The following is a 115,343-nucleotide window of genomic DNA, read 5'->3' as shown; positions in this document are numbered from 1 at the left end:
AGACCCATCCCCAGGAACTGTTCAAGGAGTGCAGCCACTTCATCGAGCTAGTCACCAACCCCGCGCAGATGCCCCAAGTGCTGCACCGCGCCATGCGCTCGGCGATCCTCAATCGCGGCGTAGCAGTGGTGGTGATTCCGGGGGATGTGTCGCTGCTGGAAGTCGAAGACACCCTCAAGCCGTGGCCGGCCCTGCACGCGCCACGCACACTGCCTGCGGAGGCCGATCTGCTGCACTTGAGCGAGATCCTCAAGGACAGTGAAAAAGTCACGCTGCTGTGTGGCAGCGGCTGTGCGGGCGCCCATGCGCAAGTGGTGGCCCTGGCCGATACGCTGGGTGCGCCGGTGGTGCACGCCCTGCGCGGCAAAGAACATGTGGAATGGGACAACCCGTTTGATGTGGGCATGACTGGCCTGATCGGCTTCAGCTCCGGTTACCACGCCATGCTCGACTGCGACACGCTGATCATGCTCGGCACGGACTTTCCATATCGCCAGTTCTACCCTACGGACGCAAAAATCATCCAGGTCGACCGCAACCCACAGGCATTGGGTCGTCGCGCTACCTTGGACTTGGGCATCGCCGCAGATGTGGGCGAAACCATCGACGCCCTCCTTCCGCGCTTGACCCGCAAGACGGATCGCAGCTTCCTTGAGACTTCATTGAAGCATTACGTGAAAGCCCGCCAGGGGCTCGATGACCTTGCACAACCTTCAAAAGCCAACCGGCCGATCCATCCGCAATACGTCGCGCGATTGCTCAGTGAGCTGGCCGACGATGATGCGATCTTTACCGCCGATGTCGGTTCGCCCACGGTCTGGGCGGCGCGCTACCTGAAGATGAACGGTAAACGCCGCCTGATCGGCTCGTTCAACCACGGCTCCATGGCCAACGCCATGCCCCAGGCCATCGGCGCGCAGGCAGCATTCCCGGGGCGGCAAGTGATTTCGATGTCCGGCGATGGCGGGTTCGCCATGTTGATGGGGGATTTCATCTCGCTGGCGCAGCTGAAGTTGCCGGTGAAAGTCATCGTGTTTGATAACTCGTCACTGGGGTTCGTCGCCATGGAGATGAAGGCGGCGGGTTATCTGGACGCGGGCACCGAACTGAAAAACCCGGATTTCGCGGCGATGTCCAATGCCATGGGTATCCTCGGCATTCGTGTGGAGCAGTCCGAAGACCTGGAGCCGGCCCTGCGCCGCGCCCTGGCCCACGATGGCCCGGTGCTGGTGGACGTGGTGACTGCCACCCAGGAACTGGTGATGCCGCCGAGCATCAAGCTGGAGCAGGCCAAGGGGTTTAGCTTGTACATGCTCAAGGCGGTGATGAGTGGGCGTGGCGATGAGGTAATCGAGCTGGCGCGGACCAACTGGCTGCGCTGATCTAAGCATGTGGGAGGGGGCAACCCCCTTCCCACGCTTTACGCTATTGCCAACTCAAGCCGTTTGTTTTTCTACCCACTGGCCGTAGGCATCGATAAACGCCTGCAAAAACGGCTTGGTCTTTTCCGACACTTTGCCCGACTCATCAAACACACTGCCCGCCCCACCCAGGTAGGCTTCGGGCTGCTGCATGCACCATACATCCAGGAACACCAGGGACTGACGCAGATGGTGGTTGGCGCCAAAGCCTCCGATAGCGCCAGGCGACACACTGATGATCGCACCCGGCTTGCCGCTCCAGGCGCTTTGCCCATAAGGACGGGAACCCACATCAATCGCGTTCTTCAACGGGGCCGGCACCGAGCGGTTGTATTCCGGGGTCACGAACAACACCGCGTCGGATGAACTCACCTGTTTGCGGAAAGTACTGTAGGCTGCCGGCGGTGAATCAGCGTCGATGTCTTCGTTGTAGAGCGGCAAATCGCCAATTTCGACGATGTTCAACTTCAGATTGGCTGGGGCCAGTTCGGCCAATGCCAACGCGACCTTGCGGTTGATCGACTGTTTTCTCAAGCTGCCAACCAGGACGGCAATCGTGTAGACCTTGCTCATTGAGGTTTTCCCGATGTCTGACTAAAGGAGCTTGTAGTTATAGAGGCTTCACGACAGGTTCACCAGAAGGTTTTGAGAATCCTCCAGACGTTTGCCTCGCACCTCTCTGCGTAGGAGGCGTCGTAAAATCCCAGCGAATAGTATTTTTTTTCCGTAGGCAAACTACCCCTCTTTATTACGGTCTACAGAACCGCAAATCGAGTGTTTATCTCCAGAGGTTCTAAACAGATGGCAGCAGTACTTGTCGGACAGTTCCATGCCAGAGACGCGGAAGGTCGCGTTTATTCCGTGCATGAGTTCCAGGAATCCAACCCGGCGCAAGGCGACCTGGCTGGCTCGGCGCCCACCACAACCTACAAGCTGGCCATTGGCGACCGTGTAGAAAAACTGGAAGGCGATGAGTTCAAACTGATCCAGTCGGGCATCATTATTGTCCGCGAATCGCAAACCACCCTCGCTTCATAAGATCTCGCCTTGATGACCTGCTCAGTCCTGGCCATTGCTGGCGTTGACTGGGCTGGGGTGATCAGGGGCTGCGGATTTCCGTCACTTCGATGCCCTGCTCGCCTTGCTTGAGCGTCACCAGCAAGTGCCCCCGCTCCCCTTCCACGGCGTACATCGAGCGCGTGTAGCCCGACGTGTTGTACGCGGGATACGCCTCCACCTGCCTGATCAAGGTCACCCCCAACACCGCCCCCACTTGTTCGCCGACCTGTTCCTGGGCACGGATAAACGCTTCGAGCGCCAGACTTTCCGGTGTGTTGTTGTCGTGATTATTGAGGAGATAAGCCGCCGCGCACCCCACGGTCACCAGAACCATGAGTTGCTTGGCCGTTACCCCGAAGAACGTCGAGGGAATAGGCATTCGAGACCAGACCTGTTTTTGTTGTAGTGCCGGTACCCGGCTTTGGTCGTTGATGATCAGACGAGCCATTTTAGTAAGGTCGTGGCTGAACGCCAGTGGCATAGGCGACTTGCACCGTCTTTTTTGCGCACGACCGCTTGCACCATTGAAACCCCACCACACTGCACATAGACTCCGGCCATGCGTTTACGTCATATCGAAGTGATTCAGGCCATCTTGCAGACCGGACACCTCGGCACGGCCGCCGAATGGTTGCAACTCCCCGTGGGCGATGTGGACGCGGCGCTGAAGGAAGCCGAGCAGCAACTGGGCTTTATGCTGTTTGCCAGCGTGCGCGGGCGCTTGCAGGCAACACGGGAAACCCTCGAACTGCAGGCAGAAATCGCCCATATATACGAAGCGCTGGAACCGGTGCAACGCCTGGCCAGCCGTTTGAAACACCATCACGCCCCGCCCTTGCGTGCGCTTTGTACCCCGCCCCTGGCCAATCAACTGCTGCCGCAAAGTATCGCGGTGCTGCGTCGACGCTTTCAGGACACCCCGTGCAACCTATCGAGCCAGCCCACAAGGGAGATCGTCAGGAGCCTGTTGCTGCATGAGGCCGATGTCGGCTTGAGCCTGCATGACCCGGAACACCCGCAAATCGTCAGCACCGTGCTGGCTCAAGGCAAACTGCAGTTGCTGGCGCCCCACGGCTGGCTCAAGCCCAAGCAGAAGTACATTGCACTACAGGACCTGGCCGGCCAGTCGATGATCGGGTTGGAGGGGCAAGACCCGCTCAGCCGCCTGCTGGACGCCAAGCTGCAAGCCCTACGGCCGCTTCCGGTGGTGCAGACACGGGTGCAGACCTACCAGATGATGCGCAGCATGGTAGAAGCGGGAGAAGGCTTGGCGATTGTCGACCCCTTCACTGCGTTTGGCGCGCAAGAGGCCGGACTGGATGCGTGCCCGGTGTCGCCGCCGATGATGGTCAGCCTGTACGCGCTGACCCTCAAGGATGGCGTGGCCTCTCCAGCGATGAATGCATTGCTGGAGATTGTCACGCAGAAGGCTGAAAGCCTGCTGCTGAGTTAAGCCTTGTCGACTTCGGCCTTGAACAGCCGATACCAGAAAATCGCCACTTCGCGAGTTTGCGGGTCAATGCCGCGATAGCGCAGGTGGTCGATCCCGCCCATCACATAGCCGCATCGCTCATAGAGGCGGCAGGCGCCGAGGTTGTTGTTTTGGGTTTCGAGCATCATGCCCGGCAGGTTTTTCTTGCGGCTCCAGAACTGCGCTACATCCAGCAATGCCTTCGCTACACCGTGCCGCCGCGCCGGCAAGACCACCGCCAGTTCATCCACATGGGCAAAGCCATTCCAGTTGGTGCTGACCACGACATGCCCCACCGGTCGATCGTCCAGATAGGCCATGAAGATCGCACTGTCTGGGGCATCGCGGAAACTGGCGAACTCCTCAGGATCAATCCCATAACATTTGCGGTACGGCAGGATACGCTCCAGCGGCCATTGATCGACGCGCTTGCCCATCTCCGGCACGCTGTAGGCGCTGACCTCGAAACTGAAGTCATTGCCCCACACGTAGGCATCAAAACCTTCGTCGGCGACTCGCACACTGAGCCCTGGATACTTCGGGTTCATTACAGCTTGCATAAACATCCTTAACCCTTGATGCAGTCGACGGTGTAACAACGACCACTGCCGTCATCTTCGTGTTGTAACCCGTGAACATCGGCAAAAAAACCGGGAAAACTGCTATCGAACGTACGGGCAAATGCCAGGTAGTCGATGATCGAGCGGGTGCTCTCGGTAAAGCGCTCGCCGGGCATGATCAACGGAATGCCAGGCGGATACGGCACCAGCATCACGGCTGCGACGCGTCCTGGCAAGGCATCAATAGACACTGCTTCCACTTCACCCCTTACCAATTGGTCGTAGGCGTGCGCCGGTTTCATCGCAATCTCCGGTAGTACGGTGTACATGCGCTTGAGGTGTTTGGCGGTGGCGTTGCTGCGGTAACAGCTGTGCAATTGGTCGCACAGGTCGCGCAAACCCAGGCCCTGATAACGCGCCGGCCCTTGGGCAAACACCGAGGGCAAACAACTGGCCAGGCTGACATTCGCGTCGTAGCTGCGTTTGAATTCCAACAACTCGGTGAGCAACGTACTCCATTTGCCTTTGGTGATGCCCATGGAAAACAACACGAGGAAGGAATACAACCCGGTCTTCTCCACCACCAACCCGCGCTCCCAGAGGAACTTACTGACCACGGCGGCAGGGATCCCACAATCGCTCAAGGCGCCGCCGGCATTGAGACCGGGCATGACCAGCGTCACTTTGATCGGGTCCAACAACACATAATCTTCGGCCACATCCCCAAAGCCATGCCAGTCATCCTGCGGCTGCAACAGCCAATCTTCCGTGGCGACGCGGTCGATGCCCGCCACCGACGGCGGCTGCCAGATCGAGAACCACCAATCTTCAGCGGCGATATGCTGGCGGAGGTTAGCCAGCGCGCGGCGAAAACTCAGGGCTTCGTCGAACATTTCCTGGAGCAACGAACGCCCGGCAGGGCCTTCCATCATCGCCGAAGCCACGTCCAGCGACGCGATGATGCTGTACTGAGGCGAGGTGGAGATGTGCATCATGAACGCTTCGTTGAAACGGTCACGGTCCAACTGACGGGCGCCGCCGTCCTGTACATGGATCATCGAGGCCTGGCTGAACGCGGCCAACAACTTGTGAGTGGAGTGAGTGGTGAACACCAGTGGGCTGTCCGGAGTGCGCGAGGTGCCCATGCCATAGCGCCCGGCAAAGAATTCGTGGAACGCCGCGTAGGCGTACCAGGCTTCGTCAAAGTGCAGCACCTCGACGCTGTTGCCCAATTGCTGCTTGATCAGCTCGGCGTTGTAGCACAGGCCGTCATAGGTGGAGTTGGTGACCACGGCCAACTTCACTTTCGCTGGCCGGCCACGGGTCAACGGGCTGGCGTCGATCTTGGCGCGGATCGACTCGGGGCTGAATTCACTCAGGGGGATCGGGCCGATAATGCCCAGTTCGTTGCGCTCCGGGCACAGGTACAGCGGGATCGCGCCGGTCATGATGATCGAGTGCAATACCGACTTGTGGCAGTTGCGGTCCACCAGCACCAAATCATCGCGGGCGACCATCGAGTGCCAGACAATCTTGTTGGCGGTGGAAGTGCCGTTGATCACAAAGAAGGTGTGGTCAGCGCCAAAATTACGGGCAGCACGAGCCTCTGCTTCGGCCAGGGGGCCAGTGTGGTCCAGCAGCGAGCCCAATTCGGGAACAGAGACCGACAAATCCGAACGCAGGGTGTTTTCCCCAAAGAACTGATGAAATGCCTGCCCCACCGGGCTTTTGCGGTAGGCCACGCCACCGCCATGGCCGGGGGTGTGCCAGGAATAATTTGAATCAGCGGTGTGCTGCACCAAGGCCTTGAAGAACGGCGGCAACAGGCCATCCAGGTAAGTGCGCGCAGCGCGGGCCACTTGCCGGGCCAGGAATGGCACGGTGTCTTCGAACAGATAAAGGATGCCACGCAGTTGATTGAGCTCGCTCATGGCATCGGCCGGGGCGTTTTCCAGGGTGACTTGCTCGCCCAAGGCAAAGATCGGCAGGTTCGGTGCCCGTACCCGCGCCAAGCGAATCAGCTCAACCATGTTTTGCAGCAGATGGGTATTTTCGCCAGCGCCTTCGGCGGCGATCAACATGCAGGCCAAGCCGTGATGGGTAGACGCCACTAGCCGACCTTCGGCGTAGTCCACGGCGGAAAAAACACTGAAGCCCTCTTGTTCCAACTCCCTGGCAATGCCGCGGACCCGGTCGCCGGCAACGGTGTCGGCCTTGATGTCGCGGTGCACGATAAGGATAGGGAACTTCAGGTCTTTGTACATGAGGGCGTGGGAGTCCTGAGGGCTATGCACTCAGGGTAGAAGCTGGGAAGCGATGACGCGAATGAAGATTTTGAAAGCTACGCAGATCAACTGTGGGAGGTGGCTTGCTCCCGATCACGGTGTGTCAGCTAATAGTTGATTGGCTGATCCACCGCTATCGGGGCGAGCCCCCTCGCACAGGTTGATCGGACCCACGCAGGGCTATTGTTGTGTCAACTGGGTCCACAGCGCCGGCGCGCCCGCCGACTTGGCAATCGCTTCCAGGCGTTGCGCATGCTCGACCATGTCCTGCTCGCTGGCGCGGAGAATGGTGGTCGGCTTGCGATCTGCCGGCAGACGCCGGATTTCCGAAGGACGATTGCCCGAGCCTTCCGCAGAGCCGCTGCCATCGGAAGCATTGCCGGCCAGGGACAGGCTGGTCTGCCCGCCGGTCATGGTCAGGTAGACGTCGGCGAGAATCTCGGAGTCGAGCAAGGCGCCGTGGAGTTCTCGGCCGGAGTTGTCGACGCCATACCGCTTGCACAACGCATCCAGGCTGTTGCGCTGGCCAGGGTGACGCTCCCTGGCCATCATCAAGGTGTCGAGGATCGAGCAGTGCTGGGAAATATCCGCGCGATCCGTCTGCCCCATGAGGGCAAATTCGTTGTTGATGAAGCCGACGTCGAACGCCGCGTTATGGATGATCAACTGGGCGCCGTTGATGAATTCGAAGAACTCATCGGCCACCTCGGCAAAACGCGGCTTGCCCTTGAGGAACTCGTCGGTGATGCCGTGGACGCCGATGGCGCCTTCGTCACTGTCGCGATCCGGTTGCAGGTAGACGTGGAAGTGACGCCCGGTGAGGCGCCGACCCATGAGTTCGACACAGCCGATTTCAATGATCCGGTGGCCGTCAGTCACCGGCATGCCGGTGGTTTCGGTATCGAGTACAACAGATCGGATGGCCATCAGGGTTCAGCTCTCAACGGGGTGGTGGTGTGCGTCAAAGGGCGGGATGTTAACACGTCAGACGGCATCAGCTTTGCTTGTAGCCCCGCACTTCATCCACGCCACGGTTGGCCAACTGGTCGGCACGCTCGTTGCCGGGGTGGCCGATGTGACCACGTACCCACTTCCAAGTGATGTCATGGCGATTGCATTGCTCATCGAGCAGTTGCCATAGGTCGGCATTCTTGACCGGTTCTTTGGCGGCGGTCTTCCAACCGCGCTTTTTCCAGTTGACCATCCACTCGTTGATGCCCTTCATCACGTACTGCGAGTCGGTCACCAGCAGTACGTTGCAACGGCGCTTGAGTTCTTCAAGGCCGCGAATCGCGCCCATCAATTCCATGCGGTTGTTGGTGGTGTTGGCTTCGCCGCCCCACAGTTCCTTCTCGACGCCCTTGCACACCAGCAACGCGCCCCAGCCGCCGGGGCCTGGGTTGCCCTTGCAGGCGCCATCGGTGAAGAGTTCTACGGTATCGGTCATCGGTTACATCCATCAAAACAGGCGGGATCTGAAATCAAAAAGGGTTTACGGTTCGCTTTGCTTGCGATTGACCTTGGCCATCGGCATCGGCACCAGCTTGCCCATGGGCTGGCGGGGCACCTGGCGCACTGGCCGCAGCCCGACCACAATCTTGCGCGCTACTAATAAATAGAAGCCGCCGCCCGACAGTTGCCAGGCACCCGCGCGGCGTTCCCAGCCGGCCAGGCGCGCCTGCCACTTGGTCGAGGCAAGCGGCGGACGATAGCACCCGAAGCGGCGTTTCTCCAGCGCGAAGCCCAGCAGGTTCAACCAGTCCGCCACCCGCGACGGCGAGATGCAGCGCGCCTGGCGAAGGCCATCATGAGCGAACACATGGCGCAGCCCCCAACTGCTCCAGGGGTTGATACCAACAATCAGCAAATGGCCACCAGGGCGCACGCTGCTCGCCGCCTCGCGCAGCAACCCGTGAGGCGACAGGCAGAAATCCAGGCCATGCTGCAACACCACCACATCGGCAGCGTGCTCGCTCAACGGCCAGGCCTGTTCCTCACAAACGATCTCCACGCCCGGCAACGGCGCACCCAGACGCACATTGCGCTGCACCTGCGGCGCAGACGGCGGCGTCTGTGCCGAGGGACCGTAATGCACGAGGTAGCCACCAAAGAAACGACCCAACTCGTCTTCGAGCATGCGCCGTTCTTCATCCAGCAAAAATTGCCCGATGGGCCCGGACAACCATTCGCGGGCCGCGCCGATCAGGGCCAGCCACTCAGGATCGGCCTGGGCGAACGCTTTATCAGTCATTGCATTCTCCAACTCGCCTAGACGTTCTAAGATGCACCAATGTGTTCAGCTTGGCGAATCGAAGAATGATACAGATCAGTGCTCTGCCCGCCTTCACCGATAACTACATATGGTTGCTACAGGACCCGCATACCCAACGTTGCGCGGTGGTCGATCCCGGCGATGCCGCGCCGGTACTGGCCTGGCTTACGCAACATCCGGAGTGGACCCTGAGCGACATCCTGATCACCCACCATCACCATGATCACGTGGGTGGCGTCGAGCAACTCAAGCGCGTGACCGATGCCAAGGTCTACGGACCGGCCAACGAGCAGATCCCGGCGCGGGACGTCGCCCTGCAGGATAACGATCGCATCAACGTGCTCGGCTGGGACTTTGACATTTATACCGTGCCAGGCCACACCCTCGGCCACATCGCCTTCTATCACCAGGGCGCGCTGTTCTGTGGCGACACCCTGTTCGCCGCTGGCTGCGGCCGCCTGTTCGAAGGCACGCCAGAGCAGATGCACACTTCCCTTGAGCGCCTGGCCGCACTGCCCGCCGACACGCTGGTGTACTGCACCCACGAATACACACAAAGTAACCTCAAGTTCGCCCAGGCAGTGGAACCGGACAACGCCGACATCGCCGAACGGGTGGAAATCGTCCGCCAACTCAGGGCCCGTGGTGAGATAACACTGCCCTCCAACCTGGCATTGGAAAAACGCACCAACCCTTTTCTGCGTACTTCTGAAACATCCGTTAAACAAAAAGCGGACGAACGGAATGGCCGCGACAACCGCTCTGGGGCCGAGGTGTTTGCTAGCTTGAGGGCTTGGAAAGATAAGTTCTAAGACGATGCAATCTGATACGTAATTTCTGAATGGTTGACCGGAACCAAAGTGCTTTCTAGAATCGCCCGACATTTTTGCCCGGAACTTACTTCCAGCCAATGTCGTCATCTATTCGTAAATCCAACCATTCAGACGCATTGACCCGCCTGGCTCAAGCTGTGGCGGTGGCTGTGTCCGCAACACTGGCGGGCTGCCAATCGACCAATTTCACTGCACAATCCACCGTGCAACCCAAGCCCAACCTTACCGCCAAAATCAAACAGAAACCCGTCATCTGGCTTTCAGAAAAGCCTGCTCCCGAAGTACCGCAGGATGTCTGGGAACGCATGCGACGGGGCTTTCAATTGCAGGACAACGTTGGCGTCAACCCGCGCATCGAGCAACAGCGCCTGTGGTTCGCCAGCAACCCGTCCTTCCTGGAGAACGCCGGCGAACGCGGCAGTCTCTACATTCATTACATCGTCGAACGCCTTGAAGAACGCAACATGCCCCTGGAGCTGGCGCTGCTGCCAGTGATCGAAAGTGCCTACAACCCAATGGCCTATTCGCGCAGCGATGCCGTCGGCTTGTGGCAGTTCATCCCCTCCACCGGGCGCTACTTCAACCTGCGCCAGACCCGCGCCTATGATGGCCGCCGCGACATTACCGCCTCCACCACCGCCGCCCTGGACTACCTGACCCGTCTGCACGACATGTTCAACGGCGACTGGCTGCTGGCGCTGGCAGCCTATAACGCCGGCGAAGGCACGGTGAGCCGGGCGATCGAGCGCAACGAGAAGCTCGGTCTGCCCACCGACTACTGGAACCTGCCCCTGCCCCAGGAAACCAAGGATTACGTGCCCAAGTTCCTGGCGCTGTCCCAGGTGGTGCTGGCCCCTGAGGCCTACGGCGTCAACCTGAACCCGATTGCCAACACGCCTTACTTCGAAGTCGTAGAAGTCAAACAAAGCATGGACCTGTCCCGGGTCGCCGCGCTGGCGGAGATCGACGAAGACGAGCTGTTCCAGCTCAACCCGGCCCTCAAACAACGCACCACCCTGGATGGCCCGCAGCATCTGTTGGTACCGAGTTCCAAGGCGCAGTTGCTGACCAGCACACTTTCGACGATGAAGCCTGAAGAATTACTGGCGATGCGCCCGAAGAAACAGGTCTTCGACGAAGTTGAGACCGCACGGGTTGCCGGCCGCAGCCGAAGCTACAAGGTGCGCAGCGGCGACAACCTTACGCTGATCGCCAAGGCCAACAAGGTCGATGTGCATGACCTGCAACGCTGGAACAAGCTTAACGGCCAGGCCCTCAAGGTTGGTCAGACCCTGGTGATGCAGGACACCCGCCGCGCAGTAGCCAGCAGCAAGAAGCCGGTGCAGTACAAGGTCAAGAAAGGCGACTCGCTGTACATCGTCGCCAAGCGTTTCAACGTCGAGATGCAACATCTCAAGCGTTGGAACCCGCGTACTGGCCAGGCGTTGAAGCCGGGGCAGATGCTGGTAGTTTCCGGGCCGCGCTAAGGCTTTCAGAACACTGTAGAACCAATGTAGGAGGGGGCTTGCCCCCGATATCGGTGGATCAGCCAATAAATCTGGTGGCTGACAAACTGCTATCGGGGGCAAGCCCCCTCCTACACTGAATCTCCAGTGTTCCCAACCGGCTTTTTCCAACCGGAACAAGCTGTTACTGTACCGACCATAAAGCCCAAGCCGCCTGGATCGGATCTCTGACTTGAAGCGTCCCCTCCTTCTACTAATAAGTCTGGCCTTGAGCTTTGGTGCGAACGCGACGATTACCGAGAGCCACGGGTATACGCAGTTCGGCAGGCTCAAATACCCAGCCAAATTCACCCACTTCGATTGGGTAAATCCTGCAGCGCCGAAAGGCGGGACCTTGCGGGTCATGGCATTTGGCACCTTCGATACGCTCAACCCCTACACGTTCAAAGGCTCAAGCCCGGTTTCAACCCCCAACTTCCTGCAATACGGCGTCAATGAGCTCAACGAACCATTGATGGTCGGCACCGGCCAGTACGCGCCATCCGGCGATGAGCCCACCTCAAGTTACGGATTGATTGCCCAATCGGTGGAGTACAGCGAGGACCGCAGTTGGGTAGTGTTCAACCTGCGCCCGGAAGCACGCTTTCACGATGGAAAGCCGATCACCGCGTATGACGTGGCGTTTTCCTATCGCACCCTGCTGACCGAAGGCCACCCGCAGTACCGCACCAACCTGCAGGAAGTGGCGCGGGTGGACATCCTCAACCGTCACCGCATCCGCTTTGTATTCAAGCGCGCCGGCAACCCGCTGCTGATCCTGCGCCTGGGCGAGTTACCGGTGCTGCCCCAACACTATTGGAAAAACCGCGATTTCAAGGCGACCACCTTCGAACCGCCGCTGGGCAGTGGGCCTTACCGTATCAGCAAGGTCACGCCTGGGCGCCAATTGGTGTTCGAACGGGTCAAGGATTACTGGGGCAAGGACCTGCCGGTCAACCAGGGTTTCTATAACTACGACAAGGTCGAGGTGGAGTTCTACCGCGACAGCGACGTGGCCTTCGAAGCCTTCAAGGCCGGCGAGTTCGACATCTATATCGAGCACCAGGCCAAGAATTGGGCGAATGGTTACAACTTCCCGGCGGTGAACCGGGGTGACGTGATCAAGGCGCAGATCGCTCACCAGATCCCCACCCAGAGCCAGGGCCTGTTCATGAACACCCGCCGGCCGACCTTCAGCCAGACCAAGGTGCGCGAAGCCCTGGGGCTGATGTTCGACTTCGAATGGACCAACCGCACGCTGTTCAGCAACGCCTACAAACGCACTTTGAGCTACTACCCCAACAGCGAATTCGCGGCGACCGGCGTACCCGTGGGCCACGAATGGCTGATGCTCTCGCCGTACCGCGAGCAATTGCCGGCGAACCTGTTTACCCAAGCCTTCAGCCTGCCGCAGACCGACGGGCGCGGCATCCCCCGTGAAAACATGCGCCGCGCCCTGTCGCTGCTGGGCGAAGCCGGGTGGAAGCTGTCGGGCCAACGCCTGCTCAACAAGGACGGGCAACCGCTGCGCTTCGAGATTCTGCTGGTCAATCCGAACCTGGAGCGCATCCTGCAGCCCTATGTCGAGAACCTGATCAGCATCGGCATCGACGCGCGGCTGCGCACCGTTGACCGCGCGCAGTACAAGCAGCGCCTGGATCAGTTCGACTTCGACATGATCCTGATCACCCTCAATCAAACCCTGAGCCCCGGCCTTGAGCAGTGGCAGTACTTCCACTCCAGCCAGGCCGCAATCAAGGGCAGCAAGAACTACGCGGGCATCGCCAACCCCATTGTCGATCACCTGCTGGAACAACTGCTGGCCGCCCAGACCCGCGAAGAACAACTGGCCGCCGGCCGCGCCCTGGACCGAGTGCTCCTGTGGCAGCACTACAGTATTCCCAACTGGTACCTCAACTATCATCGCCTGGCGTACCGTAACCGGTTCGCCTTTGTCACCACGCCGCCCTACAGCCTGGGCCTGAGCGCGTGGTGGCTGAAAGCGTCGGAGAAAGCCCAATGATGTCTTTGCGTACTTCACTGTTTGCCGGCCTGTTGCTGTGCTCCGCAGCCCACGCGGCGCCGCAACATGCGCTGACGCTCTACAACGAGCCGCCGAAATACCCCGCCGACTTCAAGCACTTCGACTATGTGAACCCGGATGCCCCCAAGGGCGGCACCTTCCGCGAATCGAGCATGGGCGGCTTCGACAGCCTCAACCCGTTTATCAGCAAGGGCGTACCGGCCGACAACATCAGTCTGATCTACGACACCCTGGCCATGCAGAGCCTGGACGAACCCATCACCGAATACGGCCTGGTCGCCGGCAAGATCGAAAAAGCCCCGGACAACAGCTGGGTGCGTTTCTACCTGCGCCCCGAAGCGCGGTTCCACGACGGCCACCCGATCCGCGCCGAAGACGTGGTGTTCACGTTCCAGGAACTGATGAAGGAAGGCTCGCCGATCTACCGCACCTACTACGCCGATGTCGATGAAGTGGTCGCCGAAGACCCGCTGCGGGTGTTGTTCAAATTCAAGCGCACCAACAACCGCGAGTTGCCACTGATCCTCGGACAACTGCCGGTACTGCCCAAGCATTGGTGGGCCACGCGGGACTTCGCCAAGGGCAACCTGGAGGTGCCGCTGGGCAGCGGGCCGTACAAGGTGGCCGAGGTCAAGGCCGGGCGCATGATCCGCTACGAGCGGGTCAAAGACTACTGGGCCAAGGACCTGCCGATCACCAAGGGTTTCTACAATTTCGATAACCGCATCACGGACTACTACCGCGACAGCACCGTGTCCCTGGAAGCGTTGAAGGCCGGGCAGTTCGACTACTGGCTGGAATTCAGCGCCAAGAACTGGGCCAACGCCTACAACATTCCGGCAGTGACCCAGGGCCGGTTGATCAAGGAAGAGATCCCCAACGGCAATCCCACGGGCATGCAAGGTTTTGTGTTCAATACGCGCAAGGCGATGTTCCAGGACGTGCGCGTGCGCAAGGCTATCAGCCTGTTGCTGGACTTCGAGTGGAGCAACAAACAGCTGTTCAACGGCGCCTACACCCGCACCCGCAGTTACTTCGAAAATTCTGAAATGGCCGCCACCGGCCTCCCCGGCCCGGATGAGCTGAAAATCCTCGAGCCCCTGCGCGACAAAATCCCGGCCGAAGTCTTCACCCAGGCCTTCGAGCCGGCCAGAACCGACGGCAGCGGCATGATCCGCGCCCAGCAACGCGAGGCCTACCAACTGCTGCAGGAGGCCGGCTGGCGCATCGTTGATGACAAGATGGTCGACACCACGGGTAAACCTGTGACCATCGAGTTCCTGCTGGCACAGACCGAGTTCGAACGCATCCTGCTGCCCTTCAAGCGCAACCTGGCGGACCTGGGCATCGACCTGGTAATCCGTCGGGTGGACGTCTCGCAGTTCGTCAACCGTGTCCGCTCTCGGGACTTCGACATGATGGTGGGCAGCTTCCCGCAGTCCACTTCGCCAGGTAACGAACAACGGGAGTTCTGGAAGTCTTCCAGCGCCGACAAGCCTGGCAGCCGCAACTACATGGGCCTCAAGGACCCAGCAGTGGACCAGTTGGTGGAAGAACTGATCGACGCCGATTCGCGCAAAAGCCTGGTAGCCCATGCCAAAGCACTGGATCGCGTGCTGCAGTTTGGCTACTACGTGATCCCCAACTGGCACATCAAGACGTTCCGCGTGGCGTATTGGGACCACCTGGGGCACCCCAAAGTCCCGCCGCGCTACGACGTGGGCACAGCCACCTGGTGGAGCAAACCCAATGTCAAACCTGCCGTCACCTTGGACACAGACACGAACGCCGATTCGGCGAGCGGAGGCGATTAAATGCTGGCCTATATTGTTCGCCGCCTGTTACTGATCATCCCCACGCTGTTCGGGATCCTGCTGATCAACTTCATCATTATCCAGGCCGCCCCCGGTGGTCCGGTGGAACAGATGATCGCCAAGCTTGAGGGCTTTGAAGGCGCCACCAGTCGCATTGCCGGCGGCGGCGCCGAAGTCTCGGTGGCCGGTTCCAGCAGCTATCGCGGCGCCCAAGGTTTGGACCCGGCGCTGATCAAGGAAATCGAAAAGATGTACGGCTTCGACAAGTCGGCGCCGGAACGCTTGTGGATCATGGTCAAGAACTACGCACAGCTGGATTTTGGCGACAGCTTCTTCCGTGACGCCAAGGTCATCGACCTGATCAAGGAAAAGATGCCGGTGTCCATCTCCCTTGGGTTATGGAGCACGCTGATCATGTACCTGGTGTCGATCCCCCTGGGGATCGCCAAGGCCACGCGGCATGGCAGCCATTTCGACGTGTGGACCAGTTCGGCGATCATCGTCGGCTACGCGATACCGGCGTTTTTGTTCGCCATCCTGCTGATCGTGGTATTTGCCGGCGGCAGTTACTTCGACTGGTTCCCGTTGCGCGGGCTCACCTCCAACAACTTCGACGAGTTGAGTTGGGGCGGCAAGATCCTTGACTACTTCTGGCACCTGGCATTGCCCATCACTGCGCTGGTCATCGGCAACTTCGCAACCATGACGCTGCTCACCAAAAACAGCTTTCTCGACGAGATCAACAAGCAGTACGTGGTCACCGCCAAGGCCAAGGGCCTGACCAACCACCGCGTGCTCTACGGCCATGTGTTCCGTAACGCGATGCTGCTGGTGATCGCCGGGTTTCCGTCGGCGTTCATCGGGATTTTCTTCACCGGCTCGTTGCTGGTGGAAGTGATCTTCTCCCTCGACGGCCTGGGCCTGATGAGCTTTGAAGCGGCGATCAACCGCGACTACCCGGTGGTGTTTGGCACGCTGTTTATCTTCACCCTGCTGGGGCTGATCGTGAAACTGATCGGCGACCTTACCTACACCCTGGTCGATCCGCGTATCGACTTCGCCAGCCGGGAGCATTGAGATGAATCTATCCCCCCTCAATCGCCGTCGGTTCGAGCGTTTCAAGGCCAACAAACGTGGCTGGTGGTCGCTGTGGCTGTTCCTGATCCTGTTCGGGCTGAGTCTGGGCGCGGAGCTGATCGCCAACGACAAGCCGCTGGCCGTGCACTACGACGGCGACTGGTATTTCCCGGCGCTCAAGCGCTACCCGGAAACCACCTTCGGAGGCGAATTCCCACTGGAAGCCAACTACAAGAGCCCGTATATCCAGGAGCTGCTCAAGGCCAAGGACGCCTGGACTCTGTGGGCACCGATCCCGTTCAGCTATCAGAGCATCAACTACGACCTGAAAGTGCCGGCCCCCGCGCCGCCCTCTTCCGTGAACCTGCTGGGCACCGATGACCAAGGCCGCGATGTACTGGCGCGGGTGATCTACGGGTTCCGGGTTTCGGTGCTGTTTGCCCTGACCCTGACCATCCTAAGCTCGATCATTGGCGTAATCGCCGGAGCCTTGCAGGGTTTCTATGGCGGCTGGGTCGACCTGGCCGGGCAGCGTTTCCTGGAAATCTGGTCCGGGCTGCCGGTGCTGTATTTGTTGATCATCCTCGCCAGCTTCGTGCAGCCCAATTTCTGGTGGCTGCTGGGCATCATGCTGCTGTTTTCCTGGATGAGCCTGGTGGATGTGGTGCGCGCCGAGTTCCTGCGTGGGCGCAACCTTGAATACGTGCGTGCAGCCCGGGCACTGGGGATGCAGAACGGCGCGATCATGTTCCGCCACATCCTGCCCAACGCCATGGTCTCAACCATGACCTTTATGCCGTTCATCCTCACCGGCGCTATCGGCACCCTGACCGCACTGGACTTCCTCGGCTTTGGTCTGCCAGCCGGCTCGCCATCTCTGGGTGAACTGGTAGCCCAGGGCAAATCCAACCTGCAAGCACCGTGGCTGGGCATGAGCGCGTTTGCCGTGCTGGCGATCATGTTGAGCTTGCTGGTGTTTATCGGCGAGTCCGCTCGCGATGCCTTCGACCCGAGGAAATGAGATGAATCAGGACAATCTGATCGAAATCCGCGACCTCAGCGTCGAGTTTGTCACCGGCGAGCATCACCACAGGGTGGTCAACAATGTCAGCTTCGACATCAAACGCGGCGAAACCATCGCGCTGGTCGGCGAAAGCGGCTCTGGCAAGTCGGTGACCGCCCACTCGATCCTGCGCCTGCTGCCCTACCCGTTGGCACGGCACCCGAGCGGCATCATCCAGTACGCCGGACAAGACCTGCTGACCCTCAAGGAAAAGACCCTTCGGCACATTCGCGGTAACCGCATCGCAATGATCTTCCAGGAGCCGATGACCTCGTTGAACCCACTGCACTCCATCGAGAAGCAGATCAACGAAGTGCTCGGCCTGCACAAGGGGCTGACCGGCAAGGTTGCCACGCAGCGCACCCTGGAATTGCTCGAACTGGTGGGCATTCCCGAACCGCACAAGCGCCTAAAGGCCCTGCCCCACGAATTGTCCGGCGGTCAGCGCCAGCGGGTAATGATTGCCATGGCATTGGCCAACGAGCCGGAACTGTTGATCGCCGACGAGCCGACCACGGCCCTCGACGTGACCGTGCAGTTAAAAATTCTGGAGCTGCTCAAGGAGTTGCAGGCACGTCTGGGCATGGCCTTGCTGCTGATCAGCCACGACCTGAACCTGGTGCGGCGCATTGCCCATCGCGTCTGTGTGATGCAGAAAGGTTGCATCGTCGAGCAGGCCGAATGCGAGACGCTGTTCCAGTCGCCGCAACACCCTTACACCCAGGAATTGCTGGCGGCCGAACCCAGCGGTGGACCGGCCAATAATGTGGTCGGGCCGCCGCTGCTGGAGGTCGATGACCTGAAGGTGTGGTTCCCGATCAAGAAGGGCTTTTTGCGCAACACCGTCGATTACGTCAAGGCGGTCGATGGCATCAACTTCAGCCTGCCCCAAGGGCAAACCCTGGGCATCGTCGGCGAAAGTGGTTCGGGCAAATCCACCCTCGGCCTGGCGATTTTGCGCTTGATCGGAAGCAAAGGTGGAATTCGCTTCGAAGGCCAGCAGCTTGACCGCCTGACGCAACAGCAGGTGCGCCCGCTGCGCCGGGAAATGCAGGTGGTGTTCCAGGACCCGTTCGGCAGCCTGAGCCCGCGCATGAGCGTCAGCGAGATCGTTGGCGAAGGTCTGCGCATTCACAAAATGGGCACGCCGGCCGAGCAGGAAGCGGCGATTATCGCGGCGCTCAAGGAAGTGGGCCTGGACCCGGAGTCCCGCCATCGCTACCCCCACGAATTTTCCGGCGGGCAACGCCAACGCATCGCCATCGCCCGCGCGTTGGTGCTCAAGCCGCGCCTGATCCTGCTGGACGAACCTACCTCGGCGCTGGACCGCACGGTGCAACGCCAGGTCGTGGAATTGCTGCGCAGCCTGCAGGCCAAGTACAACCTGACCTACCTGTTCATCAGCCATGACCTGGCGGTCGTGAAGGCATTGAGTCACCAATTGATGGTGGTCAAGCATGGCCAGGTGGTGGAACAAGGCGATGCGCGGGCGATTTTTGCTGATCCGCAGCACGCGTATACCCGGCAGTTGCTGGAAGCGGCGTTCCTCGTTCCTGCCTGAATGCACGCAGACCAAATGTGGGAGGGGGCTTGCCCCCGATGAGGGATTGTCAGCTGATGCAGCTGTGGCTGCCCCACAACAATCGAGAGCCCCTCCTCCCACCTTCAGCCTTACTCCCTTAAGCCTGCCTAGTAGCGAACCAATATCATTTGCGCTCACCCCATCCTTTTGCTTTAATCGCGACCAATTCTTATTTACACCGTTTCTCTCGCGCTGGATGGCTAGTGTGTCGACCTCCTTCACCCACCTCTACGGCACCCACCACGGCTGGCTGCTCGGTCTGTTGCGCAGACGCCTGAACGACCGCTGGGATGCCGCCGACCTGGCCCACGACACCTTTATCCGCTTACTCAGCCGCCCACCGACCGAGACCGATCACGCGCGCCAGCGCTCCTACCTGGCCACCATCGCCCGTGGTTTGTGCATCGACCATTGGCGACGTCGCCAACTGGAAAAAGCCTGGCTCGATAGCCTCGCCCTGCGTCCAGAAAGTACCCAGCCGTCGCCGGAACAGCGGGCAATCATCGTCGAAACCCTCTACGAAGTGGACGCCATGCTCGCCCGCCTGCCGAGCAAGGTTCGCGAAGCATTCCTGCTGGCCCAACTGCATGGCCTGCCCTACAAAGCCATTGGCGAGCAACTGGGCGTGGGCGAACGCATGGTCAAGAAATACATGGCCCAGGCCTTGCTGCATTGCGCGATCCTCGAAGCCGAGCTGGATGGGATGCTGGTGCAATGAATACCCCCGGCAAGCTCAGCCATGCCAGCCTGGAACAGGCCGCGCACTGGTACGTGCGCCTGCAGGACCAAGGCAGCGCCCAGGAGCAGCAACGCTGGCAGGCCTGGATGGCGCAGAACCCGGAGCATCTGGCGGCCTGGCAGTATGTGGAGCGCGTCAGCCAGCGTTTCGCGCCGCTGATGGACCAAGCCCCGAGCGCCAGCCGCGCCTTGCGCAGTTCGCGGCGCCAGACACTCAAAACATTGCTGGTGCTGTGTGCCGGTTCAACCCTGGCGTGGGGCACTTGGCGCAACACCGCCCTGCCCCGGCTGGTGGGCGGCTGGAGCGCCGACTACGCCACCGGCAGCGGCGAGACCCGCGATGCCGTGCTGGCCGATGGCAGTCATGTATGGCTCAACGCCCTGAGCGCACTGGATGTACGCTTCGATCCCCTGCAACGCCTGTTGCACCTGCGCTTTGGCGAAGTGCTGATTGATACGGCCAAGGACGCCGGCCGGCCCTTCCTGGTAGACACCGAACACGGCCGCCTGCAGGCCCTGGGCACTCACTTCAGTGTGTTGCAAGGCGAAGACCACACTGAGCTCAACGTCTTTGAGGGCCGGGTGCAAGTGCGCACCGCCAGCCAGCAGGTGCGCATCATCGACGCCGGCCAGCAAATCGCGTTCAACCGCGATGGCTTCAACCCAACCACCGCGGTATCCCCCGCGCGTGAAGCCTGGAGCCGTGGCGTGCTGCTGGCCGACAATTTGCCCCTGGGCCAGTTGGTGGCCGAGCTCAACCGCTATCGCCCCGGCCACCTGGGCTGTGATCCGGCGGTGGCGCACTTGCCGGTGATGGGTTCATTCCCGCTGATGGACAGTGACCACGCCCTGCATCTGCTGCAAGCCGCGCTGCCGGTTCGGGTCGATCGGCTGATGCCATGGTGGGTCACCGTCGGCCCACGGTAAGTTTTTCCCCGCCGCCAGTTCCCTTTTTCAAAACTCGTTCGGTTAACCCTGTAGACGCTTTCAATTCGCCGATCGACTTGATCCAAAGGGAAACATTCATGTCGCAACCTGCTCGCTTCGCGCTGCGCCCATTGGCGCTGGCCACTTCGCTGTTTTGCCTCGGTGTGCCGGTGGTGCATGCCGCCGAATCGCCTTCGACCCAGGAGACCACGCGCAGCTACCGCATCGCTGCTGGTTCGCTGATCAGTGTGCTGAACCGCTTTGCCGAGCAGTCGGGCATTTTCATTGCCGGCCACAACAGCCTGGCCGCCGGCAAGACCAGCCCTGGCCTGTCGGGCAACTACACCGCCGCCAGTGGCTTGCAACACGTCCTGCAAGGCAGCGGCTTGCAGGCCCTGCCCCAGGGCAACAATGGCTACGTACTGGAACTGGTCCCGGCCAGCACCGGGGCCCTGGAGCTGGGCGCTACCACCATTTCTGGCCAGGACTTGGGCGCTACCACTGAAGACACCCACTCCTACACCACAGGCTCGATGGCCTCGGCCACCGGTCTACCGTTATCAATGCGTGAAACCCCGCAATCGGTCACCGTGATCACCCGCCAGCAGATGGACGATCAGGGTTCCAATAGCATTGCCGATACCCTGCGCCGCGCCCCTGGCGTGAGCGTGCAGAACTACGACAGCGAGCGCTGGGAGTTCTCCAGCCGTGGCCTGCCGATCACCAATTTCCAGTACGACGGCGTCAACTCCACCTACGACGGCGTGTACGACTACGGCACCACCAGCACCGACATGGCGGTGTACGACCACCTGGAAATCATCAAAGGTTCGGCTGGCCTGTTAAGCGGCTCCGGCGACCCGTCCGCCACCGTCAACCTGATCCGCAAAAAGCCCACCAAGGACTTCAAGGCCTCGGTCACCCAGACGTTCGGCTCTTGGGACAACTACCGCACCGAAGGCGATATCTCCGGCTCTTTGACCGAGTCTGGCAATGTACGCGGGCGCTTTGTCGGCGTGTATCAGGACCGCCAGTCCTACCTGGACCATTACCAGAACACCAAAGACATCGCCTACGGCATCCTGGAAGCGGACCTGACGCCCGACACCCTGCTGACCTTTGGCATCGACCAGCAGAACACTCGCTCGCGCGGCGCCAGTTGGACCGGTTTCCCGATGTACTTCAGCGACGGCTCGCGCACGAATTTCTCGCGCTCGTTCAACCCGGCCGCCGACTGGAGCCGCCGTGACTTCCAAAACCAGACGCTCTTCGCCTCGGTACAGCACAACTTGGCCAATGACTGGTCGCTCAAAGTCAGTCTCGACCGCAAACGCAGCCAGCACGACACTCTTTTGGCCTCCGCCAGCGGCGGCAACCCGGACCCGGTCACCGGCGACGGCATGTACATGTTCATGGGCAAGTACAAGGGCGACCAGGTGCAGAACACCCTGGACGTTAATCTCAGTGGACCGTTCAGCCTGTTCGGCCGCGAGCATGAGTTGATCATGGGCTTCATGGCCACACGCTCGAAACAGGACGTGCCGGTGTACGGCTCGATCTACCCCGGCGTGGGCGGCAGCATCTTCGACTGGCAAGGTGAATACGCCAAACCGAACATCCCACGCAGTGGCCAGAACGATATCGTGCAACGCCAGACGGGTGCCTACCTGGCCACTCGCCTGAAGCCCACCGATGACCTATCGGTGATTCTCGGCACCCGCGTGAGCAATTTCAGCGGCACCGACAGCACCGACTTCTACGACCCGACCCAGACCGACAACCGCACCACCTACCACCAGAGTGGCGTGGTCACGCCGTACGCCGGGATCGTCTATGACCTCAACGACACCTGGTCGGTGTACACCAGCTACACCCAAATCTACCGACCACAAACCAGCAAAGACGCTGACCGCAAATTGCTCGACCCAGTGGAAGGCCAAACCTACGAAGCCGGGCTCAAGGCCGCGTTCTACGACGGTCGCTTGAACGCCAGCTTCGCCGCGTTCCGCATCGAACAGGACAACGTGGCCGAGTATGTCTCAGGCTTCGATACCGACTCGATTTACCGCCCCATCGCCGGCGCGACCACCAAGGGCTTTGAAGCCGAACTGTCGGGCGAGGTGCTGGACGGCTGGAATATCGCCGCCGGCTACACCTACCAGCACACCCGCGATGCCGATGACGGCTACGTGTACAGCTCGGTGCTGCAGACCACGACGCCACAGCAAGTGGTGCGCCTGTTCAGTTCCTATCGCCTGCCCGGCGCACTGGAAAATGTCACCGTGGGCGGTGGCGTGAACTGGCAGAGCGCGTTCTTCGGCAACGTGTTCCAGCCCGATCCGAGCGATACCGTCAACTTCGGCCACGACTCGCGCATCACCCAGGACAGCTACTACCTGGTAGACCTGATGGCGCGCTACCGCTTCAACGAGCACCTGAGCACCACGTTGAACGTGAAGAACCTGTTCGACAAAAAGTACTACACGGGCCTCGGCAACTTCGGCACTGGTTTCTACGGCGAACCGCGCAGCCTGCAGCTGGCGACCAAGTGGGACTTCTAAGCTGACGCCATTGGCGGCGTGTGTAATGATCATCCCTCGTTCTTCCAAGGGATGGAGCCACCGCTATGTCACCGGACACTTGCGCGACACACTCGCCCCGCTTCTGGCGTGACGAGCGCTTGCCGTTCATAGAAGCGCGGACCATCGCCGACGGGCGCAAGGTCACTTACACCCGTCACGCCCATGAGCATTTTTCTATCGGCGCGATCACCACCGGACGCAGCTATTACCACTACGGCGCCGAGACCTTCCAGATCAGCGTCGGCACGGTGGTATTGATGAACCCTGGCGACGTGCATGCCTGCAACCCTATTGAGAACGAGCATTGGTCCTACCATATGCTCTACCTCGATACCCCGTGGCTCACGAACCTGCAATACCAACTGGGCTTCAGTACCGAACAGGGTTACCGGCCATTCAATACGCCCCATACCCGTGACCCGGTGTTGTTCAGCGGCCTGTTGGCGCTGTACAGCACATTGGTGGACGAACAGGCCGAACTGCTGCAAAAGCAAAGTGCACTGATCAGTTATTTCAGTGAAGTTCAGCAGCGCCTAAACCCATCGCTTACGCCAGTGCGGGAGGTGAACCACAAGCTGGAACGCGCCGCCGAATTCATCCGCGCGCACTGCACCCTTGCGTTGAAACTGGAAGATATTTGCCAGGCGGCCGAGCTGTCGCCGTCGTACCTGATCCGCGCGTTCAAGCAGTATTACGGGCTGACGCCCCATGCGTTTGTGGTCAATGAGCGTATCCAGTTTGCCCGCAGCCAACTACGCCAGGGCGAACTGATCGCCGATGTGGCCCTGGCCGCAGGCTTTGCCGACCAAGCGCATTTCCAGCGTGCCTTCAAACAGCACTTCGCCGCCACGCCCGGCCAGTACCGCGACCGGCTCAAGCCATCAGCAAATAACCCACACTGGCCACCAGCAACGCGGCCATTGAGCGGTTGAACACGCGCACGCCCTGAGGGTTACTCAAGTAGCGGCGCAGGAAGGTGCCCGCATAGGCCCAGCACGCCACCGACAGGTAACAGATCACCAGATAGAGGCTTGCAAACAGCCACACCTGACCGGCGTCGCCATCAGCCACGAACAGACCCATTCCCGCCACGCAAGCCAGCCAAGCCTTGGGGTTGAGCCATTGCATAATCGCGCCGTAAAGCATTGATGGCGCAGTGGCGGTGCCCTCGGCGTCCAGGCGGCCATCATCGACGGCCAGTTTCCAGGCCATGTACAGCAAAAAGGCCACGCCGCCCCATTGAATCAATTGGGTCAGGATTGGCCAGCGCACCAACACTTCATGCAGGCCCAGGCCGATCAGCACCAACAGCAGGGTGAAGCCGACGGCAGCGCCGAACACGTGTTTCTGGCTGGCGGCAAAACCGAACCGAGCGCCGGAACTCAGGGCCACGACATTGACCGGTCCCGGTGTGATAGAGGTGGCCAGGGCGAAGGCGGCCATGGAAATAATCAAGCTCATTGCGGATCCCTTTTTATGGTGATGCATAAAGAGGGATCCACGGTATAAGGCCGAGCCGAAACGGTATTGAACAAAATCACCCTGGCCCCCAGTCTCGTGGCGAGGCTGCCTCAGCGCTGCGCAGGAATGCGGATATCGCCCTCCCGGCATTGGGTTTTCACACTGCGCGGGCAGCCGGCGAACGCCAGCTCCTTGGTCAGGCAGACGCGCACTTCCGACAGCACCTTGCCTTTGCAGATCACGGCCAACCCATGATTGCCCATGCGCGGGTTGCTCTCGCGAAACAACGCCTCGATCTCACGGGCAGGCAACGAAGGCGGTGTATTGAACGGTTGCAGTTGCGGCGGAATGGCGACAACGCCCAGTGCCACATCGGTCTTTTCCAGATACGCCATTGGATCCAGCCCACTGCAAGTACCGTGCTTGGCCCATTCGTGCTTGAGCAGGGAACGCGTGGGAAACAGCGCCGCGCCCTTGTCCATCTCTTCGCGAGACAAGCGTGACTGGGAATCACAGGACGCCGGCCACCCGCCCTTCGCGTATTGCGGCCACAGACCGTGAAGCACAAAACCGTAGCCTTTACCTGAACACTGTTCGTTATCCGGGTGCGTCAGGCAAAACGTCGGCGACCATGACAGCGACAACACGTAGAAATCAAACTCTCCAGGCGTGCCCTGACTTCTTGGGGCCGCCATTGCGCCTGTAGCGAACACAAGGCACAACACCATCCAGTATCTCATCCGTCTATTCCTTGAGAAAAAACACGTATATCGCATCTAGCCGGGATGATGGGGGTTGCGCTGTAGCACCTTGTCCAGAATCCGGTCGGTTTTCAATGCCTCGATGGCCAGCGAAGGATGCTCGGCTTCACCACGGATATGCGCGTTCATGGCCAACACGTGGTGCCACTGGATATGCGCGTGGCACGGCACGTCCAGCACTTCGTTGGTCTCGCCTTCAAGGCGCAGCGGTTGGTCTTCGAAAACGGCAAACGTAATGCGACCCTTACTGCCGATCAGCTCGACGTTGTCTTCCCGTCGGTCGGCAACAAAGTTCCAGCAACCCATGCCCAGCGCGCCCGAGCTGAAGGTCCAGCAAGCTGTAACCGCGTCCTCGGCCACATAGCGACCTGCCTGGCGTGCGGTAAAACCGGACACCTCGACGATATCCCCGGCCAGGTACTGGAACAGGTCAAAACCGTGGCTGGCCAGGTCGGCAAAGTAGCCACCACCGGCGATCAGCGGGTCGGTGCGCCAGTTGGCGGCGCTGGCGTCCTCGGCAGCCGGTGGTTTGCACAGGGTCCAGGTAAGCTGACGCAGCTCGCCGATGCGCCCATCCCGCAGCCAATCGCGAACTTGCTGAAAGCGCGGCAGCGAACGGCGGTAGTAGGAGACAAACAAATGCAGCCCGGCACGCTCGAAGGTACGTTGCATCAATGCGCTTTGCTCGGCATTCAGCGCCATGGGTTTCTCGACGCAGCAATGCTTGCCGGCCGCGGCCACCATCAGGCTGTATTCCAAGTGGCTGTCGGGCGGTGTGGCGATGTAGACCGCGTCCACCTCGGGGTCGTTGATCAGCGCCTGGGCGTCGGTATAGGAACGGGCAATGCCATGGCGTGTTGCATAATCGCGCACGGCGGCCTCGCGACGCCCCATCACGGCCACCAGGGCCGAACCTGGCGCTTTGTAGAAAGCGGGCCCACTCTTCAATTCAGTGACACTGCCACAGCCGATCATGCCCCAACGTACGGTGCTCATCTGTTTCCCTCGTGCGTTTTGTTCAGTCGGGCAGTATCCACATACCCATCCCTGCGCGCCATAACCACTTAGCATGACAATTGCATTACACTTTTATGACATTCATGCCGCTGCGGGACACAGACGATGAAAATCAGGGCAACGGTCATATGCGAACACGAGGGGCATATCCTCTTCGTGCGCAAGGCCAGATCAAAATGGGCGTTGCCGGGTGGCAAGGTCGAGCGCGACGAACGCCCGGTGGGCGCCGCCGAACGCGAGCTGGAAGAAGAAACCGGATTGAACGTGGACGGCCTGCTCTATCTGCAGGAACTCAAAGCCCGCGACACGCTGCATCATGTGTTCGAAGCGTCAGTGGTGAACATCGCGGACGCGCGACCCTGTAACGAGATTGTCGACTGCCAGTGGCACGCTTATGGCGCGCTCGACCAGTTGGACACCACCGACGCCACCAAACACATCGTCAAATCCTTTCTACGCCGCCTGTAAATCGGCGCTCTGGTCGCTGGCCAACACCCCTCGTATCACCAAGCCATTTGCTCTCTGCCGTTCGACAAAGGATTTGACGAACGCGGCAGCGGCTGCCTGCACCAACGGTACTGTCAGTGTTAAAAATCCAGCGTCTAGTTGTAGCGAAAACGCCGAAACACCCGCGCCAAAAAGCCTCTTTCACGACCTCTCGTCTGCTGCCTCGGCTTACGCTTGACTCCAAGCGACGATCAAAAGAGGCTCTTGGCTATTCGCCATCATCCCCGAGCACTCCCATGAGCATCGATCACCCAAGCCAGCCCGACAGTGACGTGTACCGAACGCTGTTGGAGTCGACCAAAGCCATCCCCTGGCGTATCGATTGGCAAACCATGACGTTCAGCTACATCGGCCCGCAGATCGAAACATTGCTGGGCTGGACCCCGCAGAGCTGGGTCAGCGTGGACGACTGGGTCGAGCGCATGCACCCGGATGACCGTGAATACGTGGTGAATTTCTGTGTGTCGCAGTCCCGCGCCGGCGTGGACCACGAGGCGGATTACCGGGCACTGACGGTCAACGGCGACTACGTGTGGATTCGTGACGTGGTGCACGTGGTGCGCAAGGACGGCGAGGTCGAAGCCCTGATCGGCTTTATGTTCGATATCAGCGAACGCAAGAAAACCGAAGAACACTTGGTACGCCTGCAAAAGCAACTTGAGGAATATTCCTACCAGGACGGCCTGACCGGCATCGCCAACCGACGCATGTTCGACACCGTGCTTGAGCGCGAATGGGCCAGCGCCCAGCGCAGCCAGTTGCCGCTGTCGTTGATCATCCTGGATATCGATTTTTTCAAGCAGTACAACGATCACTACGGCCATATCAAGGGCGACGAATGCTTGCGCCAGGTCGCACGTACCCTGTCACTGGCAGCCAACCGGCCACGGGATTTCATCGCGCGGATCGGCGGTGAAGAGTTTGTATGGCTACTACCGGAAACCGACGCGGCGTCGGCCAAACAGGTAGCACGACGTTGCCTGCACCTGATCTGCCAGCAGCAGATCGAGCATGGTTTTTCGGCGGTGTCGAACCTGCTGACCATGAGCCTGGGCGTCGGTACACGTATCGTCACACCAGATAGTCCGATGCTGGAATTTGTCGAGGGTGTCGACAAATTGCTCTACCAGGCCAAACGCAATGGACGGATGCGCGCGGAGTTTGCCGAGGGTGAAGTTTGACGCGGAGGTCAAATCGCAGGCAAAAAAAATCCCAAGTAGCTGATGGAAACTTGGGATTTAAAAATGCATAAACCGTGGGAGGTGAACGCCCGGCTATAGTAACGACTGTAAAAACGTGTAACAAGACTATTTCAATCCTTTCGTCGGATTGGAAGTGTTGTAAGTCCTTCAATAACCACATGTTTTTTAGGGTAGTGACGGATACAAGTGCCACTTTTTGGTGCAACTACCGGGTATATTTCCACTTATAAAAAAGGGTTATTAATAAAAATGACGACGCATCCTTCGATGGGTCCACGCGTGATTACACCCTGTTTTTTTCGTAGCGTACGTCGTCACACTCAACCTCCCCTACTTTCGACCAGCCCAGGCGTTGGTAAAAACCGTTTGCACGAATGTGGTCACGCCCGTCGGTGATCAGAAACAGTGTGGTGTGGTGTTCAAACAACACGGCTTCGGCAACAGCCATCAGTTTCCGACCGAGGCCGAGACGCTCGTGAGTCGGCAGTACGAACATCGCAAACACTTCGCCTTCGGCCAGGTCGACCATCGCAAAGGCTGCAGGTTGACCGTCTACCTCAGCGATCCATGCACAGGGCGCGTCACGAATGCTCTCGGCCAGAACTTGGGGCGTAATGCCCAGGTCGGCCATCTGCGCAACGCTCAAATGGTTTTGCACCACAGACGTACGGATGGCGAAGAGCGTGGCAACATCGTCCTGCGTCGCTACCCGGATAGTGGTTTGCATACTGGCGCCCTGTCCTTGGATAAAGGCGCAATTGTAGACAAATGAGAAGCCAGGGGTTGGGATGGTTTTGTTAGCCGAGTGCTGGTGGCCGAGGCCTATTTACGCGCCACTTTGTAGCGTACGCAATCCTGGTAGAAGCTTTGGCGGATCGCCTCCGGCTTGAGGCGTGAACGGCTGTCGTAGGTCTGTTCGGTGATGCCCATGGCCATCATGCGCATCCAGGATTTGTTGAACTTGAGGGTCTGGATCTTCTGCCGAGCGGCGTACAACGACACCCCCGACAGCTTGAGTTCCTGGGCCCTGGCAGCGGTGCCAGCGCCCCAACTGCACATGTACTTGTCACCCTCGCGCAGCTCCCGTGCCTGCACGACAGCCGCGCCCCCTGCCAGGGAGCAGGCGATCAGCATGATTCCAACATTGCGCATTTGCATCCCCGCCTAACCACCTGAAAATAAAAGCGATTCTGGCGAGGATTTTGTTACAAAGGGGCCATTAAATTGCCTTATCGAGTGAACGGGTTGTTGGCGAGTACGCTCGCCACACAGCGTTCACCCATTACAACGTTGCAGGCAGTCACCACTGATAAGTCGCACTCGCCTGCACCGTGCGCTGCGAGCCATACCAGCACCACGAGTAGGAATAGCACGACGCGACATACTCTTTATTCGCCAGGTTGGTAGCGTTCAGCGCCAGGCGCAGGTTGTCCTTGAGGTTGACGATGTTCTTGATGTCGTAGTGCACCGCCGCATCGAACAAGGTGTAGCCCGGTACTTTCAGGGTGTTAGCCGTATCGCCCCACGAAGAGCCGACATAACGCGCACCGGCGCCGGCACCAAAACCCTTGAGGTTGCCGTCATGGAAGGTGTAGTCCGCCCACGCCGAGGCGGTGTGACGCGGAACCGCGTAAGTGGTGGTGCCCTCTGCGTTGATGGCCGGGCCTACGCCGATGTCGCTGATGGGTGCATAGCGCACGGTATTGTTGGACTTGCTGATGCGGTTATCCAGGTACGCGTACGCCGCAGTGATGTCCAAGTTGTCATTGAGGCTGGCCTTGCCTTCCAACTCAAAACCACGGGATTGCACTTCGCCGTCCTGGCTCTGGCAACGACCGGTACCGCACAGGTGCGTCGGGTCCGGATCGGTCGTCAGTACGTTGCTCTGGCGCAGGTCAAATATCGCCGCCGTGATAAAGCTGTTACTGCCCGGCGGCTGGTATTTGATGCCGATTTCATACTGTTTACCTTCGGTCGGCTTGAACACCGAGCCGCCATACCCGGTGCCCGACTGCGGGTTGAAGGATTCCGAATAGCTGGCATACGGCGCCAAGCCATTATCGAAGAGATAGACCAGGCCGACACGACCGGTGAAGGCCTTGCTGTCCAGCGAGGATTGACTCTTGACGCCCGTGCGAAGAGTTTTGGTGCTGCTCTCGGTGCTGGCCCAGTCATAACGACCACCCAGCAGCAACACCCACTTATCCCACTTCATCTGCTCTTGCAGGTAGACGCCGGTCTGTTCGCTACGCGACGTGCCGTCGGTGGTGTACGCCGGTACCGCAACGGCTGCGCCGTAGACCGGGTTGAAAATATCCAGGGTTGGCCCGGCAGTGTAGGTGCCTGAGCCGGACAGGGTGTCGGTGCTGGTGTTCTGATAATCGAGCCCCATCAGCAAGGTGTGCTGCAACGGGCCCGTGTCGAATTTGGCCTGGACCTGGTTGTCGAGGGTATAAGCGTCCATGTCCACATCAGTGGCGATAGTCGAACGGCGGATAGTCCGATAATCCGTCAGCAGGTAGTTGCTGTAGAGGCTACGGTATTGGCCTTCACTGCGCAGGTAACGCGCGTTTTGGCGTACGGTCCACACGTCATCGAAGTGATGTTCGAAGGCGTAGCCGATGGAGTAATACTCGCGGTCGCTCTTCTCAAAGTTCTTTTCACCGTCGTAGAAATCCACATCAATGCTGCGCCCGGTTGGGCTGTGCAATACCGAGCCCCAGGCGGGGACTGATCCGTAGGATGCGCCCTTGGGGTCCTTTTGAAAATGCCCGAGCAGCGTCAGCGACGTGGCATCGTCCGGGCGCCAGGTGAACGCGGTCGACAGCGACTGGCGGCGGGTCTCGGTGTGTTCAACCTGACCATCGGCATCGTCGAAAAGTCCGGCAACACGGTAGGAGTACACGCCCTGATCGTCTATCGGCCCGCTCAAATCGAAGGTGGTGCGCTTCTTGTTGAAGGTGCCGTATTCGACGCCCACTTCATGAAACGGCGTGTCCAGCGGGCGCTTGGTGACCATGTTAATTACCCCGCTCGGTGTGCCTTGACCGTAGAGCACCGACGCCGGACCGCGCAGTACTTCAACACGCTCCAGGTCGAAGGCGTCTTTTTGCGGCAAGGCATCACGACTCGATGGCATCCGCAGGCCATCAAGGTAGGTGGCCGGAGCGAACCCGCGGATGGTCAATTGGTCCAGACGCGAGGCGGTAGCGCCACGGGTTTCCGGGACCACGGCGGCGCTGTAGCGCAGGATCTGGTTGAGGCTCTCGGCGTTCTGCGCACGCATCTGGTCTCTGGTTACGATGGAGATCGACTGCGGGGTTTCAATCAGCGCGGTGTCGGTCTTGGTTCCCGACAGGCTGCGCGTGGCCACATAGCCGGACACCGGCCCAGTGGGGCTTTCAGCCTGGTAGGCAGCGCTGATCGTGGTGGGCTGCAACTCCATGGCGCCGCCGTTATCCGGGATGGCTTCCAGACGGTAGCGGTCGGCGGAAATCTTCAAGGCTTGCAGGCCGTTGCCGGCCAGCAGTTGGTTCAGGGCCACATCGGTGTCGTATTGCCCGCTCAAGCCATTGCTACGCTTGCCCCGAGTCAAGCTTGCATCAAAGGCCAACACCAGCCCCGCCTGCTCGGCCAGGCTATTGAGGGCCTGGCTCAAGTCACCGGCCGGGATCTGGAAGCTACGCACAGCGCGGCTGCTTTCTTCGGCAAAGGCGGATTGGACATTCAGCAACGGCACTGCGGCAAAAGCCATCGCCACTGACAGAGCCAGTGGATGCAAGGGACGAGCGAGGCGCGACATGGGAAATCCTGCGTAATAGAAGTTCTATTAACCATGACGGCCATGTCCGCAAATCGGGCAAGAATGAGATCGGTTTTTATCTGAGAAAGTTTTCCCCGTGTACTGATGCAATCAGTTGGATCGCTTTTTTGTGTAGCCCTCTGCCAGGACATGGGTGGGCTCCCACGAATTCCTCTGGTTCAAAACTAGTACTTCATCCAGCCATGATCCAGGGATCTGAAAAAAGCGATCCGTCCATCACCCCCACGCCACCACCAACAACCCTACCCCCAACGCCAGGCACAAAGGCGAATAAAACCACGTGTCCATACTCGCAAACCGCGACCCACTGACTTTCTTGAAAAACCCGACCAACTCCGAGTCCCCAATCGCCCTGGCAAACATCACCAAGGCAATCGCGCTGATCCCCCACTGCAATGCCCCATGGGACACTGGCGAGAAATAAAGCCCAGCCCGAAGACACACGAGCAGCGCAATCGCCACCAGCCCCATCGCCACCAGAAAAGTGCCCAATGCCGACGGTTTAAACGCCGGGCGTGGCCCGCTGGCGAATTCGCCGGGGAGTTGGGGGATGGCGGCGAGGCTGCCGAGTTTGCCTCCCGCCGCCCAGTACAGGTGGACCATGCTGATGCAGGTAAAAATGCCGACAATCCACCGCGCGATGACAAAGCTCATGGCTGGCTCTCCTTAAAGGTGCGAAACAGGATAGTCGCCCAGAGATTTTTTGCAGGCATTTCGTCGGCAGCTGATGCTAAAGTGCCGCCCCATGAAATTCGCCCGTGCCGACCGCTCGCTCATTGCCTGGATGCTGTATTGCTGCGTCCTGTTCAATGTGTTCGTCTGCAGTATTGGTCATGGGCAGATGGTGGGGATGCAGCTCAATGGCATCGGCGGTCAGTTCTGTACCGTGGACCCGCGTACCCAGGCGCCCCAGCCGTCCAATTCCACCGATGAGAACCTGCCCACGCTGTCCAAGGCGTTTGGTTGTCCGCTGTGCTCCTCCGGCGGGATGGGACCGGCGCTCAGTTCCAGCCTGAATGTGGCGGTGTTGCCGCAACCCCATGCGCCACCGCCGGCCATTGTGCTGGCCGCCGACATCCCTGCTCGCTTCACCTGGCCCGCGGCTAACCCGCGCGCGCCTCCTGCCTTCGCCTGATCCCTTCGCTTTCCGATCTGCACCGGCCACCGTTTTTCCAAGGAGATACGGACGGCTGTGCATTGCTTTCAAGCCAAGTTTTTCAGGATTCAACTATGAAACATTTACCCCTGTTGGCGGGCCTGTTCGGCTGCCTGCCTGTCTGCGCCTGGGCCATTGAGCTGGCCCCGACCACCATTGATGGAGAATCAACTGCCGAGCCTGGCCTGTCCCTGGATCAGTCCAGCGGCGTGGCTTCGCGCTTGGGATTGAGCGTGCGGGAAACCCCGGCGTCGGTGGCCATAGCCAATCGCAACGATATCGAGCGTCATGGCGCCAAGACCTTCCGCGATGCAGCCAACACCCTGCCCGGCGTCAACGCCAGCGCACCGCCGGGTTTCGGTGGGTTTGTGTCTTATCGTGGATTTACCAGCAGCCAGATCACCCAAATGTTCAATGGGATCAACGTCGCCACCGGCCTGGCGCGTCCCGTGGATGCGTGGATCTATGACCGGGTGGAACTGGTCGGCGGCCCCTCCTCCTTGATCAACGGCGCTGGCTCCGTGGGCGGCTCACTGAACTACGTCACCAAGTTGGCGACCCGTGAGGATCAAGCCGCCGAAGGCCAACTGACCTATGGCAGCTACGACACGGCGGGCATGGCTTTTGGCGTGAACCAAGCGTTGACCGAACCGGGTGCCGAGGTGCAGCACTATGCGCGCCTGGATGTCAGCCGCAATACCAATCACAGCTACATCGACCGCGCTCAGCGCGATGCCTGGAGCCTGGCGTTTTCCCTGCTCAGTGACCTCACTCCCGACCTGTCACACACCCTGGCCCTGGAGTATCAGGATGAACACGAAGACAGCCCGTATTGGGGTACACCGGTGCTCAACCCCAAGGCCGGCGAGCTGAAGATCGACACACACAACCGCTTCAACAACTACAACGTGGCAGACGGTCGTTATGAACAGCGCACGCTGTGGGTACGCTCGATCATCGACTACCGGATCAACGACAGCACCACGCTGAAAAACACCCTCTACCACCTCGACAGCCAGCGCGACTACCGCAACCTGGAGACCTACCAGTACACCACCAATAACAGCGCGGTGAACCGGTCCACAGCCTACCAAGTGCGCCATCAAGGCGAACAGAACGGCAACCAGTTCGAGCTGCGCCATGACGACAGCCTGTTCGGCCTGTCGACCACTTGGTCCGGCGGCTTTGAGTACAAGGTCAACAGCACCACCAGCACGCCCTGGAATATGCCGGGTAACAGCACGGTGGATCCAAACGACTTCAATCCCGGGCACTTCTACGACATCCCGCGAACCCAGGAAAAGTTCGGTAAGGACAAGACTAATGAAGTCACCACCAAAGCACTGTTCGTGGAAAACCGACTGGGCCTAACCGATAAACTCTCGCTGCTCAGCGGCCTGCGTTACGACGCCATCGATCTGGATGTGACCAACCACCGCGTTGTCACGGCTACTAACCCACGGCACTTCAAGCGCCGTTGGGAGCCGGTGACAGGCCGCGTGGGCCTGACGTACCAGTTCATCCCCTCTGCCAATGTCTACGTGCAATACAGCACCGCCGCCGAGCAGCCCACTACCACCACTCAGGTGTTCGACGTCTCGACCGGCAAGCAGTGGGAAGTGGGCAGCAAGTTTGACTACTTGGATGGGCGTGGCTCGGCGACCGTGGCCGCCTACAGGATTGAGCGCAAGGATTTTGCCGTCACCGACCCACAGGACCCGACCACCAGCATCCCGGTAGGCGCGCAGTCGTCCAAGGGCATCGAGCTGGCGAGTTCGCTGCGCATCACACCAAAGCTTCTGGCAGAGGGCAACTTCGCCTGGGTGGATGCGGAGTACGACGAGTTCAACGAGAAAATCGCCAGCGGCGCAGTGGTTTCGCGTAAAGGCAATACGCCGACCAACGTGCCCAAGCGCGTGGGGAATGTGTGGATGACTTATGATTTCGCCGAGGACTGGCAAGGCGGCGTCGATGCGCGGTATGTCGCCGAGGTGTACGCAGATAATGCCAACACGATGACCGTCCCTGCCTACACCCTGTTCGGGACGTTCCTGCGCTACAACGTGGATGCGCACACGTCGGTGACTGGGCGGGTGCGCAACTTGACCAATGAGGTGTATGCCGAGTTTGCGCATGTATCGCCGGCTTACTACCTCGGTTCGCCGAGGACCTTTGAAGTGGCGGTGCAAACCAAGTTCTAAACAGCAACGTGTTCACAATGTGGGAGGTGCGGTGCGACGATTCGGCTTGCTCCCTCCCACATTACGGATCATTTCAGGCTGGCTTCAACTTTCCCCGCCACATCCTCCGTCAACCAAGCCTTCCACACTTCAGGGTGTTCTTTCATAAACGCCTGAGCCACGTCACGTGGCGGTGTGTGGTTCTCGCTCATGGTCGCCAAGGCTTTGTTCAGCGGCTGAATCGGAAACTCGACCTTCTCGAAAAACGCCGCAATCTGCGGGTGTTCCTTCTGAAACGGGTTAGACACACCGATGCTCAACTTGGACGCCAAAGACCGCGTAGGCTTCGGATCAGGATTATCCGCATCCGTCAGCGTTTTCCAGGCCTCGGCATCGAACGGTGGTTCTTCCAGCTGGATCAACTTATAGCGGCCCATCAAGGGCGTCGGCGACCAGTAGTAGAACAGCACCGGCTTGCCACGGCGGATCGACGAGGCAATTTCGGCATCCAGTGCCGCCCCCGAACCACTGCGAAAGTTCACATAACTGTCGTCAAGGCCATAGGCCTTGAGCTTCTGCTTGTTGACCACTTCCGAGGTCCAGCCGATGGGGCTGTTAAGGAAGCGTCCTTTGCCTGGGGATTCCGGGTCTTTGAACACGTCCTTGTAACGAGCCAGGTCTTTTACGCTTTTAAGGTCCGGTGCCAGAGGCTTGATGCCTTTGGCGGGATCGCCCTTGACCACGTATTCCGGCACCCACCAACCCTCGGTGGCACCTTTGACCGTATCGCCCAGGCCGACAACCTTGCCTTCGGCCTCGGCCTTCACCCACACCGGGCTGCGCCCTGCCCACTCTTCGCCGATGACCTGAATGTCGTTCTTGGCCAGGGCGGTTTCCAGCGTAATAGTGGTACCGGGCAAGGTGTCGGTGGGCAGGTCGTAACCCTTCTCGACAATCACCCGCAGTATTTCGGTGATCAGGCTGCCGCTTTCCCAGTTCAGGTCGGCAAAGTGTACCGGCGCCTGCGCGGCCGAGACAGACAGACTCAGGGCCGTAAACGACGCAGCCAACAGCGTTCTCAATCCTTTCATGCCCTTGCACCTCGCGATATCGCAGCAAACAGCGGACGGCTTTGCTGCTATGCGCGAAGCCTCTGAATAGTTAAGTCAACTCAACTGTAGTAGAGGTTCCGGGAGATAGGAGATGTTCGCAGTATTTGTTGGCTATTCGCTGGCCTTGAACGTTACCAGCTCACCCTTGCGCCATTTGGCGGCCTTGCCGGTCACGGCTTTGAGGGTTTTGGTCAGGCCTTCCTGCAGTTGTTCATTGGCCGCAAACACCAGCATCACGCTATGGCCTTCCTTGAAGACGATGCCGTGACCTTCGGCCGTCGACACAAAGGCATAGTCGCCCAGGCCATACACCGTCAACTTGATATCGCGGAACTTGAGTTCGAACTTGCCACCTTCGCGACTGGGCAATACCGCGGCACGAAAATGGTCACCCACCTTGAGTTCCAAGCGCGGCTTGTCATCTACGACCATCGCCGCTTCCGTGTCTATTTCGGCGATGTAGATGCCTTCCGGCGTCTGCTCAGTGATGTAAACGAAACGGGATTGAAACTGTTTGACCAACTTTGCGCGCAAATCACCCAGCACGAACAACGCGTGCATATCCAGATTACTGACTGCCAAGGAAACGCCCCCACATCGAAAAGAGCGCTGTCCGCCAGAGCGGGCAGCACAAAAAAACGGCCATCTCGGCTCGATCACACAACACAATCATAGAAAAAACTGAAGAAAATCTCGCGGCTGCGCTCCAGGAGACTAGTGCAGACGCACACGATGGGCCTCATGCAAGGTCATCGCGAATCGCAGGAGATCACAGGTTCAATAACCAGAGAATACTGGTCGACCCGCTTCAGAAAATAACACTATTAAAAACGCAGTTTCCGACAGCGTATAAAAACAAAAAACGCCTCGGCGTGGAACCAGACGCCAACTGCCGACGACAATACTAAAACAGCAACACAGGTTAAAACCACCTGTAACGCTGCTGCTGGGTCAACAAAGATCGATCGACAGGAGCTGACCATGCAACGACGCCAATACAACGCTATGCCTTCCAGCACTCGTTCATCATGGCAGGACGAACATCCATACTACTGCTTGCACAGCCCCAACGGGTACCCTCAATCAGTTCTTTACCAAGTAGTACCCGCCGGAAGAAACTTCTTTCATATCCGCGAAGTGACCAGCGGCAGGATCAAAGGCTTTCGCAGCGACCACATCGAGGCCTGTGAACTGGCCAAGCGGCTGGAGGCCTCCCTGCTCGGGGGGATCGTTTCGTCACCCGGATGACTTTACTGCGCCGCCACCCCTCAACAACTGCCATACTGGCCTGTCCATTGAAATTGGCCCCGTTCGGGTCAGGTTTCATCAGTGCAGTTGGTTACCTCGAAGGGAAGGCTATACGTGACGGAATTTGATATTGGCGAATTTTTCATCCACGGCGACGCAAGGGAAGTAGACGGTGAGTTTCAAGCAGTGATCGTGATGCGCGCCAAGCCACCGTTGACCACTGTCACCACGCATCAGGTGGAAAAGGACCGTTGGTTCAAGACGCTGGATTCCGCCGCCATCGCTGGAAAAGAATCCGCCCAGGCGCTCAAGACTGCGGTGGATTCAGGCGCGCTGACCTCCTGACAATCCGATCGAACTCTACCGCGCCACAAGCCTCCCATGCATAACCATCTAGAAACCTGCAGGGAGACCGATATGGACGCGCCAATACCTACACTCGAAACGTTATTCGAACAACTGGGCCTGGACTCGTCGCCGCAAGCCATCGACGCCTTCATTGTCGCGCACCCGCTGAGTGACGACGTGAAGTTGATCGACGCACCGTTCTGGACGCCGCAACAGGCTCAGTTTCTGAAGGAAGAACTGCGTGAAGACGCTGACTGGGCCATCCCCGTAGATGAGCTCAACCAGCGCCTGCATCAACCGCAGTAACCCACTCGACGCAGGCGGCCTGCGGCTCGCAGGCGCTTGCCCTACCTGTAACCGTGCCTAACGCACAGCCTTCGCCGCCTCCGGCTTATAGCCCAGACGCAAGCCACCCCAATGCCGCCCACGGACCATGATAGGTACCGACAAATCGTGCATCAACTCGCCGGTATCGCGGGTGTAGGTCTGCAACAACACCGCTTGTTGATGGCTGCCGCAACGAATCCCGGTGCGGTCGTCGAACTTGCGCTTGGTGCGATTCTGCACCGCGTCTACTTGGGTATCACCGGTCAGCGCCTGGGAAAACGCGTTGTTGTGGGTCGGCACATAGCCTTGGGGCGTGCAGGCAATCGCAAACACTAACCCTTCGTGACGTGGCAGCAGCGCTTCCTGAATCGCCGGCAACACCTGGTCGGTATAACCGTCGAACCGCGTGTGGTACTTGCTCGGGCTGGTTTTGGGGATCAGCGTGTAGCTGCGGTCGAACAGGTCGTCCAGGCTGATGCGGTTTTGCTGCACATCCGCCTCGAACTGCTCGGCAATGCGGCCAGCCCCCTCCCGCGCCAGGTCGTAGACACGCTGGTGATAGTCATCGAGCCCGACCTCGGCGAGGCGCTCGCTGATGGTTTCCGCCTGCCCTTCCATTTGCACAGCGGCGTCGGCCAATTGGCGGGTTTGCTGGTCGCTTATATCCAGGTCGCTGCGCATCTGTTCAACGGCGTGGAACAAACTGTCGAGCTGGGCGCGGTTGGTGTCGGCGCCCTGGGCGATCTCATTGACCTGCCCTTCCACATCCGCCGCCAGGCTGGCGATGCTGTGCAGTTGTTCGCCAGCCTGCTCCACCTGCTCGACACCGGTGTGCAAGTCCGCCGACAACTGGCGAATCTGCTCCACCACCTGAGCCGTGCGCTGCTGGATGTCCGCCACCATCAACCCAACTTCATCGGTGGCGGTGGCCGTACGACCGGCCAGGCCACGCACTTCGTCCGCCACCACGGCAAACCCGCGCCCATGCTCGCCCGCCCGCGCCGCTTCAATGGCGGCGTTAAGCGCCAGCAGGTTGGTCTGGCTGGCGATGGACTGGATCACCAGGGTGACGCGCTGGATTTCTTCGCTGCGCTGGCTCAAGGCCTCGATCAACTCGCGGCTGGCATTGGCACGCTGGCTGAGCTGGTGCATGCGGATGATCGACTGGGCCAGAACTTCACGACCTTCAGTGCTGCGCTGATGGGCTTGGCTGGCAGCATCCAAAGCCTCGCGGCTCAGTTGGGAAGTGACTTTTTCGGTGCCGATCATCACTTCGGCACTGCTGACAATCTGCTTGGCGGCGCTCAATTGCGATTGCACGCGCGCAGCCAGCTGCTTGACCGAATAGGCCACTCCGGCGGCGGACAGTGCGTTATGGCTGGTGGTATAGGACAGGTCGCGGGTCAGCTCGCCTATCGCATCGATGGCGGCAGACTGCTCGATCACAGGCTTGGGACTTTTCAGGCGGGGCAACCAGATGACCAGCAAGGCCAGTGGCAGGCAGAGGTACAACGGCAGGCTGGCATAAGCAAGGCCCAGCAGTACCAGCACCAGGGCAGTGCTCTGCAAGAGCGGCATCAACCAGCCGGGCAACACGCGCACCACCGCTTGGGGTGGCACTGCTGCGCCCATCAGAGTTCCGTCTCCAGCCATCTTCATTACCCCACTGCTTGTCGTTATTGTGTCTGCATTTAACGCCACTATCGGGCCATTATCCATGGGCCTTTAGTGGGGTGGGCTGCAGCAGATCAATAGACGGGCGTAACGGGGGTCTTTCTCTGGGGAACCGCGCGGGCGGCCCCCAGCTTCACCGCATCAGGCTTGGCGCTGATGCTTGTCGATCTGCTCGTGGCGCTCTTGCGCTTCGATGCAGTACTTGGTGGTCGGGCTGATCAACAGGCGCTTGAGGCCGATAGGCTCACCGCTGTCATCGCACCAGCCAAAGGAATCTTCCTTGATGCGTTCCAGTGCACGCTCAAGCTGCGGCAGCATGCGCTGGTCGCGGTCGATGGCGTTTACCAGCCAGGTGCGCTCTTCTTCAACGGAAGCGGCGTCGGCCGGGTCAGCCGGAGTGTCCAGGCTTTCAATGGCGATACGGTTCTGTTCAATGCGCTCGTGGTGCTCCACTTTCATGTCTTGCAGCAATTGCTCAAAAAAAGCGTGCTGTTCGGCATTCATGTAGTCATCCGCCGGCATGGCCAGCAACTTTTCCTTTGTCATTGATTTCTCTATAAAAAATACGTGCATTAAGGCGAATAAGGGAGCGTTCCGGCCGACCTCTGCAGGTCTCGGAAGGGCGCCATCCATTCCAAGCGCCACCCGGCACTCAATTTACGAGGGGCGGCAGTCTAAGGCCGACTTGAGGGCGCAGCAACTGAAAAGACAGGCATTTTTACCGATACAACCCCAAAAGGCACCAGGACGGGCTTGGCGAATGGTTATCGGAGTGCGTTTATAGCAAGAAATTCAGTGTTGTGGAGCTATATAGAAGACAAACGGTTGAAACAGACTGTTGATGATTAAATGTGGGAGGTGCGGTGCGACGATTCGACTTGCCCTCAGTCAAATCGTCGCACCGCACCTCCCACAGTTTGTACCGCGTCAGCGTTTGAGTTTGCGTTTGTTGCGGTACTGGTCGATCACCACCGCCACCACGATGATCAAGCCTTTGATGATGTCCTGGATATACGCATCCACCCCCACAAAGGTAAACCCGCTGGCCATCACCCCAAGGATAAGCGCGCCGATCACCGTACCGGTAATACGCCCTACCCCGCCCGCCAGGCTGGTGCCGCCGATGACCGCTGCCGCAATCGCGTCCAGCTCATAAGACATGCCCATGCCCGCCTGCCCCGTGGCGGCGCGTGCCGAAGCCACCACACCTGCCAGGCCTGCCAGGAGGCCGGCGATGCTGTAGACGATGATCAGGTGACGCTTGACGTTGATCCCCGAGGTCCGCGCCGCCTGCATGTTGCCGCCGATGGCGTAGGTGTACTTGCCGTACTTGGTGTAGCGCAGGGCGATATGGAAGATTACCGCCACCACCAGGAAGATGATCACCGGCATCGCGCCATGACCAATAGCCGTGTACGAGTCCGAGAGCATGCTCACCGGCTGGCCTTCCGTGTAATAACGCGCCAGACCACGGGCCGAAACCATCATGCCCAGTGTCGCGATAAACGGCGGGATACCGGTGACAGCAATGATGCTGCCGTTGATCGCCCCTGCCAGCAGCCCCACACCCAGCCCCATCGCCACCGGAATCCACACGGGCAGATCGGTCAGCGACGGGAACACCGCCCGGGAAAAGTCAGAAGTCTGAGCCAAACTGGCGGCAATCATCGCCGACAGCGCCAGCACCGAGCCCGAAGACAGGTCGATCCCCGTGGTGATGATTACCTGCGTCACCCCGATGGCCAGCAGGCCGATGATCGATACTTGCAGAATCATCAGCACCAGCCGCTGGGAGTTCATCAAAAAGCTCTGGTCACGCACGATCCAGCCGAACAACTCAAACACCAGCCCGATGCCGATCAGCACCAAGAAGATACTCAGCTCGGTGGGCAGTCGCCGCCGGTTCTTGACCGGTGCCGTGGCAGGCTTGTTGTCTGTTATCGCGTTCATAGCCAATCACCTTCTTATTCTATGGTGCGGGCCAACCGCAGGCCCGCACGGCTGTTCGTCAGTGGACTACGGTCATACCGGAGGCCAACTGCATGACTTTTTCCTGGGTCGCATCCGCACGGTCCAGGGTGCCCATCAGTTCACCCTCGTGCATCACCATCACCCGGTCGCTCATGCCCAGCACTTCAGGCAGCTCCGAGGAAATCATGATCACCGCCATGCCTTCGCTGGCGAGGAAGGAGATCAGGCGATAAATCTCGGCCTTGGCACCGACGTCGATGCCTCGGGTCGGCTCATCCAGGATCAGCAACCGCGGATTGGTCATCAACCACCGGGCGAGCAAGGCTTTCTGCTGATTGCCACCGGATAAGGTGTCGATGCACTGCTCAAGAGACGGGGTTTTCACCCGCAGCTTCTTGCACATGTCTTCGCACAGCGCACGCAGGGCTTTCTGCTGGATAAAACCGTTACCCGAATAGTGCGGCAGTACCGCCATCTCCATGTTTTCCAGCACCGACAGGCACGGGAACAGGCCGCTGAGCTTGCGGTCCTCAGTCAGCAGCGCAAAGCCTTTCTCGATGGCCATGTGCGGATCGGTAATGCGTACCGGCGCGCCATCCAGGGTGATCTGCCCGCTGCTGCTTGGGGTGATGCCAAAGATGGTTTCCGCCACGTTGGTACGGCCCGAGCCCATCAACCCGGCAATACCGAGGATCTCGCCAGCATGCAGGTCGAAGGAGACGTCCTTGAACACGCCATCCAGGGTCAAGTCGCGCACCGACATCAGCAACTCGCCGATAGGCGTCTCGCGCACCGGGAACAGCTGGCTCAGCTCGCGCCCCACCATCATCGAGATCAAGCTGTCACTGTTCATGCTGTCGGCACGTTGCAGGCCGATGTAATGGCCGTCGCGGAACACCGCCACTTCATCGGCGATGGCAAACACTTCGTTCATTTTGTGCGTGATGTAGACGATGCCTTTGCCCTGCGACTTGAGGTCGGCAATGATCGAAAACAGGTGGGCCACTTCCTTTTCGGTAATGGCCGAAGTCGGCTCATCCATGATCAGGATGTCGGAGTCGTAGGACACGGCCTTGGCAATCTCGACCATCTGCCGTTCGGCGATGCTCAGGTTACCCACGTGTTCCTCGGGGTCCAGGTTGATGCGCAGGCGCGCCAGCAACTCGGCGGTGCAGCGGTGCATTTCGCGGTGGTTGACCATGTGCAGGCTGTTGAGCTGCTCGCGGCCGATCCAGATGTTTTCGGCGATGCTCATATGGGGCATCAGGTTGAGTTCCTGGTGGATCATCGCGATCCCGGCTTTCTGGGCCGCCAGGGGTGTTTCAAAGACGATGGGCTTGCCGCGCAGACGGATTTCGCCAGCATCCGGCTGATAGATACCGGCGATGATTTTCATCAAGGTCGATTTACCCGCACCGTTCTCGCCCATCAGCGCCAGCACCGTGCCGGGGCGCACACGCAGTTGTACGTCGGCCAAGGCGACGACGCCGGGAAAGCCTTTGCTGATGTTGACGATTTCCAGCAGGTAGGGTTCTTCCTGCGCCAGCGGCTGGATACCGGGAGGCTGCGAGACAACGGCTTGAGCGAGCATAGGGAGGTACTCCATCAGCAGGGCGGGCACGACCGCCCTGCCGGTTCATTGTTGTTATGTCTGGGCTACTTGAACTTGGCGACGTTTTCCGGAGTGATCAGTTGGAACGGGATGATCACGTTCTGCTCGACCGGCTCTTTCTTGGCCATCTTGCGCGCCGCTTCCACCGAGCCCACGGCCTGGCCCTTGGCGTCCTGGAACGCGGAGGCGGCCATGTCACCCTTGGTGATCGCATTCAAGCCGTCCGGCGTACCGTCGACCCCGGCGATCAGCACACTGCCTTTTTCCTTGCCAGCCGATTTCAAGGCCATGGATGCGCCGATCGCCATCTCATCGTTGTTGGCCAACACAGCATTGAACTCGCGGCCTTGGGTCAGCCAGTCGTTGACCAGGGTCATGCCTTTGTCCCGCAGCCAGATACCGGTCTGTTCCTGTTCGATCTTGATGTCCGGGTACTTGGCCAACACTTCCTTCACGCCCTTGGTGCGATTGGTGGTGGAGTTGTTCGCCAGGTCGCCCAGCAGGATCACGATCTTGCCCTTGCCGCCGAGTTTTTCAGCGATGTACTGCATTTGCAGCTTGCCGGCCTCGACGTCATCGGAGGTCACGGCCACTACGTCCTTGGGCAGGTCTTTCTGGTCCGGACGGCGGTTGACGAACACCAGCGGGATGCCCGCCTTGGTCGCGGCGTTGATGATGTTTTTGGTGGAAGCCGTGTCGACCGGGTTGACGATGATGGCGTCGACTTTCTGACTGATAAAGTTCTCGACCTGGCTCAGTTGCTTGACCACATCGGCGCGGGCGTCTTCGAACTGCAACTGCACGCCGTCGCCCTTGGGATAGGACTTGGCTTGCTTATCCATGTCTTCGCGCAGGTAAGTGAGGAAGGTGTCATCGAACGCGGACATGCTCACGCCGACCTTGATGTCGGCGGCGCTGGCAAAACCGCTGGCCAGCATCATGGATAAAGCCAGCGCGGTAAAACGGATCGGGGTCTTCATGAACGGTCTGTCTCCACTTTCTTGTTGGTTTTTTGGACGTTGCGTTTATCAGAGCTCGGCGGGCAGTCGAACGACCGGGGCGCCAGGAATGCAGCAGACCAGCGCGCCTTGGTTTTCGACGCACAGCACATTAAGGAAGGAGAAGTAGAACGGCCGGGCGCGGGGCAGACCGCGGGGCGTGTGGGCAGGGCGTAAAACTCGCAGTACAGCGTTGAAGATTTTCATCTGACGGTACCTGGTTGTTTTTGATCTTGTTTTTGTTGAGTCGCCGGGGTCGAGCCCAAGACGTACTTTATGCAACCTGGAAAAGACTTTATTGGAAAATAATTTCCATATCAACCTGTTTTAGAATTTTATTCTATTTTTGTTGAAACCACCTGCTGACGCTCGGCGCTCAGGCGTGCGGCGTCCAATATACGGGTGGTTTCCAGCGCGTCATAGGCGTCTACCGGCAAGGGTCCCTGCCCTTGCACGGCCGCTTGCAGTTGCCGGTAAAACTGCGTCCAGCAGCCCTTTTCTGAAGGCACCCGTTCACGCTCATCACCTTGCTCAAACCAGCCCCAGCGGCGGTGCTCCTCGGCGCCCCAGTGCTCGCCTTCGGTTTTCGGCGATTTGCCCGCCATCAACGCTTCTTCCTGGCCATCCAGCCCGTCCACCGTGTAACAACCCAAGGTGCCACTCACCCGAAAGCGCGGGGCCTGGCTGTTTTGCAGGGCGTTGCCCCACAGATGGGAAATAACTCCGTTGGCATGGGTCAGGGAGATGAAGAAACCGTGGTCGACGCTGGGGTGTTCGGCGGTGTAGTGCAATTGTGCGAACACCCGGTCCACCGGGCCAAACAATTGCAGCGCCTGGTCCACCAGATGACTGCCCAGATCACGCAGCCAACCCCCGCCACTGGCATTGCCCACCGCTTGAGGGCTGAAGCGTTCCACGCGGGATTCGAAACGAGTGATGGTGCCCAGCGCACCGGCGTCGATGAGCTTGCGCAAGGTCAGGTAATCCGAGTCCCAGCGCCGGTTCTGATAGACGCTGAGCAACACCTCATGGCGTTCGGCAGCGGTGATCAGCGCCTGGGCCTGTTCGGCGTTGGCGGCAAAGGGTTTGTCGCTGACCACCGCCACACCGTGTTCGATGGCTTCCAGCACCAGCGCCGGGCGGCCCTTGAGGGTGGTGGAAATGACCAGCGCATCGACACCGGCTTCGACGATCTGGCCAATGCTGTCAAAGGCCTTCACACCTGGAAGATCAGTACTTAATTGCTGGCGCCGCTCTAGTGAGCGCGTCACCACGCCGACAAACGTCGCACCCGGCAAAGTCGCAATCAGCGGCGCATGAAAAAAGCGCCCTCCGTGGCCGTAGCCGACTAGTCCGATTCGCATGATCAACTCCTGAGTTGAATTGGAAACCCAATCAACTGTGGGAGGGGGCTTGCCCCCGACAGCGGTGGATCAGAAACAAATTTATTGCTGACCCACCGCTATCGGGGGCAAGCCCCCTCCCACATTGACCGAGTGTTAGCCGTAGAAGTGCGGACGATCCGGCAAGCTCACCTTCACAATCTGCTCACTGCCCTGCGCCTCAATACACGCATCCGCTGCCACCGCCGCCGCAAACCCATCCCACGCCGACGGCCCACCGACCTGCCCAGCGCGCACGCTATCAATGAAGGCCTGCAACTCCACGTCATAGGCACCGATAAAACGGTCCTTCCAGTCCATCAAAATTGCGTTCGACAGTTTGGCACCGCTGCGCAATTGCACTTGTGAAGGCTCCGGCAATTTGGCGATGCCGGTCTCCCCTACCACTTCGCACTGGATGTCGTAGCCGTACTGGCAGTTCACAAACACTTCCACATCGATACGGGTGCCCTTGGCGGTTTCCAGCAGCACGATCTGCGGGTCACGCAGGTGGGCCAAGGCCTTGCTGGTCTTGCGCGGGAACACCACTTGCACTGATACGTAGTCGTCGTTGAGCAACCAGCGCAGCACGTCCAACTCGTGGATCAGGGTGTCGGTGATCGCCATATCAGTCTTGTAGTTCTCACCCACCGTCGGGTTGCGGTGCGCGCAATGCAGCATCAACGGCTCGCCGATCTGGCCGCTGTCGATCACGGCCTTGAGGGCGCGATAGCCTTCGTCATACGGGCGCATGAAGCCCACCTGCACCAGGCGCTTGCCGTAGGCCACTTCGGCCTCGACGATCTTGCGGCAGCCTTCGGCAGTCACCGCCAGGGGCTTTTCACAGAACACCGGCTTGCCGGCGGCGATGGCCGCGAGCACGAATTCTTCATGGCTCGGGCCCCACGAGGTCACCAGCACCGCTTCCACCTGCGGCGAGTTGATCAGCGCGTGACCGTCCGGATACACCTCGGCGTCCAGCTTCAACTCCGCAACCACCTTGGCGGCCTGCTCAAGGTTGATATCGGTCACCGCCACCACCTGGCTGTTGAGCAAGGTCTGGCTGCAACGACGAATATGGTCGCGGCCAATGGCGCCGGTACCGATCACTCCAAGCTTCAAAGACATACAAACACTCCTCTTGTTATTAGTACTGCCGGGCCTTCGCCAGGTGTTCATTGAGTTTTTTCGCCGCTGCGTTGGTGCGCTCACTGGTGGAAACCTGCGCCACGCCTACCCGCCACCACGACAGGTAGCCGTGGATCATGGTCTTGGGCAGCACTTTGATGTCGATCAGGGTCGAGACGGTTTGCGTGCGCGCATCGGCCAGGGCCGCTTCAAGCTGCTCCACGGTGCTGACCTTGTAGGTCTTGCAGCCGTAGGCCGCCGCACTCATGGCGAAGTCCACCGGCACCAGCGCGCCGTCGAGCTTGCCGCTCTCGGGGTCGCGGTAGCGGAATTCGGTACCGAAGCTGTCCATGCCATTGCCGATCTGCAGGTTGTTGATGCAGCCGAAGGCCATGTTGTCCAGCAGCACTACGTTGATCTTGCGTCGCTCCTGGATGGAGGTGGCCAGCTCCGAGTGCAGCATCATGTAGGAGCCATCGCCGACCAGCGCGTAGACCTCTTTGGTCGGCTCGGCCAGCTTCACGCCCAGCGCAGCATTGATCTCGTAGCCCATGCACGAGTAGCCGTATTCGACGTGGTAGGTGTTGACGCCCTTGCTGCGCCAGGCGCGCTGCAAGTCGCCAGGCAAGCTGCCGGCGGCGGCCACGATGATCGCGTCATCGGCCAGGGTTTGATTGAGCACGCCGAGTACGCGACTTTGGGTCAGGCACGAGCCGGTCAGCTCGATAAATTCGCGCAGTACAGCGCGGTCCAGGTGGTCGTCGACCTCAGGCACAAAGTCATCACCCTGGTATTCCACCTGGTGCACACGGTCCACTTCGGCGTCCAACTGCGCCTTGGCCTCACTGATCTGCGAGCCCCATCCGGAGCGATAATCGCCGAGGGCATCGGCCAGCGCTTGCAGGGCCAATTTGGCATCGGCCAACACCTGCACGCCGTCCAGCTTCAAGGCGTCGGCGGAGCTGATATTCAAGTTGAGAAACTTCACCTCGCCATGTTTGAACAGTGACTTGGATGAGGTGGTGAAGTCGGTATAGCGGGTACCGATACCGATGATCAAGTCGGCCTCTGGCGCCAGCAGGTTGGCGGCCAGGCAGCCGGTTTCACCGATACCGCCCACGTTCAGCGGATGGCTTGAGACCACCGCACTTTTGCCCGCCTGGGTTTCAGCGAACGGAATATCAAAACGCTCGGCAAACGCCTGCAACGCAGCATTCGCGCCGGAGTACTTCACGCCGCCGCCGCAGATAATCAGCGGCTTGCGCTTGTCTCGGAAAGCCGCCAACGCATCGCCAATCATCGCGGCGGTGGCCGGACGGCGGTCGATACGGTGCACGCGTTTTTGCAAGAAATAATCAGGGTAGTCCCAGGCTTCGGCCTGCACATCCTGAGGCAGCGCCAGGGTTACCGCGCCGGTTTCAGCAGGGTCAGTGAGCACGCGCATGGCGTGAATTGCGGCGGTCATCAGTTGCTCAGGACGGTTGATACGGTCCCAGTATTTGCTCACCGAGCGGAACGCGTCGTTGGTGCTGATGCTCAGGTCGTGGAACTGCTCGATCTGTTGCAACACCGGGTCGGGCTGGCGGCTGGCGTAGACATCACCGGGCAACAGCAGCAACGGGATACGGTTGGCGGTGGCGGTCGCCGCAGCGGTCAGCATATTCGCCGCGCCAGGGCCGACAGAGGCGGTGCACGCGTAGATCTTGCGGCGCAGGTGCTGCTTGGCAAAACCGATGGCGGCGTGGGCCATGCCCTGCTCGTTGCGGCCCTGGTGCACCACCAGATCGCCGCTGTCCTGCTCCAGCGCCTGGCCCAGGCCCAACACATTGCCGTGGCCGAAAATGGTAAACACGCCGGCGACAAACTTGCTCTGCACGCCATCGACTTCGATGTATTGGTTATCCAGGAACTTCACCAGGGCCTGGGCCATGGTCAGTCGTGTTGTGGTCATGTCGCGCCCCTTAACGATTTTGCAGGTGGGCGATGCTTGCCCCCAACGCCTGCTGTATATCCGCCAACTCATGCACGCTTGTGGCAAATGGCTCGAACGACAGGTAGCCGCTGTAACCGGTGCTGAGCAACGTGTCGATCTGTGCGGCATTACCGAGGATGTCGCCCTCGCCCACCAGCACACGGTGGCCGTCGCGGATCGAGTTGAGCGGCGCCTCGGCATCTTCCACGCCGGAGATATGCACCAGGCCGGTCAACTCCGGGAAGAACTCATGTTCATTGGCCAAGTGGTGGTGGAAGGTGTCGTGCACCACGCGGAACACATCCAGGCCGCCAATGGACTTGATTGCGTCCACCGCCACACGCTTGCGGCGCAGGGCAGACTCTTCGAAGCCCAGGGGTTCGACGAAACCGAGAATCCCGTACTCGCGCAAGATCGGCGCCAGCTCGCTCAATGCAGTGCGCAAACCGGCGGCGCGCTGGGCATCGTTGCGCGTGTCGCCCGGTTCATTGAGCGGGCACATCACCAGGCCTTGGGCACCACATTCACGGGCGTAGGTAGCGAGTTTGATCGCCTGGGCGCGGCGCTCGTCGTTCCACACATCAAAGGGGTACAGCGCGTTGATCGACAGCACCGTAATGCCCTGCACCGCGCATAACTCACGCACGCGACTGGCCGGGGTGCCGTATTCGATTTCACGGTTTTTGAGGTCATTGCGAATTTCGATGGCATCGCACTGAAGCGCGGCCGCCAATTGGATGAAATCCGGCAGGGACAGGTTGGGCGCGACCATGCGGTTCAGGGCAAAGCGTAGAGGCGACTTCATTGTTGTTCTCCGTCTAGAACCGTTTTAAAGGTCAAGCAGCCAACTGTGCTGCGGGTCGTTGTGGAAATGCCAGGCGCGCTTGGGGCCGGCCATGACGTTCAGGTAATAAGACTCGTAGCCGTACGGCACACTGACCGGGTGATAGCCCTTGGGCACCACCACCAAGTCACTGTTTTCCACGGCCATGGCTTGGTCGATGCTGCGGTCGTCGGTGTAGACCCGCTGGAACACAAAACCCTGGGGCGGGTTGATCTGGTGGTAGTAGGTCTCTTCCAGAAAGCTTTGGTGCGGCAGATCGTCGGTGTCGTGCTTGTGCGGCGGGTAGCTCGACGAATGCCCCGACGGCGTGCGTACTTCCACCACCAGCAGCGAATGAGCCGGTGAGGTGTCGGGCAGGATGTCGCACACGTAACGGGTGTTGGCGCCTTTGCCACGTACGCTGCGCTTGCAGTCTTGCGGGCGGATCAGGCGCGGTTCGTAACCGCCGGCACCGGGAGCAGCGCAGACGGCAATTTGTACGTCGCTCAAGGCGGTGACCTGGGCATCGGTGCCCGGCGGCAGGTAGGCGGCGAACGGGGACTTTTCCTCGAACACTGACTGGCGATCACCAAGGTTCTGCCAGTTGAAGCCCTCGCCGTCGATATTCACCCGACCGCTGAGCAGCACCAGGCACAGCTCTTTATCGCCGGCGCTGACCGGCAGGGTTTCACCGAGACTCAGACGGTAGGCTTTGAACCCTACGTATTCCAGACGCCCCTCTTCCAAGGCAACCATGGTTTGCCCGCGTTTGTTGCTTTTGACCAACAGACTCATTGTCCAACCCTCTCAGTGAGAAGAGCACGCAAGGTGTCATAGCCCTTTTTCGCGTAGATATAACTGGGCGCCACTGCCGGATCCTGCTCGGCCTCCACCACCAGCCAACCTTCGTATTTGGCGGCCAGCAGCACATCGAGCAACTCGGCAAAATCGATATCGCCATCGCCGGGCACGGTGAAAGTGCCGTTGACGATGCAGTCGGGGAAGCTCCACATCTGGTTGCGCGCCAGTTGCACCACCGGTTTGCGCACGTCCTTGAAATGCACGTGGCACACGCGGTCAATGTGTTTGCGCAGCACGTCGAGGGGTTCGCCGCCGCCCATGTAGCAGTGGCCCGAATCGAACAGCAGGCCGACTTCCGGCCCGGTGCGGCGCATCAACTCGTCGATGTCTTGCGGGGATTCGACGTACGCGCCCATATGGTGGTGGTACGCCAGTCGCACGCCTTGGGACAAGGTAAAACGCGCTAACTCAGTGAGCTTGTCGGCGTATTCCTGCCAGGCCTGCTCGCTATGAAAGCGCGGGCGTTCGATCAGGCGAATGCGCGAGCCCTGGATCGAATCGGCCACCTCGCCGTACACCAGCACCTTGGCGCCGTTTTGTTTCAGCAGTTCGACGTGGCCGGCAATGGCTTCGATTTCTTCAGCCACCGAGCGGCGCGCCAGACGGCTGGAATACCAGCCGGAGACCAGCGCCAAGTCATAGGGGCGCAATACGTCGCCGACGCCCTTGGCATCCTTGGGGAATTTGCCGTTAAGTTCGAAACCTTCGTAGCCGATTTCCTTACCTTCGCTTAGGGCAGTGCTCAGCGGAGTTTCACCGCCGAGGGCCGGAAGGTCGTCGTTGCTCCAAGAGATCGGGTTGATGCCAATTCGGATTGCGGGCATGGCTGCACCTTTATTATTTTCAGGTATCACTGAGATCTGCTTTCTGCTTTATGTGAGAGGGGCTTGCCCCCGATAGCGGTAGTTCAGTTACAGAAGTGTTGTCTGACACTCAGCCATCGGGGGCAAGTCGAATCGTCGCACCGCCCCTTCCACATTGGATTGCATTTCAAATTAGGAACTGGGTTTAGCCTCGCGCACTGCGCCAGGCGTTGATCAATTGCTCAAAGGTCGCCTGTACCTGCTGAATCAACGTCTCATCATCAATCTCCCCCGCCATCCACAAACGGCTCGGTTCCTGGAAGATCGTGCGGCCCACGGCAAACCCACGGCAGGTGGTGCTTTGGCTGGCTTGCTGGAAGCCGTCAGCGAGAAACTCAGCCGAGGCATTCAAGCCCAGCAACACCACGCCACGGCAGTACGGGTCACGCTCCTGGATCAGCTCGTCGAGCTTTTTCCAGTTCTCGGCCGACTGCGCCTCGATTTTCCACCACGCTGGGTAGATGCCCAGGTTGTACAGGCGCTTGAGGCTGCGGTAGAGCGCGTCCGGGTAGGTGGACGGGTGATCCTTGGGCGGGATGACTTCCAGCAGCAATTCATGGCCGCTGACCAGGGACGCCTCGTACACCGCCTTGAGCTGGGCTTCCTGTTCCAGGCGCAGCAAGGGTTCGTCATCCGGGTGGAATTGCACCAGGCACTTGATGATCTGTTCCTGAGGCCAGGCGATCAGGTTGCTGCCAATCGAACGGCCATGCTCGAAGGCCAGGGGCCGCGAGTTCTGCACTTCCACCGGGCGGGCGATCCACCAGCCACGACCGCTGGCGGCGTTGAGCGCGTCCTGACCAAAACGCTGGTCGGCCAACAACCCCACATCGGCGGCAACGCCCTGCTCGGCGAGCTTTTTTTCCACGCGTTCGATGGCCTGGATAAACAGCTGCTTGATATCGCTGATGCGTGCCGGATCCTGGCCGCCTCTTTGCGCCAGGTCGACCAATTGCCAGCGGTGGTCAAAGGCGAAAATAAACAGTTGCTTCCATTGCTTGCGCGGCACGCTGACACGGTGCAGACGTTGCAGGGTCACGTCCTGGTCCGGCCGAGTGATCGGCACCGGGCTGTTGAACAGGTAATCAAGCTCGGCTGGCGTCGGCATGGCCGGAGCGCAAGCGTGGCGCGAGACCACCAGGCCGCCACAGGCATTGGCCAGTTGGCTGCAACGTTCGTCGCTGGCGTCATTGATCCAGCCGCTGAGAAAGCCCGACATAAATGCATCGCCGGCGCCCAGCACATTGAGCACTTCCACACGCACGCCAGGGTAGATCGCGCCGTCTTCCAAGCGCGCTGGAATCGCACCGTGAATGACCGTGCACCCCTGCGGCCCAAGCTTGACCACCAGCGTGGCGGGCGTAAGTTCGCGCACGGTGCGCAGCGCGGTGAGCAGGTCTTCGCTGCCGCCAGCGATCAGGAATTCTTCTTCGGTGCCGACGATCAGGTCGAAACGCGGCAGGATTTTCTGCACATGCTGGCTGACATTCTGGTCCGCGACAAAACGCGTCTCGCCATCTGCCTTGCCTGCCAGGCCCCACAGCACAGGGCGGTAGTCGATATCCAACACGCGCTTGACGTTGTGCTTGGCCGCATAGTCCAGCGCTTGGATGCTGGCCTTGTACACACCGTCGGTGGAGAAATGCGTGCCGGTAATCAGCAGCGCTTTGCTGGAGGCAATAAAGGCTTCGCTGATGTCTTCGGCGCGCAGGGCCATGTCGGCGCAGTTTTCGCGGTAGAACACCAACGGGAAGGTTTCGCGGTCCTTGAGGCCCAGCAGCACCAGGGCAGTGAGCCGTTCCGGGTCGACCTTGATGCCGCTGACATCACAGCCTTCGCGGGCCAGGGATTCCACCAGGAAGCGACCCATATGATCGTCACCCACGCGGCTCAGCATCGCCGACTTAAGGCCCAACCGCGCAGTGCCGAAGGCGATGTTGGCGGAGGAACCGCCGAGGTATTTGGCGAAGCTGGACACGTCCTCAAGCCGCGCACCTACTTGCTGTGCGTAGAGGTCGACGCCCAGGCGCCCGAGGCAAATCAGATCCAATTGACGCCCACTGGCAAAACGAGTCTGGCCCATGCTGGCTCCTGTTATTTTTATCAGCCTGCGTGGTGCCGCCGTGGTGACGGCTCACGCTCTTGGTGAGAGCAGACTAGAACGTTCAGCGGGCTCAATCAATATTTATTCCAGAATTATTTTTAGTGGAATATTTTTTCCAATAAGCCAGCATAATGGCACCCTAGCCCGCGTGCATCGTTTCAGCAGCCCACCGGGGCCGTGATGCCGGGGTATTTTTTTGCGCCTACCCTGTAGACTTGCGCCACCCATCAGCGCATCAGACGAACACGCCAGAAGGATTGCCCATGTCCCGCACCGATCCCGAGACCACCCTGGAAGCCCCTCTCGCCAGCCCTCCGGTCAATGCCGAACGCCTGTTGCAGCTGATCACCGACGAATATGAAAGCCTGCCTCGGCAACTCAAGCGCATTGCCAGCTACATGAGCCAACAGAGCGACCGCATCATGGTCGACCGCATCAGCGACATCGCCCGCGAATGCGAAGTGCATCCCTCGGCGATCGTGCGGTTTTCCCAGCGTTTCGGCTTCAGTGGGTTCAGTGAAATGCAGGCACTGTTTCGCGAGGCCTACACCCACAAGACCACGCCGGTACAGAACTACCAGCAGCGCATTCGCAGCATGATTGCCAACAAATCCCAAAAGGCCAGCGGCGGCGACCTGGCGCGCGAATGCGTCAACGCCACGCTGTCGGGTATTGAGCGTCTGGGGCTGGAGTTGGATGACGTCGCGTTCGACAAGGCCGTGGACCTGGTGGTCAATGCCGACAATATCTACGTGGTGGGTGTTCGCCGTTCGTTCGCGGTGGCCGATTACTTGGTCTACAACCTGCAGCACACCAACAAGCGTATCCATCTGATCTCGGGTCTGGGCGGCAGCTACCGCGAGCAGATGCGCAGCGTGCGCGCCAATGATCTGGTGATCGCCATCAGCTTCACGCCCTACGGCAAAGAGACCCAGCACTGCCTGCGCATTGCGCAACACCACCAGGCAAAGACCCTGATCATCACCGACAGCAACCTGTCGCCCCTGGCCAAGCGGGCGAACGCAGTGTTGTTGGTGAATGAAGGCTCGTCGTTTGCCTTCCGCTCATTGAGCGCGACCCTCTGCCTGTGCCAGGCGCTGTTTATTGCGGTGGCGTATCGGTTGGAGTTGAAGGTGGACGAAATTCACGAGCAAGTCGGGTTCGACGACTGACTATCAAACACCGCAACGCAAATGTGGGAGGGGGCTTGCCCCCGATGGCGTTGGAACAGTCGATGTTGCTGTCGACTGACACTTCGCTATCGGGAGCAAGCCCCCTCCCACAATGGACCGAGCTGGGTCCGGATCAGTGCATGAAAATCGCGATCAGAATGATCACCGGGATCGGCACGCCGAGGAACCAAAGCAGTAATGAGCGCATGTTGTTCTCCTTGAATTAACGAACGTAGTTTTCGGTTTCGACGTACACCACGGCATCGCGACGACGACCACCAAAGGTCGCAGCGAAGCTGGCAAAGAACGCACCGATCAACAGGGCAACAAAGGTCCAAAGCGAGGTGTAAGCGGCGACCTTGGCGGCGGTATCAGCAGCCTGTTTGGCTTTGAGCTTGGCGTCTTCGACGGCTTTACGGGCATCGCCGTAAACTTTGTCGATACGCGCTTCGGCGTCGGCCTGGCTGAGGTTGGTGCGCTGGCTGATCAACTGGGCCAGGTAGGCACGGTCTTCAGCGGCCAGTTGGCCGTCGTTGCTCAGGGTGCGGGTGAAGATGCGAGCGACTACGCCGTGGGCCGCGTCATCGCTGACGGCAACTGGGCGGTCATCGCGAAATAGGCTGTCGACGTAATAGTCGAAGTCGCCGCCGTTCACGCCTTTAGCCGCACTGCCGGCCGCTTGAGTGATTCCGCTGGCAGCACCCGCCGCCACGCTGGCACCGGCTTTGACGCCACCGCTGACAACACTGCTGACCGAACCGACCACCAGCACTGCGGTAACCAACGTGGCTACCGCCCAGGCCAGGAAGCCATGGGCTGTGTCGCGAAAGTACACCTCGTCGCCATGCATCCCGGCCCACTTCACACGTAACCGGCCGGCGATATAGCCACCCAAGCCGGACGCAACGATCTGGGTAAACGCCAGCCAGACAATGGTGGAAATGCCAAGCCCCTTGGCACTGATACCACTATCGGCCCACGGCGACACCGCCGAAAAGCCCAGGCCGAAACCCAGCAGTACCAAAATCAGCGACAGCGCAGCTGCCGCCGCGGCCCCTGCAAAAATAGCCCCCCAGGAAACCCCGGAGAGCGTGCTCGACTCTTGCAGCGTGGATGAGGATGTGATCATTGTTGTTTTGCTCCCGGCAGGAAAAATAGTGTTACAAGTCTCAAAAGGGACAGTGCAGGCACCATGCCAGCGAGCAATAAAATTAAAATCGTTAAAATTCAACACGTTAACTCGATTGAACTTAACCGAACCATGCAAGTTGCAAGATAGGGCTTTCACCAGCGGGCGTTATGCAAGCCCTGCCCCCCTTTATGAGCGCCAACCGTGGAAACAGGGTGAGCTTCAGAAACATGAAGTTTTATTTAGGAAGCGTTCAGCCATTTCTTGGCAAAATGCCCCCACTTCTAGTGTGAATCGCTCACCAGGTAATCCTATGACCCGCATTTTGACCATCGAGGATGACGCCGTAACGGCCCGCGAGATCGTCGCCGAGCTGAGTAGCCATGGACTGGACGTAGATTGGGTGGACAACGGCCGCGAAGGCCTGGTCCGCGCCGTGAGTGGTGATTACGATCTGATCACCCTCGACCGCATGCTGCCCGAACTCGATGGCCTGGCCATCGTCACCACCCTGCGCACCATTGGGGTGTCGACGCCGATCCTGATGATCAGCGCCCTCTCCGATGTCGACGAACGCGTACGCGGCCTGCGCGCCGGGGGTGATGACTACCTGACCAAGCCGTTCGCCTCCGATGAAATGGCCGCCCGCGTCGAAGTGCTGCTGCGCCGCAAAAGCACGGTCAAGGAGTTCGAGACCGCCCTGCGCGTGGCCGACCTGGAACTCAACCTGATCAGCCGCGAAGCCAGTCGCGCCGATCAGCCCCTGAGCCTGTTGCCCACCGAATACAAACTGCTGGAATTTTTGATGCGCAACACCGGGCAGATCCTGTCGCGGATGATGATCTTCGAGGAAGTCTGGGGCTATCACTTTGACCCAGGCACCAACCTGATCGACGTGCACATCGGCCGCCTGCGCAAGAAAATCGATCCACCGGGCCTCACGCCGCTGATCCGCACGGTACGAGGTTCCGGTTATGTCATTGCTGAACCCCTCTAAGGGCTGGCGTTCTTCCAGTAGCCGTCTGCTGGCGCTGTACAGTTCGCTGTTCGTGGCCTGGAGTTGCATCCTCATGGGGGTGCTGTATTACGAAGTCTCCGGTTACCTGAGCGACCTCTCGCGCCACTCGCTGATGCAGCGCCAGCACCTGTTCCAGCGTTTCGACGGTGAAGAACTGGTGGAAGCGCTGACCACCAGCATGACCTTCGACATGAAGGGCGTGGACGCCTACGGCCTGTTCGACGAACAATTTCGACCCTTGAGCGGGCCGATCCGCGCGATACCACCCGACTTGCCCCTGGACGGCAAGATCCACACCCTGACCAATTGCGTCGACTCCGACGATCCCAAACTGCCCAAGGACAGCTGCGACGCCGTCGCCACCCACACCGACGAAGGCCGCTGGCTGGTGCTGGTGCGCGCCAACGGTTCGCTGTTTGGTGTGACGCGGATCATCTGGCATGCATTGCTGTGGGCATTGTCCCTGACGATCATTCCCGGCGCTGCCGGCTGGCATTTGCTGCGTCGCCGTCCGTTACGGCGGATTCGCGGGATCCAGGCCAGCGCCGAAGCCATCGTCGCCGGCGACCTCACGCACCGCTTGCCATTGTCCAACCGCCGTGACGAACTGGACATGCTCGCGGCCATCGTCAACGCCATGCTCGACCGCATCGAGAAGCTGATGAACGAGGTCAAGGGTGTGTGCGACAACATTGCCCACGACCTGCGCACCCCGCTCACCCGCCTGCGCGCGCAGTTGTACCGCATCAAGCAGCAGGCCGAAGCCGAGTCGGCGCATGCGTTGCAACTGGACGACGCCATCGCTGAAACCGACACCCTGATGGCGCGCTTTCGCGGGCTATTGCGTATCTCGGAGCTTGAAGACCACCAGCGCCGCTCAGGCTTTCTCGTGATGGACCCACTGCCGCTGCTGCGCGAGTTGCACGACTTCTACCTGCCCCTGGCCGAAGAAGGCGAGCTGCATCTGGTGCTCGACACCCCGGAATCCTTGCCGTGGATCACCGGCGATCGCGCACTGCTGTTCGAAGCCCTGGCCAACCTGCTGAGCAACTCAATCAAATTCTCCCCTGCGGGAGGCGAAGTGATTTTGCGCGCGGTCAACGATGGCGGCAGCACGCGCATCGAAGTGCACGACTCCGGGCCGGGCATACCGGCGGCGGAACGCAAAGCAGTGTTCCAACGGTTTTATCGCGTGGATGAGAGCGACCAACAAGGTGGGTTCGGGTTGGGCTTGTCGATTGTGGCGGCGATCATCAACTTGCATGGGTTCAAGTTGGAAGTTGGCAGCAGTGCAAGCGGGGGCGCGCGTTTGGTATTGGAGTGCCGCCAACAGCTTATGCCCGAATAGCCTTAACCGAGTGAATGTGCGTGTTGTGGTGCGCCATTCATTATTCCGCTGTACCCGTTATTTTGCTGTACCAGCTATCCCGTGGTGCCAGTTGTCTGCGGTGACAGCTATCTGTAGTGACAGCTATCTGTGGTGACAGCTATCTGTGGTGACAGTTGTTGTAGTACCAGTTGCCTGTAGTGACAGTTATCTGTGGTGAGCGGGCTTGCCCCGCGCTGGGTGGCGAAGCCGCCCCAAACCAGGCGACCCGGACGCTGCCTGATACTACGCGGTGCGCTTATTGGGGCCGCTTCGCAGCCCGGCGCGGGACAAGCCCGCTCACTACAGAAGCGCGCTCATGAGGTCAGAAATTCGCCCGCAGCGCCTCAACACCGCCCTTGTAAACCCCGGCAAATTGGAGTGCCAGTTGTCTGTGATGACAGTTATCTATGGCGACAGTTATCTGTGGCGACAGTTGTCTGTGGTGACAGTTGTCTGTAGTGCCAGTTATCTGTGGTGAGCGGGCTTGCCCCGCGCTGGGTGGCGAAGCCGCCCCAAACCAGGCGACCCGGACGCTGCCTGATACTACGCGGTGCGTTTATTGGGGCCGCTTCGCAGCCCGGCGCGGGGCAAGCCCGCTCACTACAGAAGCACGCTCATGAGGTCAGAAATTCGCCCGCAGCGCCTCAACCCCACCCTTGTAAACCCCGGCAAATAACTCTTCGACCGCAGCATCCGTGGTGCCCGCCGCCGGCGTGAATACGCCCGACCAGGTTACCTTCGCCGACGATTCGCTCAGCGCTTCAACCTGCAACGTCGCCAGGTATGCAGTCACAGGAAATGACGATTCCTCGATGGTGTAGCTGTAGGTGCGCGCCACGTTATCAAAGGTCTGCAAACGTTCTACGATCACACCACCGTCGCCAGTGGTCAGGTGACGCAAGCGGCCGCCTTCGCCTGGCTCGCTCTTGGCGATCAGCGGCAACCAGTCCGGCAGGCTGTTGAAGCCGCCAACCAATTGCCAGACCGTGTCGGCCGATACCGGGATTTCAATCACTGCTGATGCTGTTGCCACGGTAAATCTCCAAGTCGTAGGAAAACGTCGTCCAGACTGCCACGCCACGCGCCTCAATGCATCAACTCCCTCAAGCAGCGGCGAACACAACACCTTTAGGCGTTCTTGCTGAAATCTAATCCCTAAGCCGGCTTCCACCGTTGCGGGTGAGGTGAAAGAACCATTCTCGATAACTTGTAAAACCGCGCCGTAATGCCTAGCTTATGCGCCCCCCGCCCTGCGCTTTAAGGCCCTGCCCCCATGGTTTTGCGTTTTCGTCCCGTCGTTAGTTCACGTTTCGCCCTCGGCCTGTTGCTCAGTGGCGGTATTGGCAACAGCCTCGCGGCAGAGATCGAACTGCCGGCCGTGAAGGTTCAGGGCCAGGATGAGTCCGGTTATCGCGCCGATACCGCCTCGGTCGGCGGCTTCACTGAAGCACCGCTGCTGGAAACCCCGGCGTCGATCAGCGTGTTCAACGCCGACCTGATCAAGGACCAGCAAGCGCGACTGCTCAGTGAGGTGCTGCGCAACGACGCCTCGGTAGGCGACAGCTATGCGCCCATCGGCTACTACGAAAACTTCGTGGTGCGTGGCTTCTCGCTGAATGCGGCAAGCAGTTACAAGATCAACGGGCGCACCATCACCGGCGAACAGAACGTGGCCCTGGAAAACAAGCAACAGGTCGAAGTGCTCAAGGGCCTGGCCGGCCTGCAAAGCGGGATTTCCGAGCCCAGCGGCGTGATCAACTACGTGACCAAGCGCCCTGAGGATGTGCGCTCGGTCACGGTGTCCACCGATGACCGCGGCAGTGGCTATATCGCCACCGACGTCGGCGGCTGGTTTGGCAGCGAGCAGCAATTCGGGCTGCGCGCCAACGTCGCCCATGAAGACCTCAATTCCTACGTGGAGCATGCCAACGGCCAGCGCGACTTTGTGTCCCTGGCCTTCGACTGGAACATCAGCCCCGACGCGGTGCTGCAACTGGACGCGGAATACCAGAACAAGCAACAACGCTCGGTACCGGGCTACCAGTTGCTGGGCGGCACTGAGGTGCCCCACGACGCCTCGCCGAGAAAACTGCTTGGCCACCAGAGCGCTTCCAAGCAGGTTGGCATCGACTCGTTGAACCTCAACGGCAGGTTTGAATACCGCTTCAGCGACCAGTGGAAAGGCAGCTTCAGCGCCGCGCGCAGCAAGGTGGTGATCGATGATTACAGCTCGTTCGCCTGGGGCGGCGATACCAATGGCGTCGGCAACCACTTCACGCCCGAAGGCAACTACGACGTCTACGACTACCGCAGCCCCGACGACACCCGCCGCGACGACGAAGTGCAGGCGGCCATGACCGGGTTGTTCGACACTGCAGGCATCGGCCATGAGCTGACCTTCGGCACCAGCGCGTTCCGTCGGGTGATCGACAAGCGCAACCCGGTCAACGAGTACATCGGCACCAGCAACATCGACGAAGACACGCCGACGTTCACCCCCACCGACAAACCGCTGAATCCAAGCCACCGCAACCTCGACAGCCGCCAATACGGCGTGTTCGTCACCGACCGCATCCGTTTCAATGAGCAATGGCAAACCATCCTCGGTGGCCGCGAAGTGCGCCTGGATGAAAAAGCCTTCGACGCTGTCAGCGGCGACCAGACACGCCATACCCAGCAATACGTGCTCCTGCCCCAGGCTTCGCTGATCTACACACCCATTGAAAACCTCTCGCTGTACACCAGCTACAGCAAAGGCCTGTCCCTGGGCGGCACCGCGCCGTGGTTCGCCACCAACGCTGCTGAAACCCTGGCACCCACCACCTCACGCCAGATCGAAGCCGGGGTGAAATACGACTGGCGCCGCATCAGCTTCGCCGCTGCCGTGTTCCAGACCCGCCAGGCCTACCAGTACGCCAAGCCCGGTGCTGCCGGCGACTTCACCTATGTGCAGCAGGGCGAACAGAAAAACACCGGATTAGAACTCTCGGCCAACGGCTGGGCCACTGAACGTCTGCAAATCTCCACCAGCGTGGCGGCGATTCGCGCACGGGTGACCGGCAGCGGCACGCCGCAATACGAAGCGCATCAGGCGATCAACGTGCCGAAGCTGCGCGCCAGTGTCTACGCCGACTACGCGTTGCCGTGGGTGAATGGGTTGGCGGTGCTCGGCGGCGTGCAATACAGCGCCAAGAAGTACGCCAACCGCAGCGGCAATGTGGAGGTGGGAGATTATGCGGTGGTCAACGTCGGCAGCCGCTACACCACCAACGTCGACGGCTACGAGACGGTGTTCCGCCTGAGCGTCGACAACCTGTTCGACAAGCGCTACTGGCGCGACGCGGGTGAGTACATGGGCGATGACTATCTGTTCCAAGGCGCGCCACTGACGGCGCGCCTGAGTGCCTCAGTCAACTTCTGACGCTTACTTGGGCATCTTGCGAAAACCCACCGCCAGACGGTTCCAGCTGTTGATGGTCGCGATCGCCACGCTCAGGTCGATCTGCTCTTGGGCGCTGAATTCAGCGGCCAGCGCGTTGAAGTCTTCGTCCGGGGCGTGGGTCTGGCTGATGAGCGTCAGGCTTTCAGCCCAGGCCAGCGCCGCACGTTCACGGGGGGTGAAGAACGGCGTTTCACGCCAGGCTGACAGGGTGTAGAGGCGACGCTCGGTTTCGCCGCCCTTGCGGGCATCGGCGGTGTGCATGTCCAGGCAGAAGGCGCAGCCGTTGATCTGCGACACACGCAGGCGGATCAATTCCAGCAACGGCAACTCGATGGAGAGTTTGCCGACCGCCGCTTCAAGGGCAAGCATGGCTTTCATGGCGTCCGGGGAAGCGGTGTAGAAGTCGGTACGGGATTGCATGGTGGAACTCCAGAACGGTGGGATTGGTGGCTAGGTTAGTCACCGTCGCGGCCGTCAGGAATATCCAATTCCGGGGAAGATCAGGTAGCCAATGCATCAGCCCGGCAACGGAATCACCCGCAACGGCCGCACCGACTTATAAGAAAAACTCGAATAGATCTCTTTGACGCACGGCAGCGTCTGCAACACCTCCCGCGCAAACTCGCCAAACGACTCCAAATCCTTGGCGACCACTTCGAGCAAAAAATCATAGCGCCCCGATACGTTATGACAGGCCACGATTTCCGGAATTTCCAACAACCGCTGCTCAAACGCCCGGGCGATATCCTGGGTGTGGCTTTCCATCATGATGCTGACAAACGCCGTCACCCCATACCCCAGCGCCTTGGGCGAAAGAATCGCCTGGTAACCGCTGATCACCCCGCTCTCCTCCAAGTGACGGACCCGACGCCAGCACGGTGACGTGGTCAGGGACACGCGTTCGGCGAGTTCGGCCACGGTTAAACGGGCATTGCCTTGCAGGGCGTTCAATAACGCTTTGTCGGTGCGGTCCAAGGTGACGGGCATGATTTGCCTCTGTTCATTATTTTTAGGGTTTTTTCATCCCTTAACGCGGGATTTGTCGGCAAAGTTTGGAAAATTCAGCCTTGGTTATGAGCATAGCATTGTAGGAAATAAGGAGCGCCCGACATGAACAATAAACATAATGCATTCGGCTTTTCTACCCGCGCCATCCACCACGGCTACGACCCCAAGGACCACCACGGCGCGCTCGTGCCGCCGACCTACCTGTCGGCCACGTTTGCGTTTCCCACTGCCGAATACGGCGCCGCCTGTTTTGCCGGCGAAGCCGACGGCCACTTCTATACACGCATTTCCAACCCGACTCTGGCGCTGCTGGAATCGCGCATGGCCACCCTGGAAAACGGCGAGGCGGCAGTGGCGTTCAGCTCCGGCATGGGCGCAATTGCCGCGACGTTCTGGACCCTGCTGCGGCCAGGCGATGAGGTGATCGTCAGCCAGACCCTCTACGGCTGCACCTTCGCCCTGCTGCATCACGGTATCGGCGAGTTCGGCATCAAGGTTCGCCATGTGGACCTCACCGACCTGGCCGCCCTGCGAGCAGCGCTCAGCCCTGCCACTCGTATGATCTACTGTGAAACCCCGGCCAACCCCACCCTGCAATTGGTGGACATCACAGCCGTGGCCGCCCTCGCCCATCAACAGCCAAACGTGACGGTGGTGATCGACAACACCTACTGCACGCCGTACCTGCAACGCCCGCTGGAACTGGGTGCCGATGTGGTGGTGCACTCGGCCACCAAGTACCTCAGCGGCCACGGCGACATCACCGCCGGCATCGCCGTCAGCAACCTGGCCACGGCCCAGCGCATTCGCCTGCAAGGCCTCAAGGACCTGACCGGCGCAGTGATGTCGCCCCAGGATGCGTCGCTGCTGATGCGCGGGCTCAAGACCCTGGCCCTGCGCATGGACCGCCACTGCAGCAACGCCCAGGCCGTGGCCGAAGCGTTGCAGGCGCACCCGGCGGTGGAGTGGGTCACGTATCCGGGGCTGCCCTCTTTCCCGCAATACGAACTGGCGGCGCGGCAAATGAGCCAGTCGGGCGGCATGATTGCTTTCGAGCTCAAGGGCGGGATCGATAGCGGTCGGCGCTTCATGAATGCCCTCAAGCTGTTCACCCGCGCGGTCAGCCTCGGCGACGCTGAATCCCTGGCCCAGCATCCGGCGAGCATGACCCATTCCACCTACACCCCGGAACAGCGCGCGCACCACGGCATCAGCGAAGGCCTGGTGCGTTTATCGGTCGGGCTTGAGGACGTTGCCGACCTGCTGGCGGATGTGCAGCAAGCACTGGCCACATGCACGCGCGCCTTGCCGCGCCGAACGCTGATGGCGGCGCATGCGGTGAGATGAGTTTGTTTTGCCCTGACGGCGGTCGGACAGGTCCGGCCGCCGTTGGCCGTGCTTAATCTGGTTTTTTTCCCAATTGGATCCCCATCCCGCCGCCAGGCTGTACTAGCATACGTCCTGCACTCGACATTCATGGACGAACTGATGAACTCAAACCTGTTCCCACATATAGGCAAGGTCATCGCCAGCACCGGCAGTCGCCATTTCCCACGCATGCTGCATGACCTGATTCTCACCCAACTGGCAGTGGACGCCACCCATATCACCCAAATGCGCGTGAGCCCCGAAGGGCACACCCGCCGCAAGATCAGCCCGGTCTACACCGATTCGGTGGCGGCCCTGGGCGAAGCACAACCCGCCGCACAACTGCACCTCACACGCCGCAAAGACGACGTGCGCTACGTGCTGTCGGTGTACCGCTCGCACCAGTCCGAAAGCTTTTCGCCTCAGGAGCGCAGCATGCTGCAGGACTTCTCCACCCTGCTGCTGCCGATGGTGGAAAAACACATCGCCGCGATCCAGCCCTGCCGCCAGGACAGCGATCCGAGGGAGCCGCAAAACCAGGGCATCGACACCCTGCGCCGACGCATTGAAGAACGCCTGGTGCAATCGGGCCTGACCCTGTCCAACCGCGAGCTGGAAGTGTGTGTGGGCCTGCTGGCCGGGCGGACGGCGCCGGAGTTGGCGGAGCAACTGGCATTGAAGGTCAACACGATTGAAAGCTACCTCAAGCGGGCGGCGATCAAACTGGGGATCAGCGGACGGCATTCGTTGTTGCGCTGGATGTATTCCACGGACGACATCACCAGTTAAACCGGTGGGAGGGGGCTTGCCCCCGATAGCGGTGTGTCAGCCATAGATGCATCAACTGACAGTCCCTCATCGGGGGCAAGCCCCCTCCCACACTTGATCTTCACCGGCCAACAGAAATCAGTCCCTGGCCAATGCCTCAATCGGGTCCAGCCGCGCCGCGTTCCGCGCTGGCACAAAGCCGAACACAATGCCGATCAGCGTCGAACAGGCGAAGGCTGTGACGATTGAGCCGACCGAAAACACCATTTCCCATTCCTTCACAAACAGCGAAAACAGAAACCCCAGCGCGTAGGACAGCGAGATACCAATCAAGCCGCCGATCAGGCACACCATCACCGCTTCCACTAAAAACTGCTGACGAATGTCCGACTGCCGCGCGCCCACTGCCATGCGAATACCGATCTCACGAGTACGCTCGGTGACCGACACCAGCATGATATTCATCACGCCAATCCCCCCCACCAGCAATGAAATCACTGCGATCAACGACAACAGCAGCGCCAGGGAGCGGCTGGTTTTCTGCACCGTCTGCATGATGCTGTCGAGGTTATTGGTGAAAAAATCCTTGGTGCCGTGGCGTTGCAGCATGAGCTTGTTGACGTTGTCTTCCACCACCTTGCTCGGCTGGCCGTCCTTGATGCGCACGGTGATGCTGTCCAAATGGCGCTGGCCTAAAAGACGCCCCGCCGCGGTTTCGTAAGGCACCCACACGTTGAGCGCCTTGCTGGCGGCGAACATGTTTTTGTTGTCGGCCGTCACGCCAATCACTGTACACGGCAGGTTGCCCACCAGGATCACCTGGCCCAACGGGTCCACGTTCGGCCCGAACAGACGGTGCCGGGTGTTGTGGTCGATCACCACCACCTGGGCCTGGCGCCGTGCATCGCTTTCGCTGAAGGCAATACCGGCTTCAAGCTTCAGCCCCTTGACCTTGAAGTAGCGGTCGCTGACGCCATTGACTTGGGCATCCAGATCAATATTGCCGTAGCGCAGCAACAGGCTGCGGCCCACCACCGGCGTGGCACTGTCCACGTAGTACAACTGGTTCAACGCGTCCACATCCGACGGCATCAGGGTTTCGATGGCCGAGGCGCGGCTGTCGCCGAAACTGGTGCCGGAAAAGATATCGATGGTGTTGCTGCCAATCGCCTGGATGTCCTTGAGCACATAGCGCTTGGCGCCTTCGCCGATGGCCGAGATCGACACCACCGAGGTGATGCCGATGACAATGCCGAGCATGGTCAGCAAGGTGCGCATGCGATGGGACACCAGCGCGACCCAGGCCATGTTGAACGCTTCCTTGAACAACCCAAGGCTCGCCACCAACCGCCGTGCGCCGCTGCGCCGGGGCTCTATCGGCGCCTCGGCAGGCGCGTCCAATCCACTGCGGGTGTTGGCCTTGTCACTGATGATCTCGCCGTCGCAGACCTCGACAATACGCTGGGCATTCGCCGCCACCTTGGGATCGTGCGTGACGATAATCACCGTGTGCCCGGCCGCGTGCAGCTCGGCGAGGATACGCATCACCTCCTTGCCGCTGTGGGTGTCGAGGGCGCCGGTGGGTTCGTCGGCGAGGATCACTTCACCGCCATTCATCAAGGCCCGGGCGATACTCACCCGTTGCTGCTGCCCGCCCGACAACTGGCTGGGACGGTGGGTGGTGTGGCTGGCCAGCCCCAGGCGTTCGAGCAACTCCCGTGCGCGACTGTGGCGTTGAGTCTGTGGGGTGCCCGCGTAAATCGCCGGCATTTCCACGTTGTGCAAAGCACTGAGGTGCGCCAGCAAGTGGTAGCGCTGGAAGATGAACCCGAAATAATCGCGGCGCAGTTCCGCCAGTTGTTCATCACCCAACGAACGGGTTTCGATGCCATTGATCTTGTAACTGCCGGCAGTGGCGTAATCCAGGCCGCCAAGGATATTCATTAAGGTGGATTTACCGGAACCGGACGCACCGATAATCGCGATCATTTCCCCGGCCTGAATCGTCAGGTCGATACCCTTGAGCGCAATGAACTCACGCTCGCCGGCCATGAAACTACGGGTGATGCCCTTGAGTTCCAACAGTGGCTGGCTCATCCGTCAGTTCCCCGCCACAGCAGGCGACGCATCACCGATCACCACTTTATCGCCCTCGGCCAGGCCCTCCAGGATCTGCACCTTGACGTTGTTGTTGATGCCGGTTTTTACATCACGGGACACCGCCTTGCCCTTGGCATCCAGCACCCGCAGCGCGTAACTGCCGTCCTTATTGCGCGCCCCGAGCGCCGCCACCGGCACCATCAACGCGGCCTGGGCGGTGTCGAGCACGATACGCACCTGGGCGGTCATGGCGATGCGCAGGCGATGGTCGGGGTTGGGCACATCGAACAACGCGTTGTAGAACACCGCCGTGTTCTGCTTGGGCGTGCCGGCAGTCTGGGTTTCAAGGAAGTTCTGCGGCGCCGGCTCGGTGCCGCGCAGCTTGGCGTAGTAGCGTTTGTCGGCTTCACCGAGGATGGTGAAATACACCTGCTGGCCGGGGCTGATATGAATCACATCCGCCTCCGACACCTGGGCCTTGACCGTCATGGTGTCCAGGTCCGCCAACTTGAGCAGCACCGGCGCCAGTTGGCTGGCGATCACCGTCTGGCCTTCCTGGGTGACGATGCCCACGACATCGCCGTCGATGGGCGCATTGATACGGGTGTAATCCAGGTTGATCTTGGCGGTGTCGATCTGGATATGTGCGCTTTTGATCTGCGCATCCAGGGCCAACAGATTGGCCTGCTGCACCTGGAAGGTCGATTCGGCATCTTCAAAGTCCTGGCGCGATACCGACTCGTCATCCTGCAAGCCTTTGTAGCGTTCATACACCGACTTGGCCTGCTTGAGCTGAGCCGCCGTGGCCCGGCGCTGGGCCTGGAGGTTTTCCTCATCTACTTGGGCTTTGCGCAGGGTGTTTTGCAGGATCAACGGGTCGATTTCGGCGAGCCATTGGCCCTTTTTTACCTTGTCGCCCACTTTGACCTTGAGTGACTTTAACTGGCCGGAGACTTGGGCGCCGACGTCGACTTGCTTGATGCCTTCGAGTAGACCGGTGGCCAGGACGGCATTTTCGATGTCGCCGCGCTCGGCGGTGGCGGTGAGGTACAGCGGTGCGTCGGCCGGGGCCTGGACGGTGTAGATGATTAGGCTGATGGCTACGGCCAGTACGGTGAATATGCCGATTTTGCGGAATTTAGAGTTTTGCATAGATGACCATAGAAAGTGGTTTGGCCCGGCCTATTGGGTTGGGCTTTTTTTGATTGGGTACATATCCGTTTCTGCAGGAATGGATATGCACACCGAAAGATCGCTATCGGGGGCAAGCCCCCTCCCACCTGTGAAAGCAGTTCGACTCAATAAACCGGTCGGCTCTAAGGCCGCCGCGCTCTTGATTTTGATCTGCGGTCGCCCCGTAAAACCACGCTGGCCGAACGCAGGTTTTGGAGCGGCGGCCCACGTTCCAAAGCCGGAGTGAGGGCACGCCGAGCCTAGGCGAGGTGCCGAGTGGTGGGGCGAAGGCCTTTTGGTTACTTTTGGCTGGGCCGGCATTCCGGCCTTTCCAAAAGTGACCCGCTGTAAGAGCGGAACCACAAGCCGCCGTTACCGCAGGAATGGATATGTGCACCGAAAGATCGCTATCGGGGGCAAGCCCCCTCCCACATTTAAAGCGGTATACCCTCCTCACGAAACCACCTCCCCAATCACCGCCGTGTCCAACCACCACCGCGCCAGCCCGTGAACATTCGGCGCCTTGAGCAATGTGAAGTGATTCCCCACCCCATACCAAACCTCCAAAGAGCTGCCCTGCTTACGCCACCCCTCAATCATCCCCCCCTGCTCCCGCTGATTGCCCACCGCATCCAACGCCGGATCCTGCGCCAACACCAACCTCACCACCCCGCGATATCGCTGAGTCGGCCGATACTCCGTACGCAACGCCGCCGCATAAGTCCGGGCCGGTCCCGCCATCGCATCAACACTGGCACGGGCCGGCAACAACCCCACCCCAACCATTCCCCCATGCAGGCTCTGGCGCTGCGCCACTTCATCGCCAACCGCGAAGGTTTCACGGTCAATCCCCAAGGGTTTCCCCGCCGCCAGCTGCATCGCCTCGATCAACCTCAACAACGCCGCCGTCGTCGTATAAGCCCGACCCGCACTACCCGGCGCTTCGCTGTCGATTACCGTCAACGACGCCACTTCCCGTCCAGCCGCCTGCAACCGCAGCGCCATCTCCAGTGCCACCCAGCCGCCAAACGAATGCCCGACCAGATGCACCGGCCCATGCGTGCACTCGTGTTCCAGCGCGTGCAGATAACAGCGCGCTGCCGCTTCCACCTGGCTGTGGGGCACCGCCTCGCCATCCAACCCACGTGGCTGCAAGCCAAACAACGGCCAGTCCCGTCCAAGCGCTTCGCTCAGGCCCACAAACCCGGTGACGCTGTCCCCTGCCCCCGGCACGCAGAACACCGGCGCATACCCGGCCCGTCCGCTCTGGATCCGCAGCAACGGTTGATGCGCCGTTTCCCTCACCGGTGAACACCCTGCCAATGCTTCTGTCATCGCCGCACCCAGCGCACGGATATGCGGCGCCTGCATCATGCTCTGGTGATCACCCGGCACTTCAACCTGACGCAACTGCCCAGGCGCCAGGGCGTCATCCCAACCCAGCGACACACTGCGCCGCGACAACTCGGTCGGCCGCTCTATAGCGCTGAACAGGTGCACAGGCACCGGCAGCGGAAACAAGCTGTAGTGCGCCAGCGCATGCCCATGCCCGACTTCGCGCTCGATAAAGCTCAAGAGGTCCGCATCCGCAGCCGCCGCCATTTGCGCGTATAGCAAACCTTGATCGCGACAGCGTTGCAGCACACCTGCAAAGTCCAACTGTCCAATCTGCGCGTCCAACTGTTCAATCCTTGCCAGCTCATCCACACCTCCCTGTGCGTTCCAATAGGCGCGGCACTGCAACAGCAAATGCCGCTTGAGCGCGTCTGGCCCGCTCCAACGCGCCTTGCCCTGGTCGGTCAGGCGCGGCACGTAGCTGTCGATCAAGCCAAGGAACGCCACCGGTTCATCCAGCCCCAGTAGTTGCATCGCCACTTCATAGGCCAGCACACCGCCAAATGACCAGCCGGCGATGCGATACGGCCCATGGGGCTGCAAGCCGCGAATCAGGCCCACCATGCGCGCCGCCAAGCCTTCCAGGGTGTTGAGGTGCGCCTCGCCGAGCGCCACACCCGGTAGGCCATAGATCGGGTAATCACCCGGTAAATGCTGGCCCAGCGCCGGGAAATACACGTCCATGCCGCTGAACTCATGCACCAGGAACAACGGCGCTTGCGAGCCGCTGCTGCGCACCGTAATCACCGAGCTGTCGCGCACCGGCTCAGCAGTGCGCTGGCGCAGCATGGTCGCCACCGACGCCACGCTGGCGTGCTGGAACAACTCGGCCAGGCTCACTGCCAGTCCCGCTTCGTCCATCAGGTTGACCAGGCGAATCGCCAACAGCGAATGCCCGCCCAGTTCAAAGAAGCTGTCATGCCGGCCCACCTGCTCCAGCTTCAGCACCTCGCCCCATAATTGCGCCAAGGTCTGTTCCAGGGCGTCGGTCGGTGCTTCGAAATCACGACTGACCAGCGCGACCAGAGCCGGCACCGGCAAGGCTTTTCGGTCGACCTTGCCATTGGCAGTCAACGGCAAGCGGTCCAGCGGCACATAGGCCGATGGCAGCATGTAGTCCGGCAGTTGCCCTTGAAGATGGGCACGTACGTTGTCGAGGCCGACCGGTTCGGCAGCCCAGGTGAAATACGCCACCAAGCGCTTATCCCCCGGCGCGTCTTCACGGGCCAACACGACCGCGTCCTGAATACCCACGCAGGTCATCAGGCGCGCTTCGATCTCTCCCAGCTCAATACGGAAACCACGGATTTTCACCTGATCGTCATTGCGCCCGATGCATTCGAGCAGGCCCTGCGCCGTCCAGCGGCCGAGGTCGCCAGTGCGGTACATCAAGGCGCCTGGGTTGAACGGATCCTGCACAAACTTTTCAGCGGTCAGTTCAGGACGGTTCAAGTACCCCTTGGCCACGCCGTCACCACCGATGCAGATTTCACCGGCCACGCCCTGGGGCACTGGCTGCAAGTGCGCATCCAGCACATAAATCTGGGTGTTGGAGATCGGTCGCCCCACCGGCACGCTGTCGGCGTCGTCGGCAAGTGCGCGCACTTCATAGGTGGTGGCGTAGGTGGTGGTTTCCGTTGGGCCGTAGCAATGCACCAGGCGCAACGTCGGCGCCTGGGCCAACAGGCTGCGGAACGCCGCCGGATCGGCACGCTCGCCGCCGCACAGCAGGATGCGCAAACCCGCCAACGCGTCGGGAATCAGTTGCACGTACTGGTTGAACAGCGCCGTGGTGACGAACAACACGGTCGCGCCCTTTAACGCCATGCCGAATGCCACAGGGTCGAGCAAGGTGGCGTGATCGATCACCTGCACTTGCCCGCCATTAAGCAGTGGCCCCCATACATCCATGGTGCTGGCGTCGAACGCCGGGTTGGAGGCGAAGACCACGCGGTCGCTGGCATTGAAATCGGCATAGCCGTTGTTGAGTACCAACCGCGTGATGCCCCGATGGGGCACCAGTACACCTTTGGGAACGCCGGTGGAGCCGGAGGTGTACATGATGTAGGCCTCGCTGTCCGAAGACTGCGACAAATCCGGGTTATGGCTAGGTTGTGGATCGAGGGCCAGGGTGTCCACGTCCAGGCGTAGCGCCGCGTATTCGATCACCGCGTCGCTGTGGGTCAACAACCAGCGCGCACCGCTGTCCTGCACCATGAACGCCTGACGTTCGGCGGGCGCGTTGATGTCCAGCGGCACATAGGCGGCCGCGCACTTCAACACGGCCAGTTGGCCGACCAGCAGCGCGACAGAACGCGGCAGCAGGATCGCCACGTTGTCGCCAGGTTTTACGCCCAGTCCTAACAGGTAATGGGCCAGGCAATTGGCGCGGGTATTGAGCTCGCCGTAGCTTAGGCGCTGCTCGCCATGCACCACGGCCAATGCGTCCGGACGCGCCTGGGCCTGGGCTTCGAACAGACGCTGCACGGTGTGTTCACGGGGGAAGTCGCGGGTGCTGGCATTGAACGCTAGCCGCAGTTGGTGCTGTTCGGCGGCGGGCAGGATCGGCAAGCGGCTGATGGCGACATCGCTGCCCTGTTCCAGCGCCTGCACCAGTTGCTCCAGGGCCACATTCAGGTACTCACACAGGCGCCGGGCGCCCTGCCCCGAGGCTTTCAACGTGAAGCCATCGCCCAGGTCATCCACGCTCATCGACAGGCCGTAGTTGCTGTGTTCCTCGGCCTTGAGCAGCTCAATACCTTGCCATGCCTCGACGACTGCACCGGCCTGCGGCGCGCTGTGCCGATAGTTGAATAGCACACTGAACAGCGGCGTGGTCACCGGCACGCCGCTGCAACGCTGGGCCAATGCCAGCGGCGCGTGTTCATGGCTGAGCAGTTGGCTCAGCCGCGCATGGGTGGCGCGCGCGGCGTGGCGTACCGAGTGCTCACCCAGGTCGACCCGCAACGGCAATGTATTGATGAACACGCCCATGGCCCGTTCGGCGCCTTCACCGCCTTGCAAGCGGCCAAGCATCACGGTGCCGAATACCACCTGCTCACGGCCGGACACCTTGCCCAGCACCTGGGCCCAGCCCAAGTGCATCAGGCTGGCGGCGCTGACGCCGGACTGGCGCGCCTGAGTGCGCAGGCGCTGGCTTAATTCGGGAGCAATCGTCAGACGGGCCTGCTCATCGATGCCCAGCTTGGCCACTTCCGTGGGCTCGTCGATCTGGCCGAGCATTTCGCGGAAAAACCCTTCGTGATCGTCTGCGCCCAAGCGCATCTGCGCCACGTAGTTGCGATACGGCACAGGCGTTCCCAGGCGGTGTTGAGTGCCCAACAGAAACGCCTGCATCTCGTGTTGCAGGATCTCCAGGGCGATGTGGTCCATGACCAAGTGATGGAACAGTAAGGTGGCGACCACACGCGGGGTTTCTTCGCTGCACACCAGGCGCATCAACGGCGCTTGGGACAGGTCGAGGCGTTGCGGCAGCGGCGCGGTTTCAACCCGCAGCGACGCCTTGCGCCAGACCACCTGCACCGGTTCTTCCAGGCCGTCCCAGTGGAACGACGAACGCAGGATGTCGTGGCGCTCGATCACCGCCTGCAACGCCAGGGCAAAGGCGTCCAGACGTTGACGGCTGTCAAAGGCAAACTGCGCCTGCAACACATAGGCATCGCCTTCCTGCACGGCGCGGTGGTGATAGAGCATGCCGGCCTGCAACGGCGTCAGGGGGTAGATATCCTGCACATTCGCCGCACCGCCGGGGATGCAGGCGACGAGGCGGTCGATGGCGACTTGCTCCAGCGCGATCAGCGGCAACATGCCCGGCGTGATCGACGTGCAACCGTCAACGATGCCATTGACCGGCACCGCCACTTCACGACCAGTGCCCAACGCCGCCGCCAGTGCCGACAAGGTTGGCTGACCAAACAGCACTTTTACGTCCGCCGACAAGCCAAGGCCGCGCATGCGCCCCATCAGGCTCACCGCCAGCAACGAATGCCCGCCCAGTTCGAAGAAGTTATCGTGACGGCCCACACGTTCCACCTTGAGCAACTCGGCCCACAGGCTGGCCAGGGCGATTTCCGTGTCGCCCTGGGGCGCTTCGTATTCGCGCACCACCACCGAATCCTGGCCCGGCGCGGGCAGCGCCTTGCGGTCGAGTTTGCCGTTGGGACTCAGGGGCAATGCGTCGAGATGAACGAAGATCGCCGGCACCATGAATTCAGGCAAGTGATGCAGCAACTGACTGCGCAGCACGTCGATGTCGGTGAAGGCTCCGGTGTAGTACGCCACCAGACGGTCTTCGCGGGCGATCACGGCAGCCTCGTTGACTGCTGGGCACTCGGTCAGGCGCGCCTGGATCTCGCCCAGTTCGATACGCAGGCCACGGATTTTCACCTGGTCGTCGTTGCGGCCCAGGTACTCAATATTCCCATCGGGCAAGTAGCGGCCAACGTCGCCGGTGCGGTACATGCGGCCGCCGGTAAATGGATCTTGAAGAAAGCGTTCGGCGGTGAGTTCCGCACGGTTCAGGTACCCCCGCGCCACTTGCACGCCGCCGATAAACAGCTCGCCGACCACGCCCAGCGGCACCGGCTGCAACTGCGCGTCCAGCAGGTACATGCGGGTATTTGCAATGGGCTTACCGATGGGCGTGTTGTCCGGCGTCACCGGGCCCGCGCAGTTCCATGCCGTCACGTCGACGGCCGCTTCGGTCGGGCCATACAGGTTGTACAGGCCGATCCCCGGCAACTGCGCCTTGAACCGGCGCACCAGGCTGCCCGGCAAGGCTTCGCCGCTGCACATCACCCGCACCAGCCCGGCCGCCTGGCTGACGTCGCCATGGGCCAGGAACACGTCGAGCATCGACGGCACAAAGTGCAACGTGGTGATGTGTTCGGCCTCGATCACCTCGCACAGGTACGCCGGATCTTTATGCCCGCCAGGACGGGCCATCACCAGGCAGGCGCCGGTGAACAGCGGCCAGAAGAATTCCCAGACCGACACATCAAAGCTGAACGGGGTTTTCTGCAAGACCCGGTCCTGGGCGGTGAGCCCATACTCGTCCTGCATCCACAGCAGGCGATTGACCACGCCGCCATGGTCGTTGATCACGCCCTTGGGCTGGCCAGTGGAGCCGGAGGTGTAGATCACATAGGCGCTCAGGCCCTGCACCGCGGGGTTATCCACGGATTGCGCGTGCCAGCTCGGTTGGTCCAGATCGACCACCGGCACCGCGCCCACCAGCGCACGAGTAGCGCCCTGGATCAGTACAACAGCGGGTGCGCTGTCGCTGAGCATGTAGGCGATGCGCTCCAGCGGGTACGCCGGGTCCAGCGGCACATAAGCGGCGCCGGCCTTGAGGATCGCGTACAGGCCGATGACCATCTCCAGGCCGCGCTCCACGCAGATCGCCACCCGCGAATCCGGCTGGACACCCAGCGCCAGCAAGTGATGGGCGAGTTGGTTGGCCCGCGCGTTGAGTTCGGCGTACGTCAGTTGCTGTTCGCCAGCCTTGAGCGCAATCGCATGGGGCGTGCGGGCCACCTGGGCTTCAAACATGCCGTGCAAGGTCTGGTCGAGGTTGTAATCCACCTGGGTGGCGTTGAAATCGAACAGCACGTGCCGGCGCTCGCCCTCGTCCAGCAGCGGCGCATGCTCCAGCACCGCCTGGTCGTTATCGACCATGGCCTGCAACACGCGGGTGAAGTAGCCGACGTAACGCTGCATCGTCGCTTCATCGAACAGCGCCACAGCGTATTCCAGCGCGCCGATAATCGTGCCCTGCACTTCGCCGAGGTTCAGCGAGAGGTCGAACTTGGCAAAGTGGCTGTTCTCCACGATGCCTTCCAGGGCCAGGTCGCCCAGGGCCAGGATCGGCGCGCTGCTGTCCTGCCAGGCCAACAGGGTTTGGAACAATGGGCTGTGGGCCAGGCTGCGTACCGGCCGGGTGATTTCGACCACTTGCTCGAAGGGCAGGTCTTGATGGGCCTGGGCCGCCAAGGTCAGCGCCTTGACCCGCGCCAGCAGCGCTTCGGTAGTGGGCGCGCCCGAGGTGTCGATGCGCACCGCCAGGGTGTTGACGAACAGGCCGATGAGGCCTTCGACTTCAGTGCGCGTACGGTTGGCGACCGGCGAGCCGATCACCACATCTGCCTGCCCCGAGAGCCGCGCGAGCAAGGACGCCCAGGCGGTCATTACCGTCATGTACAGCGTGCTGCCATGGCGTTGGCTCAAGGCCTTGAGCCCGGCGGTGAGGCGCTCGTCCAGACGGATCTCCACGCTGCTGCCGGCGTAGTCCTGCTGCGCCGGGCGCGGGCGGTCGGTGGGCAGGCTGAGCAACGCTGGCGCACCAGCCAGGGCCTGTTGCCAATAGCGGCTCTGGCGGTGAAGTACTTCGCCGCTGAGCCACAAGCGTTGCCACACGGCAAAGTCGCCGTATTGGATCGGCAGTGGCGGCAACGGGTCGGGCTGCCCATGGCTGAAGGCCTGGTACAGCGCCATCAGTTCGCGGGTGAGCACGCCCATGGACCAGCCATCGGAGACGATATGGTGCAGGGTCAGCAACAGCACATGGTGCTCGTCGGCCATCACCACCAGGCGCCCGCGCAGCAGCGGGCCGCGTTCGAGGTCGAACGGCGCCGACGCTTCGCCGTGGATCAACGCATCCAGCGCCTGTTGCGGTTGCGGGTGGCGGCGCAAGTCCTGCACTTGCAGCGGCAGCACGTCGTCGGCCGCGACGATCAGCACCTGGGCGTCGTCACCGTGCTGGGCGAAGCGGCTGCGCAGGGTTTCGTGCCGCGCAACGATCCGAGCCAGCGCCCGTTGCAAAGCCTGCACATGCAGTTGCCCGCGCAGGCGCAAGCCGATGGGAATGTTGTAGGCCGTGTTGGCGCCTTCCATCAACGCCAGGAACCACAAGCGCTGCTGGGCGAACGACAGCGGCACCGGCTCATCGCGGTTGGCCGGCAGGATCGCCGGCAAGGTGCTGCGACCGGCCTGGGCCAGCACGTCGGCAACGGCGGCCAGTTCGGCATTGGCAAACAGGTCGCTGAGCAACAGCTCCACGCCCAGTCGTTGGCGCACTTGGGACACCATGCGCATGGCGAGCAGCGAGTGCCCGCCCAGTTCAAAGAAGTGGTCGTAACGGCCGACGCGTTCTACCTGCAAGACATCGGCCCAGATCTGCGCCAGGCTGCTTTCGATCTCGCCCTCGGGCGTCGCGTATTGGCGGGTAAACACGGCGGCCCTATCCGGCGCTGGCAGGGCCTTGCGGTCGAGCTTGCCGTTGGCGGTCAAGGGCAGCGCGTCAAGTTTCATGAAGGCGACCGGGACCATGTAGTCCGGCAGGTGCGCCACCAGATGGACGCGGATATCGCCCACCGCCAATGAATCAAGTTGCGGGTTTTCGGTGTAGTACGCCACCAGCCGCTCGTCACGCACCAGCACCACCACTTCTTGCAAGCTCGGCAGTTGGTTGAGTTGGGTTTCGATTTCCCCCAGTTCGATGCGCACACCACGGACTTTCACCTGATCGTCATTGCGGCCCAGGTAATCGAGGTTGCCGTCGGGCAACCAGCGCACCAGGTCACCGGTGCGGTACATGCGTCCGACGTTGAACGGGTCGTCCAGGAAGCGTTCGGCGGTCAGTTGCGGACGGTTCAGGTAGCCACGCGCCACGCCCTTGCCGCCCACATACAACTCGCCCGCCACGCCCAGCGGCACCGGGCGTTGTTGCTCGTCCAGCACGTACACCGTGGCATTGGCGATGGGTTTGCCGATATGCAACGCCTGCCCGGCCTCGACCTTGCCGGAGGTGGCGACCACCGTGGCTTCGGTAGGGCCGTAGTTGTTGATCAGCTCAAACCGCTGCGCCCGCCCGAACTGCCGCAGGCGGTCGCCGCCGACCAGCAAGGTGCGCAGCGTCGGGTGCTCGATGTGCTGGCTGAAGGCGTACTCGGCCACCGGCGTCGGCAGGAAGCACACATCCAGCGGCTGCGCGCACCACCAGGCCAGCAACGCGTCGATGTCTTCGGGGCCGTCATGGGCCGGTGGCAGGTGCAGGGTCGCGCCGACACACAGCGCCGGCCACACTTCCCAGGCCATGGCATCAAAGCCGAACCCGGCGACGCTGGCGGTGTGGCGCCCGGCGCAGAGGTCGAAGGCGCGGCAATGCCAATCCACCAGGTTGGTCACGGTGTGGTGTTCCACCATCACGCCTTTGGGCAGGCCGGTGGAGCCGGAGGTGTAGATCACATAGGCGAGGTTCGCGGGAGTCACGGCGACGCTGGGATTGCTCGCCGCGTGGTGGTGCCAGGTATAGCGGTCCAGGTTGATCACCGGCACGTCCAGCTCGGGCAGGCGTTCGAGCAACGCGTGTTGGGTCAGCACCGCCACCGGGGCGCTGTCGCTGAGCAGGTAGGCGAGGCGCTCGGCCGGGTGGGACGGGTCCACCGGTACGTAGCAGGCGCCCGCTTTAAGGATCGCCAGCAACCCGGCCAAGGTGTCCAGTCCACGACGGGCGACGATGGCCACGCGGTCATCGGGTTTGACGCCCAGCGCCAGCAAGTGATGGGCCAGCAGGTTGGCTTGCCCGTTGAGCTCAGCGTAGGTCAGCGAGCGTTCAAGCTGCACCGCCGCGATGGCATGCGGCGTGAGAACGGCCTGGGCTTCGATACGCCCATGCAAGGTGGTGCCTTGGGGGAACTCGGCCTGGGTGGCGTTGAACTGTTCCAACAGCAACCGCTGCTCGACGGCGGGCACCACCGGCACTTGATTGAGCGCGGTGTCCGGCGCCTGCTCCAGGGCCGTCACCAGGTTTTCCAGGGCAGTTTGCAGGTAGGCGCAGACCCGCTGCGGGTCCACCTGGGTGCTGGCCAGCAGGCTCAGGCCAAAGCCTTCGCCCAGGTCATCGACGCTCAGGGTCAGTGGATAGTTGGTGCGTTCTTCAGCACTGAGGGCGGCGATGCCTTGCCACGCCGAGACGGCTTCGGCGCTGGCGGCGGGCGCGCTGTGGCGATAGTTGAGCAGCGCGCTGAACAACGGCGTCGGCGCGGTCACCCCACTGCAGCGCTGGGCCAGGGCCAGTGCCGCATGCTCGTGGCGCAGCAGTGTGGTGAGCCGACCATGGGTGGCCTTGACCCCGGCGCGCACGTCCTGGCCGTCCACGTCCACGCGAAACGGCAAGGTGTTGATGAAGATGCCCAAGGCGCGGTCCGTGTCATGACTGCCTTGCATACGGCCCATCAACACCGTGCCGAACACCACCTGTTGCTTGCCGGCCAATGCTCCCAACACCTGCGCCCAGCCCAGGTGAAACAGGCTTGCCGCGCTTACCCCCAACTGCCGCGCCTGGGTGCGCAAGCGCTGGCTCAATAGCGCCGCCAAGGGCAGGCTGAGTTCGCTGATGCCCCGCGCATCGCCCTGCACATCCTGCAAGCCAAACGGCAAGGTCGGCTCGCTGATATCGCCAAGCATCTGGCGGAAGAAGCCTTCGTGTTCCTGCTCGCTGATGCCCAGCCGTGCCTGGGCTACATAGTTGCGAAACGGCACCGCCTGGCCCAACGCCGCGCCCTGCCCCAGCAGGCACGCCTGCATTTCATGGCACACCACTTCCAGGGCGCTATGGTCCAGGGCCATGTGGTGGAACAGCAAGGTGGCGACGATACGCCCATTGGCCGGGTCATCGGCACGCACCAAGCGCAGCAACGGCGCCTGGGTCACGTCGAGGCGATAGTGGCGCGCATCGAACAGGGCGTGCAGTTGGGCGGCGATCTCGCCATCCGCCGGGTCGAGTTGCAAGGCCTGCACCGGCAGGCGCGCCGTGCGCCACACCACTTGCGACGGCTGTTGCAGGCCATCCCAGACCACGCCAGTGCGCAAGATGTCATGGCGGTCCATCACCGCTTGCAGCGCCTGGGCGAACGCCTCGAAACGCGCCAGGCTGTCGAACGCGAACTGAGATTGCATGACGTACGGGTCGCCCTGCTCAGCGCTGACATGGTGGAACAGGATGCCTTCCTGCAACGGTGCCAGCGGGTAGATGTCCTGGATATTCGCCACGCCGCCGTCGACGGTGGCGACGATGCGGTCGATCTCGTCCTGGCTGAGGCTGGACAACGTCAGCATGTCCGGTGTGATGTGCTGGGCGCCGGCCGGGATGCCATTGGCCGGCACGTCGACTTCACCGGCCTTGGTGGCGGAATACTCGCCGGCCTTAATCAGCTCGATCAGCGCCGGTTTGTGCTCGCGCAAGGCGGCAAGGATCGCCGGGTCACTCAACGCTTGCTTGTTGCCTTGCACCGACAACTGCTCGCCCTTGAGCGCCAGTTGAATGTCCTTGGTTTTCAGGGTTGCCAGCAGCTCTAAGAGGCTCACAGGACGATCTCCATTCGTTCGGTCATTGCGGCGTAGCCGGCCAGGGTCGGCTGTTCGAACAGCGCCCGGACGTCAGCTTCCATGCCTTCCTGGCGCAAGCGCCCGATCAAGCTCACGGCAAGCAGCGAGTGCCCGCCCAGTTCAAAGAAATTATCCTGGCGCCCGACCCGCTCCACGTTGAGCAACTCGGCCCACAGCTGCGCCAGCAGGATTTCGGTGTCGCCTTCCGGCGCTTCGTACTCACGCACGTTCAAGGCGTGCAGGCCGGGCGCTGGCAAAGCCTTGCGGTCGAGTTTGCCATTGGGGCTCAAGGGCAGCGCGTCGAGGTGCACGAACAGCGCGGGCACCATGAAGTCCGGCAGGTGTTGCAGCAGGTGAGCGCGCAGTGCCTCGATCTCGGTTGGCGTACCGGTGTAGTAGGCGACGAGGCGATCCTCACGGGCGACCACTGCCGCTTCGCTGACCTGGGAGTGCTCAAGCAGACGCGCCTGGATTTCCCCCAGTTCGATACGCAGGCCACGGATCTTGACCTGGTCGTCATTGCGGCCCAGGTATTCGATAGTGCCGTCGGGCAAGTAGCGGCCAAGGTCGCCGGTGCGGTACATCCGACCCGCGTGGAACGGGTCGTCGAGAAAGCGCTCGGCAGTCAGCTCAGGGCGGTTCAGGTAACCCCGCGCCACTTGCACGCCGCCGATAAACAGCTCGCCGACCACACCCAGCGGCACCGGCTGCAACTGCGCATCCAGCACGTACATACGCGTATTGGCGATGGGCTTGCCGATGGGAGTGTTGTCCGGCACGTCGGGGCGTGCGCAGTTCCAGGCGGTCACGTCCACCGCCGCTTCAGTCGGGCCGTACAGGTTGTACAGGCCGATCCCCGGCAACTGCGCCTTGAAACGCCGCACCAGGCTGCCCGGCAGCGCTTCGCCGCTGCACATCACCCGCACCAGCCCAGCCGCCTGGCTCACATCGCCATGGGCCAGGAACACATCAAGCATCGACGGCACAAAGTGCAGCGTGGTGATGTGCTCCGCCTGGATCACCTCACACAGGTACGCCGGGTCTTTATGCCCGCCGGGGCGCGCCATCACCAAGCGTGCGCCGGTGAACAGCGGCCAGAAGAATTCCCATACCGACACGTCGAAACTGAACGGGGTTTTCTGCAACACCGCGTCATCGGCGTTGAGGCCATAAGCGTCCTGCATCCACAGCAGCCGGTTGACCACCCCGGCGTGTTCGTTGATCACGCCTTTGGGCTGGCCAGTGGAGCCGGAGGTGTAGATCACGTAGGCCTGATGCCGGGCGGTCAGGCCCGGGACCTCGGGGTTGCTCAGCGGCTGATGCTGCCAGGTGTCCAGGTCCAGATTGAGCAGCGGCACGTCGCCCAGCAAGCCTACGGTGGCGTTCTGGGCCAGCACCACGACCGGCGCGCTGTCGTGCAGCATGTAGGCGATACGCTCCAGCGGGTACGCCGGGTCCAGCGGCACATAACCGCCACCGGCCTTGAGGATGGCGAACAGGCCGACGACCATGTCCAGGCCCCGCTCCAGGCAAATCCCCACCCGGGCATCCGGCTGCACACCCAGCGTGCGCAGATGATGGGCCAGGCGATTGGCACGCTCGTTGAGTTGTTGGTAGGTAAGCTGCTGCTCGCCCGCCTTCACCGCGATGGCGTGCGGCGTGCGCTGAACTTGGGCTTCGAACATCCCGTGCAGGGTCTGGTCGAGGTTGTAGTTCACCTCCGTGGCGTTGAACGTCACCAGCAGTGTGTGTCGCTCCTCGGAACTCAGAATCGGCAGGCGATTGAGCGCCTGGTTCGGTGCCTGCTCCAGGGCCTCGACCAGCCCGGACAGGGCCACTTGCAGGTACCCGCAGACGCGTTGCGCGTCGACCTGGGCCAACGCAGTCACGTCGTAGCCATCACCCAGGTCATCCACGTTCAAGGTCAGCGGATAGTTGGTGCGCCCGTCGTTGACCAGGGTCTGCATACCTTCCCAGGCGTGTTGCGCCTCCTGGGAACGGGTGGCGCCGCCGCGATGGCGATAGTTGAGCATTGAGCTGAACAACGGCGCAGGTGCAGCCACCCCACTGCAACGCTGGGCCAGGGCCAGGGAAGCGTGCTCATGACCGAGCAAAGCGGTGAGCCGCGCATGCGTGGCGCGTACGGCGGAGCGTGCGCCCTGACCGTCGATATCCAGGCGCAGCGGCAACGTATTGATGAACACGCCCAGCGCACGGTCGGCCCCTTCACCGCCTTGCAGACGCCCCACCAACACAGTGCCGAACACCACACTCTGGCGCCCGGACGTGGCCGCCAGCACTTGGCCCCAGGCCAGGTGGAACAGGCTCGCGGTGCTCACCCCCAGCAAACGGGCCTGGGCACGCAGGCGGCGGTTGAGGTCGCTGTCCAGGTGCAGGCGGTGCTCTTCGATGGCGTTACCGTCGCCGCGCACGTTTTGCAGGCCGAATGGCAGGGTTGGCTCGTCGACATCGCCGAGCAGGGTGCGGAAGAACGTTTCATGCTCCTGCTCACTCACCCCCAAGCGCGCCTGGGCCACGTAGTTGCGGTACGGCATCGGTGCAGCGGTCGGCGCCGGATGGCCCAGCAGATAACCCTGCATTTCCCGCAGCACCACGTCAAAGGCGGTGTGGTCGAGGGCGATATGGTGATAGAGCAGCACCACAACCACACGCTGGTTGGCCGGATCGTCGGCGTAGGCCAGGCGAATCAACGGCGCTTGGCTGATGTCCAGGCGGTAGCGGCGTGCATCAAAACGTTGATGCAGGCCGGCCAGTACATCGCCTTCAAGCTGCAGCTGTTCAAGGGGCAACCGGGCCTTGCGCCACACCACTTGCAGCGGTTGCACCAGCCCTTCCCACACCACGCCGGTACGCAGGATGTCGTGGCGGTCGATCACCTGTTGCAGCGCCTGGGCGAAGGCGTGCAGGCGCTCGACACTGTCGAACGCCAGGTGCGATTGCAGCAGATACGGGTCGCCCTGCTCGGCGGTGAGGTAGTGGTAGAGAATGCCTTCCTGCAACGGCGCCAACGGGTAGATGTCCTGCACATTGGCTGCGCCACCGGGCACCTGGGCCACCACTTGATCAAGGGTGGATTGGTCGAGTTCCACCAGCGACAACAGGTCCGGGGTCAGGCGCTGGCAGTCGATCGGGATGCGGTTGGCGGGCACCTGCACTTCGCGCCCACTGCCCACCGCTGCCGCCAGCGCGGCCAGGGTCGGCTGGCTGAATAACACGCGCACATCGGCGCTGAGGCCGACCTGGCGCATGCGTTCGATCAGGCTGACCGCCAGCAACGAATGGCCGCCCAGCTCAAAGAAATGATCGTGGCGACCCACCTGCTCAACCTGCAACACCTCAGCCCAGATCACGGCCAGGGTGGTTTCCACTTCACCCTGAGGCGCTTCGTAGTCACGGGTCAGCAACGCGGCCTGATCCGGTGCCGGCAAGGCACCGCGGTCGAGTTTGCCGTTAGCCGTCAGGGGCAGCGCGTCGAGTTTGACGTAGGCCACCGGCACCAAAGCCTCCGGTAACTGCGCCTGCAGTTGCTCGCGCAGGCTTTCAATCAGCAGCGGCTGTTGCTCGGTGAACCAGGCTATCAAGCGGCCTTCGCGCACCAGCACCACCGCGTCGCCGACGCCTTGCAGTGCCGCCAGGCGGCTTTCGATTTCGCCCAGTTCAACGCGCACGCCACGGATTTTTACCTGGTCATCGTTGCGTCCCAGGTACTCGATATTGCCATCGGGCAACCAGCGCACCAGGTCGCCGGTGCGGTACATGCGCCCGTCATTGAACGGGTCTTGCAGAAAGCGTTCAGCGCTCAAGTCCGGGCGATTGAGGTAACCCCGCGCCACGCCGCTGCCGCCCACATAGAGTTCACCGGCCACCCCCACCGGCACCGGACGCAACTGCGCGTCCAGCACGTAGACGCTGGCATTTGCGATAGGTCGGCCGATATGCAGCGCCTGCCCGGCACGCACGCGGCCCGAGGTGGCGACCACGGTGGCTTCGGTGGGGCCGTAGTTGTTGATCACCGCAAAGCGTCGCTCCTGGCTGAACTGGCGCAGGCGGTCGCCGCCGATCAGCAGGATGCGCAAGGTGGGGTGCTGCAAGTCCTGGCTGAACGCGTATTCGGCCACCGGCGTGGGCAGGAAGCTCACGTCCAAGGGCTGCGCCAGCCACCAGGCGAGCAGTTCGTCGATGTTTTCGTTGCCCACATCCTCCGGCGGCAGGTGCAGGGTGGCGCCCACGCACAGCGCTGGCCATACCTCCCAGGCCATCGCATCAAAGCCAAAGCCGGCCACGCTGCTGGTGTGGCTGACGGCGTGCAGGCCAAAGGCTTCACAGTGCCAATGCACCAGGTTTTCCACGGTGCGGTGTTCCACCATCACGCCCTTGGGCTGGCCGGTGGAGCCCGAGGTGTAGATCACATAGGCCAGGTGGGCCGGTGTCAGGGCGGCGAGTTGCGGATTGCTGACGGGGTGGTGCCAGGTTGCGTGCACGTCGATGCTGGTGACCGCGCCCAGCAAGTCGCGGGTGCTCGCTTCGGCCAGCACCGCTACCGGTGCGCTGTCCTGCAATAAGTAAGCAATGCGCTCGGCGGGATACGCCGGGTCAATCGGCACATAACCGGCGCCGGCCTTGAGAATCCCCAGCAACCCCACCAGCATCTGCGGCCCACGACGGCAGCACAGGGCGACGCGGTCGTCCGGCTGCACACCCTGTGCGATCAGGTGATGGGCCAACTGGTTGGCACGGTGGTTGAGCTGCTGATACGTCAGCGACTCGCCGTCCTGCACCACGGCTATGGCGTGAGGCTGGCGGTCGGCCTGGATTTCAAAGGCACCCTGCACGGTGTGGCCGCTCGGGAAATCCTCAGCCGTGGCGTTGAACTCGCGCAGCAGGGTTTCGCGTTCGCTGGCGGGGAGAATAGGCAACTGATTGAGCGGGGTTTGCGCGGTGTTTTCCAGGCTATCGACCAAGTGTTCAACGGCATTGGCCATGTACTCGCACAGGCGCTGGGCGCCGATGCGGGGCAAGGCCAGCACGGTCAGGCCGAAGCCTTCGCCCAGATCGTCGACGCTCAGGGTCAGCGGGTAGTTGCTGCGCTCTTCACCGCCCAGCAACTGCACGCCTTCCCAAATTCCTTGGCCGTCGCGGGCCATGGCGCCGGGATGGCTGTGACGGTAGTTGAGCAACGCGCTGAACAGCGGCGTGGAGGCCGCCACCCCGCTGCAACGCTGAGCCAGGGCAAGGGACGCGTGTTCATGGCCGAGCAAGGCGCTCAACCGTGCATGGGTGGCCTTAACGGCGGCGACCGCGCTGACTGCGGTGTCCACCCGCAGCGGCAAGGTGTTGATGAACATCCCCAAGGCCCGATCCGCACCGTCGCCGGCCTGCATACGGCCCATCAATACGGTGCCGAACACCACGTCGTCACGCCCACAGACCAGCCCCAGCACCTGGGCCCAAGCCAAGTGCATCAGGCTTGCCGCGCTCACGCCCAGGCGCCGCGCCTGTTCACGTACGCGTTGGGCCAGCGCCATGGTCAGGGCCTGTTCGGCCTCTTCGATATCACGGCCGTCGCCCTGCACGTCCTGCACGCCGAAGGGCAAGGTGGGCTCATTGATGTCGGCAAGCATTTCGCGGAAGAACCGCTCATGCTCGTCGACGCTCACACCCAGGCGCGCCTGAGCCACGTAGTTGCGAAATGGCGCGGCCGCCGGCAAGTCCTGGCCGTGGTTGAACAGGAACGCACCCATCTCCTGACCGACCACGTCCATGGCGGTGTGGTCCAGCGCCAAGTGGTGGAACAGCAGGATAGCTGCCACATGCCCGTTCACTGGATCCTGGGCGTAAACCATGCGCAACAGCGGCGCCTGGGTGATATCCAGGCGGTAATGCCGCGCATCGAAACGGGCGTGCAGCTGTTCGAGGATGTCGCCCTCGGCGGGATCAAGGTTCACCTCCTGCACCACCAGCTGCGCCTCACGCCAGACCACCTGCACCGGGCTGTCCAGGCCTTCCCAGACCACGCCGGTACGCAGGATGTCGTGACGGGCGGCGACCTGTTGCAGCGCGCCCATAAAACCGTGCAACCGCTCAAGGCTGTCGAAGGCCATGCGTGATTGCAGCAGATACGGGTCGCCCTGCTCGGCGCTGATGTGGTGGTACAGGATGCCTTCCTGCAAGGGCGCCAGCGGGTAGATGTCCTGCACGTTTGCCGCGCCGCCGGGGACGTTGGCGATGATGCGGTCGATGGCGCTTTGGTCGAGTTGCACCAGGGTCAGCATCGCTGGCGTGATGTGGGTGCAGCCCGAGGGAATGCCATTGGCCGGCACCACAACCTCCCGACCACTGCCCACCGCCGCCGCCAGCGCCGCCAGGCTCGGCTGGTTGAACAGCACCCGCACATCCGCGCTCAGGCCCGCCTGACGCATGCGTTCGATCAGGCTGACCGCCAGCAGCGAGTGCCCGCCCAGCTCAAAGAAATGGTCATGCCGGCCCACACGGTCGAGCTTGAGCAGGTCCTGCCAGATCTGCGCCAGCAGGCTTTCCACCTCGCCCTCCGGCGCTTCATAACCACGGCTGAGCAGCGCGCCTGCATCCGGCACCGGTAGGCCTTTGCGGTCCAGCTTGCCGTTGGCGGTGAGCGGCATCAGCGCCAGCCAGACATAGGCCGACGGCACCATGTAATCCGGCAACTGGCCTTGCAGGTGGGCGCGCAGCGCTTCGATTGGCAGCGGCGCGGCGGCGGTGTAGTACGCCACCAGACGCTTGTCGCCGGGTTCGTCTTCGCGCACCAGCACCACTGCGTCGTTCACGCCAGCGAAGGCTCCCAGGCAGGCTTCGATTTCACCCGGCTCGATGCGGAACCCGCGAATCTTCACTTGCAGGTCATTGCGTCCCTGGTACAGCAAGGTGCCGTCGGCCTGCCAGCACGCCAGATCGCCCGTGCGGTACAGAACGCCCTCGCCAAACGGGTTCGGGATAAATTTTTCGGCGGTCAGTTGCGGCTGGTTCAAGTACCCCTTGGCCACGCCCGCGCCACCGATATACAGCTCGCCGACCGCGCCCAATGGCAACAGTTGCTGGCGCACATCCAGCACATAGGCCTGGGCATTCGCCATCGGCCGGCCAATCGGAATACCGCCCTCGCCCAGGTGGGTAATTTCATGGGTGGTGGAGAACGTAGTGGCCTCCGTCGGCCCATAGCCATTGAGCAAGTGCCGGGGCTTGCCGTGCTTGAGCACGCGGCCGATCACGTGCGGGTCGAGCACATCGCCGCCGACGATCAGATAACGCAACTGCGGGAACACCGGCAGCAGCGCATCGGCGTACTGGTGGAACAACCCGGCGGTCATCCACAACACGCTGACGGATTGCTCCTGCAACAGCGCGGCAAACGCGGCCTGGGACAACAGCACTGCCTGTTCGACCACCACCACGCAGCCGCCATTGAGCAACGGCGCCCACACGTCGAGGGTGCTGGCGTCGAACGCCGGGTTGGAAGCGAAGGCCACGCGGTCCTGAGGGTTGAACTCGGCGTAGCCGTTATTGAGCACCAGGCGCGAGATCGCGCAGTGTGGTACCTGCACGCCCTTGGGCGCACCCGTGGAACCGGAGGTGTAGAGGATGTACGCCACGCTGTGGGAGGAAAGTACCAAGTCGAGGTTGCGCGGGGACAGCGCGTCCAGATTCAGCTCGGCCAGGGAGTTGAGCACCCGCTTCGCGCCACTGTCCTGCACGATAAACGCCTGGCGTTCCAGCGGCGCATTCACGTCCAGGGGCACGTACACGGCGCCACACTTGAGGATCGCCAGTTGGCAGATCAGCAGATCGAGGGAGCGCGGCAACGCAATCGCCACGCTTTCCCCCGGTTGCACGCCCTGGTTGATCAGGTGATGGGCCAGACGGTTGGCGCGGCGATTGAGATCGCGATAGCTCAAGGATAACTGGCCTTGCACCGCCGCCACGGCTTCGGGACGCGCCAGGGCCTGGGCTTCGAACAGTTGGTGCACGGTCAGTTGCGATGGGTAATCGCGGGCAGTGGCGTTGAATTCCACCAGCAGTTGGTTGCGCTCGGCAGGCGGCACAATCGATACGCCTTGCACTGGCGTGGTCGGCGCTTGTTGCAACGCGGTCACCAGATGGCGCAAGGCGGTAAGCATGTAGTCGCCGACGCGCTGCACGTCCAGCGTGGCTACGCCTTGCACGGTCAGCGCGAAGCCTGTGCCCAGGTCATCGACGTTGAGCACCAGCGGGTAGTTGCTGCGCTCCTCGGAGCTCAGGATCTGGATGCCGGACGCCGCAAACGGGCTGTCTCCCGGCGCTTCATCCGGCGCGCTGTGGCGGTAGTTGAGCAGCGTGCTGAACAACGGCAATGAGCCCGGCACCCCGCTGCAACGCTGGGCCAGGGACAACGACGCGTGCTCATGCCCGAGCAACTGCGCCAGGCGCGCGTGGGTGGCGCGCACGGCGGCTTGTACGCCGACTGCGCCGACGCTGACCCGCAGCGGCAAGGTGTTGATAAACATCCCCAGGGCGCGGTCGGCACCCTCGCCGCCCTGCATACGGCCCAACAGCACGGTGCCGAACACCACGTCCTGCTGACCGGAGACTTGCCCCAGCACATGCGCCCAGGCCAGGTGCACCAGGCTCGCGGTGCTCACGCCCAATTGCCGCGCCTGTTCGCGCAGGCCCAGGCTCAGGGCCGGTTCCAACGGCAGGTGCGCCTCGACAATGCCGCTGCCGTCGCCGTGCACATCCTGCAAACCGAACGCCAGAGTCGGCTCGTCGATATCACCCAGCATCTCGCTGAAGAACGCTTCATGCTGGGCCTGGCTCACCCCCAGCCGCGCCTGGGCCACGTAGGTGCGGTACTGCACCGCGTCAGGCAGTTGCGCGCTGCGCCCAGACAGGCTGGCGCTCATCTCCTGCACCAGCACGTGCAGGGCGGTGTGGTCGAGCAGGATATGGTGCAGCAGCAGGATGCCGACGAAGCCGCCCGGCGCTTCGGCGTAGGCCAGGCGCATCAACGAGGCGCGGGACAGATCGAGGCGGTAGTGGCGTGGGTCGAAACGCTGTTGCAGGTGGGCCAGGGCATCCACGCCTGGGGTTTCGACCCGCTCAACGGCCAACGGCGCCTGGCGGCAGACCACTTGCACCGGCTCGTCCAGGCCTTCCCAGAGGATCGCGGTGCGCAGGATGTCATTGCGTTCGATCACGCTGTGCAGCGCCTGGATAAACGCGTCCAACGCCGCTTGATCGTTGAAACCCAACTGCACCTGCAACACGTAGGGATCTCCGTCGGTGGTTGCCAGGTGGTGATACAGGATACCGGCCTGCAACGGCGCGAGGCCGTAGATGTCCTGCACATTGCCGATGCCGCCGGGCACCTGTTGCAGGATGTGGTCGATGGCGGCCTGTTCGAGTTCGATCAGCGGCAGCATGTCCGGGGTGATGACGGGGCTGTCTGCGTGGATCTGGTTGACCGGCACCCGCACTTCCCGTTGCCCGCCCACCGCCGCGGCGAGTGCGGCCAGAGTGGGTTGGCCGAACAACACGCGCACATCGGCGCTGAGGTCGACCTGGCGCATACGCTCAATTAGCTTGACTGCCAGCAGGGAATGACCGCCCAGTTCGAAGAAGTTGTCGTCGCGCCCAATGCGTTCAAGTTTGAGCAGGTCTTGCCAGAGGGTCGCGATGGCTACTTCAACGGTGCCGCGAGGAGCCTCGTAATCACGTCGGGCCAACGCGTCGGCATCCGGCGCGGGCAAGGCCTTGCGGTCGAGTTTGCCGTTGGGGGTCAGCGGGAAGGTGTCCAGCAACACGAAGGCGCTGGGCACCATATGGTCAGCCAGGCTCAGCCGCAAATGATCACGCAGCATCGCGACGTTGATGTCGCCTTCGGCGATCACATAGGCCACCAGGCGTTGGTCTCCGGGCGTGTCTTCACGGGCGATGACTACGGCGTCGCGCACACCTTGAGCGGTGGCGAGGCGCGCCTGGATTTCGCCCAACTCGATACGGAAACCACGGATTTTTACCTGGTCGTCGTTACGTCCCAGGTATTCCACGCTGCCATCGGCCAACAGGCGGCCGAGGTCGCCGGTTTTGTAGAGGCGCTGGCCGGTGGTTGGGTTCGTCAGGAAGCGCTCGGCGGTTAATTCGGCGCGGTTCAGATACCCCCGCGCCACACCGGCACCACCGACGTACAACTCGCCGACCACGCCCAATGGCAGCGGCTCGCGCTGTGCGTCCAGCACATACAGTTGCAGGTCGGGAATGCGCACGCCAATCGGACTCACGCCCACCAACTGCGCATCCGCCGCGTGCAGCGCTCGATAAGTCACGTGCACGGTGGTTTCGGTGATGCCGTACATGTTCACCAGTTGGGTGCCGGCATTGATCGCCCGGGCGTACCACGGCTTGAGCATGCCCGGCTCCAGGGCTTCGCCGCCGAAAATCACCTGGCGCAGCGAGTGGGCCTGGGGGCTGTTGCCCTGGGCCGCAATCAACTGGCGGAAGGCGCTTGGCGTTTGGTTGAGGATGCTCACGCCCGCTTCGCACAACAGCGTGTAGCACTCGTCCGGCGAGCGGCTGACCAATTGCGGCACGATCAGCAACTGGCCGCCGTGCATCAACGCGCCCCAGATTTCCCACACGGAGAAGTCGAACGCGAAGGAATGAAACAGTGCCCACACATCGGTGTGGTCGAAGCCGAACCACTGCTCAGTGGCGCTGAACAGTCGCGCCACCTGGCGGTGTTCGATCATCACACCCTTGGGCTGGCCGGTGGAGCCGGAGGTGTAGATCACATAGGCCAGGTGCTGCGGGCTGACCGCAACGTGCGGGTTGATCAGGGATTCACCGCGCAGGCCATTGAGGTCGATCTGCGCCAGTTCGCCCACCAAGTGACGGGTGTTGGCCTGCACCAGCACCGCCAGCGGTTGGCTGTCGTGCAGGGTGTAGGCGATGCGTTCCAGCGGATACGCCGGGTCGATCGGCACATACCCCGCGCCGGCCTTGAGGATGCCCAGCAGCCCGATGATCATTTCCGGGCCGCGCTCCACGCAGATCGCCACGCGGTCATCGGGGCGCACGCCCTGGGCCAGCAGGCGATGGGCAACCTGGTTAGCGCGTTCGTTGAGTTGACGATAGGTGAGGCGTTGCTGCTCGAAACGCAGCGCGATGGCGTCGGGATGGGCCGCGGCGTGGGCTTCGACGTGCTGGTGGATCAGGGCGGTGTCGGCGTAAGCGCGGGGGGTGTGATTGAGATGGTGCAGCAGGTGATGACGCTCGGTCTCAGGCAGGATGTTCAGGCCGCTCAGCGGCATCTCCGGTCGCTGCTCAAGGGCGTCGGCCAGGCTGTGGAGCGCTGTGTGCAGGTAGCTCGCCACACGGGTTGCGCCAATGGAGGCGTCCACCATCACCGTCAGCGCAAAGCCTTCGCCCAGGTCATCCACATTCACCGTCAGCGGATAGTTAGTGCGCTCCTCGGCACCCAGCACCTGGATGCCCTCGGCCACCTCGATCACCTCGGCCATATCCGTCGCGGCACTGTGGCGATAGTTGAGCATCGCACTGAACAGCGGCGTCGGCGCGGCGACCCCGCTGCAACGCTGGGCCAGCGCGAGGGATGCATGCTCGTGATTGAGCAATGTGCTGAGCCGCTCATGGGTGGCCTTGACCCCGGCGCGCACGCTCTGCTCGCCCACATCCACCCGCAACGGCAAGGTATTGATAAACATCCCCAACGCCCGCTCACCGCCCTCGCCCGCCCCCATGCGGCCGAGCATCACGGTACCGAACACCACGGCTTCACGGCCCGAGACCACGCCTAATACCCGGGCCAGCGCCACGTGCATCATGCTTGCCACGCTGACGCCCAAGGGCCGCGCGAGGCTGCGCAGGCGGCGGCTCAGATCAGCGTCGACAGGCATGCGCGCCTCGTCGATCCCCTGGCCATCGCCCTGCACATCCTGCAAGCCAAACGGCAGGGTCGGCTCATCAATGTCCCCCAGCATCTCGCGGAAAAACCCTTCATGGGCCTGCTCGCTGACGCCATGGCGCACCTGGGCGATATAGCTGCGAAACGCTACCGGCTCAGCGGCCTGGGCTTGCTGGCCGGCCAGGTACAACTGGATCTCGTGGCGCACCACATCCAGCGCGGTGTGGTCGAGGATGGTGTGGTGGAACAGCAACATCGCCGCTACCCGCTGATTGCCTGGGTCGTCGGCAAACACCAGGCGCAGCAGCGGCGCCTGACCCAAGTCCATGCGATAGGTACGTGCGTCGTAGCGGGCGATCAGTTGAGCCAGGGCATCGCCACCGCTGAAATGCGCTTCCTCACACGCCAGCGTCGCCTTGCGCCAAACCACTTGCAGCGGCTCGTCCAAGCGCTCCCAGACCATGGACGTGCGCAAAATATCGTGACGGTCGATCACCCATTGCAGCGCCTCGGCAAAAGCGTGCAGGCGCGCGCGGCTGTCGAACACAAACTGCGCATGCAGCACGTAAGGATCACCTTGCCCGGCCGAGAGGTGGTGATACAGCATGCCCTCCTGCAACGGTGCCAACGGGTAGATATCCTGCACATTCGCCACACCACCGGGGATGGCCGCGACAATACGGTCGATGGCCGTCTGATCAAGGCTCACCAACGGCAACATCTCAGGCGTGATGCGGTAAGCCGGGCTCAGCCAATCACCGCCATGCTCAGCCACCAGCGCCAGCAGGCTGGGCTTGTGAGCGATCAACTGATCCCACAGCCGGTCATCCAACGCCTCATCGTCACCGAGGATGATCAGATCGCCCTCTTCCAGTTGCAGACGGATCGCATGAGTGGAAATCGCTGCCAATAATTCGCTGAACTGCATGGGGGTAACCTGCCTGGTAAGTCACGGTGGAGGAGAAAGTCCGTTTTCAGCTGCCGTTTGAATCGGATGCGCTGTGCGCCCAACGTTAAAAAGCGGGCGCAGCCGGGGGCCTGGAGAGGCTTCCGGTAGGGGTAGGAAATTAAGGGATTTGGGGGGTGGGGGGTGACATGGGAAGCGGGGACAAGGGGACGCCGAGATGGTTCCGTAATTTTCTGCCGTTATCCGGCGAGCTGTTTGCGAGGTGTCTGGAGGATGCGGGGCGACTCATTCCTTTTGCACCAACAGGACAGCTAGACCGTAGGTCGTCAGGGAGGGTGCAAAAGGGATGCAACTTGACTGCAGAAAGGATGCAAAAAGAGTGCAATCAGGATGCAGATAGGGTGCAAAAACACCGGCGCAAGGCCGGTGTCGAAAGTGTCAGATCAAGTTGAAACTTCTACAACTCACCAAACCTCATGGGTCTCGGCTCTGTAATTCTTTTCAATACGCTCAACAAGCAATGGCGCACTGATAATTCCTCTTGTGGAATGCTTCAGCTCTTCCGAGCTAATCTCTCTCTCCAGCGGAAGTGCTTCGCTTCCATTCCATAGCCAAATAGAGCCTCCCGGCCCGCCATTCCTGGAACGGAACGTAGGAAACACTTGTAACCTTTCGGGAACCGGAACATTTGCCACAACGGATAGAAGGCCTTGATTTACCGCACTTTGAACAACAAAAAATGCGGAAAATTGTGGTTCACCATCAACAACAACCGAAAAATCTTTTGGTTTTTCATTATGAAAACCGGGGAAAACACGTATTAAAAAACCAAATTCCGGATACTTATGAGTAACTTGCGCATATGCGACACCCTGCGAGGTTAACACCTGCAAAATGTCGCCCAGCTTTACCTTCTTAGCCATTTAAAATCCTTCATATCCAGCTTTTTTCAGCAGCTCGGCGCCGCGAATCAAACCCTGCTCATACTTAGTCGGATTTTTGACAGACGATATAGAGTTAATCTTATTGATTAACGTGCCGCCATCTTTACCAAGGCCATGGTAGTCGATCAGTGTTTGCTCGACTGCCCGTGCGTCAGCACGTGAAAGGCTCTGTAAACCCTCTATTCTGTCAATCGTGATGCCTTTTTCTCTGAGGTGAGCTTGACCGCGCTTAACTATGTCGTCGGTTATTCCAACATAACGAGTCACGCCATCAACAACACAGTATAAACACAGGTCTTTCCGCCTATAGAGGCAACTTCACCTGCGCCTTTTGCACCTACTCAGGAATAATTTTCAACTCACTCCATAGTGGTTTTAGCCCTAGACTTTCCATATAAGTCCCATAGTCGAAAAAGGCCCTAACCCCAATGTCTTCGTATAAAAACCATGAGGCCTCGCACTCTTGACATACGAACAAGCAAGTGTTGTCAGCTATAATTTCAGCTTTGACAATATCTCCCTGCTCACACCTTGGACACAACATATAAAACTTCTCTATTTAACAGGATAGGCGGTAATGACCTGACTGGTCCCAGGCCGAACAATAATTTTAATACTCGTTTCTCCCGAAGTACCAATCGCTCGGCCCATCGGGACAACATATGCACCCGGATCACCTACTACAGGACTACCTTTCTTGAGCCATGCTTCATCGACAGCGCCTAAAATCTCTTTTCTGTCCATACTAAAGACGCTATGTGTTGTCTTGGCAGGATTCGGCTCCGCATGCTCTAAAACATGCAAAACTCTGTTTCCTTGAACCGATCCTTGTCCATAGTCTAGACCAGCTGGAGTTGTCCAAGTCCGGGTAGCCTTGTCAAACGTTAGCTCTACTGCACCACCTGTTACTTTTGCACCACCCGCCACAGCCCGTTTGTAAGCCACCCCCCCTGCAACAGTACCCAACCCTACAGCCAGCGCAACCTTAAGACTATCCGCAATGTCCTTCGCCTGGCTATCGCTCAGCTCCCATTTCGCCTTGATCGAATCGACCATGGCGCCGACTGAATGCTCGGTCGTGGCTGTCGCCAGCATTTCCTGGAACTCAAAATTGCCGTTGATGAGGTTCTGTATCGCATCCCGGGCACCGGGCGAGGCGTATTCAGCGATGTCTTTGATGGCGTCCAGATTCGCCATGGTGTTGGCGACTTCTTTGGACAATGCGGCACAAGACCTGGGATCAGCCTTGCAGCCGACAATAGCGTCAATGTCCTGCTGCAGGCTTAACTCTTTGAACTTACGTGTGGTGTCTTCGATGCAGGAGGCATCGGTGCAGCGGGTTATCTGTTTGGCGGCTCGCTCAAGTTGGTTGTGTGCCAGGTAGTTGTACTGCGTTGCGTTCTTTGCAACCCAACCGCCTTTCTCCAGCGCGGCCGCATCCGTATCTTCTTTTGCTGCAGCCGCTAACACGCCGACGATTTGTGAGCTCATCGTCAACAGGTTGTCATTCCCCTTGACCAAGGAATCCAGCTGGGTGACCAACGCCTCGCTTGCAGCGGCGGCCAAGGCACCAGTTCTAAAGTCTCCGCCCGTGGCTTCTGCCAGCAGTCCACCGACCATGGCGTGAATCGCTACCTTCGGCGCCGAACCATCCGCGAGGACGTTTTTGGTGTAATCGCCCACCAGGTTGAAGCTGGCTGCAGCCAGTGTATTGAACAGCGCGCTTTTCAATGCATCACTGACGCTTGCGCCCTGCCCCAGCGCCTTATTCAGTAACAGAGACGTGCCATTCTGCAGCCCCTGATTGGCCGCAAATTGGCCGACGCCAGTCCAGGTGTTCAGCGAGCCCGATGCAGTGACTTTCTCTAGGGCCATATTGGTTTGGGCCCCCGTCCACTGATCAAAATACCCCACAGTCAGACCAGCGGTGATTGCCGAAACGGCGTACCCCTTCATCGCGTCGGAGGACGTCACGTCCTTGAAGACGGCGCCGAGATTGCCTCGGTTATTGATCGCGCTGACGCTGGCATTGGTAGAGGCGCCTGTTGCTACAGCACCTACCATGGCGCCCCCCACACCGCCCCCTGCGGCGGCGGCAGCCATTGGCCCGATAACCGCCGACATCACAATCGCGATGATGATTTGCGACGCAGGTCCTAGCCCCGAGTGGCTGTACTTGAAGCTGTCGTGCACCTCCCTGACTTGGCGCCAGTCCACATCACCGCGATTTTCTGCGTCCTTGAGCCAAGCCAGTTGTGGATCTGCTTTGACCATTGCCTCGATGGACTGGCTGACGGTCTGCTGATTAACCTGTTTGATATCGATCTTCAAACCTTCAACGGCCTTGATCGCAATACTGCCCTCGGCAACCAACTGACTTTGCCGCAGCGTTTCGTCGGTACTGCCCTTGCCCCTGGATGAAACCCAGAACGCGCTGTTGTTACTCTTCTCGTGACTCTCCTGGCGCAAATCCTTCACCGCCTCAAAGGTCACTGCACCACCGCTGCTAATGGTGATATCCGCACCACTCTCCAGCCGCGCGCCCTGGTACAACTGGTCGCCGCCACTGACGAGGTTGAGGCTGCCGCCGGTGCTGATCTGGCTGCCGACAGCGCGTACGTCGGTGACTTCATCGCGCTGGGTTTTGATCGCGCCAAAGCTGCCCTTTTTCTCGTAGTCGTACAGGCTGTAGTCGCTGTCATTGGCGCTCAATAACTCCAGTTGTCCGCCCGCGATCAGGTAAGCATCCTTGCCGCTGGTGACTTGGCTGGCATGCAGCAGGATGTCTTGCCCGGCCGTTGCCGTGAGGTTGCCGGCCGCGTTGAGTTGGCTGCCGATTTGGCGCACTTGGGTGGTTTGTTCGTGGGTCTTGGCACCGTTGCGTTTGCTGTGTACCTCGTGGTCGGTTTCGTTGGCGGCGGCAAGTAGGTTGATGTTTCCGCCGGCGGCCACGCTGAGGTCTTTGCCGGCATTGGCCTGGCTCGCCAACAGCGTGATGTCGCCGCCGGCTTGCAGGCTCAGGTTGCCGGCGGCGTTGACGTTGGCGCCAAGGTGTTCGGTACGGCTGTGTTGGGTGACAAGGTGCCCGCCGTTTTGCGTGGTGCGCACTTGCTGGGTGTCGGTGACAGCGATGAGGTTGATATCGCGGGCGGCGGTCAGGCTCGCGTCGCCGCCGCTGCTGATGGCGCCTCGGTTGTTAATGTCGCGCCCGGCATCGAGAGCCAGTTGCTGGCCCGCGCTGATCTGGCTTGCGTGATCGAGATGGGTGATGAGCGTGCCGTCACCCTGGTATTGGGCGTGGGCGGTTCGCTCATTGACGATGTCGCCGGTGAGGCTGGTGAGGTCCACGTGGCTGGCGCGGATTTCGCCGGCCATAGCGTTGCGGATGCTGTCGGTGGCCAGCAGGCTGAGGCGTTCGCCTGCAGTCATCGAGCCACCGTTGAGCAGGCTGCCATCAGCCATGGCGGTCAGGTCCTGGGTGGCCCTGAGCGTGCCGACACTGACGATATCGCCGCCGCTGACCAGGTTGATGTCCTGGCCCTGCACCAGGCTGGCGCCACGCAGGTTCTGGTGGTTAACCGTCGCCAGGTACAACACCGGTACCAGCACGTCTTCGCCTTGTACCTGGCGTTTTTCCATCCATACGATGTCGTGGGTCAGCGCGGCGACTTGTTGCGCGGTGAGGCCGACGCCGGCGCTCAGTTGCAAGCTGTCGCGCGCGCTGAGGCCGTTGTCCATCAGGTGACGAAACTGCGCTTCATCGCTGTTCTGACCATCGAGAAAGCGTTGCCCGGTCTTGGCCAGCACGGCGTCACGGATCAGGCGACTTTCGTAGTAGCCGTCGCCGAGGCGGCGCCACGCCTCGTCGGTGTTGTAGCCGATCTTATCGAGCAGGTACTGGGAACTGAGGAAATTGCCCAGGTGGGTGAACAGCGGGTTGGTCTCGATGAGGTACGGGCTGCCGGGATCCTTGCTCGGGATAAACAGGCCGTACTCGCCGTTGGGCAAGTGAAACTCAGGCGGACGGGTCAGGTCATCGCTGAGGCGATCGGGGCTCAGTTCAAGGTCATTGGGGTTGTGGCCGACCTTGCCAATCAGCTGCGCCAGGGTGTTTTCGCGCAGGGTGCCATTTTGCAGGTATTGCGTGGCGTTCAGGTTGAGGCTGCCGCCCGTTTGAAGGGTGGCGGCGTACACTTCGCGGCCGTCTTCACGCCAGGTAGTGAGGGTGCCGGGGTTGCTGAAGCCGGGGCCTTCGGAACGGGCCTTGAGTTCGGCAAAGCGCAACGGATCAAAAGGCGCGCTGTTGAAGGCCGGCAGATCGTGAAACTCCATCTGGTCCCACAGGGCTTTGTCGATGCGCCCAGGGGTGCCGATGATCGTGCTAGACAGGCCGGTTTGTGAGGCGGCGCCCTGGTTGAGCAAGCGACGCGCGCTGAGGTGCATGTCGCCGTTGGCGGCCATCAGGCTGTAGCGGTTTTCCAACGTGTCGGCGTCGATATACAACTGTTGACCGGCCACCAGGCGGGCAGCCTTGGTGGAGCCGGGAGCGGCGGTTTCGCGCCAGGTTTCGGTGATGTAGATGGTGCCGCGCTTGAAGCTGTCATCGCCGTCACAGTGCTGGCCACAAACCCATTGAATGCTGCCGCCGACCAGTTCGCGCTCAAGAGCAAGCACCGTGCGGGCGTTCTCGAATTCAAGCGCCTTGATGTGCAGGTTGCCTTCGCTTTCCACGGTGCCGGACAGGTTGCGAAAGCTCGTCGCCTGGCCGCCGTCGGCGGCGGCGAAACTGAAATCGCCAACGCTGTAGACGTCGCCTTCGAGGTTGCTGAAATGCTCGCCGCGTATGTGCAAGTCACCGCCGCTGAACAGCAGTCCGGTATTGGCCACGTTGGCGCTGATCAGCAGGTTGCCTTGACTGCCCAGGCTGCCGTCGTTATTCAGTTGGGTTGCGTTGAGCTGCAGGTGACGGGCCGCACTCAGCACACCGAGGTTGTGCAGCACATCACGTACGCGCAGTTGGATGTCGTTGCCGCTGAGGATCTGGCCGTGGTTCTGGATGAGGTTGCGGGCGCTGAGAGTGGCATCGCCCTTCACGGCGATCAGGCCACTGTTGTGCAGATCTGCGTCAAGGGTAAGTTGCAGGTCACCATCGCTGAGCAGTTCGCCGCTGTTGTCGAAGGTGTTTGCGGCGAGGGTAATGTTGCCTGCCGCGACGGTCTTGCCGCTGTTGCTGACAGCATCGGCAATGAGATTCAGGTGGCCTTCGGTATGGAGCGTGCCGCTCTGGTTGTTGACCTGTTGAGCCGATAGGCTCAGTTCGCGGGCGGTGACGATCTGCCCGCTGTTGTTTATTTGTTGGTGGGCTTCGATCTTCGCGCTGTCTGCAGCGATGTTGCCGCTGTTGTCGACAACAGCGGTCTTGATGTCCAAATGGCCGCTTGCGTTGAGCTCACCTTGATTGTCCAGGCGTTCGGCGGTGATCCTGAGTTGCTTGCCGGCAATACGCTGGTCCTCCTGAATCCCACTGACCACCTTGCCCTGATTGCTCACGGTTGCCGCTTGCAAGTGCACATTGCCTGCACTGGCGAGGGTGTGCTGAACCACCAGATCGCCCTTCGCCTGCAGGTCCACATCTCCCGCTGCAAAGGTTGGGCCTTGCAACTCAATTGACGCGGCCGTGGCGTTCAACGCGCCGACGCTGGTGGTGTGGGCCAGGCTCAGGCCACCGTTGGCATTGATGACTATGTCCCCGGCGGTACTCGCCATATCCCCGGCCAGCCTTACGCCCACGCCTTGTTCCGTGCCAATCAGACGAATCGCCCCGGCATACATGCCGCCAAGGGCGCTGGCGTCGATGGCCAGTTGCGGCTTTTCGCGGCCATCATCGGCATGGGCACGAGTCTGCAGGCTGTCGGCGCTGACATCATTGCGGCCGGTAATAATGTTGAGCTGGTCGGCGTGCAACTGCGCATTGAGTTTGGCGGTGCGAGTGATCAGATCGAATTGACCGACATTGCGCGCATTGAGTCCGGCGCCTTCCAGGGCGATATCACCGCCGTCCACGCGAAAGTGATCCAGACGCCCGCCGTCCAATACTGGTTTGCCAGTGGTCAGCGTCGCCCGTGGCGTATTGATAAAACCGCAGCCATTGCAGGTGATGCCATGGGGGTTGGCGACAATCACGCGCGCAGCCTGTCCGGCCACTTCGGTGTAGCCCCCCAGGTGGCTGCGATTGCCACCGGTGACCTCATTGAGAATCACGCTGGCTGCCTGCCCCTGCAAGCCGGGGTTGCCGAGGATCACCCCACCGAGCTGGGTGTTTTGCGTGGCATTCGTGGCGTTGTTTAGGATCAACCCGTTGCTGCCGACGTTGTAGTCGGTGAACAGGTTATGGGACAAGCCGCTGCCGTTGGGACCGGCGATATTGACCACCGGCACGCCATTGGGCGCTTGATCGATGCTGGTGCCGGGGCTGGCGGGGTCGACGCTCAGTTGCGCGGCAGCCGAGACGATCGGGTTGAGAAACAAAATACCTGCGAGGCTCAGGGCCAGGCACTGGTTAAAGGGGCTGCGCGCGTCCATAGGCAAGGTTCCTTGTTGTTAGAAGAACAGGTCGATTCGGGCGTACATCGGGTGCTCGCGGTGCTCGATCACGGCCGGGCGCTCCAGAGCACGGGCGAATACCAGCGATGCGGCAAGGTGCCGGCCGCGCGCGCTGAGTTCCCAGGCATTGCCAGTGAGGCGCCCGGCCACGTCGGGGTTGTGCGGCCCACGGCGAATAACCCCAACGTCGTAGCCGAAGCCGACGCCCACTTCGTGCACCCACGGGCGCAAGGCGTCCCAACCCACGGCGTGGCGCCAGCGCAGTTGGCTGCGCCAGTAGCCGCCGCTGTTGCCCGAGAGATTCTGTTCGCTGAACCCGCGCACCGCGCCAAAGCCGCCGACGCTGAGGCGTTGTGGTCCATAGAGTTCGTCTTCGGCACGTTGGCCGGTGGCCAGGCTGTCGACGCTCCAGTGTTGGTCCAGCCAGCGAAAGGACTGCAGGTAACTGAGGGTCAGGCTGTATTTCTGATAGCGGGAGGTGGGGGCGCCGGAGCGTGTGGAGAGGTCGCGCTGGGCGTCCAACGCGCCGATGCCTTGCTGCCAACCGGCATCAAGGTTGAAAAACGCATTGCCGATGCGACGCCCATGGTTGAACCCCAACTGGCGCTCAGTGATGCGATGGCTGGACGTGCGCAACAACGCGTCTTCCAGGTAGTTACGTGTACGCAGGTGGCTCAGGCCGATGTTGAGCGCGGTCTTGCCGAGGTTGTCGCGGTGTAGCACGCGTTCGGCGCGAAGTTGCTGGGTGGAGGTGTCGCCGGACAACGCGAAGGCAAAGCCGGACGCGTCATTTCGGGTGCGGTAATAGCTTTGGCTGTGGCTGAAATTGAAGGTCCACCAGCCATACGGCAAGCTGTAGAACAGGCTTTGGCTTTCGGAATGTCGCCAATGGTCGCTGACCGTGTCACGGTTGGCGCGCAGGCTCAGTTGGTCCGCCAGCCCCAAAGGGCTGTCCCATTCAAGGCCAAGACCGGCCTGCTGGCGGCCGGTGCTTTCGTCTCCATGGTTGTTGCGGTTAGCCGAGACGCGCCAGGGCTTGAAGCGTTCGCCCTTGAGTGCGACACGGCTACCGCCCACCGCTTGGCCCGGCATCAACTCAAGCTGCGGCTGGCGCGAGGGCAAGCGTCCCAGCTGATCGACCCATTGCTCCAGCTCGCGTAGATCCAGCACGTCACCGACGCTGCCAGGAAAGGTCATGGCTGACTCGGCGGGACTGGCCAGTGATGAGCTGTCGAGGCCTTCGAGGCGCCCTTCCACCACGATGATTTTAAGCTCGCCGTTTTTCAGGTCTTGCTGCGGCAGGTACGCCCGGGTGGTGACGTAGCCACGGCGCAGGTAATGGTCGGTGAGGCTTTTGAGCACCTCGTTTAGCTGAGGAACGCCAAGGCAGCGCCCCGACCAGGGAGCAAGCAAGGCCTCGCGCTTTGCCTCGGAGAGCAAGGTGGCACCTTCAACGGTGATGCGCGTGAGGGTCACGCACTGGCCGTCTTCAACCAGAGCAGGTGCGGTGCGTACTGCGGCTTTTCCAGGAAGGTTTTGCAGTTCGTCCAGACGTCGACGCTGCTCTTCCAGCACTTGCTGTTGTCTTTCGCGGGCCAGCTCTCTGTCGCCCGGTAAGGTTTGCGCCGCGGCAAGAAGTGGACCGCAGAGCAGCGCCACGCCAAGTAACGCGGGTCGTAAAACGGCTGACATCCTTTTCACCCTCACTGGTACTCATATGGAAAGAGCACGCAGCTTGCCGAGGCTGAATTGGTAAAGGAAAAGCAGAAAGGTTACAAAAATCTCAGGATTGCGAAGGGTATTCCTACATCTGTCACGCAGCGTTAAAAAGTCCGTCAGATTTTTCCCAAAAACATGGGAAAAGATCAGGTACCGAGCAGGAAAAAAGAATAAAAAAAGAAACGTATGGTTTTTTCTCCCACTCGAAATCTTCAAACCTACAAGCACATCGGAAAAAAGATAGGAATGGATAAACCAATTTGTCAGAGAGGCAACGCAGGACGCTTAACCATCAGGCTTTTGCGCTTACCTGAAAACGAAAACCGCAGATTAATACCCCGCAGCTACCGTTTTACATCGTAAAAATCGTAGTTTCATCGACAAGCGGTCACGCTTCCCGCGCCTTCACCTTCAAATGCCGCGCATACCACGGCCGCTTCGGCACACGCTTGAACAACCCTGTGAGCGCATCGTCGTCAGCACCAAAGGTAATACGCAACGCGAGCTTCATGGTCTCCGGGTCCATTTCCATCGACTTGCCCATTTGCAACCCCGGCGTGGTGCTGCAGCCGTGGGTGTCCGGGCCGAGCCACGGGTCGCCGACTTCGACCCAGCGGCCCGGGGCGAACCAGGCTACGCCGTTGACTTCCAGCCGGCTGACTTCGCCTGGATTGAAGCGTTCATGGGCGCGGAACCAGTCTTCGATGCGGTCGTCGATCCAGCCGTGGAAGTGCCAGAACACCGGGTTTACGTGGGAGGAAAACGGGTCGCCAAGGAAGTCGTTTTCGGCGGCGTACCACCGCGCGGCAAAGTCTGCCGGGTCGCGGGCAAAGGGCACTGGCGCGCCGTTGGAGGGATCGCGGGGCACGGAGGCCCAGCGCATGTGCAGCCAGTCGTGCAGGCCCAGTTCCATCTCGGAACCCAGTTGGCCCAAGGTGTATTTGGCCAGGTAACGCGGGTCGCGGTATTGGGACTCCCAGACCTGGAAGTTGCTGTGGTACGTCTCTTGCGACTTGATGTCGCTGACCCACTGGGTGTATTCGCTGTCGTCGGGGGCCAACCAGGTGGGCGGCAAGGCGAAGCCATCGTGGTTGTCGAAGTAGCGCACAAAGCCCAGGCGATCACGCTCCAGCGCCGGTTGCGGTTCGGGGAAGGCCGGCCAAGAGGGTAAGTCCTGCATGGCGCGTGCAGTGCCGAGCATGTGCCGATGCATAAAGAAGAAATCGATGCCCGAGCCGTTGCGATCTTTGCGCTTGCCACGGGCGTCGCGCTCCTGGCCCCGTGGGCCGGGCTGCCAGCCGATGCCGCGCAGGGCATCGCGTTTTTCTTCGGAGAGTTTGTGCCATTGGTCGCGAGTGGCGTGCCACAGCTGGTGGAACAGGCGGTGTTCGGGGGCGATCAGCCAGGCGAGCAAGGTCGGGTTATGGCCGATACGCTCGCGGGCTTCGGGAAACAGCTGTTTGTGGGCGATAAAGCGGTTGTCGCGTTCGGTCAGGGCCAGGGGGCGATTCAGGTCGAGGATCTGCCCGCTGAGGGTGCCGCTGCCGGCGTTGCCGAAGTCGGCCCAGACTTCATCGAGGGTCATCTTGAATTCATAGGCGGGCCTGCCATCGGCCGAGTCGCGGTCGATCAGCCGCCAGTAGAGCAACGCGCCCTCGCCCGTCAGCAAATCACCCAATACCCGGTAACGCGGTTCGCCTTCGGCACGCAGGTTGGCGGCGGTGTCCAGGTAGCCGCGCAGGCCTCGGCCACGGGGGGCGATGTCGAGCAGCAGTTCCAAGCCTTGCAGCGGCAGGCCCTTGAGGCCAGCGTCGCGGCCTTCCAGGCGCAGGCTCCAGACGCCACGCAAGGTATTGGCCAGTTGCTGGCCGGCGGTGTCGGCCAGATCGACCGTGGCTTCGCCGGGGGTGATGGGGAATTCTTCACGCGTCCACTCGCGATGGGCATAGAAAGCTGCCGGCACAGCGGCGCCGGTGAGCGCGAGGCCTGCGATGAACCCACGTCGAGAGATGGTCATTGTTTACCTTAGGAAACGGCTTGATCAGAGCTAGAACGTTTGCTGGCAGGGGAAATTTACCGCCGCCGTCTCGCCCGCCTAAATTTCCCCGCTCATCGCTCGTTCTTCCCAGATAGCAAAGGCCTCAACTGACTGAGATGGCAATGACAAAATCACGTTCGAAAAAGGCGCTGTATATCGGCCTGCCGCTGGCCCTGGCCGTCGGCGCTGGCTTGCTGGTCTGGCATCACTGGTTCAGGGGCAACGCCGGCTACTCGCTGGAGGTGATCAAGCAGGCCAACGAGATGCAGGATCGGTTGTTGTCGTTCGACAGCCATATCACTGTGCCGGTGGATTTCGGCACCGCAGGCAAAGAAGCGGACAAGGACGGCAGCGATCAATTTGACCTGGTCAAGGCCAGTCGGGGCCGCTTGTCCGGCGCCGCCCTGACCATCTTCGGCTGGCCGGAAATCTGGAACGGCCCGAACGCACCGCACAAACCCACCGAAGGGTTTGTCGAAGCGGCACGCCATGAACAGGAAGTGCGCTACAAGATCATCAGCGCCATGGTGCGCGACTTCCCCAATCAGGTCGCCATCGCCTACACCCCGGACGACTTCCGGCGCCTGCATGGCGAGGGCAAGTTCGCGATCTTTATGAGCATGCTCAACGCCTACCCGCTGGGCAACGATCTGAACCAGTTGGACCTGTGGGCCGCGCGCGGCATGCGCATGTTCGGCTTCAGCTATGTGGGCAATAACGCCTGGTCGGACTCATCGCGCCCGCTGCCATTCTTCAATGATTCGGTGGATGCGCTCGACGGGCTGTCCGACATCGGCAAACAAGCCGTGCACCGTCTCAATGACCTGGGTGTGATCATCGATGTGTCGCAGATGTCGACCAAGGCCCTGGAACAGGTGGCGCAGCTGAGCCGCACACCAATGGTGGCGTCCCACTCGGCGCCGCGTGCGGCGGTGGATATCCCGCGCAACCTCAGCGACAAGGAATTACAGCTGATCAAGCACAGTGGCGGCGTGGTGCAGATCGTGGCGTTCTCGGCCTACCTGCGCCCGCTGAGCCAGCCAACCCAGGACAAGCTCAACACGCTGCGCGCCCGTTTTGACCTGCCGCCCCTGCCGAACCTGGCCATGGCCCTGATGCCAGGCGATCCCATCATCGCTGCCTGGCCCGAGCAGCGGTTCGGCGAGTACGCCAGCGCGCTGTACGGCATCCTCGACGAGGAACCCAAGGCCACCCTCAAAGACCTGGGCAACGCGATCGACTACACCGTGCGCAAGATCGGCATCGACCACGTCGGCCTGTCTTCGGACTTCAACGACGGGGGTGGCATCGACGGCTGGAACAACGTCGGCGAAATCCGCAACGTCACCGCCGAGCTGATCCAGCGCGGCTACTCCGAAGCCGACATCGCCAAGCTGTGGGGAGGCAACTTCCTGCGGGTCTGGGACCAAGTACAAAAAGCTGCCAAACCATTGGCCAACCGTTAACCCTCTAGAAGCCAGTCCATGACCGACCGCCGTACGTTTCTCAAGCAGGCTGGGGTACTTGCCGCCAGCCTGCCGCTGGGCGCTGCCATCCTGCCTCAGGCGCAAGCAGCCGCAACACAAGACCCATGGACCGGGTTCAAGCGACTGTTCAACCAAGACCCGGACTACCTGCACTTCTCCAACTTCCTGGTGACCTCGCACCCCAAACCGGTACGCGAAGCCATTGAGCGTTACCGCGCACAGATCGACCGCAACCCTGGGCTGGCCATGGACTGGGACTTGCAGGAAACCTGGAAGCGTGAAGGCCAGGTGCGCGAATGGGCCGGCCGCTACCTGAAGGCCTCTCCCCCGCAGATCGCCTTGACCGGCAGCACCTCCGAAGGGCTGGCGATGATCTATGGCGGGATCAAGGTACGGCCCGATCAGGAAATCCTGACCACGGTTCACGAGCATTACGCCACCCAGAATGTGCTGGACTTTCGTGTGCTCAAGCAAGCCACACAGGTACGCCGGATCACACTGTTCGACAACGCCAACCAAGTCTCTGTCGATGAAGTACTGGACAATATCCAGCGCAACATCCGTCCCAACACCCGTGTGTTGGGCATGACCTGGGTGCAGTCCGGCAGCGGCGTGAAGCTGCCCATCGGCGAGATCGGCAAGCTGGTGGACGAGCACAACCGCAACCGCGATGAGCAAGACCGCATCCTCTACGTGGTGGATGGCGTGCACGGCTTCGGCGTGGAAAACCTCGATTTCCCCGACATGCACTGCGACTTCTTCATCGCCGGCACCCATAAATGGATGTTCGGCCCGCGCGGCACCGGCCTGGTGTGCGCCCGCGACCCCGAGAACAAATACGTCACGCCGATGGTGCCGACCTTCTCCGAGGACAAGGACTTCGCCACCAGCATGACGCCTGGCGGCTACCACGCCTTCGAGCATCGCTGGGCCGCAGATGAAGCCTTCAAGCTGCACTTGCAGTTGGGCAAAGCCCAGGTGCAGACACGCATCCATGGACTGAATACCGAGCTGAAAGACCAATTGCTGGCGCAGCCACAGGTCGAGCTGGTCACCCCGCGCAACCCCGCGCTGTCCGCCGGTTTCACCTTCTTCCGAATCAACGGCCAGGACAGTGAAGCAGTGGTGGCCCACATGATGAAACACCGTGTGGTGATCGATTCGGTGGACCGTGATGTCGGCCCCGTGATTCGCACCTCGCCTGGCCTGCTCAATAACGCCGACGAAATCCAGCGGTTCATGACCCTGCTGCGCCAGCGGGTGTGACGCTCACTTTTCCCTTTGAACGAGATGCCCACATGATTCCATTCCGACTCAAACCCTTGACCACTCTGGCGCTCACCGCCCTGTGCAGCGCCCTGCTGCCAGGCGTGGCCCAGGCCGCCGCGCCACAGCCGGGCAAAGTGTTCAAGGACTGTAAGGACTGCCCGGAAATGGTCGTGCTGCCCGCCGGCACCTTCACCATGGGGACGCCTGAGGATGAGGTCGGTCGCGAGCCGGATGAAGGCCCGATGCATGACGTGACCTTCGCCAAACCGTTCGCCATGAGCCGCTTCCACATCACTGCCGGTGAATGGGACAGCTATGTGCGCCAGACCGGCGTGAAGATCGCCAATGGTGACACCCGCCCCGGCCGCGAATGCATCGCCAGCAAGCCGCGCTACCCACAAGGCCCACGTCAGCCGGCGGTGTGCATGGACATGGACGACATCAAGGCCTACGTCGCCTGGCTGTCGAAAAAGACCGGCCAACACTACCAAATGGTCAGCGAAGCCCAGCGCGAATACGCCGCCCGTGCCGGTTCCACCGGGCCTTTCCCGTTCCCCTTCGATGAAGGCAAGGGCTACAGCATCGCCGAACACGCCAACACCTACGGGCCTGCGGACGGCTACAGCTACTCGTCGCCAGTGGGCAGCTACCCGCCGAACGCGTTCGGCATGTACGACATGCACGGCAACGTCTACGAGCGCGTCGCCGACTGCGAACATACCAACTACATCGGCGCCCCTGCCGACGGCAGTGCCTGGGTAGAACCTAACTGCGAGTCCTATCAGATTCGCGGCAATGACTGGGGTGAAGCACCGGTATTTTCGCGCTCGGGCAACCGCAACACTATCTACCCGCAGACGCGGGGCGACTGGATCGGCTTCAGGGTTGTGCGTGATCTCTGATTACGCACACTGAAACCGGCAAAAAAAAACCGCCTGGCATGAGCCAGGCGGTTTTTTTATGTCTGGAGGGCGCCGGCACACGTGCCGGCTCCCGGTGATCAGAACGCGTACTTGGCGTTGATCATTGCGTTGCGAGGTTCGCCGTAGGAGCCCGAATTGAACGTGCCCATGCCGTCGTAGTACTTCTGGTCAAACAGGTTGTTGACGTTCAGCCCCACACTCAGGTGGTCATCCACTTGGTATTTGGCCAACAAGCCAACCACGGCGAACGGATCCTGCGTTGCCTTGTAGTAAGGGCCGGAGTAGTTGATTTGCGATGCAGCGTACATCTCGCTTTGCCAGGTCACGTTGCCACCGACAGTCAACTTGTTCCACTCACCCGGCAGGCGATAAGTAGTGCCGAACTTGAACTGGTTGATCGGCTGGTTGGTCTGCACCCGACCCCCGTCCTTGTCATGGGACTCGCGGTAGGTATAACCACCAAACACGTTCCAGCCACTGACCACTTCACCCGAGATCTCGGTCTCGACGCCACGGGTGTTGGTACCACTGATGGCCTTGTACACAGCGCGGCCCGAAGAATCCGTGCCCGACTGTTCCGGCGTGTTCTTCTGATTAATCTCAAATACCGCGACGCTCGCGTTCAGCGCACCGTCGAAGAACTCACCTTTGAGACCGATCTCGTAGTTGTCGCCTTCAAGCGGCGCCAGCGAAGTGCCCGACGCTGTTTTGTAGAACGTCTGCGGCAAGAAGATGCTGGTGTAGCTGGCGTACGCCGAATAGGTGTCGTTCAGCTCATAGACGATACCGGCATACGGCGTGACAACGCCGGTCTTTTTGGTCTTGTCGGTCGTCTTGGTGCCATCGAGATAATTCTTGACCTCGTCATCCTGATTCCACCAGCTGAGCCGGGTACCCAGAATGATGGTCAGCGGATCGAACGGTTTCAAACGCAGGGCGCCGTACATGCCGGTCTGCTGCAAGGTCGTGACGGTACCGCCATCCTTTTGATACTCACGATTGCCGTACTCACGGCCGTCCCAGTTGAAAATATTCGCCGAACCGTAGTCGCCGTCATCATTGTGGCTGGCGTAGTTAGGGAAGTTCAGGTGAGTGCGCGAAGCACTGGCACCCACCACCAACTCATGCTCGCGACCGCCCAGGTTGAACGGGCCGGAAGCATAGGTATCGAGCGTATCCTGGGTCTGGTAGCTGTCCAGGCGGTAAATAAATACGCCCGTGCCTTCACCGGTCACAGGGTCAGGGTAGCCGCCACTTGCCGATGCGCCCTGGCCTTTACGGTAGGAGTATTGATGGCTGTAGGCAGTCTTCAGGCTCCAGTCATTGTCCAGCTTGTGATCAAGCATGGCGGTGAAGTTATAGCTGGTGTTGTCCATGTAACTCGAACGCGAGGCCGGGTTGAATGAACGGGAGAAATTGGTTTGCTTGCCATTGCTGAAGAACAGCGGGATATGCCCGTAGCTGGTGCCTTCGGCGTCGTTGTTCTGGTAGTCGAGGCTAGTGCGCAGCGTAGTGCTGTCGTTCAGATCGATATCCAACGCGCCGTACATCACGCGCTTTTCCTGGCTGTACCAGTCAATGAACGAATTTTGCTTCTGATAAGCCGCGACGAAACGTCCACGCACATTGCCGGTTTCTGTCAGCGGACCCGAGACGTCAACTTCGGAGCGGTAGCGATCCCACGCCCCCGCTTCTCCGGAAACGTAGGCCTGGAAGTCCTTGGTCGGACGCTTGCGCACCAGGTTGATGGTGGCCGACGGAGTGCCCGCACCGCTCATCAGGCCGGTCGCGCCGCGCACCACTTCGACACGGTCATAGATGGCCATGTCCGAGATTGCGCCTACGTATTGTTGGGACTCGTTGGCCACCTGGGACGGGATGCCGTCGTACTGGAAGTTCTGGATCGCAAAGCCACGGGAGTAAAACGTGTAACGCTCACTGTCGCGGTGGTTGATGCTGATACCCGGCGTGAACGCCATCACTTCGTTAAGCGTCGAAAGATGCTGGTCGTCCATCAGTTGACGGGTAATCACGCTCACCGACTGCGGCGTTTCGCGCAGGGACAAGGGAAGCTTGGTGGCGGTGCTGGTTGCCCCCGTGGTGTACGAACCGGTGTTTTCAGTCGTCTCCCCAAGACCCTCGGCACTGATCGTCGTCGCGCCCAGGTTCAGCGCCGAACCGCTGGATGGCGCCATCACGATATAGCTGCCGCTGGCTTCGCGACTGGCCTGCAAGCCACTGCCCGACAACAGTCGAGACAGGCCTTCATCCACGCCAAACTGCCCTTTCAACCCTGGAGTGGAGCGCTGGCTGGCGATCGCTGGATCGTAGGAAATCGAGACACCGGCCGCCGAGCCGAATGACATCAGCGCATCCGATAATTTACCGGCCGGAATCGCGAAGGCAACCTTGCCGGCTTCACTCTGGGCAAGTGCGACGCTCGGCATCAATGTGGCGGCAGCCGGCACAGCCAGCGCGGCGCCCAACATCATCAGACGCACGGTCTGCGGCAATTTCTTCAGCGCGTAATGCTTGGGCGTAGACAACCAAAGGAGATAAGGCATCGACAGCAATCCTTGAACAATGAGGCGTGTGTTTGGCAGAAATTAGTGGCGTCTTTGAGCGCCTCTGGTTAATAAGACGGTTCAGGTAATGAAAACCAGACTCATTTACCTGCTTTTTTTTACCACCCCTCTAAACGCGCTCAACCCTCAACCGCCAGGGGCATTGAGGGTCGAGCACGCCTGCTCATAGAAATGAAAGCGTCCATGGGAAGGGAACGGCGCACCGGCCTACGGGTGCCGGTCATGGAACATGGCCGCATCCAATCTATAACGTGGGGCTGGCGGACAAATTTAGGGCCCGTGCCCAACGCAATGAGGCTAAATCGCGCCGTAGTCGAAACGTCTTCTACAAAAGCCCGCGAGCGATCAAATGGATCGCCGGGCCTCCACTCGCCCTTAGCACGTAGCCACGTCGCGACCGAGGTAGTTTCATGACTGCAAAACCGCGTAGCGCCCTCAGCGAACTCTTGAGCCTGCTCAAGCCCTATCGCTACACCGTCATTCTGTCGATTCTGTTCGGCATCCTTGGAGGGGTGAGCGTCACGGCTCTGCTTGCCACGGTCAACCAGGGCCTGCACAGCGAGTCCGGCCTCACCACCGCAGTGGTCCTGGCCTTTGCCGGGCTGTGCCTACTCGCCCTGCTCAGCAGCATTGCCGCCGACATCGGCAGCAACTTCGTGGGCCAAAAAGTCATCGCCAGGCTGCGCAAGGACCTCGGCGCCAAGGTGCTGTCAGCGCCAATCGAACAGATCGAACGGTACCGCAGTCACCGCCTTATTCCGGTGCTGACCCACGACGTCGACACCATCAGCGACTTCGCCTTCGCCTTCGCTCCGCTGGCCATTTCCATCACCGTTATCCTCGGCTGCCTGGGCTACCTGGCGAGCCTCTCGCTGCCGATCTTCATCATGACCCTGCTGGCCATCGGCATCGGCTCGGCGATCCAGTTCATCGCGCAAAGCAAAGGCATCAAAGGCTTCTACGCCGCGCGGGAAGCTGAAGACAACCTGCAAAAGCATTACTCGGCCATCGCCGAAGGCGCCAAGGAACTGCGGATCCATCGCAAGCGCCGTCACGCCATGCTGACCCGCAACATCCAGGCCACCGCCGACCACATCTGCGACACCCACGTGCGCTCGATCAATATTTTCGTGATCGCCAAGAGCCTGGGTTCGATGCTGTTCTTTGTGGTCATCGGCCTGGCACTGACCCTGCAATCGTTCTGGCCCAGCAACAACCCGGCCATGATGAGCGGCTTTGTACTGGTGCTGCTCTACATGAAAGGCCCGCTGGAAAACCTGATCGCCAACCTGCCGATCATCAGCCGCGCGCAGATCGCCTTTCGACGCATTGCCGACCTGTCCGAACGCTTCTCGTCGCCGGAACCGCACTTGCTGCTTGACGCCGATGAGAGCCGCACGCCGACCATGAAGCATCTGGAATTGCGCGACGTGCAATACGCGTTTCCGCCCGTGGAAGGCAGCGCGCCCTTCAAGCTGGGCCCGGTGAACCTGACCATCGAGCCTGGGGAAATCCTGTTTATCGTCGGCGAAAACGGCTGCGGCAAGACCACCCTGATCAAACTGCTGCTGGGCCTGTACACCCCGCAGCAAGGTGAGATCCGCCTCAACGGCACAACGGTGGACGCCCACGGCCTGGATGATTACCGGCAGATGTTCACCACCATTTTTGCCGACTACTACCTGTTCGACGAACTGGTGCAAAGCGATAAAGCCCTGCCGGACGACGCCAACCAATACCTGGAGCGCATGGAAATCGCGCACAAGGTCAGCATCCGCGATGGCGCTTTCACCACCACCGACCTCTCCACCGGGCAGCGCAAGCGCCTGGCGCTGATCAACGCCTGGCTCGACGAGCGTCCGGTGCTGGTCTTCGACGAGTGGGCCGCCGACCAGGACCCGACCTTCCGCCGCGTGTTCTACACAGAGCTGCTGCCGGACCTCAAGCGCCTGGGCAAGACCATCATCGTGATCTCCCACGATGATCGTTACTTCGATATCGCCGACCAACTGGTGCGCATGGAAGCCGGGCGCGTCATTACCGAAAAAGCCTTCGCCTGACCTCCCCCTCCGGCGAGCGCCCTGCCGCTCGCCGCTGCCTGCCAAGTCCCACGTCACACCTAAATCTCGTCGGCCACGCTTCGTCTTTCTGACAACGCATATTTACGCAGCCGATGGCGACGAGACCAAACATGAACCCACTGAATCAACTCCCCGACGACGACTTGCTGGCTTTGTTGATGGCCGACGACGTCGGTTCAGAGCATTCCATCAAGGCTTCCACCCATCGCGGCCCCACTCCCCTGTCCTTCGCCCAACAACGCCTGTGGTTCCTGCAACAACTCTCGCCCGACAGCAGCGCCTACAACCTTCCCAACGCGCTGCACCTGCGCGGGCCGCTGGATACATCGGCGCTCGCCGCGGCCTTGCAGCAGATCATCGACCGGCACGACGTGCTGAAAACCGCGTTCCAGACCGTCGATGATGAACCCCGGCAAGTGCTTGACCCGCAAGCCCGCATCCACGTGCGCGAAGAGGACCTCTCAGGCCTGGCACCGCACGCCCGTAGCACCGCCGTGACTGAGCGCCTGGCCGCCGAGGCCGGTGCACCGTTTGACCTGGGGCGCGCACCACTGATTCGCGCCACCCTGATCACCCTTGAGCGCGACGACCATATCCTGCTGTTGAACATGCACCACATCGTCTCGGACGCCTGGTCCAACCCGATCCTGATGCACGACCTGATCCAGGCTTACCAACGCGCCTGCCAGGGCGATACCACGCCGCTGGCGCGACCTGCCATCCAGTACGCCGACTACGCCCGCTGGCAGCGCGAGGAGTACCCGAACACGCCGGCACAACAGCGGGCCGCCGACTATTGGGCGGGTTACCTGGGACGGGAGATTCCCACGCTGGACCTGCCTACCGAGTTCCCCCGCAATGCCGAACAACAACACCGTGCCGGCAATCTTCAACTGTCAGTGCCCACAGCCCTGAGCCAACAGTTGCACAGCTTCTGCCAGCAACAGGACCTGACGCCGTTTATCGTGCTGCTGGGCACCTGGCAACTGCTGCTCAGTCGCTACAGCGGCCAGCAGGATTTCACCGTTGGCGTCCCGAATGCCAGCCGTAATCAGAGCGAGACCCAGGACCTGGTGGGGTTCTTCGTCAGCAGCCAGATCTATCGCACGCAACTCACCGACGACCTGACCACAGGCGAGTTTCTCCAAGCGCTGCGCCAGCAATCGCGGGCGGCGATGGAACATGCCGACTACCCGATTGAACTGATCATCGAGCGCTTGCAGCTGCAACGCAGCACCCAGGCCAACCCGTTGTTCCAGACCCTGTTCAACTGGCGGGTGAGCCAGGATCAACCGGCCGCTCTGACGCTGGGTGAGCTGAGCCTGGCGTTCCTGCCGGTGGCGCAACATGAGGCCAAGTTCGACCTGTCGATGGACGTGGACTACACGCCACAACAGATCACGGCGAGCATCGAGTACAGCACGGCACTGTTCGGCGCGGCGACGATTGAACGCCTGGGACAGCACTGGCTGCGCTTGCTGCAAAGCCTCGTTGACGGGCCGCAGCGGCGACTGGCCGAACTGCCGATGCTCGACCACGCCGAGCAACATCAGATGGTCAGCGCATGGAACGCCACCGCCACCCACTACCCGCTGCACCACAGCGTCCAGCAACTGATCGAAGCCCAAGTGGCGGCCACACCCAATGCCACGGCGCTGGTGTTCGGCGATCAACAGCTGAGCTATCACCAGCTCAACCAGCGCGCCAACCAACTCGCCCACAAGCTGATGGAACTGGGCGTCGGCCCCGATGCACTGGTGGGTATCGCCACCGAGCGTAGCCTGGAGATGGTCATCGGCCTGCTCGCCGTGCTCAAGGCCGGCGGCGCCTATGTGCCGCTGGACCCGGAATACCCGCAGGACCGCCTCAGCTACATGATCGAAGACAGCGGCATTGGCCTGCTGTTGACCCAGCAGCACCTGTTCACGCAGTTGCCGATTCCGGCTGCGCTGCCGGTGCTGGCCCTCGATCAACTGGACGTCAGCGCTTATGCCGACACCAACCCGGAGGTCGCCGTTGACGGTGAAAACCTGGCCTACGTCATCTACACCTCAGGTTCCACCGGCAAGCCCAAAGGCGCCGGCAACCGGCATTCGGCCCTGACCAACCGGCTGTGCTGGATGCAACAGGCCTATGGGTTGACCGCCGACGACACGGTGCTGCAAAAGACCCCGTTCAGCTTCGACGTGTCGGTGTGGGAGTTCTTCTGGCCGCTGATGACCGGCGCCCGTTTGGCCGTTGCCGGGCCTGGCGATCATCGCGATCCGGCCATCCTGATCAGCCTGATTCAGCGTTACCAAGTCACGACCCTGCACTTCGTGCCGTCGATGCTGCAGGTGTTCCTGCTGGACGAACAGGTCGCCCAGTGCACCCGCCTGACACGCATCATCTGCAGCGGCGAAGCCTTGCCTGTGGACGCCCAACAACAGGTGTTCGCCAAGCTGCCGAACGCCGGATTGTTCAACCTCTACGGCCCCACCGAAGCCGCCATCGACGTAACCCACTGGACCTGCCGCGAAGAAGGCAAGGCCAGCGTGCCGATTGGCCAGCCGATCGCCAACCTCACCACCTACATCCTCGATGCCGAGCTGCAACCGGTGCCGGCCGGTGTCATCGGCGAGTTGTACCTGGGCGGCGAAGGCCTGGCGCGCGGTTACCACCGCCGCCCTGCCCTCACCGCCGAACGCTTCATGACCAGCCCGTTCGGTGATGGCCAACGCCT

General features: G+C 61.0%; 76 protein-coding genes (2 of these 76 running past the window's edge). 33 read left to right on the top strand and 43 right to left on the bottom strand.

Annotated elements, in window-relative coordinates; all coding sequences use genetic code 11:
* Positions 1-1,382, top strand: partial view of a ubiquinone-dependent pyruvate dehydrogenase gene (poxB, locus tag LRO94_RS12200; protein WP_032885830.1) — the 3' portion only. The gene continues 343 nt to the left of window position 1, outside the view; only the last 1,382 of its 1,725 coding nucleotides appear in the window; its start codon lies beyond the left edge, outside the window; the stop codon is at positions 1,380-1,382.
* Positions 1,383-1,436: 54 nt separating this feature from the next.
* Here poxB and LRO94_RS12195 read toward each other — a convergent pair whose 3' ends face one another.
* On the bottom strand, positions 1,437-1,994 hold the full coding sequence (locus tag LRO94_RS12195) for an NADPH-dependent FMN reductase (RefSeq protein ID WP_032885829.1): 558 nt from the start codon (positions 1,992-1,994) through the stop codon (positions 1,437-1,439).
* A 228-nt stretch (positions 1,995-2,222) separates the two neighbouring features.
* On the opposite strand from LRO94_RS12195, the gene LRO94_RS12190 reads away from it, so the two are divergent.
* A complete protein-coding gene (locus LRO94_RS12190; protein WP_032885828.1) occupies positions 2,223-2,459 on the top strand; it encodes a hypothetical protein in 237 nt (78 codons plus the stop codon).
* A 61-nt stretch (positions 2,460-2,520) separates the two neighbouring features.
* Here LRO94_RS12190 and LRO94_RS12185 read toward each other — a convergent pair whose 3' ends face one another.
* Positions 2,521-2,859 carry a hypothetical protein gene (locus LRO94_RS12185; protein WP_122754398.1) on the bottom strand — a complete coding sequence of 113 codons (339 nt, stop codon included), beginning with the start codon at positions 2,857-2,859 and terminating at the stop codon, positions 2,521-2,523.
* Between the two features lie 180 nt (positions 2,860-3,039).
* On the opposite strand from LRO94_RS12185, the gene LRO94_RS12180 reads away from it, so the two are divergent.
* Positions 3,040-3,933, top strand: coding sequence for a LysR substrate-binding domain-containing protein (locus LRO94_RS12180; RefSeq protein WP_122681398.1), 894 nt, complete (start codon positions 3,040-3,042; stop codon positions 3,931-3,933).
* On the opposite strand, the gene LRO94_RS12175 is transcribed toward LRO94_RS12180, so the two are convergent.
* From LRO94_RS12175 to LRO94_RS12155, 5 genes are all read right to left on the bottom strand, one after another.
* On the bottom strand, positions 3,930-4,499 hold the full coding sequence (locus LRO94_RS12175) for a GNAT family N-acetyltransferase (RefSeq protein ID WP_032885825.1): 570 nt from the start codon (positions 4,497-4,499) through the stop codon (positions 3,930-3,932). The two genes, LRO94_RS12180 and LRO94_RS12175, sit on opposite strands and share 4 nt — an antisense overlap.
* Before the next feature lie 20 nt (positions 4,500-4,519).
* The gene (locus LRO94_RS12170) at positions 4,520-6,775 is read right to left on the bottom strand and encodes an Orn/Lys/Arg family decarboxylase (protein ID WP_032885824.1); all 2,256 of its coding nucleotides are present in this window, start codon (positions 6,773-6,775) and stop codon (positions 4,520-4,522) included.
* A 201-nt stretch (positions 6,776-6,976) separates the two neighbouring features.
* The gene (dnaQ, locus tag LRO94_RS12165; RefSeq protein WP_163033241.1) at positions 6,977-7,717 is read right to left on the bottom strand and encodes a DNA polymerase III subunit epsilon; all 741 of its coding nucleotides are present in this window, start codon (positions 7,715-7,717) and stop codon (positions 6,977-6,979) included.
* Between the two features lie 73 nt (positions 7,718-7,790).
* Positions 7,791-8,243 carry a ribonuclease HI gene (rnhA, locus tag LRO94_RS12160; RefSeq protein ID WP_017738572.1) on the bottom strand — a complete coding sequence of 151 codons (453 nt, stop codon included), beginning with the start codon at positions 8,241-8,243 and terminating at the stop codon, positions 7,791-7,793.
* 45 nt (positions 8,244-8,288) lie between these two features.
* Positions 8,289-9,047, bottom strand: a complete 759-nt coding sequence (locus tag LRO94_RS12155; RefSeq protein WP_032885822.1) for a class I SAM-dependent methyltransferase — start codon at positions 9,045-9,047, stop codon at positions 8,289-8,291.
* 65 nt (positions 9,048-9,112) lie between these two features.
* Between LRO94_RS12155 and gloB the strand changes: the two genes are divergently transcribed.
* The 11 genes from gloB (at position 9,113) to LRO94_RS12100 (ending at position 24,165) form a co-directional block, all read left to right on the top strand.
* Positions 9,113-9,880 (top strand): hydroxyacylglutathione hydrolase, encoded by a 768-nt coding sequence (gene gloB / locus LRO94_RS12150; RefSeq protein ID WP_095185932.1) that lies wholly within the window; start codon positions 9,113-9,115, stop codon positions 9,878-9,880.
* 98 nt (positions 9,881-9,978) lie between these two features.
* The gene (locus LRO94_RS12145; protein WP_032885820.1) at positions 9,979-11,388 is read left to right on the top strand and encodes a lytic transglycosylase domain-containing protein; all 1,410 of its coding nucleotides are present in this window, start codon (positions 9,979-9,981) and stop codon (positions 11,386-11,388) included.
* 211 nt (positions 11,389-11,599) lie between these two features.
* On the top strand, positions 11,600-13,429 hold the full coding sequence (locus tag LRO94_RS12140) for an extracellular solute-binding protein (RefSeq protein ID WP_032885819.1): 1,830 nt from the start codon (positions 11,600-11,602) through the stop codon (positions 13,427-13,429).
* Positions 13,426-15,264: an extracellular solute-binding protein gene (locus LRO94_RS12135; RefSeq protein WP_095185934.1), complete on the top strand. Its 1,839-nt coding sequence runs from the start codon at positions 13,426-13,428 to the stop codon at positions 15,262-15,264. The genes LRO94_RS12140 and LRO94_RS12135 overlap by 4 nt, the downstream gene beginning before the upstream one ends.
* A complete protein-coding gene (locus tag LRO94_RS12130; RefSeq protein ID WP_032885816.1) occupies positions 15,265-16,341 on the top strand; it encodes a microcin C ABC transporter permease YejB in 1,077 nt (358 codons plus the stop codon).
* 1 nt (position 16,342) lies between these two features.
* Complete coding sequence (locus tag LRO94_RS12125; RefSeq protein WP_032885814.1) at positions 16,343-17,362, top strand: ABC transporter permease; 1,020 nt, start codon at positions 16,343-16,345, stop codon at positions 17,360-17,362.
* A gap of 1 nt (position 17,363) precedes the next feature.
* The gene (locus LRO94_RS12120) at positions 17,364-18,965 is read left to right on the top strand and encodes an ABC transporter ATP-binding protein (RefSeq protein WP_032885813.1); all 1,602 of its coding nucleotides are present in this window, start codon (positions 17,364-17,366) and stop codon (positions 18,963-18,965) included.
* A gap of 217 nt (positions 18,966-19,182) precedes the next feature.
* The gene (locus LRO94_RS12115) at positions 19,183-19,704 is read left to right on the top strand and encodes a sigma-70 family RNA polymerase sigma factor (protein ID WP_122754354.1); all 522 of its coding nucleotides are present in this window, start codon (positions 19,183-19,185) and stop codon (positions 19,702-19,704) included.
* Positions 19,701-20,651, top strand: coding sequence for a FecR domain-containing protein (locus LRO94_RS12110; RefSeq protein WP_095185936.1), 951 nt, complete (start codon positions 19,701-19,703; stop codon positions 20,649-20,651). The genes LRO94_RS12115 and LRO94_RS12110 overlap by 4 nt, the downstream gene beginning before the upstream one ends.
* 98 nt (positions 20,652-20,749) lie before the next feature.
* Positions 20,750-23,212 carry a TonB-dependent siderophore receptor gene (locus LRO94_RS12105; protein WP_179179158.1) on the top strand — a complete coding sequence of 821 codons (2,463 nt, stop codon included), beginning with the start codon at positions 20,750-20,752 and terminating at the stop codon, positions 23,210-23,212.
* 65 nt (positions 23,213-23,277) lie between these two features.
* The gene (locus LRO94_RS12100; RefSeq protein ID WP_095185938.1) at positions 23,278-24,165 is read left to right on the top strand and encodes an AraC family transcriptional regulator; all 888 of its coding nucleotides are present in this window, start codon (positions 23,278-23,280) and stop codon (positions 24,163-24,165) included.
* On the opposite strand, the gene LRO94_RS12095 is transcribed toward LRO94_RS12100, so the two are convergent.
* The 3 genes from LRO94_RS12095 to LRO94_RS12085 all read right to left on the bottom strand — a co-directional run bounded on the left by LRO94_RS12095 (position 24,107) and on the right by LRO94_RS12085 (position 26,451).
* Positions 24,107-24,694, bottom strand: a complete 588-nt coding sequence (locus LRO94_RS12095; protein ID WP_032885806.1) for a LysE family translocator — start codon at positions 24,692-24,694, stop codon at positions 24,107-24,109. The genes LRO94_RS12100 and LRO94_RS12095 overlap by 59 nt on opposite strands.
* Before the next feature lie 110 nt (positions 24,695-24,804).
* Positions 24,805-25,434, bottom strand: coding sequence for a ribonuclease T2 family protein (locus LRO94_RS12090; RefSeq protein WP_032885804.1), 630 nt, complete (start codon positions 25,432-25,434; stop codon positions 24,805-24,807).
* A 36-nt stretch (positions 25,435-25,470) separates the two neighbouring features.
* On the bottom strand, positions 25,471-26,451 hold the full coding sequence (locus LRO94_RS12085) for a Gfo/Idh/MocA family protein (RefSeq protein ID WP_122755931.1): 981 nt from the start codon (positions 26,449-26,451) through the stop codon (positions 25,471-25,473).
* 126 nt (positions 26,452-26,577) lie between these two features.
* Here LRO94_RS12085 and LRO94_RS12080 point away from each other — a divergent pair, with 126 nt between their 5' ends.
* Both LRO94_RS12080 and LRO94_RS12075 read left to right on the top strand, forming a co-directional pair.
* A complete protein-coding gene (locus LRO94_RS12080; protein WP_032885802.1) occupies positions 26,578-26,940 on the top strand; it encodes an NUDIX hydrolase in 363 nt (120 codons plus the stop codon).
* 275 nt (positions 26,941-27,215) lie between these two features.
* Positions 27,216-28,160 carry a sensor domain-containing diguanylate cyclase gene (locus tag LRO94_RS12075; RefSeq protein ID WP_095185941.1) on the top strand — a complete coding sequence of 315 codons (945 nt, stop codon included), beginning with the start codon at positions 27,216-27,218 and terminating at the stop codon, positions 28,158-28,160.
* Between the two features lie 304 nt (positions 28,161-28,464).
* Here LRO94_RS12075 and LRO94_RS12070 read toward each other — a convergent pair whose 3' ends face one another.
* The 4 genes from LRO94_RS12070 to LRO94_RS12055 form a co-directional block, all read right to left on the bottom strand.
* The gene (locus LRO94_RS12070) at positions 28,465-28,908 is read right to left on the bottom strand and encodes a GNAT family N-acetyltransferase (protein ID WP_179179159.1); all 444 of its coding nucleotides are present in this window, start codon (positions 28,906-28,908) and stop codon (positions 28,465-28,467) included.
* A 95-nt stretch (positions 28,909-29,003) separates the two neighbouring features.
* Positions 29,004-29,333 (bottom strand): hypothetical protein, encoded by a 330-nt coding sequence (locus LRO94_RS12065; RefSeq protein ID WP_032885840.1) that lies wholly within the window; start codon positions 29,331-29,333, stop codon positions 29,004-29,006.
* Positions 29,334-29,481: 148 nt separating this feature from the next.
* Positions 29,482-31,983 (bottom strand): TonB-dependent siderophore receptor, encoded by a 2,502-nt coding sequence (locus tag LRO94_RS12060; RefSeq protein ID WP_179179160.1) that lies wholly within the window; start codon positions 31,981-31,983, stop codon positions 29,482-29,484.
* A gap of 237 nt (positions 31,984-32,220) precedes the next feature.
* Positions 32,221-32,658 carry a DUF3995 domain-containing protein gene (locus tag LRO94_RS12055; protein ID WP_032885797.1) on the bottom strand — a complete coding sequence of 146 codons (438 nt, stop codon included), beginning with the start codon at positions 32,656-32,658 and terminating at the stop codon, positions 32,221-32,223.
* 91 nt (positions 32,659-32,749) lie between these two features.
* Between LRO94_RS12055 and LRO94_RS12050 the strand changes: the two genes are divergently transcribed.
* A complete protein-coding gene (locus tag LRO94_RS12050; RefSeq protein WP_095185943.1) occupies positions 32,750-33,139 on the top strand; it encodes a DUF2946 domain-containing protein in 390 nt (129 codons plus the stop codon).
* A 95-nt stretch (positions 33,140-33,234) separates the two neighbouring features.
* Positions 33,235-35,361 carry a TonB-dependent receptor gene (locus tag LRO94_RS12045; protein WP_179179161.1) on the top strand — a complete coding sequence of 709 codons (2,127 nt, stop codon included), beginning with the start codon at positions 33,235-33,237 and terminating at the stop codon, positions 35,359-35,361.
* A gap of 68 nt (positions 35,362-35,429) precedes the next feature.
* Here the strand turns inward: LRO94_RS12045 and LRO94_RS12040 are convergent, their stop codons facing one another.
* Together LRO94_RS12040 and LRO94_RS12035 are read right to left on the bottom strand one after the other, a co-directional pair.
* A complete protein-coding gene (locus LRO94_RS12040; RefSeq protein ID WP_179179162.1) occupies positions 35,430-36,431 on the bottom strand; it encodes an ABC transporter substrate-binding protein in 1,002 nt (333 codons plus the stop codon).
* Positions 36,432-36,563: 132 nt separating this feature from the next.
* Positions 36,564-37,013: a hypothetical protein gene (locus LRO94_RS12035; protein ID WP_032885792.1), complete on the bottom strand. Its 450-nt coding sequence runs from the start codon at positions 37,011-37,013 to the stop codon at positions 36,564-36,566.
* Positions 37,014-37,433: 420 nt separating this feature from the next.
* Here LRO94_RS12035 and LRO94_RS12030 point away from each other — a divergent pair, with 420 nt between their 5' ends.
* The 3 genes from LRO94_RS12030 (at position 37,434) to LRO94_RS12020 (ending at position 38,354) form a co-directional block, all read left to right on the top strand.
* A complete protein-coding gene (locus LRO94_RS12030) occupies positions 37,434-37,700 on the top strand; it encodes a hypothetical protein (protein WP_163033237.1) in 267 nt (88 codons plus the stop codon).
* A 114-nt stretch (positions 37,701-37,814) separates the two neighbouring features.
* Positions 37,815-38,045: a hypothetical protein gene (locus tag LRO94_RS12025; RefSeq protein WP_032885791.1), complete on the top strand. Its 231-nt coding sequence runs from the start codon at positions 37,815-37,817 to the stop codon at positions 38,043-38,045.
* A 72-nt stretch (positions 38,046-38,117) separates the two neighbouring features.
* A complete protein-coding gene (locus LRO94_RS12020; protein WP_032885790.1) occupies positions 38,118-38,354 on the top strand; it encodes a DUF2789 domain-containing protein in 237 nt (78 codons plus the stop codon).
* Positions 38,355-38,411: 57 nt separating this feature from the next.
* Here LRO94_RS12020 and LRO94_RS12015 read toward each other — a convergent pair whose 3' ends face one another.
* From LRO94_RS12015 to LRO94_RS11955, 13 genes are all read right to left on the bottom strand, one after another.
* Positions 38,412-39,644 (bottom strand): methyl-accepting chemotaxis protein, encoded by a 1,233-nt coding sequence (locus tag LRO94_RS12015; protein WP_371260699.1) that lies wholly within the window; start codon positions 39,642-39,644, stop codon positions 38,412-38,414.
* Between the two features lie 546 nt (positions 39,645-40,190).
* Positions 40,191-40,595 carry a TraR/DksA family transcriptional regulator gene (locus LRO94_RS12010; RefSeq protein ID WP_010564800.1) on the bottom strand — a complete coding sequence of 135 codons (405 nt, stop codon included), beginning with the start codon at positions 40,593-40,595 and terminating at the stop codon, positions 40,191-40,193.
* 381 nt (positions 40,596-40,976) lie between these two features.
* Positions 40,977-41,999: an ABC transporter permease gene (locus tag LRO94_RS12005; protein ID WP_032885788.1), complete on the bottom strand. Its 1,023-nt coding sequence runs from the start codon at positions 41,997-41,999 to the stop codon at positions 40,977-40,979.
* 58 nt (positions 42,000-42,057) lie between these two features.
* Entirely contained in the window at positions 42,058-43,611 is a 1,554-nt protein-coding gene (locus LRO94_RS12000; RefSeq protein ID WP_032885787.1) for a sugar ABC transporter ATP-binding protein, read from the bottom strand.
* A gap of 65 nt (positions 43,612-43,676) precedes the next feature.
* Entirely contained in the window at positions 43,677-44,612 is a 936-nt protein-coding gene (locus LRO94_RS11995; RefSeq protein ID WP_122754346.1) for a sugar ABC transporter substrate-binding protein, read from the bottom strand.
* A 48-nt stretch (positions 44,613-44,660) separates the two neighbouring features.
* Positions 44,661-44,837, bottom strand: coding sequence for a hypothetical protein (locus LRO94_RS11990; RefSeq protein ID WP_163033238.1), 177 nt, complete (start codon positions 44,835-44,837; stop codon positions 44,661-44,663).
* A gap of 128 nt (positions 44,838-44,965) precedes the next feature.
* On the bottom strand, positions 44,966-45,994 hold the full coding sequence (locus tag LRO94_RS11985; RefSeq protein WP_179179164.1) for a Gfo/Idh/MocA family protein: 1,029 nt from the start codon (positions 45,992-45,994) through the stop codon (positions 44,966-44,968).
* Between the two features lie 135 nt (positions 45,995-46,129).
* On the bottom strand, positions 46,130-47,140 hold the full coding sequence (locus tag LRO94_RS11980) for a Gfo/Idh/MocA family protein (RefSeq protein ID WP_099602658.1): 1,011 nt from the start codon (positions 47,138-47,140) through the stop codon (positions 46,130-46,132).
* A 19-nt stretch (positions 47,141-47,159) separates the two neighbouring features.
* Positions 47,160-49,091: a 3D-(3,5/4)-trihydroxycyclohexane-1,2-dione acylhydrolase (decyclizing) gene (gene iolD / locus LRO94_RS11975; protein WP_179179165.1), complete on the bottom strand. Its 1,932-nt coding sequence runs from the start codon at positions 49,089-49,091 to the stop codon at positions 47,160-47,162.
* A gap of 10 nt (positions 49,092-49,101) precedes the next feature.
* Entirely contained in the window at positions 49,102-49,917 is an 816-nt protein-coding gene (locus LRO94_RS11970) for a TIM barrel protein (protein WP_095185950.1), read from the bottom strand.
* 24 nt (positions 49,918-49,941) lie between these two features.
* On the bottom strand, positions 49,942-50,730 hold the full coding sequence (gene iolB / locus LRO94_RS11965; protein WP_122681417.1) for a 5-deoxy-glucuronate isomerase: 789 nt from the start codon (positions 50,728-50,730) through the stop codon (positions 49,942-49,944).
* Positions 50,727-51,620: a myo-inosose-2 dehydratase gene (gene iolE / locus LRO94_RS11960; RefSeq protein ID WP_032885779.1), complete on the bottom strand. Its 894-nt coding sequence runs from the start codon at positions 51,618-51,620 to the stop codon at positions 50,727-50,729. Before iolE ends, iolB begins: the two co-directional genes overlap by 4 nt.
* Positions 51,621-51,804: 184 nt before the next feature.
* Complete coding sequence (locus LRO94_RS11955) at positions 51,805-53,742, bottom strand: bifunctional 5-dehydro-2-deoxygluconokinase/5-dehydro-2-deoxyphosphogluconate aldolase (RefSeq protein WP_179179166.1); 1,938 nt, start codon at positions 53,740-53,742, stop codon at positions 51,805-51,807.
* On the opposite strand from LRO94_RS11955, the gene LRO94_RS11950 reads away from it, so the two are divergent.
* Both LRO94_RS11950 and LRO94_RS11945 read left to right on the top strand, forming a co-directional pair.
* A complete protein-coding gene (locus LRO94_RS11950) occupies positions 53,741-53,944 on the top strand; it encodes a hypothetical protein (RefSeq protein WP_143499427.1) in 204 nt (67 codons plus the stop codon). The two genes, LRO94_RS11955 and LRO94_RS11950, sit on opposite strands and share 2 nt — an antisense overlap.
* Positions 53,945-54,026: 82 nt before the next feature.
* Positions 54,027-54,935: a MurR/RpiR family transcriptional regulator gene (locus LRO94_RS11945; protein ID WP_032885775.1), complete on the top strand. Its 909-nt coding sequence runs from the start codon at positions 54,027-54,029 to the stop codon at positions 54,933-54,935.
* Between the two features lie 223 nt (positions 54,936-55,158).
* Here the strand turns inward: LRO94_RS11945 and LRO94_RS11940 are convergent, their stop codons facing one another.
* Positions 55,159-56,064, bottom strand: coding sequence for a hypothetical protein (locus tag LRO94_RS11940; protein ID WP_032885773.1), 906 nt, complete (start codon positions 56,062-56,064; stop codon positions 55,159-55,161).
* Positions 56,065-56,377: 313 nt separating this feature from the next.
* Between LRO94_RS11940 and LRO94_RS11935 the strand changes: the two genes are divergently transcribed.
* Positions 56,378-57,061 carry a response regulator transcription factor gene (locus LRO94_RS11935; protein WP_010564812.1) on the top strand — a complete coding sequence of 228 codons (684 nt, stop codon included), beginning with the start codon at positions 56,378-56,380 and terminating at the stop codon, positions 57,059-57,061.
* The gene (locus LRO94_RS11930; protein WP_032885772.1) at positions 57,039-58,430 is read left to right on the top strand and encodes a sensor histidine kinase; all 1,392 of its coding nucleotides are present in this window, start codon (positions 57,039-57,041) and stop codon (positions 58,428-58,430) included. Before LRO94_RS11935 ends, LRO94_RS11930 begins: the two co-directional genes overlap by 23 nt.
* A gap of 643 nt (positions 58,431-59,073) precedes the next feature.
* Here the strand turns inward: LRO94_RS11930 and LRO94_RS11925 are convergent.
* Positions 59,074-59,484, bottom strand: a complete 411-nt coding sequence (locus tag LRO94_RS11925; RefSeq protein ID WP_032885770.1) for an SRPBCC family protein — start codon at positions 59,482-59,484, stop codon at positions 59,074-59,076.
* Positions 59,485-59,724: 240 nt separating this feature from the next.
* On the opposite strand from LRO94_RS11925, the gene LRO94_RS11920 reads away from it, so the two are divergent.
* Positions 59,725-61,872 (top strand): TonB-dependent siderophore receptor, encoded by a 2,148-nt coding sequence (locus LRO94_RS11920; protein WP_179179167.1) that lies wholly within the window; start codon positions 59,725-59,727, stop codon positions 61,870-61,872.
* 3 nt (positions 61,873-61,875) lie between these two features.
* Here LRO94_RS11920 and LRO94_RS11915 read toward each other — a convergent pair whose 3' ends face one another.
* Both LRO94_RS11915 and LRO94_RS11910 read right to left on the bottom strand, forming a co-directional pair.
* Positions 61,876-62,313 carry a carboxymuconolactone decarboxylase family protein gene (locus LRO94_RS11915; RefSeq protein ID WP_095185955.1) on the bottom strand — a complete coding sequence of 146 codons (438 nt, stop codon included), beginning with the start codon at positions 62,311-62,313 and terminating at the stop codon, positions 61,876-61,878.
* Between the two features lie 96 nt (positions 62,314-62,409).
* Positions 62,410-62,880 carry an Lrp/AsnC family transcriptional regulator gene (locus tag LRO94_RS11910; protein ID WP_032885766.1) on the bottom strand — a complete coding sequence of 157 codons (471 nt, stop codon included), beginning with the start codon at positions 62,878-62,880 and terminating at the stop codon, positions 62,410-62,412.
* A 123-nt stretch (positions 62,881-63,003) separates the two neighbouring features.
* Between LRO94_RS11910 and LRO94_RS11905 the strand changes: the two genes are divergently transcribed.
* Both LRO94_RS11905 and LRO94_RS11900 read left to right on the top strand, forming a co-directional pair.
* Positions 63,004-64,248 (top strand): methionine gamma-lyase, encoded by a 1,245-nt coding sequence (locus LRO94_RS11905; protein WP_032885763.1) that lies wholly within the window; start codon positions 63,004-63,006, stop codon positions 64,246-64,248.
* A gap of 141 nt (positions 64,249-64,389) precedes the next feature.
* Positions 64,390-65,058, top strand: a complete 669-nt coding sequence (locus LRO94_RS11900) for a response regulator transcription factor (protein ID WP_177326421.1) — start codon at positions 64,390-64,392, stop codon at positions 65,056-65,058.
* 117 nt (positions 65,059-65,175) lie between these two features.
* On the opposite strand, the gene LRO94_RS11895 is transcribed toward LRO94_RS11900, so the two are convergent.
* The 9 genes from LRO94_RS11895 to pvdP form a co-directional block, all read right to left on the bottom strand.
* Positions 65,176-67,134, bottom strand: a complete 1,959-nt coding sequence (locus LRO94_RS11895) for a MacB family efflux pump subunit (protein WP_032885760.1) — start codon at positions 67,132-67,134, stop codon at positions 65,176-65,178.
* A 3-nt stretch (positions 67,135-67,137) separates the two neighbouring features.
* Entirely contained in the window at positions 67,138-68,289 is a 1,152-nt protein-coding gene (gene macA, locus LRO94_RS11890) for a macrolide transporter subunit MacA (protein ID WP_122681425.1), read from the bottom strand.
* Between the two features lie 474 nt (positions 68,290-68,763).
* Entirely contained in the window at positions 68,764-80,091 is an 11,328-nt protein-coding gene (locus tag LRO94_RS11885; RefSeq protein ID WP_179179168.1) for a non-ribosomal peptide synthetase, read from the bottom strand.
* On the bottom strand, positions 80,088-92,993 hold the full coding sequence (locus LRO94_RS11880) for a non-ribosomal peptide synthetase (protein WP_179179169.1): 12,906 nt from the start codon (positions 92,991-92,993) through the stop codon (positions 80,088-80,090). Before LRO94_RS11880 ends, LRO94_RS11885 begins: the two co-directional genes overlap by 4 nt.
* A gap of 443 nt (positions 92,994-93,436) precedes the next feature.
* Positions 93,437-93,895 carry a hypothetical protein gene (locus LRO94_RS11875; protein ID WP_179179170.1) on the bottom strand — a complete coding sequence of 153 codons (459 nt, stop codon included), beginning with the start codon at positions 93,893-93,895 and terminating at the stop codon, positions 93,437-93,439.
* Entirely contained in the window at positions 93,896-94,183 is a 288-nt protein-coding gene (locus tag LRO94_RS11870; RefSeq protein WP_179179171.1) for a hypothetical protein, read from the bottom strand.
* 288 nt (positions 94,184-94,471) lie between these two features.
* Positions 94,472-100,498, bottom strand: coding sequence for a two-partner secretion domain-containing protein (locus LRO94_RS11865; RefSeq protein ID WP_179179172.1), 6,027 nt, complete (start codon positions 100,496-100,498; stop codon positions 94,472-94,474).
* Positions 100,499-100,516: 18 nt separating this feature from the next.
* Complete coding sequence (locus LRO94_RS11860; protein ID WP_032885332.1) at positions 100,517-102,211, bottom strand: ShlB/FhaC/HecB family hemolysin secretion/activation protein; 1,695 nt, start codon at positions 102,209-102,211, stop codon at positions 100,517-100,519.
* Between the two features lie 415 nt (positions 102,212-102,626).
* Positions 102,627-104,255: a pyoverdine maturation tyrosinase PvdP gene (gene pvdP, locus LRO94_RS11855; RefSeq protein WP_095185963.1), complete on the bottom strand. Its 1,629-nt coding sequence runs from the start codon at positions 104,253-104,255 to the stop codon at positions 102,627-102,629.
* A 143-nt stretch (positions 104,256-104,398) separates the two neighbouring features.
* On the opposite strand from pvdP, the gene pvdM reads away from it, so the two are divergent.
* Genes pvdM through pvdO form a run of 3 tightly spaced genes read left to right on the top strand, consistent with a single transcriptional unit; the run spans position 104,399 to position 107,934 of the window.
* A complete protein-coding gene (pvdM, locus tag LRO94_RS11850) occupies positions 104,399-105,742 on the top strand; it encodes a pyoverdine-tailoring dipeptidase-like protein PvdM (RefSeq protein ID WP_233897024.1) in 1,344 nt (447 codons plus the stop codon).
* 18 nt (positions 105,743-105,760) lie between these two features.
* Positions 105,761-107,029 (top strand): pyoverdine-tailoring periplasmic protein PvdN, encoded by a 1,269-nt coding sequence (pvdN, locus tag LRO94_RS11845; RefSeq protein ID WP_179179173.1) that lies wholly within the window; start codon positions 105,761-105,763, stop codon positions 107,027-107,029.
* Positions 107,030-107,061: 32 nt separating this feature from the next.
* The gene (gene pvdO / locus LRO94_RS11840; protein ID WP_032885336.1) at positions 107,062-107,934 is read left to right on the top strand and encodes a dihydropyoverdine dehydrogenase; all 873 of its coding nucleotides are present in this window, start codon (positions 107,062-107,064) and stop codon (positions 107,932-107,934) included.
* A 98-nt stretch (positions 107,935-108,032) separates the two neighbouring features.
* Here the strand turns inward: pvdO and LRO94_RS11835 are convergent, their stop codons facing one another.
* Positions 108,033-110,519: a TonB-dependent siderophore receptor gene (locus tag LRO94_RS11835; protein ID WP_122763627.1), complete on the bottom strand. Its 2,487-nt coding sequence runs from the start codon at positions 110,517-110,519 to the stop codon at positions 108,033-108,035.
* 431 nt (positions 110,520-110,950) lie between these two features.
* Between LRO94_RS11835 and LRO94_RS11830 the strand changes: the two genes are divergently transcribed.
* Together LRO94_RS11830 and LRO94_RS11825 are read left to right on the top strand one after the other, a co-directional pair.
* On the top strand, positions 110,951-112,600 hold the full coding sequence (locus LRO94_RS11830) for a cyclic peptide export ABC transporter (RefSeq protein WP_032885338.1): 1,650 nt from the start codon (positions 110,951-110,953) through the stop codon (positions 112,598-112,600).
* Between the two features lie 131 nt (positions 112,601-112,731).
* A protein-coding gene (locus LRO94_RS11825) for a non-ribosomal peptide synthase/polyketide synthase (RefSeq protein WP_179179174.1) crosses the window boundary here: on the top strand, positions 112,732-115,343 show its beginning. It continues 12,280 nt past the right edge of the window; only the first 2,612 of its 14,892 coding nucleotides appear in the window; its start codon is at positions 112,732-112,734; its stop codon lies beyond the right edge, outside the window.

The sequence above is a fragment of the Pseudomonas sivasensis genome (genome assembly GCF_021391435.1).
Taxonomy (GTDB): Bacteria; Pseudomonadota; Gammaproteobacteria; order Pseudomonadales; family Pseudomonadaceae; genus Aquipseudomonas; species Aquipseudomonas sivasensis.
The sequence above is the reverse complement of the archived record's forward strand: the minus strand, read 5'-3'. Positions and strand labels throughout refer to the sequence as shown.

Bases quoted from the DNA above. Each gene is read 5' to 3' on its own strand.
- LRO94_RS11880 (WP_179179169.1), bottom strand. From the start codon at position 92,993: ATGCAGTTCAGCGAATTATTGGCAGCGATTTCCACTCATGCGATCCGT.
- LRO94_RS12170 (WP_032885824.1), bottom strand. From the start codon at position 6,775: ATGTACAAAGACCTGAAGTTCCCTATCCTTATCGTGCACCGCGACATC.
- pvdN (WP_179179173.1), top strand. From the start codon at position 105,761: ATGACCGACCGCCGTACGTTTCTCAAGCAGGCTGGGGTACTTGCCGCC.
- LRO94_RS12085 (WP_122755931.1), bottom strand. From the start codon at position 26,451: ATGAGCACCGTACGTTGGGGCATGATCGGCTGTGGCAGTGTCACTGAA.
- rnhA (WP_017738572.1), bottom strand. From the start codon at position 8,243: ATGACCGATACCGTAGAACTCTTCACCGATGGCGCCTGCAAGGGCAAC.
- LRO94_RS12180 (WP_122681398.1), top strand. From the start codon at position 3,040: ATGCGTTTACGTCATATCGAAGTGATTCAGGCCATCTTGCAGACCGGA.
- macA (WP_122681425.1), bottom strand. From the start codon at position 68,289: ATGCAAAACTCTAAATTCCGCAAAATCGGCATATTCACCGTACTGGCC.
- LRO94_RS12035 (WP_032885792.1), bottom strand. From the start codon at position 37,013: ATGCACGCGTTGTTCGTGCTGGGTGATTTGCGCGCAAAGTTGGTCAAA.
- LRO94_RS12195 (WP_032885829.1), bottom strand. From the start codon at position 1,994: ATGAGCAAGGTCTACACGATTGCCGTCCTGGTTGGCAGCTTGAGAAAA.
- iolE (WP_032885779.1), bottom strand. From the start codon at position 51,620: ATGCCCGCAATCCGAATTGGCATCAACCCGATCTCTTGGAGCAACGAC.
- LRO94_RS12060 (WP_179179160.1), bottom strand. From the start codon at position 31,983: ATGTCGCGCCTCGCTCGTCCCTTGCATCCACTGGCTCTGTCAGTGGCG.
- LRO94_RS12155 (WP_032885822.1), bottom strand. From the start codon at position 9,047: ATGACTGATAAAGCGTTCGCCCAGGCCGATCCTGAGTGGCTGGCCCTG.
- LRO94_RS12185 (WP_122754398.1), bottom strand. From the start codon at position 2,859: ATGCCTATTCCCTCGACGTTCTTCGGGGTAACGGCCAAGCAACTCATG.
- LRO94_RS11985 (WP_179179164.1), bottom strand. From the start codon at position 45,994: ATGCGAATCGGACTAGTCGGCTACGGCCACGGAGGGCGCTTTTTTCAT.
- LRO94_RS11980 (WP_099602658.1), bottom strand. From the start codon at position 47,140: ATGTCTTTGAAGCTTGGAGTGATCGGTACCGGCGCCATTGGCCGCGAC.
- LRO94_RS12080 (WP_032885802.1), top strand. From the start codon at position 26,578: ATGAAAATCAGGGCAACGGTCATATGCGAACACGAGGGGCATATCCTC.
- LRO94_RS12125 (WP_032885814.1), top strand. From the start codon at position 16,343: ATGAATCTATCCCCCCTCAATCGCCGTCGGTTCGAGCGTTTCAAGGCC.
- LRO94_RS11865 (WP_179179172.1), bottom strand. From the start codon at position 100,498: ATGGACGCGCGCAGCCCCTTTAACCAGTGCCTGGCCCTGAGCCTCGCA.
- LRO94_RS12040 (WP_179179162.1), bottom strand. From the start codon at position 36,431: ATGAAAGGATTGAGAACGCTGTTGGCTGCGTCGTTTACGGCCCTGAGT.
- LRO94_RS12075 (WP_095185941.1), top strand. From the start codon at position 27,216: ATGAGCATCGATCACCCAAGCCAGCCCGACAGTGACGTGTACCGAACG.
- LRO94_RS11905 (WP_032885763.1), top strand. From the start codon at position 63,004: ATGAACAATAAACATAATGCATTCGGCTTTTCTACCCGCGCCATCCAC.
- LRO94_RS11920 (WP_179179167.1), top strand. From the start codon at position 59,725: ATGGTTTTGCGTTTTCGTCCCGTCGTTAGTTCACGTTTCGCCCTCGGC.
- LRO94_RS11935 (WP_010564812.1), top strand. From the start codon at position 56,378: ATGACCCGCATTTTGACCATCGAGGATGACGCCGTAACGGCCCGCGAG.
- LRO94_RS11940 (WP_032885773.1), bottom strand. From the start codon at position 56,064: ATGATCACATCCTCATCCACGCTGCAAGAGTCGAGCACGCTCTCCGGG.
- LRO94_RS12095 (WP_032885806.1), bottom strand. From the start codon at position 24,694: ATGAGCTTGATTATTTCCATGGCCGCCTTCGCCCTGGCCACCTCTATC.
- LRO94_RS12135 (WP_095185934.1), top strand. From the start codon at position 13,426: ATGATGTCTTTGCGTACTTCACTGTTTGCCGGCCTGTTGCTGTGCTCC.
- LRO94_RS12145 (WP_032885820.1), top strand. From the start codon at position 9,979: ATGTCGTCATCTATTCGTAAATCCAACCATTCAGACGCATTGACCCGC.
- LRO94_RS12000 (WP_032885787.1), bottom strand. From the start codon at position 43,611: ATGCTCGCTCAAGCCGTTGTCTCGCAGCCTCCCGGTATCCAGCCGCTG.
- LRO94_RS12175 (WP_032885825.1), bottom strand. From the start codon at position 4,499: ATGAACCCGAAGTATCCAGGGCTCAGTGTGCGAGTCGCCGACGAAGGT.
- LRO94_RS12015 (WP_371260699.1), bottom strand. From the start codon at position 39,644: ATGATCGGCACCGAAAAAGTCACTTCCCAACTGAGCCGCGAGGCTTTG.
- gloB (WP_095185932.1), top strand. From the start codon at position 9,113: ATGATACAGATCAGTGCTCTGCCCGCCTTCACCGATAACTACATATGG.
- LRO94_RS12065 (WP_032885840.1), bottom strand. From the start codon at position 29,333: ATGCGCAATGTTGGAATCATGCTGATCGCCTGCTCCCTGGCAGGGGGC.
- LRO94_RS11830 (WP_032885338.1), top strand. From the start codon at position 110,951: ATGACTGCAAAACCGCGTAGCGCCCTCAGCGAACTCTTGAGCCTGCTC.
- LRO94_RS11895 (WP_032885760.1), bottom strand. From the start codon at position 67,134: ATGAGCCAGCCACTGTTGGAACTCAAGGGCATCACCCGTAGTTTCATG.
- LRO94_RS12115 (WP_122754354.1), top strand. From the start codon at position 19,183: ATGGCTAGTGTGTCGACCTCCTTCACCCACCTCTACGGCACCCACCAC.
- LRO94_RS11910 (WP_032885766.1), bottom strand. From the start codon at position 62,880: ATGCCCGTCACCTTGGACCGCACCGACAAAGCGTTATTGAACGCCCTG.
- LRO94_RS12120 (WP_032885813.1), top strand. From the start codon at position 17,364: ATGAATCAGGACAATCTGATCGAAATCCGCGACCTCAGCGTCGAGTTT.
- LRO94_RS12030 (WP_163033237.1), top strand. From the start codon at position 37,434: ATGCAACGACGCCAATACAACGCTATGCCTTCCAGCACTCGTTCATCA.
- LRO94_RS11995 (WP_122754346.1), bottom strand. From the start codon at position 44,612: ATGAAGACCCCGATCCGTTTTACCGCGCTGGCTTTATCCATGATGCTG.
- LRO94_RS11990 (WP_163033238.1), bottom strand. From the start codon at position 44,837: ATGAAAATCTTCAACGCTGTACTGCGAGTTTTACGCCCTGCCCACACG.
- LRO94_RS12110 (WP_095185936.1), top strand. From the start codon at position 19,701: ATGAATACCCCCGGCAAGCTCAGCCATGCCAGCCTGGAACAGGCCGCG.
- LRO94_RS12005 (WP_032885788.1), bottom strand. From the start codon at position 41,999: ATGAACGCGATAACAGACAACAAGCCTGCCACGGCACCGGTCAAGAAC.
- pvdM (WP_233897024.1), top strand. From the start codon at position 104,399: ATGACAAAATCACGTTCGAAAAAGGCGCTGTATATCGGCCTGCCGCTG.
- LRO94_RS12090 (WP_032885804.1), bottom strand. From the start codon at position 25,434: ATGAGATACTGGATGGTGTTGTGCCTTGTGTTCGCTACAGGCGCAATG.
- LRO94_RS11835 (WP_122763627.1), bottom strand. From the start codon at position 110,519: ATGCCTTATCTCCTTTGGTTGTCTACGCCCAAGCATTACGCGCTGAAG.
- LRO94_RS11970 (WP_095185950.1), bottom strand. From the start codon at position 49,917: ATGAAGTCGCCTCTACGCTTTGCCCTGAACCGCATGGTCGCGCCCAAC.
- LRO94_RS11915 (WP_095185955.1), bottom strand. From the start codon at position 62,313: ATGCAATCCCGTACCGACTTCTACACCGCTTCCCCGGACGCCATGAAA.
- pvdO (WP_032885336.1), top strand. From the start codon at position 107,062: ATGATTCCATTCCGACTCAAACCCTTGACCACTCTGGCGCTCACCGCC.
- LRO94_RS12045 (WP_179179161.1), top strand. From the start codon at position 33,235: ATGAAACATTTACCCCTGTTGGCGGGCCTGTTCGGCTGCCTGCCTGTC.
- LRO94_RS12020 (WP_032885790.1), top strand. From the start codon at position 38,118: ATGGACGCGCCAATACCTACACTCGAAACGTTATTCGAACAACTGGGC.
- LRO94_RS12050 (WP_095185943.1), top strand. From the start codon at position 32,750: ATGAAATTCGCCCGTGCCGACCGCTCGCTCATTGCCTGGATGCTGTAT.
- LRO94_RS11900 (WP_177326421.1), top strand. From the start codon at position 64,390: ATGAACTCAAACCTGTTCCCACATATAGGCAAGGTCATCGCCAGCACC.
- iolB (WP_122681417.1), bottom strand. From the start codon at position 50,730: ATGAGTCTGTTGGTCAAAAGCAACAAACGCGGGCAAACCATGGTTGCC.
- LRO94_RS12105 (WP_179179158.1), top strand. From the start codon at position 20,750: ATGTCGCAACCTGCTCGCTTCGCGCTGCGCCCATTGGCGCTGGCCACT.
- LRO94_RS11930 (WP_032885772.1), top strand. From the start codon at position 57,039: ATGTCATTGCTGAACCCCTCTAAGGGCTGGCGTTCTTCCAGTAGCCGT.
- pvdP (WP_095185963.1), bottom strand. From the start codon at position 104,255: ATGACCATCTCTCGACGTGGGTTCATCGCAGGCCTCGCGCTCACCGGC.
- iolD (WP_179179165.1), bottom strand. From the start codon at position 49,091: ATGACCACAACACGACTGACCATGGCCCAGGCCCTGGTGAAGTTCCTG.
- LRO94_RS11860 (WP_032885332.1), bottom strand. From the start codon at position 102,211: ATGTCAGCCGTTTTACGACCCGCGTTACTTGGCGTGGCGCTGCTCTGC.
- LRO94_RS11875 (WP_179179170.1), bottom strand. From the start codon at position 93,895: ATGGCTAAGAAGGTAAAGCTGGGCGACATTTTGCAGGTGTTAACCTCG.
- LRO94_RS12190 (WP_032885828.1), top strand. From the start codon at position 2,223: ATGGCAGCAGTACTTGTCGGACAGTTCCATGCCAGAGACGCGGAAGGT.
- LRO94_RS12055 (WP_032885797.1), bottom strand. From the start codon at position 32,658: ATGAGCTTTGTCATCGCGCGGTGGATTGTCGGCATTTTTACCTGCATC.
- LRO94_RS11955 (WP_179179166.1), bottom strand. From the start codon at position 53,742: ATGGGCCAGACTCGTTTTGCCAGTGGGCGTCAATTGGATCTGATTTGC.
- LRO94_RS12070 (WP_179179159.1), bottom strand. From the start codon at position 28,908: ATGCAAACCACTATCCGGGTAGCGACGCAGGACGATGTTGCCACGCTC.
- LRO94_RS11945 (WP_032885775.1), top strand. From the start codon at position 54,027: ATGTCCCGCACCGATCCCGAGACCACCCTGGAAGCCCCTCTCGCCAGC.
- LRO94_RS12100 (WP_095185938.1), top strand. From the start codon at position 23,278: ATGTCACCGGACACTTGCGCGACACACTCGCCCCGCTTCTGGCGTGAC.
- LRO94_RS12010 (WP_010564800.1), bottom strand. From the start codon at position 40,595: ATGACAAAGGAAAAGTTGCTGGCCATGCCGGCGGATGACTACATGAAT.
- LRO94_RS11950 (WP_143499427.1), top strand. From the start codon at position 53,741: ATGCTGGCTCCTGTTATTTTTATCAGCCTGCGTGGTGCCGCCGTGGTG.
- LRO94_RS12130 (WP_032885816.1), top strand. From the start codon at position 15,265: ATGCTGGCCTATATTGTTCGCCGCCTGTTACTGATCATCCCCACGCTG.